The organism is Nostoc sp. DSM 114161 (assembly GCF_052692665.1).
Genome location: NZ_CP195141.1, coordinates 6,551,955 through 6,667,297 on the forward strand (window position 1 = coordinate 6,551,955; position 115,343 = coordinate 6,667,297).

General features: G+C 41.7%; 96 protein-coding genes and 1 tRNA gene (2 of these 97 cut by a window edge). 52 read left to right on the forward strand and 45 right to left on the reverse strand.

All coding sequences use genetic code 11. The annotated features are described in order from the left end of the window. The 9 genes from NSTC745_RS27595 to NSTC745_RS27635 form a co-directional block, all read right to left on the reverse strand. Window positions 1–509, reverse strand: the 5' portion of a protein-coding gene (locus NSTC745_RS27595; protein WP_445633834.1) for a WecB/TagA/CpsF family glycosyltransferase. Its footprint begins 289 nt before the window's first position; the window shows 509 of its 798 coding nt (coding positions 1–509); its start codon is at window positions 507–509; the stop codon falls past the left edge of the window. A 498-nt stretch (window positions 510–1,007) separates the two neighbouring features. Continuing rightward, window positions 1,008–1,250 (reverse strand): hypothetical protein, encoded by a 243-nt coding sequence (locus NSTC745_RS27600; RefSeq protein ID WP_445633835.1) that lies wholly within the window; start codon window positions 1,248–1,250, stop codon window positions 1,008–1,010. Window positions 1,251–1,491: 241 nt separating this feature from the next. After that, a tRNA-Leu gene (locus tag NSTC745_RS27605) sits at window positions 1,492–1,575 on the reverse strand. A 217-nt stretch (window positions 1,576–1,792) separates the two neighbouring features. After that, a complete protein-coding gene (locus NSTC745_RS27610; RefSeq protein ID WP_445633836.1) occupies window positions 1,793–2,914 on the reverse strand; it encodes an alpha-hydroxy acid oxidase in 1,122 nt (373 codons plus the stop codon). 49 nt (window positions 2,915–2,963) lie between these two features. Further along, window positions 2,964–3,881 carry a hypothetical protein gene (locus NSTC745_RS27615; RefSeq protein ID WP_445633837.1) on the reverse strand — a complete coding sequence of 306 codons (918 nt, stop codon included), beginning with the start codon at window positions 3,879–3,881 and terminating at the stop codon, window positions 2,964–2,966. Between the two features lie 310 nt (window positions 3,882–4,191). Further along, window positions 4,192–5,070, reverse strand: coding sequence for a M48 family metallopeptidase (locus tag NSTC745_RS27620; RefSeq protein ID WP_099067477.1), 879 nt, complete (start codon window positions 5,068–5,070; stop codon window positions 4,192–4,194). Between the two features lie 282 nt (window positions 5,071–5,352). Next, on the reverse strand, window positions 5,353–6,714 hold the full coding sequence (gene murA / locus NSTC745_RS27625; protein WP_445638704.1) for a UDP-N-acetylglucosamine 1-carboxyvinyltransferase: 1,362 nt from the start codon (window positions 6,712–6,714) through the stop codon (window positions 5,353–5,355). A 397-nt stretch (window positions 6,715–7,111) separates the two neighbouring features. Beyond that, window positions 7,112–8,023, reverse strand: coding sequence for a bestrophin family protein (locus NSTC745_RS27630; RefSeq protein ID WP_445633838.1), 912 nt, complete (start codon window positions 8,021–8,023; stop codon window positions 7,112–7,114). Window positions 8,024–8,516: 493 nt separating this feature from the next. Continuing rightward, the gene (locus NSTC745_RS27635) at window positions 8,517–8,918 is read right to left on the reverse strand and encodes a VOC family protein (RefSeq protein ID WP_445633839.1); all 402 of its coding nucleotides are present in this window, start codon (window positions 8,916–8,918) and stop codon (window positions 8,517–8,519) included. A gap of 530 nt (window positions 8,919–9,448) precedes the next feature. Here NSTC745_RS27635 and NSTC745_RS27640 point away from each other — a divergent pair. Next, window positions 9,449–9,667 carry a hypothetical protein gene (locus tag NSTC745_RS27640; RefSeq protein ID WP_445633840.1) on the forward strand — a complete coding sequence of 73 codons (219 nt, stop codon included), beginning with the start codon at window positions 9,449–9,451 and terminating at the stop codon, window positions 9,665–9,667. Beyond that, a complete protein-coding gene (locus tag NSTC745_RS27645; RefSeq protein ID WP_445633841.1) occupies window positions 9,657–10,019 on the forward strand; it encodes a type II toxin-antitoxin system PemK/MazF family toxin in 363 nt (120 codons plus the stop codon). Before NSTC745_RS27640 ends, NSTC745_RS27645 begins: the two co-directional genes overlap by 11 nt. Window positions 10,020–10,101: 82 nt before the next feature. Here the strand turns inward: NSTC745_RS27645 and NSTC745_RS27650 are convergent, their stop codons facing one another. The 3 genes from NSTC745_RS27650 to NSTC745_RS27660 all read right to left on the reverse strand — a co-directional run bounded on the left by NSTC745_RS27650 (window position 10,102) and on the right by NSTC745_RS27660 (window position 12,367). Continuing rightward, a complete protein-coding gene (locus tag NSTC745_RS27650; RefSeq protein ID WP_445633842.1) occupies window positions 10,102–10,584 on the reverse strand; it encodes a hypothetical protein in 483 nt (160 codons plus the stop codon). A gap of 320 nt (window positions 10,585–10,904) precedes the next feature. Next, window positions 10,905–11,747 (reverse strand): SIMPL domain-containing protein, encoded by an 843-nt coding sequence (locus tag NSTC745_RS27655; RefSeq protein ID WP_445633843.1) that lies wholly within the window; start codon window positions 11,745–11,747, stop codon window positions 10,905–10,907. 242 nt (window positions 11,748–11,989) lie between these two features. Continuing rightward, a complete protein-coding gene (locus tag NSTC745_RS27660; protein WP_445633844.1) occupies window positions 11,990–12,367 on the reverse strand; it encodes a hypothetical protein in 378 nt (125 codons plus the stop codon). Between the two features lie 1,150 nt (window positions 12,368–13,517). On the opposite strand from NSTC745_RS27660, the gene NSTC745_RS27665 reads away from it, so the two are divergent. The 4 genes from NSTC745_RS27665 to NSTC745_RS27680 all read left to right on the forward strand — a co-directional run bounded on the left by NSTC745_RS27665 (window position 13,518) and on the right by NSTC745_RS27680 (window position 20,687). After that, window positions 13,518–14,360: a hypothetical protein gene (locus tag NSTC745_RS27665; RefSeq protein WP_096534382.1), complete on the forward strand. Its 843-nt coding sequence runs from the start codon at window positions 13,518–13,520 to the stop codon at window positions 14,358–14,360. Next, window positions 14,342–15,757 carry an O-antigen ligase family protein gene (locus tag NSTC745_RS27670; protein WP_445633845.1) on the forward strand — a complete coding sequence of 472 codons (1,416 nt, stop codon included), beginning with the start codon at window positions 14,342–14,344 and terminating at the stop codon, window positions 15,755–15,757. The genes NSTC745_RS27665 and NSTC745_RS27670 overlap by 19 nt, the downstream gene beginning before the upstream one ends. A 508-nt stretch (window positions 15,758–16,265) precedes the next feature. After that, on the forward strand, window positions 16,266–17,459 hold the full coding sequence (locus NSTC745_RS27675; protein ID WP_445633846.1) for a caspase family protein: 1,194 nt from the start codon (window positions 16,266–16,268) through the stop codon (window positions 17,457–17,459). Window positions 17,460–17,630: 171 nt separating this feature from the next. Continuing rightward, the gene (locus tag NSTC745_RS27680; protein WP_445633847.1) at window positions 17,631–20,687 is read left to right on the forward strand and encodes a CHAT domain-containing tetratricopeptide repeat protein; all 3,057 of its coding nucleotides are present in this window, start codon (window positions 17,631–17,633) and stop codon (window positions 20,685–20,687) included. Here NSTC745_RS27680 and NSTC745_RS27685 read toward each other — a convergent pair. Beyond that, the gene (locus tag NSTC745_RS27685) at window positions 20,648–20,842 is read right to left on the reverse strand and encodes a hypothetical protein (RefSeq protein ID WP_445633848.1); all 195 of its coding nucleotides are present in this window, start codon (window positions 20,840–20,842) and stop codon (window positions 20,648–20,650) included. The two genes, NSTC745_RS27680 and NSTC745_RS27685, sit on opposite strands and share 40 nt — an antisense overlap. A gap of 71 nt (window positions 20,843–20,913) precedes the next feature. Here NSTC745_RS27685 and NSTC745_RS27690 point away from each other — a divergent pair, with 71 nt between their 5' ends. The 3 genes from NSTC745_RS27690 (at window position 20,914) to NSTC745_RS27700 (ending at window position 24,577) form a co-directional block, all read left to right on the forward strand. Next, a complete protein-coding gene (locus NSTC745_RS27690; protein ID WP_445633849.1) occupies window positions 20,914–21,435 on the forward strand; it encodes a Ycf51 family protein in 522 nt (173 codons plus the stop codon). Between the two features lie 746 nt (window positions 21,436–22,181). Next, window positions 22,182–23,375, forward strand: a complete 1,194-nt coding sequence (locus NSTC745_RS27695; RefSeq protein ID WP_445633850.1) for an iron-containing alcohol dehydrogenase family protein — start codon at window positions 22,182–22,184, stop codon at window positions 23,373–23,375. Next, window positions 23,372–24,577 carry an aspartate aminotransferase gene (locus tag NSTC745_RS27700; RefSeq protein ID WP_190948377.1) on the forward strand — a complete coding sequence of 402 codons (1,206 nt, stop codon included), beginning with the start codon at window positions 23,372–23,374 and terminating at the stop codon, window positions 24,575–24,577. Before NSTC745_RS27695 ends, NSTC745_RS27700 begins: the two co-directional genes overlap by 4 nt. A 176-nt stretch (window positions 24,578–24,753) precedes the next feature. On the opposite strand, the gene NSTC745_RS27705 is transcribed toward NSTC745_RS27700, so the two are convergent. The 5 genes from NSTC745_RS27705 to NSTC745_RS27725 all read right to left on the reverse strand — a co-directional run bounded on the left by NSTC745_RS27705 (window position 24,754) and on the right by NSTC745_RS27725 (window position 28,397). After that, on the reverse strand, window positions 24,754–25,218 hold the full coding sequence (locus tag NSTC745_RS27705; protein WP_445633851.1) for a cupin domain-containing protein: 465 nt from the start codon (window positions 25,216–25,218) through the stop codon (window positions 24,754–24,756). Between the two features lie 174 nt (window positions 25,219–25,392). After that, a complete protein-coding gene (locus NSTC745_RS27710) occupies window positions 25,393–25,833 on the reverse strand; it encodes a chromate resistance protein ChrB domain-containing protein (RefSeq protein ID WP_445633852.1) in 441 nt (146 codons plus the stop codon). 15 nt (window positions 25,834–25,848) lie between these two features. Continuing rightward, a complete protein-coding gene (locus NSTC745_RS27715) occupies window positions 25,849–26,034 on the reverse strand; it encodes an antibiotic biosynthesis monooxygenase (protein WP_445633853.1) in 186 nt (61 codons plus the stop codon). 127 nt (window positions 26,035–26,161) lie between these two features. Further along, window positions 26,162–27,343 carry an MFS transporter gene (locus NSTC745_RS27720; protein ID WP_445633854.1) on the reverse strand — a complete coding sequence of 394 codons (1,182 nt, stop codon included), beginning with the start codon at window positions 27,341–27,343 and terminating at the stop codon, window positions 26,162–26,164. Between the two features lie 112 nt (window positions 27,344–27,455). Beyond that, a complete protein-coding gene (locus NSTC745_RS27725; RefSeq protein WP_445633855.1) occupies window positions 27,456–28,397 on the reverse strand; it encodes a chromate resistance protein ChrB domain-containing protein in 942 nt (313 codons plus the stop codon). 317 nt (window positions 28,398–28,714) lie between these two features. Between NSTC745_RS27725 and NSTC745_RS27730 the strand changes: the two genes are divergently transcribed. Beyond that, window positions 28,715–29,038 (forward strand): ArsR/SmtB family transcription factor, encoded by a 324-nt coding sequence (locus tag NSTC745_RS27730; RefSeq protein WP_445633856.1) that lies wholly within the window; start codon window positions 28,715–28,717, stop codon window positions 29,036–29,038. A 128-nt stretch (window positions 29,039–29,166) separates the two neighbouring features. On the opposite strand, the gene NSTC745_RS27735 is transcribed toward NSTC745_RS27730, so the two are convergent. Genes NSTC745_RS27735 through NSTC745_RS27745 form a run of 3 tightly spaced genes read right to left on the reverse strand, consistent with a single transcriptional unit; the run spans window position 29,167 to window position 31,176 of the window. Beyond that, window positions 29,167–29,757: an isochorismatase family protein gene (locus tag NSTC745_RS27735; RefSeq protein WP_445633857.1), complete on the reverse strand. Its 591-nt coding sequence runs from the start codon at window positions 29,755–29,757 to the stop codon at window positions 29,167–29,169. A gap of 59 nt (window positions 29,758–29,816) precedes the next feature. Further along, window positions 29,817–30,380, reverse strand: coding sequence for an antibiotic biosynthesis monooxygenase (locus tag NSTC745_RS27740; RefSeq protein WP_445633858.1), 564 nt, complete (start codon window positions 30,378–30,380; stop codon window positions 29,817–29,819). Between the two features lie 4 nt (window positions 30,381–30,384). Further along, window positions 30,385–31,176: an SDR family NAD(P)-dependent oxidoreductase gene (locus NSTC745_RS27745; RefSeq protein ID WP_445633859.1), complete on the reverse strand. Its 792-nt coding sequence runs from the start codon at window positions 31,174–31,176 to the stop codon at window positions 30,385–30,387. A 150-nt stretch (window positions 31,177–31,326) separates the two neighbouring features. On the opposite strand from NSTC745_RS27745, the gene NSTC745_RS27750 reads away from it, so the two are divergent. From NSTC745_RS27750 to arsC, 4 genes are all read left to right on the forward strand, one after another. Beyond that, complete coding sequence (locus tag NSTC745_RS27750; protein WP_445633860.1) at window positions 31,327–31,995, forward strand: TetR family transcriptional regulator; 669 nt, start codon at window positions 31,327–31,329, stop codon at window positions 31,993–31,995. Between the two features lie 159 nt (window positions 31,996–32,154). Continuing rightward, a complete protein-coding gene (locus tag NSTC745_RS27755; protein WP_445638705.1) occupies window positions 32,155–32,865 on the forward strand; it encodes an MIP/aquaporin family protein in 711 nt (236 codons plus the stop codon). A 13-nt stretch (window positions 32,866–32,878) separates the two neighbouring features. Further along, complete coding sequence (locus tag NSTC745_RS27760; protein ID WP_445633861.1) at window positions 32,879–33,313, forward strand: ArsI/CadI family heavy metal resistance metalloenzyme; 435 nt, start codon at window positions 32,879–32,881, stop codon at window positions 33,311–33,313. A gap of 6 nt (window positions 33,314–33,319) precedes the next feature. Further along, window positions 33,320–33,715 carry an arsenate reductase, glutathione/glutaredoxin type gene (gene arsC / locus NSTC745_RS27765; RefSeq protein ID WP_445633862.1) on the forward strand — a complete coding sequence of 132 codons (396 nt, stop codon included), beginning with the start codon at window positions 33,320–33,322 and terminating at the stop codon, window positions 33,713–33,715. A 249-nt stretch (window positions 33,716–33,964) separates the two neighbouring features. On the opposite strand, the gene NSTC745_RS27770 is transcribed toward arsC, so the two are convergent. From NSTC745_RS27770 to NSTC745_RS27780, 3 genes are all read right to left on the reverse strand, one after another. Continuing rightward, complete coding sequence (locus NSTC745_RS27770) at window positions 33,965–34,399, reverse strand: orange carotenoid protein N-terminal domain-containing protein (protein WP_445633863.1); 435 nt, start codon at window positions 34,397–34,399, stop codon at window positions 33,965–33,967. Between the two features lie 264 nt (window positions 34,400–34,663). Further along, window positions 34,664–39,220 (reverse strand): PAS domain S-box protein, encoded by a 4,557-nt coding sequence (locus NSTC745_RS27775; protein WP_445633864.1) that lies wholly within the window; start codon window positions 39,218–39,220, stop codon window positions 34,664–34,666. Between the two features lies 1 nt (window position 39,221). After that, complete coding sequence (locus NSTC745_RS27780; RefSeq protein WP_445633865.1) at window positions 39,222–39,476, reverse strand: helix-turn-helix domain-containing protein; 255 nt, start codon at window positions 39,474–39,476, stop codon at window positions 39,222–39,224. 550 nt (window positions 39,477–40,026) lie between these two features. On the opposite strand from NSTC745_RS27780, the gene NSTC745_RS27785 reads away from it, so the two are divergent. Continuing rightward, the gene (locus NSTC745_RS27785) at window positions 40,027–41,136 is read left to right on the forward strand and encodes a 1-acyl-sn-glycerol-3-phosphate acyltransferase (RefSeq protein ID WP_445633866.1); all 1,110 of its coding nucleotides are present in this window, start codon (window positions 40,027–40,029) and stop codon (window positions 41,134–41,136) included. A gap of 620 nt (window positions 41,137–41,756) precedes the next feature. Here NSTC745_RS27785 and NSTC745_RS27790 read toward each other — a convergent pair. Next, entirely contained in the window at window positions 41,757–42,479 is a 723-nt protein-coding gene (locus NSTC745_RS27790; protein ID WP_445633867.1) for a diacylglycerol/polyprenol kinase family protein, read from the reverse strand. Window positions 42,480–42,540: 61 nt separating this feature from the next. Here NSTC745_RS27790 and yidD point away from each other — a divergent pair, with 61 nt between their 5' ends. From yidD to ychF, 3 genes are all read left to right on the forward strand, one after another. Continuing rightward, a complete protein-coding gene (gene yidD / locus NSTC745_RS27795; protein WP_096534396.1) occupies window positions 42,541–42,765 on the forward strand; it encodes a membrane protein insertion efficiency factor YidD in 225 nt (74 codons plus the stop codon). A gap of 252 nt (window positions 42,766–43,017) precedes the next feature. Further along, window positions 43,018–43,239 carry a hypothetical protein gene (locus NSTC745_RS27800; protein WP_096534397.1) on the forward strand — a complete coding sequence of 74 codons (222 nt, stop codon included), beginning with the start codon at window positions 43,018–43,020 and terminating at the stop codon, window positions 43,237–43,239. Window positions 43,240–43,284: 45 nt separating this feature from the next. Further along, entirely contained in the window at window positions 43,285–44,376 is a 1,092-nt protein-coding gene (gene ychF / locus NSTC745_RS27805; RefSeq protein ID WP_445633868.1) for a redox-regulated ATPase YchF, read from the forward strand. 546 nt (window positions 44,377–44,922) lie between these two features. On the opposite strand, the gene NSTC745_RS27810 is transcribed toward ychF, so the two are convergent. The 3 genes from NSTC745_RS27810 to NSTC745_RS27820 are packed head-to-tail and all read right to left on the reverse strand — an operon-like array spanning window position 44,923 to window position 50,237. Next, complete coding sequence (locus NSTC745_RS27810; protein WP_445638706.1) at window positions 44,923–47,199, reverse strand: response regulator; 2,277 nt, start codon at window positions 47,197–47,199, stop codon at window positions 44,923–44,925. Between the two features lie 5 nt (window positions 47,200–47,204). After that, window positions 47,205–47,630 (reverse strand): response regulator, encoded by a 426-nt coding sequence (locus NSTC745_RS27815; RefSeq protein ID WP_445633869.1) that lies wholly within the window; start codon window positions 47,628–47,630, stop codon window positions 47,205–47,207. A 24-nt stretch (window positions 47,631–47,654) separates the two neighbouring features. Further along, window positions 47,655–50,237: a GAF domain-containing protein gene (locus NSTC745_RS27820; RefSeq protein ID WP_445633870.1), complete on the reverse strand. Its 2,583-nt coding sequence runs from the start codon at window positions 50,235–50,237 to the stop codon at window positions 47,655–47,657. 1,070 nt (window positions 50,238–51,307) lie between these two features. Between NSTC745_RS27820 and NSTC745_RS27825 the strand changes: the two genes are divergently transcribed. After that, complete coding sequence (locus tag NSTC745_RS27825; protein ID WP_445633871.1) at window positions 51,308–51,478, forward strand: hypothetical protein; 171 nt, start codon at window positions 51,308–51,310, stop codon at window positions 51,476–51,478. Window positions 51,479–51,618: 140 nt separating this feature from the next. Here NSTC745_RS27825 and hisG read toward each other — a convergent pair whose 3' ends face one another. Further along, on the reverse strand, window positions 51,619–52,263 hold the full coding sequence (hisG, locus tag NSTC745_RS27830; RefSeq protein WP_096534402.1) for an ATP phosphoribosyltransferase: 645 nt from the start codon (window positions 52,261–52,263) through the stop codon (window positions 51,619–51,621). 75 nt (window positions 52,264–52,338) lie between these two features. Here hisG and rppA point away from each other — a divergent pair, with 75 nt between their 5' ends. Beyond that, window positions 52,339–53,037 carry a two-component system response regulator RppA gene (rppA, locus tag NSTC745_RS27835; protein ID WP_096534403.1) on the forward strand — a complete coding sequence of 233 codons (699 nt, stop codon included), beginning with the start codon at window positions 52,339–52,341 and terminating at the stop codon, window positions 53,035–53,037. A gap of 418 nt (window positions 53,038–53,455) precedes the next feature. Here the strand turns inward: rppA and NSTC745_RS27840 are convergent, their stop codons facing one another. Then, the gene (locus NSTC745_RS27840) at window positions 53,456–54,685 is read right to left on the reverse strand and encodes an acetate kinase (RefSeq protein ID WP_445638707.1); all 1,230 of its coding nucleotides are present in this window, start codon (window positions 54,683–54,685) and stop codon (window positions 53,456–53,458) included. Window positions 54,686–54,963: 278 nt separating this feature from the next. Between NSTC745_RS27840 and NSTC745_RS27845 the strand changes: the two genes are divergently transcribed. Beyond that, window positions 54,964–55,191 carry a hypothetical protein gene (locus NSTC745_RS27845; protein WP_445633872.1) on the forward strand — a complete coding sequence of 76 codons (228 nt, stop codon included), beginning with the start codon at window positions 54,964–54,966 and terminating at the stop codon, window positions 55,189–55,191. 52 nt (window positions 55,192–55,243) lie between these two features. Here the strand turns inward: NSTC745_RS27845 and NSTC745_RS27850 are convergent, their stop codons facing one another. After that, the gene (locus tag NSTC745_RS27850) at window positions 55,244–56,686 is read right to left on the reverse strand and encodes an FAD-dependent oxidoreductase (RefSeq protein ID WP_445633873.1); all 1,443 of its coding nucleotides are present in this window, start codon (window positions 56,684–56,686) and stop codon (window positions 55,244–55,246) included. A gap of 178 nt (window positions 56,687–56,864) precedes the next feature. Next, complete coding sequence (locus NSTC745_RS27855) at window positions 56,865–57,332, reverse strand: hypothetical protein (RefSeq protein ID WP_445633874.1); 468 nt, start codon at window positions 57,330–57,332, stop codon at window positions 56,865–56,867. A 514-nt stretch (window positions 57,333–57,846) separates the two neighbouring features. On the opposite strand from NSTC745_RS27855, the gene menH reads away from it, so the two are divergent. The 7 genes from menH (at window position 57,847) to NSTC745_RS27890 (ending at window position 67,445) form a co-directional block, all read left to right on the forward strand. After that, window positions 57,847–58,671 (forward strand): 2-succinyl-6-hydroxy-2,4-cyclohexadiene-1-carboxylate synthase, encoded by an 825-nt coding sequence (menH, locus tag NSTC745_RS27860; protein ID WP_445633875.1) that lies wholly within the window; start codon window positions 57,847–57,849, stop codon window positions 58,669–58,671. Between the two features lie 579 nt (window positions 58,672–59,250). Continuing rightward, the gene (locus NSTC745_RS27865) at window positions 59,251–60,618 is read left to right on the forward strand and encodes an APC family permease (protein WP_445633876.1); all 1,368 of its coding nucleotides are present in this window, start codon (window positions 59,251–59,253) and stop codon (window positions 60,616–60,618) included. 159 nt (window positions 60,619–60,777) lie between these two features. Then, a complete protein-coding gene (locus tag NSTC745_RS27870) occupies window positions 60,778–61,434 on the forward strand; it encodes a methyltransferase domain-containing protein (protein ID WP_445633877.1) in 657 nt (218 codons plus the stop codon). 249 nt (window positions 61,435–61,683) lie between these two features. Continuing rightward, on the forward strand, window positions 61,684–62,493 hold the full coding sequence (locus NSTC745_RS27875) for a glucose 1-dehydrogenase (protein WP_445633878.1): 810 nt from the start codon (window positions 61,684–61,686) through the stop codon (window positions 62,491–62,493). Window positions 62,494–62,653: 160 nt separating this feature from the next. Further along, the gene (locus NSTC745_RS27880) at window positions 62,654–64,054 is read left to right on the forward strand and encodes a glycoside hydrolase 100 family protein (RefSeq protein ID WP_445633879.1); all 1,401 of its coding nucleotides are present in this window, start codon (window positions 62,654–62,656) and stop codon (window positions 64,052–64,054) included. Window positions 64,055–64,366: 312 nt separating this feature from the next. Next, window positions 64,367–65,512, forward strand: coding sequence for a SpoIID/LytB domain-containing protein (locus NSTC745_RS27885; protein WP_445633880.1), 1,146 nt, complete (start codon window positions 64,367–64,369; stop codon window positions 65,510–65,512). Window positions 65,513–66,671: 1,159 nt separating this feature from the next. Continuing rightward, the gene (locus NSTC745_RS27890; protein ID WP_445633881.1) at window positions 66,672–67,445 is read left to right on the forward strand and encodes an MlaE family lipid ABC transporter permease subunit; all 774 of its coding nucleotides are present in this window, start codon (window positions 66,672–66,674) and stop codon (window positions 67,443–67,445) included. A gap of 257 nt (window positions 67,446–67,702) precedes the next feature. Here the strand turns inward: NSTC745_RS27890 and NSTC745_RS27895 are convergent, their stop codons facing one another. After that, window positions 67,703–68,152, reverse strand: a complete 450-nt coding sequence (locus NSTC745_RS27895) for a hypothetical protein (protein ID WP_445633882.1) — start codon at window positions 68,150–68,152, stop codon at window positions 67,703–67,705. A 215-nt stretch (window positions 68,153–68,367) separates the two neighbouring features. Here NSTC745_RS27895 and cruF point away from each other — a divergent pair, with 215 nt between their 5' ends. The 3 genes from cruF to cruG are packed head-to-tail and all read left to right on the forward strand — an operon-like array spanning window position 68,368 to window position 70,690. Next, entirely contained in the window at window positions 68,368–69,276 is a 909-nt protein-coding gene (cruF, locus tag NSTC745_RS27900; RefSeq protein WP_445633883.1) for a gamma-carotene 1'-hydroxylase CruF, read from the forward strand. 31 nt (window positions 69,277–69,307) lie between these two features. After that, a complete protein-coding gene (locus tag NSTC745_RS27905; RefSeq protein WP_445633884.1) occupies window positions 69,308–69,457 on the forward strand; it encodes a hypothetical protein in 150 nt (49 codons plus the stop codon). 6 nt (window positions 69,458–69,463) lie between these two features. After that, window positions 69,464–70,690 (forward strand): 2'-O-glycosyltransferase CruG, encoded by a 1,227-nt coding sequence (gene cruG / locus NSTC745_RS27910; protein ID WP_445633885.1) that lies wholly within the window; start codon window positions 69,464–69,466, stop codon window positions 70,688–70,690. A 245-nt stretch (window positions 70,691–70,935) separates the two neighbouring features. Here the strand turns inward: cruG and rnhA are convergent, their stop codons facing one another. After that, window positions 70,936–71,844 (reverse strand): ribonuclease HI, encoded by a 909-nt coding sequence (gene rnhA, locus NSTC745_RS27915; RefSeq protein WP_445633886.1) that lies wholly within the window; start codon window positions 71,842–71,844, stop codon window positions 70,936–70,938. 469 nt (window positions 71,845–72,313) lie between these two features. Between rnhA and tmk the strand changes: the two genes are divergently transcribed. The 3 genes from tmk to NSTC745_RS27930 all read left to right on the forward strand — a co-directional run bounded on the left by tmk (window position 72,314) and on the right by NSTC745_RS27930 (window position 74,921). Then, window positions 72,314–72,949 (forward strand): dTMP kinase, encoded by a 636-nt coding sequence (gene tmk, locus NSTC745_RS27920; protein WP_445633887.1) that lies wholly within the window; start codon window positions 72,314–72,316, stop codon window positions 72,947–72,949. A gap of 110 nt (window positions 72,950–73,059) precedes the next feature. Further along, the gene (locus NSTC745_RS27925; RefSeq protein ID WP_445633888.1) at window positions 73,060–73,854 is read left to right on the forward strand and encodes a hypothetical protein; all 795 of its coding nucleotides are present in this window, start codon (window positions 73,060–73,062) and stop codon (window positions 73,852–73,854) included. Window positions 73,855–74,429: 575 nt separating this feature from the next. Beyond that, window positions 74,430–74,921 (forward strand): orange carotenoid protein N-terminal domain-containing protein, encoded by a 492-nt coding sequence (locus NSTC745_RS27930; protein WP_445633889.1) that lies wholly within the window; start codon window positions 74,430–74,432, stop codon window positions 74,919–74,921. A 597-nt stretch (window positions 74,922–75,518) separates the two neighbouring features. Here the strand turns inward: NSTC745_RS27930 and NSTC745_RS27935 are convergent. From NSTC745_RS27935 to NSTC745_RS27945, 3 genes are all read right to left on the reverse strand, one after another. After that, window positions 75,519–77,615 carry a caspase, EACC1-associated type gene (locus tag NSTC745_RS27935; RefSeq protein WP_445633890.1) on the reverse strand — a complete coding sequence of 699 codons (2,097 nt, stop codon included), beginning with the start codon at window positions 77,613–77,615 and terminating at the stop codon, window positions 75,519–75,521. A 30-nt stretch (window positions 77,616–77,645) separates the two neighbouring features. Then, window positions 77,646–78,023: a hypothetical protein gene (locus tag NSTC745_RS27940; RefSeq protein ID WP_445633891.1), complete on the reverse strand. Its 378-nt coding sequence runs from the start codon at window positions 78,021–78,023 to the stop codon at window positions 77,646–77,648. Window positions 78,024–78,163: 140 nt separating this feature from the next. Continuing rightward, window positions 78,164–78,946 (reverse strand): ABC transporter permease, encoded by a 783-nt coding sequence (locus NSTC745_RS27945; RefSeq protein WP_445633892.1) that lies wholly within the window; start codon window positions 78,944–78,946, stop codon window positions 78,164–78,166. A 134-nt stretch (window positions 78,947–79,080) separates the two neighbouring features. Here NSTC745_RS27945 and NSTC745_RS27950 point away from each other — a divergent pair, with 134 nt between their 5' ends. From NSTC745_RS27950 to NSTC745_RS27965, 4 genes are all read left to right on the forward strand, one after another. Further along, window positions 79,081–79,686, forward strand: a complete 606-nt coding sequence (locus tag NSTC745_RS27950; RefSeq protein WP_445633893.1) for a DedA family protein — start codon at window positions 79,081–79,083, stop codon at window positions 79,684–79,686. A gap of 111 nt (window positions 79,687–79,797) precedes the next feature. Beyond that, a complete protein-coding gene (locus NSTC745_RS27955; protein ID WP_445633894.1) occupies window positions 79,798–80,319 on the forward strand; it encodes a hypothetical protein in 522 nt (173 codons plus the stop codon). A 42-nt stretch (window positions 80,320–80,361) separates the two neighbouring features. Next, complete coding sequence (locus NSTC745_RS27960; protein ID WP_445633895.1) at window positions 80,362–80,580, forward strand: hypothetical protein; 219 nt, start codon at window positions 80,362–80,364, stop codon at window positions 80,578–80,580. A gap of 3 nt (window positions 80,581–80,583) precedes the next feature. Beyond that, complete coding sequence (locus tag NSTC745_RS27965) at window positions 80,584–82,350, forward strand: ABC transporter ATP-binding protein (RefSeq protein WP_445633896.1); 1,767 nt, start codon at window positions 80,584–80,586, stop codon at window positions 82,348–82,350. 207 nt (window positions 82,351–82,557) lie between these two features. Here the strand turns inward: NSTC745_RS27965 and NSTC745_RS27970 are convergent, their stop codons facing one another. Then, window positions 82,558–84,015: a protein adenylyltransferase SelO gene (locus NSTC745_RS27970; RefSeq protein ID WP_445633897.1), complete on the reverse strand. Its 1,458-nt coding sequence runs from the start codon at window positions 84,013–84,015 to the stop codon at window positions 82,558–82,560. Window positions 84,016–84,360: 345 nt separating this feature from the next. Then, complete coding sequence (locus tag NSTC745_RS27975) at window positions 84,361–84,936, reverse strand: GNAT family N-acetyltransferase (protein ID WP_445633898.1); 576 nt, start codon at window positions 84,934–84,936, stop codon at window positions 84,361–84,363. A gap of 372 nt (window positions 84,937–85,308) precedes the next feature. On the opposite strand from NSTC745_RS27975, the gene bioB reads away from it, so the two are divergent. After that, window positions 85,309–86,319: a biotin synthase BioB gene (gene bioB / locus NSTC745_RS27980; RefSeq protein ID WP_445633899.1), complete on the forward strand. Its 1,011-nt coding sequence runs from the start codon at window positions 85,309–85,311 to the stop codon at window positions 86,317–86,319. 175 nt (window positions 86,320–86,494) lie between these two features. Here the strand turns inward: bioB and petL are convergent, their stop codons facing one another. Beyond that, window positions 86,495–86,590, reverse strand: coding sequence for a cytochrome b6-f complex subunit PetL (petL, locus tag NSTC745_RS27985; protein WP_096538651.1), 96 nt, complete (start codon window positions 86,588–86,590; stop codon window positions 86,495–86,497). Window positions 86,591–86,954: 364 nt separating this feature from the next. Between petL and aroB the strand changes: the two genes are divergently transcribed. Then, window positions 86,955–88,046 (forward strand): 3-dehydroquinate synthase, encoded by a 1,092-nt coding sequence (aroB, locus tag NSTC745_RS27990; RefSeq protein WP_445633900.1) that lies wholly within the window; start codon window positions 86,955–86,957, stop codon window positions 88,044–88,046. A 69-nt stretch (window positions 88,047–88,115) separates the two neighbouring features. Here the strand turns inward: aroB and NSTC745_RS27995 are convergent, their stop codons facing one another. Both NSTC745_RS27995 and NSTC745_RS28000 read right to left on the reverse strand, forming a co-directional pair. Next, window positions 88,116–89,186 carry a hybrid sensor histidine kinase/response regulator gene (locus NSTC745_RS27995; RefSeq protein WP_445633901.1) on the reverse strand — a complete coding sequence of 357 codons (1,071 nt, stop codon included), beginning with the start codon at window positions 89,184–89,186 and terminating at the stop codon, window positions 88,116–88,118. 12 nt (window positions 89,187–89,198) lie between these two features. Beyond that, entirely contained in the window at window positions 89,199–94,970 is a 5,772-nt protein-coding gene (locus NSTC745_RS28000) for a PAS domain S-box protein (protein ID WP_445633902.1), read from the reverse strand. A gap of 692 nt (window positions 94,971–95,662) precedes the next feature. Between NSTC745_RS28000 and NSTC745_RS28005 the strand changes: the two genes are divergently transcribed. From NSTC745_RS28005 to NSTC745_RS28055, 11 genes are all read left to right on the forward strand, one after another. Then, window positions 95,663–96,148 (forward strand): hypothetical protein, encoded by a 486-nt coding sequence (locus NSTC745_RS28005; protein WP_445633903.1) that lies wholly within the window; start codon window positions 95,663–95,665, stop codon window positions 96,146–96,148. A gap of 28 nt (window positions 96,149–96,176) precedes the next feature. Next, window positions 96,177–96,584, forward strand: coding sequence for a hypothetical protein (locus NSTC745_RS28010; protein ID WP_445633904.1), 408 nt, complete (start codon window positions 96,177–96,179; stop codon window positions 96,582–96,584). Window positions 96,585–96,781: 197 nt separating this feature from the next. Next, window positions 96,782–100,279: a PAS domain S-box protein gene (locus NSTC745_RS28015; RefSeq protein WP_445633905.1), complete on the forward strand. Its 3,498-nt coding sequence runs from the start codon at window positions 96,782–96,784 to the stop codon at window positions 100,277–100,279. Between the two features lie 230 nt (window positions 100,280–100,509). Continuing rightward, the gene (locus tag NSTC745_RS28020; RefSeq protein ID WP_445633906.1) at window positions 100,510–101,244 is read left to right on the forward strand and encodes a response regulator transcription factor; all 735 of its coding nucleotides are present in this window, start codon (window positions 100,510–100,512) and stop codon (window positions 101,242–101,244) included. Window positions 101,245–101,330: 86 nt separating this feature from the next. Then, window positions 101,331–102,437, forward strand: a complete 1,107-nt coding sequence (locus NSTC745_RS28025; protein WP_445633907.1) for a hybrid sensor histidine kinase/response regulator — start codon at window positions 101,331–101,333, stop codon at window positions 102,435–102,437. Between the two features lie 331 nt (window positions 102,438–102,768). Then, window positions 102,769–103,818, forward strand: coding sequence for a hypothetical protein (locus tag NSTC745_RS28030; protein WP_445633908.1), 1,050 nt, complete (start codon window positions 102,769–102,771; stop codon window positions 103,816–103,818). Window positions 103,819–103,936: 118 nt separating this feature from the next. After that, entirely contained in the window at window positions 103,937–104,239 is a 303-nt protein-coding gene (locus NSTC745_RS28035) for a threonine dehydratase (RefSeq protein WP_445633909.1), read from the forward strand. 360 nt (window positions 104,240–104,599) lie between these two features. Beyond that, window positions 104,600–106,084: an acyl-CoA synthetase gene (locus NSTC745_RS28040; protein WP_445633910.1), complete on the forward strand. Its 1,485-nt coding sequence runs from the start codon at window positions 104,600–104,602 to the stop codon at window positions 106,082–106,084. A gap of 697 nt (window positions 106,085–106,781) precedes the next feature. Then, window positions 106,782–108,638, forward strand: coding sequence for a glycoside hydrolase family 2 protein (locus NSTC745_RS28045; RefSeq protein WP_445633911.1), 1,857 nt, complete (start codon window positions 106,782–106,784; stop codon window positions 108,636–108,638). Beyond that, window positions 108,617–109,717: a galactose-1-phosphate uridylyltransferase gene (galT, locus tag NSTC745_RS28050; protein ID WP_445633912.1), complete on the forward strand. Its 1,101-nt coding sequence runs from the start codon at window positions 108,617–108,619 to the stop codon at window positions 109,715–109,717. The genes NSTC745_RS28045 and galT overlap by 22 nt, the downstream gene beginning before the upstream one ends. 536 nt (window positions 109,718–110,253) lie before the next feature. Next, a complete protein-coding gene (locus NSTC745_RS28055; protein WP_445633913.1) occupies window positions 110,254–110,670 on the forward strand; it encodes a hypothetical protein in 417 nt (138 codons plus the stop codon). Window positions 110,671–110,833: 163 nt separating this feature from the next. On the opposite strand, the gene psaB is transcribed toward NSTC745_RS28055, so the two are convergent. From psaB to NSTC745_RS28070, 3 genes are all read right to left on the reverse strand, one after another. After that, complete coding sequence (gene psaB / locus NSTC745_RS28060; RefSeq protein ID WP_445633914.1) at window positions 110,834–113,062, reverse strand: photosystem I core protein PsaB; 2,229 nt, start codon at window positions 113,060–113,062, stop codon at window positions 110,834–110,836. A gap of 689 nt (window positions 113,063–113,751) precedes the next feature. Further along, the gene (locus NSTC745_RS28065) at window positions 113,752–113,973 is read right to left on the reverse strand and encodes a hypothetical protein (RefSeq protein ID WP_445633915.1); all 222 of its coding nucleotides are present in this window, start codon (window positions 113,971–113,973) and stop codon (window positions 113,752–113,754) included. Between the two features lie 226 nt (window positions 113,974–114,199). Next, entirely contained in the window at window positions 114,200–115,204 is a 1,005-nt protein-coding gene (locus tag NSTC745_RS28070; protein ID WP_445633916.1) for a GNAT family N-acetyltransferase, read from the reverse strand. 121 nt (window positions 115,205–115,325) lie between these two features. Here NSTC745_RS28070 and NSTC745_RS28075 point away from each other — a divergent pair, with 121 nt between their 5' ends. After that, window positions 115,326–115,343: the start of a M24 family metallopeptidase gene (locus NSTC745_RS28075; protein ID WP_445633917.1), read on the forward strand. Its footprint extends 1,071 nt past the window's final position; only the first 18 of its 1,089 coding nucleotides appear in the window; its start codon is at window positions 115,326–115,328; its stop codon lies beyond the right edge, outside the window.

Genomic DNA, 115,343 nt, shown 5'->3' on the forward strand with positions numbered 1-115,343 from the left:
GATACTAAGACAGCGTTCGCACCACTAGAGTTAATTTTTTGAATCAAAGCTTCATCTTCAGTTTGAGTCAGGGGGCGAAACGGTAGAGGTTCCATAGCCGCTATGTTCATTTGAGGAAATTCGCGCTCTAACCTTTTTTCAATCCTCGAAAGAATTTCTGTTTGGGAACCTAAAAAGAAAATACTGAGATTTTGTTTTTGAGATAACTGACACAAAGCCAGAAAAATATCCATCCCCGCTACACGGTCTTGGTGGATAGCTCCCATTTTCCGCATCATCCACACAAGAGGCATACCATCGGGGGTAACTATATCTGCATTTCGTAATAGGCTGGCAAACTCTGGATTCCAATGAGCTTCAATCAGCATATGTACATTTGCTACGTATACACTTCTACTCTCACGCTTACTTGCCCACTTCAGTATTGTTTGCACCTGGTCGTTAAAGCGTAGAGCCGTAATAGGAAAATCAAGTACTTTTTGAGTAGGTAGAAGCACTCTTGCCACCATAAATAATTCCTGTGTCCAATAAAAGAATCCATAGATTACCTAGACCATTCCGAATATTGAACAATTCAGATTAAATAACTCCTGGCCCTTTTTAGGCTTGTGTTATCTTTGGAAGTTAACACATGGAGGTGCAATTGCCTTCTCTGTACACTTTTTGGCTTTTCCGGTAATACTATAATTATTCGTTGCTGTGTTTTAGTTTACTGGTTTAACCAAAAGATTTCAGAGGGTGTTTGACAAAATTCATATTTCCTTCATAATTAATTTTTGATTGATTCATCTAAGCATTACAATTGCGATAAATTCCTAAAGATTATGTTTTGTATTACGTAATATTCGCTACACCTTGTTTTGAAAACAGGAAAAATACTAGAAATTCGATGTCATAATTTTGGTACGTAGGTATCAGTTGACTTAAGAGGTTAGATTGTAGTTATTTTGTTTTCAAGAAACTTTTATCTTTTCTTTATTATTACAGATTAAACTCAAATTCAATATTTAAAAATTCATAATTTTTATTTTTTGCTCTAAGCAAAAGCCAAAAAATAAGGGGAAGATAAACTTATCTTCCCCTGCTGTATTATTTTTGTTTTCTTTGTTTTCGTTGGCTTTGTTACCTTCCCTAAGCCTTTGCCTTAACATTTGCCTTTGCTTTTTGAGTTGTCGTTTCCTTGCAGAACCGCCTCTACCCTTATCATTCCTGCCTTCTTTACGGGGAGATTCCCATCTTTTTAGCCGCATAACCTTTGACCTCTGTGAGATTTAATATTTAACTACTACACACAAACAATATTGTAATTATGTATCTTTTCTAGTAGATATATTCTTGTGTTAGTATAGTCGTTTGCTATTTCAAAGTGTAACCTTTTATATTACACATTATAACATAACTTCCAAGGAATTTATTGATTCTTCTTAATTCTTACGCGACATCTAGTTACAGAACAGATGTAACTTGAAAAATCTTAAGTTTTTTTGGTAGTGGGCAGGAGGAGAATCGAACTCCTATGACCGCAAGGTCGCCACATTTTGAGTGTGGTGCGTCTACCAGTTTCGCCACCCGCCCTTATATTCAACCTAACTATTATAGCCTATTTACTAATTTTGCAACAACAAATTTCAAGATTGATTTTCAAAGTTTTGCTGTGATGAATAGTTTTACGCTCATCAAAGCTGTATTCTGGTCTAGCTTTTTTAGACAGCTAGTAAGTATTTGCTTCCCAGGAGATCTATAACCAGGATGTGTTTCCCTACTTTTGGAGGGATTCGCTGAAGTTTAGTGCTTAAATGCGTGCAAACTTTAATAAACTAGCGTCAATATCTTGTAGTTTGGCACAGCCGCTAAGTGCCATTGCGATATTTAACTCATCTTGTAGAAGTGAGATGACATGATATACGCCGGCTTGTCCTGCTAGTGCTAGTCCCCACAAAATTGGTCGGCCGATGAGTACTGCTTTTGCTCCTAATGCTAAGGCTTTGAGAATGTCTGTACCCCTACGGATACCTCCATCCAACAATATTTCTATGCTACCATTGACTGCTGGCACAATTTCAGCGAGAGCGTCTAAAGAAGCGATCGCACCATCAAGTTGTCTGCCTCCATGATTAGAAACAATAATTGCTTTGGCCCCATATTCCACAGCCCGCAATGCATCATCTGGGCGTAAAATTCCTTTGATTACTAAGGGTAGTGGAGATATGGACTGCAACCATTCCAAGTCACCCCAAGTAACTGCTGGGTTGAGCTGTTGGGCAAAATAGGTAAACAACCCCGATTCGCCTTTTTCGTGGGAAATATCTAGCCCTGAGATAGTTGCGAGATTAGCCAGATGTAAGTCTAAGGGTAAAGCAAACTCATTACGTCTATCTTTTTCGCGCTGTCCGAGGACTGGTGCATCTACGGTCAGACAAAGTGCTTTATAACCTGATTTATGAGCTTTTTCTACCAAAGCGCGAGTTAATCCCCGGTCTTTGTGGATGTAAAGTTGAAACCAGCGTACCGAATCTGGAAATTGTTCGCACGCAGTTGCTACTTCTTCAATGCTTTTTGTTGCCATTGTACTTAAGATCGTGCCCACACCAGCTGATGCCGCAGCTAAAGCCGTAGCAACTTCGCCATCGGGATGAGCCAGACATTGAAAAGCCATTGGTGCAATCAACAAAGGTAGTTGTAGGGGTTGTCCTAAAATGGAGGTGTTGAGATGGCGATCGCTAACATCGACTAATACACGAGGTCGTAACTTGATTCGCTCAAAGGCGGTACGGTTATCTCGCAGGGTGATTTCGTCCCAAGCTCCACTACTGTAGTAATCAAGGGCCATTTGAGATAGATAGTGTTTTGCGAGCTTTTCGTACTCAAACAGGTTAATGGGTTGAAAGCGATCTTCGTTGGGTACAGCTGTCATGGTAGCGATCGTGGGTTAAGGGATGGGATGTTTGTTAATCCCATCAAAGTTATGATAAATCGCGGAGGAACCTATTTAATAACTCTTCCCGCGATCGTTGCAGCAATAAAGGAGTAAATTCTTCTGGAGATAATGCCAATAAAGGTTCAATAATTCTTCTTAGTTCTGCATCTAAAGAACCAAACCTAACTCGCAACAAATTTTCTATAACACTACGACGTTCTGCTCGAATTCCTTCGTCCAGTCCTTCTTGAACTCCTTCTTGTTTAGCTTCTGCTAATTTTTGTTCGTAAATAGGTGATAAGCGCATAATTAAATCTCTATCCTCATTGTCTATATTTTGATTTACTTCTAAGGTCGTCTTTAAACTCAATAATAAATCTATTGCTTTAGAACGCAAGGGATTATTTGGAGGAAGTGCTTCTAGTTCATCTATAGCTTGTTGCTGGACTCTACCCTTACCTAAAATTCTCAACCATAATGTTTCTTGTGTCGAAGGTAATTGGTGGATAGCGACAATTGCTGTTCTCAAATACTCACCGAGAAAATATACTCCTGCTTCCCAGTTATCCTCGTCTGAGCTAGTTCTAAAACCATTTAAGATAGATTCAGAAACTGTGGGTGACAAAATCCACAAACGTGGTAATTCTGATTCTGTAATTCGGTTTTTATCAGCTTTGGTTTGGCGCTTTATTTCGGCAAATATATCAAATAACTTATTCATACAACTGCGAATTTCTGCAATTGTCGCCGCATTTCTAAATGGTTCGATTAAAGCAGGTTCCGCTGCAAATTTGCCTAACAATCCTAATTCTATCGTCTCGCTCGATTGAGGTGAAGGTATAAAATAAACATCAATTTCGCGGATTTGTGCCGGAACTTTGCGACTTGTTTCCACTTCTCCTAGTGGTTGTAACAATTCTTTTAGATAGTCTTTTGCGAACTGGTCGTAGGGAAACCTGGTCATTACTTAATTTTTTAGGTGTACCAGTACTTTACAATAGTGCCCAGACGCTTGTTTGCTTGAGAGAGACAGCAAGTGCGATCGCCTCCCGTGGAGCCTAGCCCATTTCACAATTGCCAAACTCCTGTCAAACTCAACCCAATCCTAAATGCAATTTCAATGCCACATCAACTAATACTATTATTTCTTGATTTAAACTACCTACTACTTCACCAATAATCCGCTATTTAGAAATTCTTCATAGTTGTGCTTGTACTTTAGAAGGCTTTGTTCAACCACTATCTTCAGGATTGAGCAAAACCTCTAAGTAAATTTACCAGTTTCGCCAGCCGCCTTTGGGTGCAACTTCATCATTCGTGGGCTTGAGTCCGTGACCTTGAATTAAAGATTGATATTCTGTGCTACTTGCCCAACGGTCGATTTCTCGCGCCCGTAATACTGGTACTGGATGGGTTAATTGGGCTGTGCGGGCAGCTTTGACCATTTCACCGAGTTCGGTCTTGCTAATATCATCGTAAGCACGGGCTTGAGCAACAAAAGCATCGAGGTTTAGTTGCGGCGCTAAGGCGGGAGAACCACCAGCTAGTTTCATCAACACCGACATCACGACTTTGGGGTCTTGGGTTGCTAGCAATGCGGCGCGATCGCAGGTAAACTCAGCACAGCGTACCCATTCCAAAAGTTGTGCTTGTATCGCTTGGGCAATGAAGCCGCCGACATTGGGGACAATTGCCGCAGCTAATATTAGTAAATTTACAGGCGTTAAGTAAACACTATGGTCGCACTTGAGATGTCCCAACTCGTGGGCAATTACGGCTTGGATTTCCTCTGGTGTGAGAATATCAATTAAGGATGTGTGCAAGACAATAAAGGGCTGCTTACCCCGCACCGCAAAAGTGTAAGCATTGGGAGCCGGATGCTGTCGGACGTACAACTGGGGAGGCTCTATATCCAAGATTTTGCAAGCTTCTAACAGCAACTGGTGTAAATCAGGCAGTTGTTTTTCACCCACTAGAACGCTTGAGGCAATATTTTCCACATAAAAAACCTGCTCTGCCATTGGCCCTAGCCAATTTCGCACCAACATATCGATGCCCGGTATCTGCTTGAGGGCATTAGTAGATTCTAGGTCTAATGGATGGCGAAATGAGTCAGCTTTTAAACCAATCAGGGGGGTTTTGAAGAAGGACATAGTGCAGCAAGCTATAAAAAATACAACTATGGAAGCTGACTGGTTAAATTAACAGCCTCCCACAGATAGTATAGCGATTAAGTAGGGTTGGCTTTATGGAGGGGGTAGGGCAGAAAGCGAGACAAGGGAGAGGGGGAAGACAAGGAGAGAAGTCTGAGCGGAGGTTTCCGACCATCGGAACTTCGGGCAGAAAGATTGCTTTGTCTCTCTTGTCCCCCTTGTCCCCCTTGTCTACCTTGTCTACCTTGTCTACCTCATCTCCCTCATCAGAACATCACAACTTCACAAACTACTGACGCTGGGAAGGATTTCTACATCTGCTGATGCTTCGCCCACCCGCAGGATTTTAGCGCCTAATTGCTGCAACTTCATATCAAGTCGATCGTAGCCGCGATCAAGGTGCTGCAATCCCTGAATTGTGGTTTGTCCTTCTGCGGCTAGTCCTGCTAAGACTAGGGCTGCTGATGCTCGTAAGTCTGTGCCTAATACCGGTGCGCCAGACAGCTTGGGTACTCCCCGAACGAAAGCAGCATTGCCTTTGACGCGAATATCTGCCCCCAAACGATTTAACTCTGAGGCATGACGCAAGCGATTTTCAAATACAGATTCGTTAATTACGCTGTCGCCTTCAGCCAATGCTAGCAAAGCCATGAACGGCGCTTGCATGTCTGTGGGAAAACCTGGATGGTATTGGGTTTCAATATCTGTTGCCTTCAGGCTTTCTGCCGGGAATATACGTAAGTGTTCCGGAGCTTCCTCGATGATTGTCACTCCAATATCCCGCAGTTTCGCAATCACTGGTATGAGATGTTCTGGAGCCACCGGCGAGAGACTGAGTTCTGAGCGGGTAATTGCTGCTGCGACTAAAAACGTCCCTGCCTCAATGCGATCGGGGATAATACTGTAGTCAACAGAATGCAACTTGGGGACTCCTTCGATGATAATTCTGCTAGTCCCTGCCCCACTAATTTTTGCTCCCATAGCATTACAGAAGTTAGCTAAATCAACTACTTCTGGTTCTCTAGCAGCGTTTTCGATAATTGTTTCGCCGTCTGCTAAGGTAGCAGCCATCATCAAGTTTTCTGTGGCTCCGACGCTGGCGATATCTAAGTAAATCTTCGCTCCTTTTAACCTGCGGCTGCTGCCAGGAACGTAGGCATTACAAATGCCATGTTCAATCTGCACTTCAGCTCCCATTGCTTGCAGTCCCCGCACATGCAAGTCAACTGGTCTGGCACCGATAGCACAACCGCCTGGTAACGGCATCTGCGCTACTCCTAGTCTTGCCAGAATCGCACCAATGGCGAAAAAACTCGCCCTCAATTGGGTAACTAACTCGTAGGGAGCTTTTGATGTTTTAATTTCGCTGGCGTTAATGTCTAAGATGTCACCTTGCCGTGTCAGGCGTACACCCAAAGCCGATAACACCTGACCCATCCGCTCTACATCCGCTAATAGGGGAACATTACGGATGCGGCAATCACCTGGACACAGCAAGGCTCCAGCCATGATTACCAATGCTGCATTTTTCGCCCCGCTAATTTTCACATGACCTCGTAAGGGATGCCCACCCGAAATTTGCAAGACTGAGGAGTCTGCTTTCGGAACAAATTTGGCATCTGGTAAGTTGCTAGAAGGATTAATAATCCTACCTCCAAAAGTAATACGTATTTTATATGTTTGAAGTTGGTTTTGATTCTACAGTAAAGATTCAATTTGTCCACGTTTTAGAGCAAGATATTTGATTCAAAAATTGTGTTTTTACTCAAAAATCAAGCCTGAAAGCCACTATTGGCAAGCTTTTCGAGATTTTGTTAAATCTCATAAAAAGTCACAACTTAGTAGTACTTACAAGTAGCACTTAATACTCAATAATCTAACTTACGTGTTCCCTAAAATCCCACACTCCAATCAATAAGTTAAGTCTTGTCAAGTTGAGGTAGACTGAGGCTTTTATTAATAACTCAGTTAATTGGTATCTTCGTTACTCAAAAGTTTTGTTGTGTGAGGTTGCAAATATCAAACAATGTATTAAATTTACTTAATAACTGGCATTATTTTCAGGCGATCGCGCACTTGGAGTCAAGCTCATCAAATCGTCAATGTTGCGTTTCATTGTCTTGCAAATTGCATCTAGGGGTAAGTCATTGGCGTCATAACCAAAGGGATTTTCTATTTCCAAACCAATGGCTTCAATGCCAAAGACTGTAAACCCGACTAAAGCAGTAATTAAACCCGTCCACCAACCAAGGCTATTCACAATTTGGAATGGCAGCAGTAAGCAATATAGTACTAGTAATTGCTTGAGATGAATCGCATAAGCCAGTGGCATTGGCGTTTTTAAAATCCGTTCGCAAGCACCTAAATTATCCACAAGATTATTCAATAATTCTTGCATTGCTGTCAGTTGGTAGCTATTGATAGAATTACGATAATATTGCTGCTGTAAATAATCCCCTATCCAAAAAGCCACTTCTATGGGAGGATTATTCATAATCTTCAGCTTGACATATTTGCTAGATGGCATGAATTCTTCTAATTCGTCATTGACGGGTTCTCCGCGCAAGTGTCTTTTGGTTGCTACAGCAAAAGCTACTAATAAATTTAATGCCGCAATTTTATTATCTTTATCATCTGGAGAGATTTCGTCAACCGATACCCAAATCTGCCGCGCTAGATTTCGGACATTATTTACTATAGAACCCCAACATTTTCTCCCTTCCCAAAATCGTTCATAAGCAGTATTTGTCCGAAAGACAAGTAACAAGCCCAAAACAATACTAGGGATAACGCTACCTAAAATAGGTTGAGATACAGGCTTATCCAAATGATGAAGGATAGAAACAAAACATCCAAAAATTCCAGACCATAAAACGTTTTTGTAAATGGCTTTTACTACTGAACCTTTAAGTTGTAATGTCGTTTCTACCCATTTCAGGCTTACGGCACTCATGTAGTCACCCTAAGAGAACATCTTAATAATTACTTAAAAATAATAGCTCTACAATCAGTATTACTGCCAAGGAGGATACTGTAAAAAGTAGCGCTAAAAACCCATGAAATATGCTTAGATCGACGACTATATAGCAATCCTATTTGATTTATAAGCTCATGGAGTAGGGAGTAGAGACACGGCTCATCGCATTTGTACATAAGTCGATTTGCTCCTAACTCATTTAGCACTGCTATATCCTACTTTCTGTATGAAAAATTTCACAGCGATACCTCAGACTGGCTACGCCTACACAGCTAATTGTAAAGAAATGTAAAAGTTTTAAGCTAGCAGCATAAACCTCGCAAACTGCCTTGATAACTCTGTAGAAGAAAAGGTACATACCTATCGATGATGACTATAGGGCATTAATCGTTATCATGTACCCTAGTAAATCAGCAAGTTCTAACCTGTACAAATCCTGCCCTGTAAATTCAGTGTCTAGACATAACATTTAGTTATGTCTTTTTTCGTTATTAGTCTCAAAACGTTGAATTTCGATTAAATAACCACTGGGATCGCGTAAAAAACAATGATAAATATTATACTTTTTATTCATTGTAGGCGGCTTTTCAAACTTGATACCACGTTGTTGGAGATATTCAAACCATTCGTCTACCTGCTGTGTTACCAAGGTAAAAATAACACGTGGTTGGTTGTCAGGTGAAAGAATTGATGTTTCACTTGCTTGGCATAATCCCAAGTATCCAGAGCCAGTAACACTGTAAATTCGACAGCTACCTTGGTCAAGCCACAACTCGAAGCCTAACTTTTGTTCGTAGAATTCTGTAGATGCATTCAGGTCGTGGGTATAGAAGAAGGTAATCTGTCGATCTATTTGCGGTTGATGAGGCATAAAATACATTTGAGTATATACCCTAACGACATCTGGCGATCGCATAGGTAAAAATTTATTTATGTTAGAAACCTGTTACTGCTCCAGAACGCTTTAGGCGTATCTGGAGTTTCTTTTTGATAAAGCTATCAAAATTTTCTAAATCATCCGGACATGCCAAAACAAGCTTGAAAGGGGATGCATACCGAATTATTTATATATAACGCGGAGCATCACTCGTTGATGTACTCCTGTGCCAAACAACTCTCGCAAAATAGCTCCAGCAGAACTGGGGCTGTTTTGCCTTGAAGGTATGTAAACCAGAAAGACAATAGTCACTTAGCAGACATAATTTACCACATTTGGGTGTATACCCTGATGACGTATGATTCACTTATGGAAAAAATTGATATAGGTAAATGCGTATCTTTCCTGACTCCAGATTTGTCATAAAACATTTCTGGAGTTTTTTCATTGAATTATGAATGCACACCTATAGCAGTGCGGTAAAATAATAAATTAGGGATTATTATAATAATTATTCAAGAAGTATGGAAATATCAAATTCTACTTCTAACAGAGAAAACCAACAGCTACAAGCTTCTGAAGCAGTTTTACAAGCTAAGAATATTAACCGTCGTGAGTTTATGAAATTGTCATTAGAAGAGCGACGACGTATATTGGCTGCCCAGGCAGAGCTAATGTTATTACATTACGAACAAGATAGAGAATGGCAGGAATTAGAAGCAGGAGACTTGATTGATTATTAAATTTCCTGCTCCTAAAAGAGGTGATATTTGGCTTGCTAATTTCGATCCGACGGTGGGAGCAGAAATTAAAAAAGTTCGTCCTGCTGTGGTAGTCAGTTCTGATGGTGTTGGGAAGCTTCCTATTAAGTTAATCGCACCAATAACAGATTGGAAAGAATATTATACTGGGAATATTTGGCACATTAAAATTGAACCAAACATTGCAAATAGTTTAACAAAAACTTCTGCGGTGGATATTTTGCAACTATGTTGTATGGATATACAAAGATTTATCCGTAAAATTGGAGAATGTTCGAGTGAAATTATGGAAGAAGTTGCTGCTGCTATTGCTGCCGTAGTTGAGTATTATTAGTAATTTCTATAATTCATTTATTAACATTCATATTAATATTATAGGTGCGTTAAAGTAGTGTAACGCACCTTGAATTAGGTCACTATTTTTCGTTTTCTTTAGCCAAATGATAGACTCCCATAGCAGTCGCTATTCCTAATACAGCAGGAGCAGCAACGCCAACAGCAATAGCAGCACCTCCTCCTACGATAGCAGCAGCAGCGCCTCCAGCGATCCCTCCAGCCATTGCTCCCAGTTTTCCTGCATCTCTACCATTTTTCCTCGCTTCACGTTCATGTTTAGGTAAATGTGTATCATCTTCCAAAATTTTTCCAACTACAAAATCAGTTGCTACACCGCTTACTAAACCTCCTACACCTGCAATACCAACAGCTGCACGACCAGCGACAGCAGCATGAGGAGCTTGTTTAATTCCTACATTTATTAAAACTTTTGATACCGGGTCTACAGAATTCTTTGCAACTTCCACTGCTGCTTTAAGAGCCGTTTCAGTTGCAACCTTTGTACTGAAAGCAACAGCACCCCCAGCCACTGCACCTCCGCTAGCTGCCCCAACCCTATTCACTTGCTCACTTTCACGTTTACCTGTCTTGCAATAATATGCAAAATGTTCACAGTTGTTAAAAATATAAATTGAATTTCAAGAGATGAAGTAAATAATAAGTTAACTTATAGTGGATGTTTAGCAACAACTTTTTTGTTAGATTGTGATTCAATCTTTAGAGCTATATTTGCGTCTGAATTTCTAAAATTTTTATCAATGCAGTGAGCCTAATCCTGTAAAGGCGAGCTAAATATACTAAAATATCCAATGCGTTAAATACTTAAGCGATCGCACTTTACCCTTAAGGCTAATTTTAATGCGATCGCACTTAATAGAAATATTTATTTCACTGTGTATGTTACAAAAATATCCTTTTTCATCTCAACTTCCGCTGGGGCATCTGGGTCATAAGTTGGGGTTAATAAAAAACTAGCAAAAGACGGTAAAGTAACTCCAGATTTGGAATTACATGAAGGATAGAATAAGGTATAAAATGGCTCGGCTACAGAAGCAGCACCAAGTTTAACAGCCATAGCAGTTGCTAAAGCCTGAGCGCGACTTTGAGCGTCTTTCATTGCTGATTGATAGACTGAACTCTGCAAAGCTTGACAATCATTAACTGCGTATTCCACACCAACGTTCTTGATAGTTAAGTTTTCCAGTTTGCTTGTTGCTTTATTCGCTGTGCCGACAATTTCCTGAATGCGATCGCGGGTTGGTTTTTCTACCCTCACTAATATCTTGCCATTATTTTCAGTAGAGTTAGGATTAACTTGCACTTGAATTTTATCGGCACTAATTCCATTAGCAACTAAACTATCAACTATAGGCTGGAGAGTTGCTTTAGTTAAGGGTTTTTGGCTTTCTAAAGTAGGTGTAGATGGAATTTGTCCTATTGGTGTTTTGTTATTTAAAAGGAGAACTGGTAAAGTTTCTCGACGAACTTGAGATAGCGTTGATGGTTGCGTTTGTAACTCATCATTGCTATCTTTGCTACTGATTACCAATTCAATATCCGCTGTATCAGCTGGTACTCTTACTACCCCTTGACCCATTACCATTAATGAATGGCGATCGCTCGCTGGTGGATAAAATAATTGGGCATTAGCGACTTTAGGTCTTAACGCTTCCATCCCAACAGTCATAGTTATACTGAGCAGCATCACAGCAGTTATTTTTTTCATGTTCTAGCAATGTCCTTTAAACATAGTATTTGTCAAAGTTTACACTTCAAGAACAATATACTTAAGCTTTGCTCTAAATAATTTACTAAGATTGTGGACTGGGGACTGGGGGAGATACAAAGACAAGGGAGACAAGGAGAATAATTCATAAGCACTGCCCAATGCCCAATGCCCAATGCCCTATATCTGTTAGCTAGACATTTGGCCTGTTTTTTGATTTCTGAATTCTGAATTCTAGAGTATTAACCAAACCAATGAGAGGGTTCACAACCGGGTTGAACTATTTCACAAAGGTGATTGCCAATCCAATCTGACTTTTCTTGAACGATTGAGCAAATACCTTGGTGAATTAAATTTTGTAAATGTAGTTGCTGCTCTAAGCGTTTACGAGGCAACTGATAATTTAGCAAGCTTTCTTGTTCAGCTTCGGCTAGTGGAATATTTCCGTCAGATATGACGCTATAAAAAGAGGGAATGCGGTTGAGGACGAAAGCAATTAGCTCTTGGCGCAAGTCAGGAATCGCAAAGGCTTGTTGATATGGATGATATGGATATGTATCCAAAACGCTTTCAATCTCACCTATTACTGATTGCTGAGTCAAATTCACTACAGTTTTCATAATTTTTTAAACTCCTTTTTTAATTCAGTCAAAGATTAGTTAAGTAAACAACTTTTCTAGATGGTGAGGTTGTCATGACAATCAGTTATAAATGATTCAACTGATAGATGCAATAGACTCTGAAGTTAGCTTTTTATTTGGGTAAAATATCAAACATTTTACCGTGCAGATTTGAGTTAAAGCTTATACCGATTTGCGGTATTTTGCGTAAAGACAGCACTGGCTAAATTGATAAACTGCCAACATTTTATATTTATAATACTTATTATTTCAAATTTATGCCTATTTGGCAGAAATCTACATAAAACGCAGCATAAAGTTTAGGGGATCAAGGTTATTAGCAATAAAGCAACTGGCTTTGGTTAGAAATTTTTAGTAAAATTTAAGCTTCTTGGTAATTAAGATAACTTTGGGGTTTGTTAGACAATTTACTGTTTCATAGACAGAACTTATTTGTTGCACATTAGTTTTAGTAACTCGGAAAATACTCAACTGCTAGACTGTCAAATCAGTCTAGCGGCAGATGAAATGATTGAGTAAAAACGTTTAAAAAGTTCACATTATCTAAAAGGATGTCTTCAAAGTCAAAATATATACTGGAAACCAATACTGCTCGGTTAAGGATTTTTAACTCGGAATTGAATTTGGGGAAAAGGTTAAAGGTTTTTTCTTTCCCTTTTCCCCCGCCCCTTATCCCCAAAACCCGGCAAGTATTGTATGGAACTCTCTATTGTGAGAAGAGAGGCTTTGAAGCGCCCATTAGCTTGTGGGTAAGAGGCAGGTAAAAAATATTGATAATAGTTTTTAAGTATTTAGCTTACTACTGAGATGGAAAGGTGAAGATTAGAGAGTAGTGTGATTCAATTACTGAAAAAGCGCTGTCACTACTGGGTGCAGGCTAAACCTGCTATTGAGGCACTAATTAGTTGAATATCAGTCATTAAGTATCCCAAGTTTTGATGGTCGTTACTACTTCAAAGAAGCAAGCTACACGTAGCGTCTTTCCGGGAGAAGAGTAGCCTCGCAAGAGACTTCTCTGGCGATCGTTAGTTATCATCAAATGACAAACGACAAAATTACTACTAATGACTGCTGAAAGCTAATAGTAGAATAAGGTACAGAAAAGCTGCACGGAAGGGAGGAAGCGAAATTGGATGAGATGAGGGCGGCGCTAGAGTTAGCGACTGAAGAAGAACTACAAGACTTAACAGCAATTTTATTTAGCCGTAAGTTCAATCCCCTAGACTACGTTCACACACCCGAACCCATCGAAGTGCAAAGCCAAGACCGCAAAGCTTGGCTAGACGCATTAGAAGGTCGCTTCCGCTTTTTGGCGGCAGATGGGATTACGGTATTGCGGGGACGTACAGACCAAGTAACTTACCGACAAGCGCTCGTTCAAGTATGTAAGTATCTAAAAATTCCTTATTCTAATCAGTTGACAACAGTTGATTTAGAAGCAGAAGTATTTTTGCATCTGCTAGGACAAGTTTGGAAAAAATTGCCGGAACAGGAAAAGCAAAAATTGACAATACGGATACAGCGTCAACTTGTCAAGTCAGAATTAAAACAACCTTTACCACTTTTATTGCAACGCGATCCCTTGGGGCTACTTTTTAAAGGTGGTAGTGCATTGGTTGTTACTTCCATACTCCAACCAGTTGTACTCAAGCAAATTGCCCGTCAATTTGCTATACACCTTGCTACCTACGAAGTAGCCAAACAAGCGGCGATTAAAGGTACGGAAGCAGCCACAACCCAGTTTCAAGGCTATGTAACTATGCAAATGGCTAGACGGGGTATGACCGTGAGTGCAGCTCGTTATGGAGCAGTTCGCACGATGTTTGCCGCCATCGGGCCAATGATGTGGGCTTGGTTTTTTGCGGATTTAGGTTGGAGAGCGATCGCTACTAATTATGGTCGCATCATCCCCACTATTTTCGCCCTAGCTCAAATTCGTCTCACTCGTGCTGAATGTTGGGAGCCAGCTTGAGTAAAGCTTTTTACCATTTAAACTCCCGTTGGGACTACTCTTTATTCGCAGTCTTAATCTTCCCGTTGAGTCCTTTAATCGGGGCTGTGACTGTAGTTTTGGTATCATTCATAACTTGGATGAAACAATACCGCCAAATTAGTCGCCGCCCCCTCAACTGGGGATTCGCCCTTTTGAGTGTGTTGCTAATAGTCAGTTGTGGGTTTGCCCAGAACAAAATAGAAGCTTTTCTCGGCTTATTTAATTTCTTACCATTCTTTTTAGTTTTCGCCGCCTTCAGCACCCTGATTCAAACAACTGCCCAATTGCGGCAAATGGCTTGGGCTTTGGTAATCGGTTCGATGCCGGTGGCGATTCTCGGTTTGGGACAATTATTTTTAGGCTGGAACTTTAAGTTCCAGTTTGTATGGGTTGTATTGAGTTGGACAATTAGGCAAGGAGGAAATCCACCAGGCCGCATAGCTTCATTATTCTTGCACGCCAACACCTTCGCGGCTTATTTAGTAATAGTTTTCATCCTGAGTCTAGGTTTATGGTTGGAACAATGGCAAGTGAAGATTGGGCATAGGGCATGGGGCATAGGAAGAGGACAAGGGGACAAGGAGACAAGGGGACAAGGGGAAAGGGTTATTGTAAATTGTCTCCCCATCTCCCCATCTCCTAATCTCCCCATCTCCTCATCCCCTACACTCCCCTTCATCTTCCTTACCATCGCGGTGCTTACGAATTTCATCACTTTGATTTTCACCAACTCGCGTAATGGATGGGCGATCGCTATTTTTGCCTGTTTCGCTTATGCAGTCTATCAGGGTTGGCGGATTATTGTCGGTGGCGTCGTTGGTGTCGTCACTAGCGTTCTTTTGGCGGCTTTTGCTCCCTCACCAATCGCTCAGTTTTTTCGCCAGTACGTTCCTGCTTTCTTTTGGGCAAGGTTAAACGATGATATGTATCCAGGCAGACCAGTGGCTTTGATGCGAAAAACTCAGTGGGAGTTCGCCTGGTCTTTAGCTTGGCAACATCCTTGGACGGGCTGGGGCTTACGTAGTTTTACTGCACTCTACAAAGCACATACGCAAATTAAGTTGGGTCATCCCCACAATTTGTTTTTAATGTTATCTGCTGAAACTGGTTTTCTCACTACTTTATTATTTTGTGGTTTACTCGGTTGGATTTTGATTACAGGAGTCCAATTACTGCGAAATTCCAAACACACATATACAGAAGATAGATTACTAATTTTTAGTTATCTTGTCGCCTGTGTAGGGTGGGTTCTATTAAATAACGTAGACGTAACCCTATTCGATTTTCGTTTGAATACTCTTTCATGGTTAATTTTGGCAGCTATTTGTGGAATAATACATCGCTATAACCAACAAGAAAAGCTTGCATCTCATTAGACTTATTGGAGAAGTTGGGAAAAGGGTAAGGGGGAAAGGGAAAGGGAACGGTTAACTGTCAACCGTCAACAGTCAAGAACTAACACGAAAAGATACGTACCGTTAAATCCACAATAGCTTATTTTTTAAAATGGAAGTCTCTTGATTGTTTTTCAGTGTATGCACTGGGGACATTTAAAGCTTTAAGTTAATAACATAACTATATTCACGTCTGTGACTGTGAGTGTGACTAAAACCTAATTAGTCACTGTTGCTGATTGTTGGGAAGGTGTAGGGACAACCCTTTGGGGTTTTCCTGCATGACGGGCATCTCTTGTAGATGCCCTTTTGTATGTTTATTTTCCAGCAATTAAGTTGAAATTTTTGCATTAAATTATTTCCCAATTGTTGGCATGATTTTTGATAATTTTTTTTTAAAGATTAAGTAAAAAATTACACTTTTGCATAGCTGCTTACATACATGAGATGCCATAATTTGGAAAAAATCTCTGGGATGTAAGTAATAAATATGACTTTCAATCGCCGTCAATTTTTGGAATTTACTGGTTCGACTGTTGCGGGGTTTGGATTAAGTCAATTCTTTACACAAGCCGATCGCTTTGGTAAAGTTCTCGCAAAAACTACACCACGTAAACTTGCATTCCTGGTTGGGATTAATAAATATCCTGGAGAAAATGCACTACGGGGATGTGTTAACGATATTGAATTGATGCGGCATTTACTCATATATCGCTTTGGGTTTCAACCAAAAGATATTTTGACTTTGACAGATGAAAAAGCAACTCGTACCGGTATTCTCCAAGGATTTGAAGAACATTTGATTAAACAAGCCAAGCCTGATGATGTGGTAGTGTTTCATTATTCTGGTCATGGTTCGCAAGTTTACGATCCAAATCCCATAACTGAGGAAATAGGATTAAACGGTACTTTCGTCCCTGTGGATTCGGGTTTACCTGCTGGCTATCCGCAAACAAGGGGTACAGTTGAAGACATTATGGGACACACATTATTTTTGTTGATGTCAGCTTGTCAAAGCGAGAATTTTACAGCGGTTTTGGATAGTTGTTTTTCGGGTGGCGCGACGCGGAATTACAAAGTGCGATCGCGCCCTGGTGGTAACTCAGTCCAAATTTCCGCCAACGAAAAAAATTATCAAAGAAAATGGCTATCTAAACTCAACCTTTCGCGCCAAGAATTTATCCGGCGCTATCGGGCGGGAGTTGCCAAAGGCGTGGTACTCGCAGCCACAAATGCCGAACAAACCGCCGCCGATGCGAGATTTAATGGCTTCCATGCAGGAGCCTTTACTTACCCATTAACACGTTATCTCTGGCAAAATAGCAGCACGCCAGAAAAAGCGATCGCACAAGTACTGGAGTATTTATCTCAAGAAGATTACGAACAAACACCCACCCTTGAAGTTAAGCCTCAAAGCAGGAATGAAAAACAACCTATATTTTTCCTCAATGCAACAAATACTACAGCCGATGCTGTGATTACCGAAATTACTGGTAGTAAAGCAAAAATTTGGCTTGGTGGGATTGATATAGGAAATATAGAAGAAGGTTCCGAATTTAGAGCAATGGGAGTCAATAAAGCTAATTCTCCACAGGTGCAATTGATATCGCGCAATGGATTAGTAGGAATTGCCACAGTTAAAGGCATTGTAAAACCAGGGATGTTATTGCAGGCTATCGCATAAGCAAAAAAAATTCAGAATTCAGAATTGGTAAATACTCCAACCATAAAAGTATGGAGTTTTAACAATCAAGAACAAGATCCCCGACTTCTTAAAGAAGTCGGGGATCTATAGCTTTAAGTATTTCTTAATTCCCAGTCCCCAGTCCCTAATCCCCATTCAATTTTACAGAAAATGCATCAAAAAAAATATTTTATTCTATTTGCAAGTATTGTCTTACTTTCGCAAACAGTAGTTAGCATAATTGGACAAACAGAGGCGAGTTTTGCTCAATCTTCAACCAAGCGATCGCAACAGACAAATGCCACTGCCGACAAATTATATGAAGAAGGAATAGAACTATATAATCAAGGCACGCCACAATCATTACGACAAGCAATCTTAAAATTACAAGAAGCATTGCAACTCTGGCGTGATATTGATGATAAAAAATCACAAGCTAATACCCTTCATGATATTGGCAGAGCATACTTTGGTTTGGGAAATCAGCAACAAGCGCTAGAGTTTTACAATCAATCTCTATCTTTTTATCGTGCTTTAGGCGATGGGATAAAGGAAGCTGTTATCCTCAATGACATTGGCGGTACTTACATAAATTTAGGACAAACACAAAAAGCGCTGGAATTTTATAATCAATCGCTATCTATTAACCGTAGTCTTGGTCAAAAAGATGAGGAAGCTATACTTTTGAGCAATATTGCTGACGTTTACCATCATCATTTACAAGATATGCAAAAAAGCCTTGAATATCTTCAGCAGTCTCTATCAATTTATCGTACTATTGCTCAAAAGGAAGGTGAAGCCCGCACACTATTATTTATTGGTACAGTATATGATGATTTTAAACAAAACGAAAAAGCTTTAGAAGTTTATGGCCAATCCTTATCTATGTACCGTGCTTTAGGAGATAAGGCATCGCAAGCAACTGCCCTGAGATACATTGGCGGTATTTATCACGAATTGCAAGAAAAGCAAAAATCTTTAGAATATTACAACCAAGCTTTGTCGTTATGGCGCGAAATAGGTGGCACAAAAAAAGTAGTCAATATTCTGAACCTAATTGCTATTATTTATGATGAATTGGGACAACAGCAAAAAGCTCTAGATATCTACAAGGAAAGTTTATCTCTATCGCGTAGTATAGCTGATGCCGGAGCAGAAGCAAATACTCTTAATAATATAGGTAGCATCTACGATAAATTAAAAGATCCCGTAACAGCAATTGGACTATACGAACAAGCTTTACCCTTACGACGCGCTGTAGGCGATAAGTACGGAGAAGCAGTTACTCTCAACAATATGGGTAAAGCTCACTGGGTTTTGCAGAACACAGAACGATCGCTTTACTTGTACAATCAAGCTTTAGATTTGATGCGTCAACTAGGGAATAAAAAAGGAGAATCTGCTGTCCTTAGTAATATTGCTACTCTTTATTCTTCTGTAGGCGAGAAAGAAACTTCTCTAGAATTACTCAACGAATCTTTATCACAGAGACGTGAAGTAGGCGATAAAGAAGGTGAAGCTGTTTCACTTTTCAACATTGCTTCAGTGGAACAAAAAAAAGGAAATCTAGAAGCATCTGTAGATAGTATCAAAAGTGCGATCGCCATTATTGAAGAATTACGTTCTAAAGTTATTAATGAGGAATTGCGAGCCAGTTATTTTGGCTCAAAGCAAAATTATTATGAATTCTACATTGAGTTACTAATGGAGTTGCACCAAAAGCAACCCAACAAAGGATATAACGCCCAAGCCCTCCACGCTAGCGAACGCGGCCGCGCCCGCAGTCTCATCGAACTGCTTGCTGAAGCCGGTGCAAATATTCGCCAAGGAGTAGACGCAAAATTATCTCAACGTCAGCAAAGCCTGGAAAAAGAACTTAACGCTACCGAATTTCGCAAGTATCAACTACTCCAAGGACAATACACTAAAAAAGAATTAGCCCAAATCAAACAACAAATATCAACACTCCTCAATCAACTCGAAGAAATTAAAACACAAATTCGCCTCAAAAGCCCGCGTTATGCAGCATTAACTCAACCGCAACCCCTGACACTCAAAGAAATTCAAAATGAAGTACTCGACGAAAATACAATACTTTTAGAGTATTCGCTAGGCAAAAAGCACAGTTATCTTTGGGCAGTTACTAAGACAGATATTAGCAGTTATGAATTAGGCGATCGCGAAACTATCGAAGAAACTGCCCAAGCATATTACAAGCAAGTCACATCAAGCCAAGAAGTCAATCCTAAAATTGGTAAGCGATTAAGTCAAATGTTACTCAGCCCTGTCGCCAGCAAACTTAAAGGAAAACGTTTGTTAATTGTTGGTGACGGTGCATTGCAATCAATTCCCTTCGCCGCCTTACCTACCCCTGAAACCTCTGTTTCTTCCTTACCAAAGAACGCAAAAGAAAACTTTACTCCCCTGTTGGTACAAAACGAAATCGTTTTGCTTCCCTCCGCTTCAACCATCGCTATCCAAAGACGCGAACTCAAAAACCGACCGCTAGCACCTAAAACCGTTGCAATTCTGGCAGATCCAGTTTTTAACCGCGATGATACACGCTTACAGGCTACAAATAATCATACTGCCGCAGCCGCAACAACCAGCGAAGTAGTACGTTCGGCGCGGGATATAGGCGTTGTTCTTGACCGCCTTGAGTACAGCCGCCAAGAAGCTGATGCAATTACCAAACTTGTAAGCAATACTTCTCAACGCCTATCATTTCTTGATTTTGAGGCTTCTCGCACCACCGCCACCAATCCCAATCTTGCACAATACCGGATGGTACACTTTGCCGCCCACGGACTGATTAACACTGTTAACCCAGAGTTGTCAGGAATCGTTTTATCTTTAATCAACCAAAAAGGTGAAGATACCGACGGCTTTCTCCGCCTCCACGATATTTTTAACCTCAATCTACCTGTTGAACTCGTAACTCTTAGCGCCTGCGAAACCGGACTCGGAAAGGACGTGAAAGGGGAAGGTTTAGTGGGCTTGACAAGAGGTTTTATGTATGCTGGAGCAAAAAGAGTTGCTGCCAGTTTGTGGAGTGTCAACGATACAGCAACCGCCAGCTTAATGACCAAATTCTATCAACAGATGTTGCAAAAAGGCTTAACACCAGTGGCCGCGTTGCGTGCCGCACAGTTAGAAATGTGGCAAACTCAGCAATGGAATGCACCGTATTATTGGGCGGCGTTTGTGGTGCAAGGCGAGTGGCGGTGAAGTTTTTGGGGAGTGGGGAGATGGGGAGATGGGGAAGTGTGGGGAGTGTGGGAAGTGTGGGGAGTGTGGGAAGTGTGGGAAGTGTGGGAAGTGTGGGGAGAAAGAGAATTTATGCCCCCCTCTCCTCCCACACCTCCCAATGCCCAATGCCCCATGCCCAATGCCCTATGTCTCGGTAAAATGGGGTTGTCAATAAGAAAAAAAAGACGCCTCAGTAAATAATCTTATGCCCACAACAGCTGATTTTTTTCAATACACCCAATGGTCGGGTATAGCCACCTTGGTATTCGCTGCTTTAGCAGTGTTGGCTTTTGTTCTCAAATGGGGCATCCGCTTTCGGTTGGTAGGGACGACTGGCTTTATGGTGGTGCTAACAGCTGGTTTATTTGCGCTTTCTATAGTCCCCTTGAGTCGTACAGTGGTTCCGGGAGCAGTGCGCTACAGTCTAGTTTATGACAATGCCTCAACCCAAGCTGTAATCGCCGTATCACCGGAAATTACCCCCACACAATTAGAGGCAACTTTACGTCAAGCAGCTAGCAATCTATATTCTTACGGTCGTTCTGGTACGCTCCAAGACGACAAGTTAACAGTTCGCGCCCGTACCATTCTTCACCCAGAAGCAGGGATTTCCATACCAGTTTACTTGGGTGAAATTAAGCGATCGCTCGTCTCTCGTGACAACTCCCCAGTAAAAGTAGAAATTTATCAAGACAAATTTGCCCAATTGCCGAAATCGAAGGCTTAAGGGGACTGGGCATTGGGCATTCGGCATTGGTCAGGGGAAAAGGTTAAAGGGAAAAGGAATAAATTTAATCTTTCCCCTTTTCCCCTTACCCCTTTCCCTTTCCCCTTGTCCTCTTTGTATCTCCCATGCCCTATGCCCAATCACCAATGCTTGTTATCAGAATGACATAATTTATTTTGTATTTACCGATACTTTAAATATTATTTTTAGATTAAGATATTGACACTTTAGCGATCGCACTGTAAGCAAAATTTTATTAGCGTAGGGTAATGGGTACTGGCAGTTACTATTTGTCAGTTGTTTTCCTAGTTACCAGTTTTGCCATTTGCAAAAATATTTGCAGCAAATGAATTGGCTGTAGGACGTATAAATCTACGCCCCTAGCTGATATATTCTGTAGCTGTAATTGCTTGAATGGTAGGACTACGAAGAAAATCCCAGTTGGCGATGCCTGCGGCGGTAAACTACGCTTTTTTTGGGAATGTGAGAGTGCTAATGTTATTTAATTATACGGTTGTTCAAAACTTTGGTAGTTCGGAATTTTAGGATGAGCAGCATAGATTCAAGCACGGTCGTCAAATTACTTAAACGGTGGGCAACAGGCTTTGTTTATTTCATGGCTCGGCTAAAATCCAGTTGAAGGGGTGTAAAATTTGTCGCCATCTTGAAATCAGCTGGCAACAAGTATCCCTAGGCAAAAGTCAACATTGATTAAGAAATATCAAAGTTTTGGCACACTAGTATATATGTCTAATAAATTTTCTACTCAACCTTCTTTGTCTACTCAAACTTCTAGTTCGTTATTTACCCTTACAGTTGCCCCAGCAAAAGTAATCCGTGGTTCTGATGTGTTGCCAGCCGCCGCAGCAGAAATCGCTTGTTTGGGAAGCCGTCCTTTAATTGTGGCGGGAGAACGGACTCTTGCGATCGGCCAAGAAAATTTACTACCGATTTTAGAAACGCAACAGTTACATCCTGCCCTAGCTTCGTATAGTCCAGATTGCTGCGAAGCTAGTTTGAAAAGTTTACGCAAGGCAGCCAAAGAACATAAAGCTGATGTAATTATCGGTGTTGGTGGCGGCAAAGCTTTGGATACAGCGAAATTAGTCGCGCAACAATTACAGCTACCAGTGGTAACGATTCCGACTTCTGCGGCTACCTGTGCAGCTTGGAGTGCCCTGTCGAATGTTTATTCAGAAGACGGGGCATTTCTTTATGATGTGGGGCTGTCTCGTTGCCCGGATTTATTGATACTCGATTATGACTTGATTAAAACTGCACCGCAACGTACTTTAGTAGCTGGAATTGGTGATGCGATCGCTAAGTGGTACGAAGCCTCAGTTAGTAGCGGGCATTTACAAGACACTTTAATTATCGCCGCAGTCCAACAAGCACGAATTTTGCGAGACATCCTCTTGCAAAAGTCAGCCGCCGCCCTCAAGGAACCAGGTAGTGAAGTTTGGCGAGAAGTCGTAGATGCGAGTGTGTTACTCGCTGGCGTAGTTGGCGGACTTGGAGGCGCACAGTGCCGCACCGTTGCCGCCCATGCTGTGCATAATGGTTTAACGCACATTTCGGGACACGGCAGTATTCACGGCGAAAAAGTTGCTTTGGGAATTCTGGTGCAACTGCGTTTAGAAGAAATGCTACAAAACAATCAACTAGCAGCATCGGCACGGCAGCAGTTGTTAAAGTTCTACGCAGAAATTGGACTACCCCAGAAGTTAAGTGATTTGGGTTTGGGCAATATTACATTAGGTGAGTTGCAAACAGCCGCCGAAATTGCCCTAGCTCCTAATTCTGACATCCATCGACTACCTTTTAAAGTCGCGCTGGAACAATTGATGGCGGCAATGGTTTCTACCACTGCACCTATAGATAGTAGAGATTCTATGAATCGAGTTTCGCCCAAGGGAATGAGTGACGAGGTTGAACCATGAGTTTGAATTGGATAGTGCCAGCAGAACGCATACAAAAACTACCACCTTATGTATTTGCCCGTTTAGACGAACTAAAAGCTAAAGCACGGGAACAAGGGTTAGATTTAATTGATTTGGGGATGGGGAACCCCGATGGTGCGACACCGCAACCAGTGGTAGAAGCGGCAATGGCCGCTTTGCAAAATCCCGCCAATCACGGTTATCCTCCCTTTGAAGGCACTGCGAGTTTCCGCCGAGCGATTACTACTTGGTATCGTCGGCGTTATGATGTCATTCTCGACCCTGATAGTGAAGCTTTACCGCTACTCGGTTCTAAAGAAGGATTAGCACATTTAGCGATCGCTTACATCAACCCAGGCGATGTAGTTCTAGTTCCTTCTCCCGCTTATCCCGCCCACTTTCGCGGCCCGGTAATTGCTGGCGGTCAAGTTCATAGCTTGATTTTGAAACCAGAGAATGACTGGTTAATCGATTTAGCTGCCATTCCTGATGAAGTTGCCCAAAAAGCCAAAATCCTCTATTTCAACTATCCCAGCAATCCCACCGCCGCCACCGCACCCCGTGAATTCTTTGAAGAAATCGTCGCCTTCGCCCGCAAATACGAAATTTTGCTGGTACACGATTTGTGTTATGCCGAGTTAGCGTTTGATGGTTATCAACCTACTAGCTTGTTAGAAATTCCCGGTGCCAAGGAAATTGGTGTGGAATTTCACACCTTATCCAAAACCTACAATATGGCAGGTTGGCGCGTCGGCTTTGTGGTGGGTAACCGCCATGTAATTCAAGGTTTGCGGACGCTGAAAACTAACTTGGATTACGGTATTTTTGCCGCCTTACAAACAGCCGCCGAAACCGCTTTGCAACTGCCAGATGTGTATTTGCATGAAGTACAACAACGCTACCGCACCCGCCGCGATTTCCTGATTGAAGGATTAGGACAATTGGGTTGGGATATTCCCAAAACCAAAGCAACGATGTACCTGTGGGTGAAATGTCCTGTAGGGATGGGTTCTACAGATTTTGCGTTAAATGTGTTGCAGCAAACAGGCGTTGTGGTGACTCCTGGTAACGCCTTTGGGGTTGCGGGTGAAGGGTATGTGAGAATTAGTTTGATTGCAGATTGCGATCGCTTGGGTGAAGCTTTACATCGCTTGAAGCAAGCTGGTATCCGCTATCAACCGGAAGCTGTAGTTTCTGCTTGAAAAGCGATCGTCGATCTGGTTAGTTGATTAGATGATGTTTGATATCATCAGCATTTACAAACTCAGATCCCCCAACCCCCTTTCCAAGGCGGCTTTATAAGTTACCTACTGTATAAAAAGAGCTAAGGGGGATCTACGTTTCAAGCTTCAGCGCGTAAGTCCGACGATGCAAAAATTCAACGGCTTAAATTAACTCGGTGAAATTCTGTCGGCGGGTTGGGCACTTTCTCATGGGCACAAGGAAGAGGGGACTGAGCTAAAACTACAATCATTTTTTCTGTACCAGTATTGATGATTTCATGTCCGACATCTTTAGGAATGTGAACGCAGTCTCCGGGTTCAACAGCCGCAATTTCATTACCAACAATCACATCTCCTGTTCCTTGCACAAAGTAACAAATTTCGTCACTTCCTGAGTGTTTGTGTAATGGGTTGGATTGTCCTGGCTCAATGCAGTAGATATTAAAGTGCATGGAGTCAGTAGAGAAAATCCGCCGCCGAACAAAGAAACGAGGGTTGAACTGAGCTATATCTTTGAGGGTTTTAAGGTCGCCATTGCTGAATTTTTTCGGATCTTTTAAAAGACTGGTATCAGCTTGTATGGGAATCAAACCAATTTCATTGGTAATTTCGGTTTGCATTGCTAATTGCTCCTTAAATTTGATGAAAAACTTTTATCAAAACAGAATTCAGGAGTCAGGAGTCAGAATTCAGTTGGATATTGGCGACCGACTGGCGGATAGCGTAACGTTAGCGAGTCTTCGAGCGTCGCATCTTGATTCTGAATTCTGAATTCTGAATTCTTCTTCAATGTTCTACTTCAATTGATTTTCCTGAAGTGCTTTGAGGTAGGCATACAGAGAATCGTAGATGAAGAATGCTTTTTCGAGAGTTTCATGGTCGTTGCCAGTCACTAAGGGAAAACCATGACTAATTGCTCTGAGTCCACTAGCTTCTGCTCTTTGGTCAATAGCTCCTGGGATATCGGCAGCGTGAACAATTTCGGCCAATTCAGCTAACACGGCATTGCTCAAGGCATTATCTTGGATAATCTGCTCAAAGGAGGTAATACCTTTGTCATGAGCATACTTGGCTCCAGGTGCATCAAAACCAATGGCATGATGGGACTGTTGAAATTCGGCAACTTGGTCTGGTTCTACAAAAACAAACTCCGCTTCTCGATCTACAAATCGCTGAATTAACCAAGCAGTTGCTAGCCGATTGACTCGAATTTGTCTGCGCGTTACCCATTTCATATACAGGTTTTCCTCTTAATAACCAGCCTGAGTGTCGTAGCGTTTGATTTTGCCAAACTTGACCAGAGCATGACCAACAGAAGTATCAACTGCTGGCTTTTCTTTTGCAACTAACCACTTCTCAAATTTTTCTTCGCTCTCCCACATTGTGATAATTAACCAGTCCCCTTTTCCGTCAGTAGGCTGAAGAATTCGCTCCATAAGAATGCCGTATCGTTGCCTTAATTAGCGATTAGATTCGATCCAATCAAAGAAAGCTTGTTCGTTTTCTTTCGGGATCTCGACAGTACGAACGCAGACTAGCGGTTTTGGTGGCGAGACAACCATTTCAAACCTCCGATTTTGCAGAAATATCTCTTGCTGTCAAAGTAAAAAGCACAGCAGTAGCTAAAAGTAATCCGCTAACTACGCTAAAGCTGATTTGATAAGAGGTATACATCAGGAGGAGTCCCAACAAAAGCGGGCCGCTGGCCTGACCTACGTCCATAATCGCGCTCATAATTCCCAATGCAGTGCCACGGCTGTTTGCTGGAGCCAAATCTGCAACTAAGGCCGATGTAGCAGCAGAGGCGATCGCAATCCCCAATCCAAACACTCCAGAAATTAATGTTAGTAAAAGTACTGTTTTAACTTGACAAAAGAGAAACATTGATACACTAGCCAGTAGCAGACCCAAGATAATTTGTTGCTTGCGTCCATGACAATCGCTGATTCGACCCATGAAGGGACGAGCCAGTACCTTGACACCAACCTGACTACTAAACACCAATCCTACAGCAGCTTTATCAATACCAACACTCAATGCATATAAGGGTAAGAAAGCTTCAACCGCACCAAAAGCTCCGAATTGGGCAGCTTCTACCAAACTGGTCAGGAGAATTGTACGATGGTACAAAATATTACCAATTGCTATTCGATTTAAAGCTAGCTTTTGCCTAGCTTCTCGATGACGATTTGTCTGTTGAGTTTGGTTAAGCAGCAGTTTAATTCCCAGTAGAGCCAAAATCCCTGCAATAGCACAGACTACATACACAGATTGCCAAGTGCTAATGCTGAGAAGTAAACCGCCGACTATGGGAGCGATCGCTCTTCCCGCCAATGTAAAAGAAGAATACCAGCCTAATCGCTCTCCTCTATGGGTAGGGGCTAAATCAGTGACATAAGCCATTGCCACCGGGCCGAGAATTGCCGTTGCCAGTCCGTGATATACCCGCACCAGTGCCAATTGCCAAGGGGTAGAAACTAACAAGTAAGCTAAAGGCGCGGTGCAAAATACTACTCCTGCCAATAATAGCAAGGGCTTTCTACCCCAATAGTCACTCAGTAAGCCTGCTGGAAAACTAACTAGAATGCCAGTTAGCGTCGAGGCGGCGGCGATCGCTCCGATTGTCGCCGGATTTGCACCCAATGTTTGAGCCAAAATTGGCAAGACTGGGTTTTTAGCAATCGTCGAGCTGAAAATTGCCAATCCCCCAACCGAACACAGCATTAGAAATGCAGAATACTTCATTGCCTAAGCATGAGTGGGGATAAAGTCTCTGGAAATGTGTTTTTTAATGTAATAGGTATTTCTTTAAATTGCAACTACTGTTACACAATACTTAAAATCTTTGTAGCGACAATTAACCCTGCTGTTTGGAGAACACTGCATATAAACCCTCAAATAGTTTGATTCCACAGGTTTCTAGTTCAGCATCAGAAAGTTTTGCTAAAAACCAGCCCTGCAAAAGAGCATCTACTCCTGGGGTTTCAGGACGCGCATACTGGCTATCTTGGAGGTCAATTTCATGTACAATTTCTGCGAGCGCTTGTATTCCCGGTTTATTCAAGCCAAAGGTTCTAGCCATCACCTCAAAGGTGCAAAGGTTACCACAATGTCCAAATATGGCATCTTTCATTTCAAAGGAAATTTCATCAGGTGCAACCTCATGAGAATATCGAATTTCGGCATGGGGATTGATAAATTTGCGAATTAGCCAAATACAGGCGAGACGGTCTATATATGGTCTGGGTCTTGTAACCCATCTTTTATTCTGGTATTCAGCAATGGCTTGATGGGGAATCTCTAAGGCTTGAGATAAAGTTGCAGAGAGGGCTTGAGCAATACGGTTTAAGATAATTGTTAGGCGTTGTCCATCAACACAATCGAAAAAGTCCACACGAGCAATTTCGCTGTGTTGTCTTCGCAGTTTTTCTAAAGTTTCCAGCAAACTGCTACGGTCTTCTAAACTAGAGTTGGAAGTTATAGACTTTTCCAATTCCATTGCCAGAGCTTCAATTTCTTGATACTCTTCGCTCTTAGCTTGACGAAATAATTCGATAATTTCTTCATCTGCTAGTCCTTCAAATCGTTCCACTCGCATTACTAAAGCTTCTCCCTTTGCTTGTTGTACTTCCTGCGCCAGCCATTGGAACGATTCAATGCACTCATCGCGATCGGGCAGAACGTAAATACTACTTTTCAGAGAGATGGCTCCAATTCGTCGCAGCCGTCGCCACAGCGTTACACGAGGACTAGAAGACGACTTGGAGGGAAGAGAGTAACAAAAAACTATCCAACTCAACTGTCAATACCTCTATTGATATCTAAAAGTAATAATTTTTATTTGTATCTCACCGTTACATGATACTGATTGTGCCAGTTGCGTAATACGGTTTTACTTTAAGTTTGAATTCTGCTGTATTAGGGAAGTCCCTTATTTCTTTGCTTGAAGTACGATCGCCCGGCTATCTGCGTTGATGACTTGGATATTATTTGCTAAAGCGATCGCTGGTGCTGTTCAACAGCGATGTCTGACGAGAAGCTGCTGCGCGTCTGGGCATCTAAGCTATATTTTCTAGTTCACAATAAAGATAGCATCACCTTATCAAAATTTCATTCATGCAAACTCCCGCTGTCACTGTTCCTCATTTAATTGCTGCGGGCTTTCACGCCCTTTCCGATCCTCTCAGGATTAGTGTGCTGGAACTGTTACGACAGCGAGAACTTTGTGTGTGCGATTTATGCGAAACCTTGGGGGTTAGTCAGTCGAAATTAAGCTTTCACCTGAAAACCCTCAAGGAAGCTGGCTTAGTTAACTCGCGTCAGGAAGGACGCTGGATTTATTACAGGTTGAATTTGCTGCAATTTAGCGTTTTAGAGCAATATTTGTCAAATTTCCACCAAGATAATCCAGCTATATCTGCGCGTCCTTGCTGCGAGTAATAAACCTAGTGGTGGCTAAAACTCATACCAATTCTCCAAAATTGGGCAACAGTTTCAAACTTTAAAACCCAAATGAATCTGAATTTCTCAATTACGAATTACGAATTACGAATTACGAATTAGTATTACTATCCAATCTTAGGCAGAACATCCTCAAACAAAACCTGCAATAATTGGCTTCCCTCTGGGCGACTCCAATCTTGAGCCAGTTCAGCTATTAGCGTATTAGTTGCTGTTAACACAACTCCTTCACGCTCCATTCTACGTCTAGACATCTCCTCGGAAATGTCGAAGGGTGAGCCAGAAGCATCCATCACAGCTTGGACATTATATCCTTCATGGCGGGCGCTAATTGCTGGATAGACTAGGCAAACGTCTGTTGTCACGCCTGCCATGATGATGTTTTTGCGTTGAGTTTCTTCCACTGCCTGCTTAAAGTTAATATCTTCCCAAGCATTCACAAGACCAGCCCGTTTAATCCGTTTTGCAAAAGCTTCAGGTAAAATGTCCTGTAGCTCAGGCATCAGCGCACCTTGAACATTCTGTTCCTGACTACTAGTAAGTAGGACTGGAATGTTGAGAATTTTTGCAGTTTTGGCTAAAGCGAGGGTATTTCGCTTCACAACCTCCAAGGGAATATTCTTAATCAATTGCATCGTTCCAACTTGGTGGTCGATTAAAAGCATGACTGAATTATCAGATGTAAATTTATCGCTCATCTTTTTTCCTGGCGAATTTTAATGAATACAAAACAAAATTTGCACAGCTTTTATTCCATTTAGGAATTTGGGTACAGCCATTTGTAGAACAATCGAGTTAACTGAGGCATGATAACGTAGGTAAGGATGCAAACAACAATCCCAATTATGATGATTTGCCCTAGTAATTCAGGGAGATAGGCAACTAAAGGTTTGAGGAAATATCTCACAGTTGATAGTGTCACAAACACCGCAAACCAGGAGAGTAAGACCATCTTGTAAAGTTTAGGAGGAAGCTTTGGTGCTTCTCTTGGCAAGACAAACCAAGTTTCTAAACCAGTGAGAAATTGCACGTTCTCTGATGTTTGAATTAGAGGCTTGGCTCGTTCAATCCACTCGTGACGCACATCTGAATCTAGCCATGCTTGTAAATTCTCTTGATTGTCAAAGTGAAGAACAATAATATATTCCGGATGCAGATTCTTCTCAGGTCGTAGGATGTTTACTCCTATATGTCCTGGAAATGTTTTCGCAACAGGAATAATTCCTCGCATCCATTCTTCGTATCCTTCTTCTCGTCCCGGTTTGACTAAATGAGTAATTACAGCTGTGACGTGATGCTCAGTAAATTTAGGGCTGTTCATTTTCTTAAGGCATAAAAATGCCACCATTTACAGGTAGGTAGGCTCCAGTAATAAACCTACTGTGTTCTGATGCCAAAAGAAGCACAGCACTAGCAATATCTTCAGGCACACCGATTCTTCTTAGGGGAGTCATTTGAGCGATCGCATCTCTACGTTCTTGAGGAACAAATGCAGAAGCGTCTGTTATAGTCAAACCTGGAGATACAGCATTTACTCGGATACCATGCGGCCCTAACTCAAAGGCTAAACTTTTCACCAAAGCATCTAATGCTGACTTCGCCGTGCTATGAGCAGAAAACCCTTGACCTGCAAAACGGGAATATTCGGAACTCATAACAATGATGCAACCCTTGTTTTGTTCTATCATTGCCGGAACGACTGCTTTTACTGGATGAAATGTAGATTTCACTTCGCCCAAAAGTTTTGCCTCAAAGTCCTCCCAACTATATTCGGTAAATGGTGCAACTTTAAAGGAACCAGCCGCGTTTAATACAAGGGTGTCGATTGGTCCTAAGGCTTCCACTACCTGCTGCACCATAACTTCAACTTGGCGAGGGTCTTTGACATCGGCTTTCACAGCCACCGCCTTACCTCCTTCAGCAACAATCGCATCTACAACTGATTGTGCAGCCGCTTCGTTGCTGTAATAGTTCGCGCCAACCGCCGCACCATGCCTACCGAACAATTTTGCAATCTCCGCACCTATACCTCGGCTAGCACCCGTTACTAAGGCAACTCGGTTTGCCATTAACTTTGTTGTTGCTAGGTCAGTTTCTACCTGAGACAGCTTATTCATATAACACTAAAACTTACTTACTAGTAAGTAAGTTTATAATGACTATCAATCTCTGTCAACAGGTGATGATGTAAAAACTTGCCAATATTTTGTAATATAAGGGTTTTGATGAGCTAGACTAACTTACTAGTTAGTTAGTTTTTCATTGATATGCCTAGTTCTCAACCAGCAAAAAGTAAACGTTCATCGTCGGTACACGATGCAGAAGCGACAAAGGCACGGATTTTGGATGCGGCGGAAAAAGAATTTGCGATCGCTGGATTAGCTGCTACTCGCACGGAGACGATTGCAGCTCAGACAGGTGTTACGAAAACTATGATTTATTACTACTATCAAAATAAAGAAGCGTTATATCAGGAAGTTCTCAACCGAGCATTTATCAAGCCGCTTGATGAAATTGTACAGTTGAATTTAGAGCAACTACCGCCCCAAGCAGCATTAGAGAGTTTTACTCAGTTGTTTTTAGAACAAACATCAAAAAACCCGAACATTCCTTCGATTTTATTTTTAGAAGCCATTCAGAACCGAGGAAAGTACTATCCAAAGCAGTCGATAGAACAAATATATGGCAAGTTAATTACGATTTTGGAGCAAGGAATTGCAGAAGGTGTTTTTCGTCCTTTAGATCCGAGACACATGGCAGTTAATATTATCGGAACTTGCGTGTTCTATGTAGCAGCCTATGAAAATGTCAAGCATCTGTGGCCGGGAAAGCGAATGCTAAGTAAAGGTATGTTAGAGGAACATTCTCAAGAAGCGTTAAATTTTGTTTTAGCAGGTGTACGCGCAGATTCAATAGAAGTCGGGAATCTTGCGTAGAGATAATCGTAGGGACACAAGGGACTTCCAATTAAAAAATACAATCGCTGTGTAGGCAAGGGGGGCAGGGAGCCTGCTTGACATATCAAATTTTTTTGAAATAATATTAATACATCAAATTTTTTTGAAATGTAGAGCGTTGGTATGCCTGCAACAGGCATGGAGTCAAGTTTGCAGATTTGGGTAACTAAATCGCTGGTATCTTGCTGGCGAGAGGTTTTAGCAGAGGGAATTGGCACTTTTATTTTAGTGTTTGCCGGTACTGGTGCAGTGATGGCGAACTACCTCAGCCAAGGCGCAATTACACACATTGGTATCAGCTTTGTCTTTAGTGCTGTTGTTGCTGCGTTGATTTACTCTTTAGGGCACATTAGCGATGCACACTTCAACCCGGCGGTAACATTGGCGTTTTGGAGTAGTGGTTTTTTCTCAAAAAAGCGAGTTTTACCGTATATTTTAGGGCAGTTAGTGGGGGCGATCGCCGCTTCAACTTTACTACTAATGAGTTTGGGGCGAGTTGCCAATTTGGGGGCGACGATACCGCTAAATGGTAATTGGTTGCAATCTTTGGTGTTGGAATTTGTTCTCAGTTTTATATTAATGTTCGTAATTTTGGGTTCGGGATTAGACCGACGCGCCCATATTGGTTTTGCTGGAATAGCGATCGGGTTGACGGTGGGAATGGAAGCAGCATTTATGGGGCCGATTACTGGTGCGAGTATGAATCCGGCGCGTTCGTTTGGCCCAGCTTTGGTGGGAGGAATTTGGCAACATCATTGGGTTTATTGGGTTGCGCCGATTTTAGGAGCGCAATTAGCAGTGATAGTATATCGACAGCTTTCTTATGGATTTCGTGATTTCAAAGAATAAAGGAGCAAATTTTATGGCAACTTTGAAAACTCATGTAGCTTTCAATGTTACCAATATTGAAAAGTCTGTGACATTTTATCAGGCAATGTTTGGTGTTGAGCCTATTAAATATAAAGTTGACTATGCTAAGTTTGATATTCCTAATCCAGCTTTAAATTTAACATTGAATTTAACTGACAATGTGCAATCTGGTGGTGCATTGTCTCATCTGGGGATACAAGTAGAAAGTACGCAAGAAGTACAAGCGGCTGTGCAGCGATTTACAGATGTAGGATTAGCATTATTTACTGAAGATAATACTGATTGTTGCTACGCTTTGCAAGATAAAGTTTGGGTAACAGATCCAGATGGCAACCGTTGGGAGGTGTTTGTGGTGAAGGTAGGAGATACGGCGGCAGAAAAAAATGTGGCGGTGGGACAAGCTGTGAGTAAGCTTTGTTGTGGGTAATAAGTGATGAAAAAGGTGATGTTTGTTTGTAAGAAAAATTCACGGCGATCGCAAATGGCAGAAGGTTTTGCTCGGACATTAGGATCGGGTAAAATTTCTGTTAGTAGTTCGGGGTTGGAAGCAAGTCATGTAGACCCAAAAACTGTTGATATTATGTCAGAAATTGGCATTGATATTAGCAATCAAACATCAAAGGCTTTAAGTGATTTCCAAGCTAAAGATTATGATACTGTGATTTCATTATGTGGGTGTGGCGTTAATTTACCCGAAGAATGGGTGTTACGAGATGTGTTTGAAGATTGGCAACTGGACGATCCAGAAGGACAACCAATTGAAGTTTTTCGCCGCGTTCGGGATGAAGTGAAAGAACGAGTTTTAAAGTTAATTGATTCTCTAAATTAATTTTATCTCACAAACAAATATCAGCAAAATAAGACGTTACATTGCAACGTCTCTACATCATTGTAAATTGGGAATAATGCAGAGGCTAGCATCTCTGCATTATTCTGAACTAAAACGAAACAAACTGTTTCAGTTATTCCCAATGATTTAAAACTTTTAAAAATTGCTGGGCTGATACCAATTTGAAAAATGAATGGGATAGATTAACACAAATCCAACATTCAAAATGGTATGAGTTAATCTATTAGATTATACGGCACTCAGCAAGAAACTAATCCGTTGCTCAAAGTCTAGCTGTTTAATTTGTGCTACAAATTCATCGGTTTCACTTGGTAATTGATAGTCAGATGGTACTCCGATGATGGTTCCATTTTCTATACCTTTTGACAACAACAGCCAAACTACCAATCTAGAGTTAGGAATCAGTTCCTTATAGCCTCGGCCGATATCATTTGCACCTGTAATTAGGTCGCGTTGTGCTTGCAGTTGTTCTTCTTTAGACAAAGCTTGAATTTGGTCAAATACTGCTTTTCCAGGAACTTCTACACTTTCAGGAGGTGCTGGTTGTAGCTGGTCTTTAATATCTAGGTAACCAAACCAAAGTATGCCTAGTTGAGTATCTACATCAAAGCGGCGAAAGGTTTCTAAAGCTGGTCTTGTTTTTTCGTCAACTGTATAAGTCATACAAAACTCCAAAGAAGTTAAAGTTACTCTCGATTGCCCAAGTGATTGAGAAAACTTAATCTCAATACTTCATTAAACTTAACAAACCAATCGAGATGAATATCTCTACTTATGGTATGAATAGCATTCACTACACAAGACAGATCGTAGATACCTCAAATTGCTACTTACAAAAATGCTCTCTTCAAAGTATGGGTTTGTAAAACTTGTATCTGGAAGCACAAACCTCACCTTTGCCTGTTACCTCTTTGGAAAGCAGTTGAATCAGCAAATCAGGTTAGCGATCGCTCTAATTAACTTCGCTGGCTCCACAGGTTTGGTGATATGCTGTTGAAATCCGGCGGCAATTGCCTGTTGATAATCGATTTCGGCTGCATAAGCGGTTAAAGCGATCGCCGGAATTTTCCCTCCCAGTTCTGGCGGCATATCTCTGATTTGGCGGATCAACATATAGCCGTCTACTTCCGGCATTCCCACATCACTCAGGAGCAGATTTGGCTGGAACTCAGGCAGAACTTGTAGTGCTTCCACAGCCGAGCCTACCTGCGTTACCATCGCCCCAGACTGCTCCAGAATGAAAGCAATCAACTCTCGCGTATCGCGCTCATCATCCACCAAGAGAATTTTCAGCCCGCTTAAATCGGGCAAATCATCTGATTGTCTATCAATCTCGCGATCGTTGAGATTAACTTTAATCAACGGCAACATGACTGTAAAGGTTGCTCCTCGTTCTTCACCCAAACTTTCTGCCTGAACTGTACCGCCATGTAACTCGACGATGTGACGAACAATCGCCAATCCTAACCCCAAACCCCCAAATTTTCTGGTAGTTGCACCATCAGCTTGGCGGAAGTAGTCAAAGACGAATGGTAAAAAATCGGGGTTAATTCCTTTGCCTGTATCGCATACTTGGAGTTGAGCTTGAGAATCAACACAGGCTAAACTGATTTCTACTTGTCCCCCTTGGGGTGTGAATTTAATAGCATTGGAGAGCAAATTCCAGATTACCTGTTGTAAACGGACTGAATCGCCCGCCACTAGGAATTTTGAGTCGTAGCCTTGGTGCGCCGACAGCACCACTTGAATTTGAGATTTGAGATTGTCGGGTTGTTTATTAAACTCAATGGATGCTAAATTTCTGTTAGTATTTTCTGATGCCAAATCTAAAATCACAAATCGCAAATTGATAGATTTAGCTTGGGCAGCTAAACGCACGGTTTCCAAAGCTGCGGCGATCGCACTTACCAAATTCACCGGAGCAATATTTAAGCTCAGTTTGCCTTGCAAAATCCGAGAAACATCCAACAAATCTTCAATTAGCTGAGTTTGCAGCTTGGCATTACGCTCAATGGTTTCCAGGGCGCGAGCGGTGGTTGCTGCGTCATACTTTCTACTTTGCAGCATCTTTGACCATCCCAGGATGGGATTTAATGGCGTGCGAAGTTCGTGCGAAAGAACTGCTAAAAATTCATCTTTAATGCGGTTAGCTTGAATTAATTGCTCTTTTCGTCGCTGTAATGAAGCCATTAATTCAAAACGTTCCAAAGCAACCGCCACCTGATCCGAAGTTGCTTGGAGTAAAGCAGTTTCCTCTGGGGTAAAGTGGGTACGGGTGCGACTGGCAAAGGAGAGTACCCCCAGCAGTTTACCCTGAGCAATTAACGGTTGGCCTGCATAGGCTGTAATTCCCAAACTTTGAAGGATGTATGCATTGGGATGGTTTGAGTGCAGCAGATTGTTGACGACAATTTGACGCCGTTCTTGGGCTACTAATCCGCACATTTCTTGATTAAATTCCAAGTATTCAATTGCTTGAAATACTTCTTCAGTGATGCCGTTCCAACCGACCAAATGAAGTTTCTGTTTATTTTCGTGGGTTTCAATCAGATAGTGGAAATAAAAATCCAAATCCATCTGCGCCGAGAGTTTACCGAACAAGCTGTTCATCAAATCCAAGGGGCGATCGGTTGAGAGCAAATCGCTGGCGGTTTCAAACAGCAACTTCAGTCCTTCACTACGCTCTTGTAAGGCTTTTTCTGCTCGTTCGCGTTCTCGAAGGGCGCGTTCGCGTTCGGTAATGTCAACTGCAACTCCTCCTACCAAGCGTTGCCCAGACACATCTGCAATAGGAAACTTGTATACTAAAAATTCGCCAAGGCTGCCATCTGTACGCGGGGCAGATTCAATGGCTTCCAACACCTTATTCGTCTCGGCAACTATTTTTATATTATTCAAGAATAGCTGAGCAATTTCAGCCGGATATAGCTCAAAAATATTTTTATTAATAGCGTTGTTTGTTGCTAATTCAAATGTACGGAAATAAGTCGGGCTGAGATAAAGTATGCGTCCGTCTGTATCTGTAATCCATGCTGCGGCGGGACTGTTGTCCATAAAAGCTTGAAAGCGTTCTTCACTTTGGTGCAAGGCTTTTTCTATTTGCTGGCGATCGCGCAGCGCAGCTTGCTGTTCGCTAATATCAAGAATAAATACTACTGATTTGTGCCGAAATTCTCCTAACAAAGAGTAGCCAATGACAACGGGTACGCGAGAACCATCTTTGCGAATGTATTCTTTTTCATAAGGAGTACAAGCTCCTTTAGACTTGGCTTCGGCAATGGCCAGTTCGTCTAAATAAAAATATTCTGGTGGCGTGATATCAGTCCACCGTAGTTTGCCAGCTTGCAAATCCTCTTGGCTATAGCCAACAATTCGCAGAAACTCGTCATTGGCTTCATTGATGCTACCTTCGACATCGCCAAATATAATCCCGACTACATTCGCTTCGACAAAACTCCTCAACCGCTCCTCACTAGCTTTAACTGCGGCTTCTGCCTGCTTGCGAGCAGTGATATTCATGATGCTTACCAACACGCTATCAAATTTAGCATTTTCTGGCGGAAAGGTAATTGTAAACAGGACGTTGAGACGTTCTCCGTGGAGAGTTTTGAGAATCGTTTCTGATTCTAAGCAAGTTTCCCCATTAGTAATTGCTAGCAATTCTTCGACAAATACTTCTAAAGCTTCCGGTACGAATATTTTATCGAGTGGAACCAAAAGTTGATTTTTATTTTCAGCCCCAAACATTCGCACAGCTGCATTATTCACGTTGACAATTTTCACCATGTCAACGGCTTGTTGAATAAATTCAGGGTGTTCGGCAAAAAAGGCGCGAAAATTCTCTACACCTTGGGCTTTCAAATCATCAAGGGCTGCTTTGACTAGAGAAAAATCTTCTTCAAAAATTGACACCCCTGCGGCTTCAAAAATATAACGATATTTTCTCTCCTGTTCTTGGAGTGCTGCTTCTATCTGTTTGCGTTCGCTAATATCTGTAGTGCTGCCAACTATGCGTAGCGGCTTCCCGTCAGCATCTCGCTTGACGACTATTCCTTGGTCTAGCACATATACATACTGATTATCTTGGTTGCGAATTCGATACTCAGCAGTGTAGCGATCGCCATTTGACCACGCAACCCCCGCTTGAGTTTCTACACGTTGTAAATCTTCTGGATGGACAAGCTGACGCCACCAATTACCATTTGTTTTTGCAATATCGAGGGGATAGCCTAAAATTCGGGTTAAACCATCGGTTCTTTCAACCCGATCCTGCTCTATATCCCAGTCATATATCAGACAATTGACCGCAGCGGCGGCTAACTCGAAACGCTCGTTAGCTAGCCTCACGCGTTCCTCTTTTTCACGCAGAGTTTGTTCTACTTGTTTGCGTTGGCTGATGTCACGAAAAAAAATGTCAAGACCATCTTCACAAGGGTAAGCGTGAATCTCCAACCACAAGTCACATTCGGATGGCAAGTAATAATGATGCTCAAAGTGGACGGGAATTTGTTCTGCCATCGCTCGTCGGTATTGTAGCTCAAGATTTGTGCCTACTGACGCGGGCCATTCTTCCCAGTGACAGTTACCAACGACTTGTGTGCGGGATTTGCCGTTAATTCGCTCTGCTTCAGCATTTTGGTAGATGATTCGCCAATCTCGGTCTAAACTGACAAAAGCATCGCTCATGCTTTCTAGAGTACGCGTCACCCGTTCATTGGCTTGCTGTAATGCCGATAGAGCTTGTTTGCGTTCGCTCAAATCAACAACAAAACCAATAACCGTTTCTTGACCGTCTTCTACGAGGACAGAACCAAGCAGAACCGGAACGTGGGAACCATCTTTGCAAATATATTCTTTTTCAAAAGGTTTACAAACTCCGCTGGTTCTCAGTTCTTCGACGCAATGCTCGCTTAAAATCAGAGACTCCGGCGTGGTAATCTTCCGCCAGTCGATTTCGTTGGCAGACAAATCTTCTTGCGTGTAACCCACCATCTTCAAAAAGGCATCATTGGCCTCAATAACCTGACCGTTGAGGTCGCTAACAATGACTCCAATGATGTTAGATTCTGCGAGTCGGCTAAACCGCATTTCGCTCTTTTGTAACAACTTTAGACTTGACTCTGCTTTGCTTTTAGCAGTTTGTAATTCGGAGAAAAGTGCAGTAATTAAGAAAGAGACAAGTGAAAAAGTTGTTAATCGTACCAAAACGCTCAAGCTTGGGATCTCGAAGGAGTAGACTGGCTCAATGAGAAAGTAGAAGGCGACTATGGCAGATAAAGCGATCGCTAACATTCCCACTTCCATGCCACCATACCACGCACTAACAGCCACGGCAGCATAAAAAAAGGTAAACACGCTCGGATCGAATACTGGCTGTAATAATCGCGCCATAATTAGGGCAACTACTACCGCCAAAATCATCACGCCATAAGTTAATGAGCGAGAGCGCACCATCAAGAATTTTTCCAGTAATTTGACGCTCATCTCAGGAGTCCTCCCTTTGCCTTGCTTTAGAGAGATACTCGCTTAGTTGTCTTTTCTTCGGTTCGCCCATCTTTTCTAGCATTTCTTCAATCAGTTTTAATGCCATCTGTGAAGGCACAGCAGATCCGTTTTCCCAGCGATTGACTGTTCGCAGGGAAACTCCTAAATTGGCTGCAAACCTTTTCTGAGACAGATCGAGTTGCTGTCGAAGTTCGCGGATTAAATCTGCAATTTTTAAAGACTTTTCTAGTTCCATAGTCAGCAGAATAAGACAAGTGTTGCGTCATTTGTCTCCGACTTGAGGAAGAAATTTAATCATCATGAGATATTATCTACCCACAGATAAATTGCATCTTTTGGTAAAACCCAAATCCCGCTTATTAGTGTTTGCTGCTGTGTATAGAAGGTATTGCTACATCAATAGTCTGCTCCTTATGATTGCTATAATTTACGTGAATGAAAACTTATGGAGACGAAAGAAGTACAAAGGTAATTTATAAAATAAAAATAAAATTTGCTCTGTTACGTCAGAACAAATAGTAATATAATCGATTGTTAAATATTTATCATGTACTATACAATGCTGAGAATCAGCGCATAATATTTGAAATTCTCGAACTTCGGATTTTATTTAGAAATCAAATCATCAGGCTTCAGATATCCGACTTATTAAAGAAGTCGGGGATATTTCCAACTTAAAAAGTGTAGCTAGTTTTACTTCTTGAGTAAGATGTCAATGGCGAATATGTAAAGCTAGAATATAGCGTTAAGTCAATTGTTGCCTAATTTATATTTATATTGCTATTTTGATTAATCAACGCTCAGAAAATCTTTTCGACACTAAACAGCAAGCACCAGCCCAAAACTATAAATTTAGCTGGTTCGATCGGTTTTGTCTTTGGTATCCTCCAGGCTGGCTGATTTTATTTAACCGCCACTGGCAACACTACCATGCAGATCCAGATGGTTGGAATTGGCTAGAATATGGATTATTTTTAATTCCTGGCGGATTTTATTTAGCAATGCTGAGCCGTTGGTTGCGTTTGGGTTGTCGTTCGCCGCGTAAAGAAGTTGGTGAATTCGATCCGAATTATCAACAAGCTTTTCGCCAAGAAGTTATCGACCCCATCGTCAAATATTATTTTCGAGGAGAATTACAGCAAATCGAAAACTTGCCGCCAAAGGGGCCGTTAATTGTGGCGATGAACCACGCAGGAATGTGTTTTCCTTGGGACTTTTTGACTTTAGCTTATTTATTAGGTGAAACTAGAGGATGGAAAGTACAACCCCTAGCAAGTCCAGCATTATTTGACCATCCTTGGGTGATTTGGTGGTTACCACCCAAATGGTCGCAAGTATTGGGTGGTGTACGAGCAGAATTAAATGATTTTGAGGCTGCGATCGCCCAAGGTAAAATTCTCTTATACGCACCCGAAGGGATAAGGGGGCCTGGGAAAGGTTGGAGAAAACGCCATCAACTACAAAAGTTTGATGTCAGCTTTATGCAACTGAGCGATCGCTATCATATTCCCATTCTCCCAGTGGTTTGCATGGGTAGCGAATTTCTCCATCCTTGGGCTTTTAATATCACTAAATTACAACAGCTAATCAAATTACCATTCTTGCCTGTCTCGCCTTTGATGTTTGCCTTATTTCTGTTTCCCTCAATGGGAGTTTGGGCAATGAAAACTCGTCTGCGTTATTTTATTCAGCCCTTGGAATCAGCAGAACTAGCTAGCGACTCAAACAAAGGACGTACAGCAGCTTACCAACAAGCGCAAAAATTACGAGAAAAACTGCAAATTCAAATTAATAAGTTGTTGGTTCAGAAGGCAGAAGGCAGAGGGCAGCAGTTCGACCCTTCGACAAAGCTCAGGACAGGCAAGCTCACTGACCGGGCAGAAGGGATCGATTAGCAAATACACCAATTGTAGAGACGCGATGAATCGCGTCTTCAGCTTCGTCCAAGGATCTGCTGCAAAAATTAGACTTCTTGCAGAAGTAGGGAAAAGGGTAAGGGGGAAAGGGAAAAGGAATAAAAAAACCTTTCCCCTTTTCCCGCCTCTTGCAAAAGTTACTTTTGCAAGAGGTCTATTGTTGGAATTGGTATGAGAAAAAACCTGTTCCTTTTTTTCTGTTTTGTCTTCCCTGTAAGAACTTCCGCCTTCCCTGCAAGAGCTTCCGTCTTCCTTGCAAGCCTTTCCGTCTTCCTTGCAAGCCTTTCCGCCTTCCTTGCAAGCCTTTCCGCCTTCCCTGCAAGCCTTTCCGCCTTGACGTTTCCGTATTACGCGCAGCCTGCAAGAGCTTCCGCCTTCACATTATCAGAAACAGACTTGTGTTGTAGCTATTTTCACGTAAGTGGAATAAATTTTCAGGGCACAATTTGTAACCCAAATCCCCGACTTTGTGAAAAATAGGGGATTTAATACTGTTACCAATTCCAACAATCTTTGCAACACATCCTTGGGTGGAGATAAAGACGCGATTCATCGCGTCTCTACAATTGGTGTATTTGTTGCATTGTTTTTGGCTGTAATTAAAAAACTAATTGACTTAAAAAGAACGCCACAGCAGCACTTCCCAAAGGAACTGTTAAATTGTCAATGCCTAAAACAGAAAAAGCTTCTAAAGCAGTAGCAATCAAGGCCACTAACAATGATATTGCCCAATTTTGCCAACTGTTTCCTTGAGTTCCAACTAAAATCCAACAGCTGACGAAATAGCTCACAAGCATCATAGTCAAGGAGCCTTCCCAACTTTTTTCTGCTCCAGAGACTTTGTACTTGTGTTTGCCAAAACGCTTCCCAATTAAAGCTGCTAATCCATCTCCCCAAGTCATAACTAAAATGCCTAATACTGCGTACTGCGGTTGTTGCAAATACCAGAACCAAGCAATTAAAATACCGATACTCAGAGAGTAAAAAAATGTCCCGAAACTTTGGCGTCCAACGCTATTAATGCCAGGAAGAATCGGAAATCGGTAAGATAGTAAAGTGATTGCGCTTGCTAAAATCGAGGCCGTAATCCCGACGCTAGCCGGAATATCCAACCACCAAGCGAGTAAAATCACATTACCAGTGCCAATATGAACTATTTTCCTGATGATTTCTGCTTCGCCATTAGCAAAGCGATTTACCACCCATGCAATGAGGAGAATCAATAAGACCCAAATTGCAGCGATGCCTACGGCAGTGTCTGGCAATGCAATTTGCAGCCATAAAATCAAAATTGAGGTTAAATCAGAAAATGTAATCAACAAAGATACTACACAATGAATATTTTTACCTCTATTACTAATTTATAAGATTTAGGTAACTGTAATGAAACTATTATTAATTTGGCTGATTCGCGGCTACCGAATGTTTATTTCGCCATTGTTTCCTCCAAGTTGTCGTTTTCAGCCAACTTGTTCGATGTATGCCATTGAAGCCATTGAACGATTTGGAATATTTCGCGGTAGCTGGATGGCAGCCCTACGGATTTTACGCTGTCATCCCTTTCATCCAGGCGGTTATGACCCAGTACCGGAGGTGAAAGAGAAGTAGTGGGGGTATTGGGGATTGGGGAGTGGGGGAGATGGGGAGGTGGGGAGACAAGGGAGAAAGCTTCGCCTTGGGCAAAGGGCAAAGGGGAAAGGAAAGATTCTTTCTTGTCCCTTTTCCCTTTTCCCTTTTACCTTTTCCCTACCCGAAGGGTTTTCCCCATGCCCATTTAGGGTATAGTCTTTTGGGGAGATGTCAACGGCTGGAGTTGTCATCTAGTTTGAGAGGGTTGAATAATCTAAATTTAGAGTGATGATGATTAACCCTACTGCTATTTATATACCCGACCAACCACAAATTCCCAGCCCTGAACCAGGCCCGCTACCAAGTCCTGAACCAGTACCTACTCCTATCCCCCAACCCTTACCTGAGCCTGTACCAGAACCAGTACCTGCTCCCATTCCTCAAACAGTGCCTGGGCCAATTCCTCAAACAGTTCCTGGAACAATTCCCCAAACCATACCGGAGCCTGTTTGAATTACCTTGGTAATATAATCGAAAATCCCAAATCTAAAATCCAAAATGTTAAGAGCCGGAATTGTCGGACTTCCCAACGTCGGAAAATCTACTTTATTTAATGCTGTAGTTGCTAATGCCAAAGCAGAAGCGGCTAATTTCCCTTTTTGCACGATTGAACCGAATGTCGGCGTTGTCGCAGTACCGGATGAGCGGTTAAATGTTCTCGCTAAAATTGGCAGTTCGGTACAAATTGTCGCCGCACGTGTGGAGTTTGTGGATATTGCCGGTTTAGTTAAAGGTGCAAGTCAAGGTGAGGGACTAGGCAATCAATTTTTGTCCCACATCCGGGAAGTTGATGCGATCGTCCACGTGGTACGCTGTTTTGAAAATGATGATATTATCCACGTTGCTGGTTCTGTTGACCCAATGCGAGATATTGAAATCATTAATTTAGAACTGGGTTTATCAGATTTAGCACAAATTGAGCGACGAATCGATCGCACTCGCAAACAAGCTCGCACTAGCAAAGATGCTCAGTTTGAAGTCACAGTTTTGGAAAAATTAGCTGCGGCTTTAAATGAAGGTAAATCGGTGCGTCAAGTGAGTTTGAATGAAGAAGAAGCAGAGATTATTAAAGGATTAGGACTGCTCACTAATAAACCAATTATCTACGCTGCCAATGTATCTGAGGATGACTTGGCAACGGGTAATGATTTTGTGGAAAAAGTGCGACAAGTTGCTGCAACAGAAAATGCTCAAGTTGTCATAGTTTCTGCTCAAGTTGAAGCTGAATTAGTGGAATTACCAGAGGAAGATAAAGCTGATTTTCTGGCGTCTTTAGGTGTGGAAGAAGGTGGTTTGAAGTCATTAATTCGTGCTACCTACACCCTTTTAGGCTTGCGGACATATTTCACTTGCGGCCCCAAAGAAACCCGCGCTTGGACAATTCATGCAGGAATGTCTGCACCTCAAGCCGCAGGTGTCATCCACAGTGATTTTGAGAGGGGATTTATCCGCGCTGAAACCGTCGCTTACAAAGACTTGGTAGCCACAGGTTCGATGAATGCTGCTAAGGAAAAAGGATTGGTTCGTAGTGAAGGAAAAGAGTATATCGTGCAAGAAGGGGATGTGATGTTATTCCGCTTTAATGTCTAAGGAAGTATAGGCTTTTTATCGAAAACTAGAGCAAGCTATTTATTGTCTTGGTCTAGTTTTCAATTAGTTATACTTCAATGACTCAAACCCCTGAAATTGCAAAGCATATAGAAATTATACCAATTTGAAAAAAGAATGCGATAGATGGGTAGGGGCACAACAATGTTCATTGGTGTCAACTTAACGTGAAACCCTGATGAAAACGTGATGAGCAAGTTCTACTCACTTACCCTCAAGATGCGCGTTACCCCACCCCGGCTTTGCTGACGCAAAACCTCCCCTCCCCAAGGCATCGGGGAGGGGATTGAGGGGTGGGGTAAACGGCTGTGTAACAAAGCTTTGAGCTTAAGTTGACACCAATGAACAATGTTGTGCCCTTACGGATAATTGATGTGTAGCAAACATTATTTGAATTGGTATTACTAATGCAGCAACAACTACTATATTAATGATTAAGCTGAGAAATTTAGGCATAGTAAAAAGTAATAAGGCAAAATATTTTTTATTTTTAATTTTGCCCTTTACGGTTTTACTTCCTTTGCATTGCTAAAGTACCTTTTGTAAACAAAGTAATAATTCTTTGACAGTATATGGTTTGGATAAAAACGTGTTCACACCACTGTCAGTGACGGCGCTGAGTTTACTATCCGACATCAATCCGCTGCTGGCAATAATTTTGACTTGTGGGTTGATTTTTTTTAAGGTACGGATGGCAGTTAAACCATCCAAGGAGGGCAGCATAATATCAATTAATACGGCACTAATTTTGTCCATATTTTTAGCGTATAGTGCGATCGCCTCAATTCCATCACCAGCAATTAAGATCTTATAGTTGTAGGCTTCCAATGACGATTTAGTAATCTCCTGAATGGCGACTTCATCATCCACAACCAAAATCAACTCTCCATGTCCTGTCTGTGGGATCGAATCTTCTACGATGAGTGTTTCCATTCCCTCTACAGCTGGCAAGTAAACTTTAAAGCTGGTGCCATTTCCAAGTTCGCTGTAGACATTCACAAAACCTCCGTGGCTTTTAATGATTCCCAGGACGGTGGAAAGTCCCAACCCCGTGCCTTGTCCGACATCTTTTGTGGTAAAAAATGGCTCGAAAATTCTTTCTAAAATTTCCCCAGGAATGCCAGCTCCATTATCAGAGACAGTAATTACCGTGTAAGGGCCGACCTTGGCTTCCAGGTTCATCCGCGCATAATTTTCGTCAATAAACAGGTTTTCCGCAGAGATTATCAAACTACCGCCATTAGGCATCGCGTCGCGAGCATTAACGCAGAGGTTCATCAGTACTTGATGGAGTTGGGTACTATCTCCAGAAACCATCCACAAATCCTGCGGTATGTCAACGCTAACTTCTATAGATTTGGGAAACGTTTCTTTGAGAATCTTGGCAAGTTCTACAATTAAGTGCCTGAGTTGCAAAGTGATGCGTTTTCCCTCCACACCCCGTGCGAAGGAGAGCACCTGTTTAACTAAATCAGCTCCGCGTTTAGCGTTGATTTCCAATATCTCCAGTAAATGGCGAGTTCGTTCATCTGCATCGGGAAATTTCAGCGGTAATAGTTGCGCTCCTGCCAAAATCGGCGTCAGGATATTGTTAAGGTCGTGAGCAATACCACTGGCTAATGTGCCGATGCTTTCCAAACGTTGAGCGCGAAACAATTGGGCTTCTAAATGTTTTTTCTCAGTAATATCTGTGTCAACGCTCAAAATTGATTTGGGCTTTCCCTCTTCATCACATACCAGACTCCAACGACTGGAAACAAGGACTTCCTTGCCAGTTTTAGTAATTTTAGTTAACTCGCCTTGCCAGTTACCTTTACTAATAACTTCTAAAAGAGCCGCTTCGATTTCCGGTGAAGGTTCGTCAGACAAAAGCTCACTTACGCTTTTTCCCCTAGCCTCTAGAGCTAGCCAACCGTAAAGTGTTTCTGCGCCTTTGTTCCAGAACAAAATCTGATTGTTTAAATCTCGCACGCAAATGGCATCTGTTGTGACATCAAGTAATGCAGCCTGTTCTTTGATTTTTTCTTGGGCTAATTTGTGTTCGCGCAATGCGGCTTGCCGTTCGGTAATATCAATACTGGCGCAAGTTACCCCGACAACTTCTTGGGACTCATTCCGCAACGGCTCAACTGTCAAATCATAATATCGAGTCGTTTTTTTAGTTGTAATTGATACTTCTTCTCGCGCCCCTATGCCACTGTTCAGTACCCCAAGTTTAATACTGGTGAGGCATTGAGCATCTTCGGCTGAGATAATATCCACGTCTTTTTTGCCCAATATTTGCTCAACCGTCAATCCATAGGAGGGATTGTAAACCCAAGTGTACCGTAACTCCTTATCTTGGTTGTAGACAAAAATCGGAGAGTTTTTCAACGCTACGCGAAATCGCTCCTCGCTCTGTCGCAATGCGTTGTCTGCTCGTTGACGTTCAATTGCATAACGCATAGAACGCACCAGCAAATCCCCAGTTACTTGCCCTTTGACTAAATAATCCTGCGCTCCTTCTTGCATTGCCCTAGTTGCCAGGGTTTCATCGTTTATACCCGTCAACACAATAATTGGAGTCGCTTTTGCCTGTTGGTGAGCAGTAACAAAGCTTTCCAGTCCCTGACTATCTGGTAGGGAAAGGTCTAACAAAATAACATCAAAAATTTCGTTTTCTAAGTGGCTCAGTGCTTTGGAAAGCCGCTCAACTGGCATCAATTCGACTATAACTGTGTTAACTTCCTTTAAAAACTCCTGTAACAAAAAAACATCACCAGGGTTGTCTTCTACTAATAAGACTTTTATATTTTCACCTGCCATTGCCATTACTCCGGTGGCAGTTTTACGATCGCAAACCAAAAATTTTCGATTGATTTTACAATTTTAACGAATTGATCGAAGTCTACTGGCTTAGTTATGTAACAGTTTGCAGACAGATTATAGGCTTTGAGGATGTCTTCTTCGGCTTGAGAAGTCGTCAAGACGACTACAGGAATTCGCTTGAGGTTTTCATCTGCTTTAATTTCTGCCAATACTTCTCGCCCATCTTTTTTAGGGAGATTCAAATCGAGCAGCACAATATCTGGATGAGCCGCTTCGACATATTTTTCTTGTTTTCGCAAGAATGCCATTGCTTCGACACCATCTTCTACGACGTTCAGGTGAATCGAGATTTTGCTATCTTCCAACGCTATGCGTGTAAGTTGGGCATCCCCAGGATTGTCCTCTACTAACAAAACCTCAATAGGCATAAAGGTTTGCATGTTTACGATTGCTTAAGAGCTTCTATCTGGAATTGTGAAGTAGAAAGTCGAGCCTTGGCCCGGTTTCGACTCAACCCAGATCCGCCCACCGTGGCGTTCTATAATCTTCTTACAAATTGCCAGACCAATACCAGTACCTGGATACTTATCTCTTGTGTGCAAGCGTTGGAAAATTACAAAAATACGCTCGGCATATTGGGGTTCTAGACCAATGCCATTATCCTGTACCCAGAAGACGTATTCCTTGGGAGAGGGGAGTGGTGGGGTGGTAGGAGTAGTTTCGCCCATCTCCCCATCTCCCCATCTCCCCATCTCCTCATCTCCCCTCCCCACACCAATATGAATTTGTGGCTGCTGATTTTGACAAAATTTGACGGCGTTAGCGATGAGGTTTTGAAATACTTGTGTCAATTGGGTAACATCAGCCATGACTTGAGGTAAAGTATCATGGGTGATAATTGCTTTACTGTCAGCGATCGCCAGTTGGAGATTTGCGATCGCTTGTTTTAAAACAGCACTACAATCAACTCGTTTAAAAGGCTGTCCGCGGGTGCTGACGCGGGAATAGTTCAACAAATCATTGATTAGCGTCTGCATCCGACGCGCCCCATCTACCGCATAGTTGATAAACTCATCGGCATTAGTATCGAGTTGATTTTTGTATCTTCGCTCCAGCAATTGTAAATAACTGGTTACCATCCGCAATGGCTCTTGCAAGTCATGGGAAGCTACGTAGGCAAATTGTTCTAATTCCGCATTGGAACGAGCGAGTTCTTGACTTTGGCGGGTTTGCTGTTCTAGTAGTTGCGCCTGAGATAAAGCAATGCCAATTTGGTTAGCTAGTTGCTCTAAGAACTCTGTCTCAAAGTTATTCCACTTTCGAGGTGCAGCACATTGGTGAGCTAGCAATAAGCCCCAAATGCCGTCTCTGACAAGAATTGGCACTACAAGGTTAGCTTTGACAGCAAACTGCTCTAGAAATTCTCGATGACAAGGTTGAATATAAGCAGTTTGAATGTCTTCGATTGCGCTAATTCTTCCTTGGCGATATCTTTCTATGTATTCTTCTTTAAAACAGGGGTCGATAATATTTTTTCCCAGAATTACAGGCCAACCAGGTAGTACAGCTTCTTGTACTACTATTCCCGAACCGTCACGGCAAAGTTGAAAAATTAAAACTCGGTCAGCTTGCAGTAGTTTTTGAACTTCGATAACAGTGGTTTGGAGAATTTCATCTATTTGTAAAGATTCTCGGATTTTAAAAGTAATTTCGGAAAATAATTGCGATCGCAAATTTTGCCGCTTCAATTCCTCTTCTGTTCGCTTGCGATCTGTGATATCAGTATAAGAACCGACCATTCGCACCACATCACCTAATGCGTCCCAAAGTGCCTGTCCTCGATCGAGAATCCATTTATAGCTGCCGTCTTGGCATTGGACTCGATACTCACAAACATAAAATGGTGTTTTCTTGGCAAAGTGATCCTGGAAGCTCTCAAGTACCAAATCTCGCTCATCAGGATGGATTCGTTTTGTCCAATCATCCCAACAATTGGAAACTTCGTGGTCTTTATACCCCAGCATTTCCTTCCACCGAGTTGAGAAGAACGCTTCATTAGTCTTGAGGTTCCAGTCCCAAATACCATCATTATTACCCTGCAATGCTAATTGCCAACGTTCTTCACTTTCTTGAAGTGCTTGTGCTGTTTGGCGTCGTTCGGTAATGTCTTGAAAATAAACAGATAAGCCATCTTTTCCTGGATAAGCGTGGACTTGAAACCAGCGGTTGAGGGGTGGATAAAACTCCTCAAATTCCACACTTATCTGGTTGAATACTGCTTTACGATACTGCTCTTCAAATTTTGTGCCGATAATTCTGGGAAAAGCTTCCCAGAAATTGTTACCCAAAAGCTGATTCTGAGTTTTTTCTAAAAACTGTTCTGCTTGACCATTGACATAAGTAAATCGCCAGTCTTTATCTAAGGCAAAAAAGGCATCAGTAATACTTTCAAGAAGATTGCTGATTTGTGTTCTAGCTGCTTCTGATTGTGCGCGTGCTGCTTGCTCCTGCGTCATTAGTTTCTCGGTAATTTCAGATACCTCACTCACATGACGCCTGAGTTCTAATTGGTCAATCACTAGGCGACTCAGAGCGACAAGCGCCTGGATTTGTTTTTGGCTTAATTCTTTGGGAGTTTGGTCAATGACGCACAGAGTCCCCAACATCTCCCCCTTGGGAGTGATTAAAGGTACACCTGCATAAAATCGCACATAAGGGTAGCCAATTACTACTGCATTCTTCGCTAACTTTTCATCAGCTAGCGTATCTGAAACCACAACAACATCACGCTGCTCTTGGCAAAGGTAAGATAACCCAATACTGCGGGGCATTTCTGATACATCTAAACCTACTTTTGCCTTAAACCATTGACGGTTTTCATCAATAAAATTTACTAAAGATATGGGGGTGTTACAAATAAATGCCGCTAACTGGGCGAGATTGTCGTAGGCTTCTTCAGGTTCTGTATCAAGAATTTGATACTGCCGCAAGGCTTCTAGCCTTGCCTTTTCTGTAATCATGTCTCCAATGTTCATTAAGTTTTATCAAGAAATCTCAATTATGATATCCAGCCAGCAGCGTAACTACTTCATAAATAGATTAACTCTTTTTAACATTAGTTAACTATCTGTGTGCTTCTCGTTATTCGGGAAAGTTTTGAGAACAAGGCATAAAGCCTTTTTTTAAAAGCTAGATTCACATTTGAGAAAAGCCATGCCCAGCAGTCAGCTATTGTGTTTACGCCGCCAACTTTCGCGATCGCCATAATCCCAGTGTAAACAAATTTTGGGCTGATATTATTTACAAATACACATTTATATGCATAAAAAGATTCGCTTGTTGCAGACTATATTAATTTTAACTTAATTAAAAAATGCTTAATTTTAGCACGGCATAGACTAAATAAGTAGAAGGACTAAATTAAACCTAACGGTTGCCGGGTTTCGACTTCGCGGAAGTTGAATCTCGACTTCTCTACGAGACGCTACGCGTAGCTTGCTTCCCCAAAGGGGTACGCTCGATTACCGCGTAGTCGAAACTCAACCGTCATTTTCTCAACGTTCGAGCATTGAGCGCAGTCGAAATGCGTCTTCTAAATAATTGTGTCCACTTACTTACAGCGTATTGTAAGTACATGAGGTGCACCCCTGCCCAAGGCATCCGGGAGGGTGCGCTGTCTTCGCGGGTGGGGTATTCATTTTCCTCACAAAGCTGAAATCTACTGTATAAAGAATACTTTTCGAGAAGATATCATACTCAACAAATAAAAGTAAAAAAACAATACAAGCATTGACGTACTGATATTTGGCAAATAATCTTGAAATCTGATGACTAACAGGTATAACTTTATCTACTTGTATTATCTATGGGAATGATCTTTTTAATTATCTTAAGCGTTTGGGCAATCGTAAATTTTGTAGGTTTATGCTCAGTTATAATCTCATTCACTCGTTGTCGGACTGTACGAGGATATCGAAAGATTGCAATTATCGGATCGCTTTTCATACCAGCGCTCCTTCTATTTTTAACCTTTTTGGATCTGTTAAACAATAAACCCAGCCCTACCGCAGTTGTCGTTCCTAGCGTAATCGCTGATATTCAGGTAATGGCAGTTATCGTATGGTCTAAAACTTATTTAATTTGCTTTTTGGGCGCTTGTGCAACTGCGGCAATTACTTTGTTTAAAGCTAATGCTATTCGCCGTTACTCAGGACTTGCTTGGGGTTTCCTGATTTCATCTCTTTCGGCTTGTGCGTTTGTGTTTATCAAATTTTGATGGCAATATCTTTGAGTTGGGGTGGCGCGATCGCTAGTAAAAGTTTACTGAAGAATCGCGACTAGTAACAATTGAATTTTGTCATCGGTCATTAGTAAAGAACAAATGACTAATGACTAATGACCAATGACTAATGACTATTAAACCCCCAATAAAACAGTCTCCCGCACCTTACTAATCACATCACTCAAATTGCCAGTATTCAAACGGTAACTCAGGGGATGGGCTATTAATCGCCCCGTACTTTCATACAGAGTAGCGATTTCAATCAAACCATTTTCGCGTAAAGTCCGCCCTGTGGAAACTAAATCCACGATCGCTTCTGACATACCAGTTATTGGCCCTAATTCTACTGAACCATATAGCGGAACTATTTCTACAGGTAAATCGAGACTTTGGAAATATTCACGAGCGCAATTGACATATTTTGAGGCAACTCTACCATGTGGTGGTAAATGTAGCGGCGATCGGTAAGAACTCGATGCTTTTACCGCCACCGACATCCGACAATATCCAAACTGCAAATCGACTAAGTGGGCAACTTGCGGCTGTTTCTCCCGCAACACATCGTAACCAACAATACCCAGTTGTGCCTGACCATATTCTACATAAACAGGTACATCCTGTGCCCGCACCAATAGCCCTTTTGCTTGTCCACTAGCGTCAGGAATTTGAAGTTGGCGATTTCCTGAATCTAAAAAAGCACTGAAATCTAACCCGACAGCTTGTAGCAACCGGATGCTATGTTTAAGAAGTTCCCCTTTTGGTAATGCAACAGTCAGCATTATTTTTCTTGGTATCCTGCGTTTTAGCGGTTCAATAATTATTGAGAATATCTCTATATGCTTACCACAAGCAGCATGAGAATTTTATTAGTTGATGATGAAGTTGAACTAACTCAACCCTTAAGTCGCTTGTTAACTCGTGAGGGTTATGCTGTAGATGCCGCTTATGACGGTACAAGCGGTAGCGATCGCGCACGACTAGGTAATTACGACCTACTAATTTTAGATTGGATGCTGCCTGGAAAAACAGGGTTAGAAATTTGTCAGGAATTGCGACGCCAAGGCAAAACCACTCCTGTGCTATTTCTTACAGCTAAAGATACCTTAGATGACCGCGTTCAAGGTTTAGATGCTGGTGCAGATGACTATTTGGTGAAACCTTTTGAACTGCGAGAGTTATTAGCCAGAGTCAGGGCTTTGTTGCGTCGTTCTGGTTCCCAAACTTATGAAACTAGCACCGGACGACTGACTGTAGCTGATTTAGAACTCGATTGTGAAAATCAAGTAGCCTATCGCCAAGGAAGGATAATTGAACTTTCGCAAAAAGAAAGCCAGTTGTTGCAATACTTTATGGAACACACCGGACAACTGCTGACTCATGCCCAGATTATGCAAACTTTGTGGTCAGAGGAAGAACAACCTAGTAGCAACGTCATAGCGGCATTAATTCGTTTGCTACGGCGTAAGATTGAGGTAGGTAAAGAAACTACGCTGATTCACACAGTTTACGGCAAAGGTTATCGTTTTGGCGCTTCTATCGTAGAGTCTGTTTAGCAAAGAAATTTTTAGATGTTAGGCATTAGACCTGGCTTGAAAATAGGGACTCTTTACTGGGGACTGGGGACTAGGAAATAAATATTTTCATTCCTTCGTTGTGAATTGTGTTCGTGGAGTTTCTTGCATAAATCGAAAATAAGAACCCCACCAAAGAGTCTTTCGCTACGCTTTGTCTCCCCTTTCCTTGCTAAGGGGAGTAATATCATGTCCGGTTAATTAGTTATGATTCCCACACTGATTGCACCCCACCCCGCCAAAGCTGTGCTTTGTCTCCCCTCCCCGCAGGCGGGGAGGGGATTAAGGGGTGGGGTTCTTCAGGTTTAACAAACAATCAAGCGGACATGATATAAAAACGCAATAAGAAAAATCACACTCAACCACTTTTCAAACAACCTCTTAAAGCTATGGAAAGAGACTATTCTAATTCTGAATTATGCTGTAGTTCCCAACATTGTTGAGCGATCGCCCAGTCTTCTTGAGTATGTATTACTAATACTCTCACTGCTGAGTCAGGTGTGGCAATATCTTCATCAACTGGCTGCTGTTGATTTTTTTCCAGGTCTATTTTTAGTCCTAAAAATCCAAAAGCTTCACAGGCGGCTTGACGAATTCCTGGAGAGTTTTCACCCACACCCCCGGCGAACACCAAAGCATCTAATCCTCCCAAATTTGGGAGCATTGCACCAATATTAGAACATAAGCGATGCACGTAAATATCCCACGCTAGTTTAGCGCGGGTGTTGCCTTGGGCGATCGCTTTTGTCACCTCACGCATATCGCTAGATACGCCCGAAATTCCTCGTAATCCTGAAGCTTTATTTAAAACAGAATCTAATTTTTCTACTGAGTAATTACAATACCGTAACAGGTGAATCAAAATCCCCGGATCGATTGAGCCAGAACGGCTACCCATCATCAACCCTTCCAAAGGCGTGAATCCCATAGTGGTATCAATACTGCGACCGTTTTTAATCGCGGTTAAAGAGCAACCGTTACCGAGATGACAGGCGATCAATCTCAAAGATGCTAAATCTTTACCAAGAATTTGAGCAGCACGACCAGAACAGTATTGATGGCTAATACCATGAAAGCCATAGCGGCGAATACCTTGTTCTACCCATTCATAGGGGCCGGGATAAATTGCTGCGGCATCGGGGATAGTACTATGAAATGCAGTATCAAATACTGCGACTTGTTTGACTTCTCCTAAGATATTTTCAATTGCTTTTATGCCTGCTAAAGCAGCGGGATTGTGTTCTGGAGCTAAGTTAGAAAGGTCAGCGATCGCCTTTTTGACATCTTCAGTAATTACCACACTTTCGCGGTAATCTTGTCCGCCATGCACTACACGATGTCCCACCAAATCGATTTCTGATAACCGATTAATTACTTTGGTAGCATCATTAGTAAGTGTGTTGAGCATATAAGCGAGGTGCGCTTCTGGAGACTCACCAGAAATTGATTTTTCCACTTTTGCACCTGTAGCAGTTCCCACCTCAATTTCTGCCACACCGCGGTCTTGAGTCCAGTTGACTTTCCCTTCCCAAAGAGGTTGGGGTGCTTGGGTGGGGAGAGCCTCATCTGCAATTTCATACAGACAACTCTTTTGGCTGCTCGAACCAGCGTTTAGCACCAATATCTTCATAATAGGAAAACATGACCTGCTGTAATGATGCCACAATGCTACACTTAGCCGCGACAGCGTGCTATTGGGCATTAGATATATTTTGCCAAAGGGAATGGGGAGTGGGTAGAGACGTTATTAATCCTTGTCTACTTAGTTTTGAATTCACTCATTTACGATCGCGCGTTACCCCACCCCGGTTTTGTCTAAAGCCAAAACCTCCCCTCCCCTTGGCAAGGGGAGGGGTAGGGGGTGGGGTAAAACGATTGTGAGGCAATAGTTTGAGCTTCAGTTGACAATTGCATGTCGATGCAATTGAGTTGCAAGGCGATGCAATCGAGTTGCATGTCGATGCAATTGAGTTGCATGTCGATGCAATTGAGTTGCATGTCGATGCAATCGAGTTGCAAGGCGATGCAATTGAGTTGCAGGTCGATGCAATCGAGTTGCAGGTCGATGCAATTGAGTTGCATGTCGATGCAATTGAGTTGCATGTCGATGCAATTGAGTTGCAGCTTGTAGATTAAGCAAAAATTTGCATCTTTTTAAAATGGAGAGTTAAAAATGGAGAGTCGGTAATTACGAATTATGAATTACCAAAGACTGATATTCGGGAATATTTTCTCCATCAATAAACTCATCTGATTGAGGACGCGAATTGATTATCTGCTTTAAAACCTGCATGAGGATATGTGGCTGGAAAAATGCGCTGGGTGGCTTGAGTAAATTCATCACTTCTAAGAAAAGCTGATGAATTTCTGCACTTTCGGCTTGCAGCAGTAATAATCGATCCATATACAACTGCATAAATTTGCTAATTAGATCGGGTTTTCCTCCCTCGGTAGCAGGCCAGCGGAAGTCTTCGCCTGTAGCCATCAACCAAGGTACAGAAATGGCTTTTCTTAGTTCCTTTTGAAAATATCGTGGAAAACCGATTAAATTAGCGTTGGATTGCTTAGATAATTGTTTGCTCAAACATTCATCTAGAGTCAAAGCGCCCAAAGCAGCGGTGGTCATACCTTGACCGTAAACGGGATTGAAGGCACAAACGGCATCACCTACCATTATCAAACCTTCTGGCAATCTAGAAAGTTTTTCGTAGTGACGCAGGTGATTTTCTGTGCGTTTATAGCCGTAGATGGGCGAGATGGGTTGAGCGTCTTTTATGGCTTGATAGAGAATAGGCGATCGCAAACTCTGAGCAAAGTCTAAAAATCCAGCTTCATCAGTTGGTGGATAATCTCGATTTACACCCGCGAGTGTGACAATCCAACGATTACCTTCAACTGAATAAAGCACAGCACTGCGAGTGTTATGTGGTGGTTTTGCGGCAATCAGCAAAATCTTCCAATCTGCCTGAAAACCCTCAGGAGGATGATACCAGCGGCTAGCATAGCCTAAAAAAGAATTGACAACTGTCTGTTGCGGTGGCTGATAACCCAATTCCTCTAACCACTGTGGTGTGTGAGAATTGCGGCCGCTAGCATCTACGACTAAATTAGCAAGTATTTCGGCTTCGGGTTCGTTGCGAAAACTGACTCGTACTCCTGTAATGGTGGTTTTGTCAGGGTTAGACACTAAGTTAGTTACCTGTGCTGCTTGCACAAATGCAATCCGGTGATTACCTTCCAACCGACGGCGGATAGTCCACTCCAAAAGATTACGGCTACAAGCGCAGCTGATTAAATGAGAAGAAAAGCGTGGTGCCCAACCGTTATAACCCAACCAAGGACAATCTGCTATGGAGTCTACAATCGGTGTCCCTGAACTAGTTAATTCTGCAATGATGCCAGGAAACAGCTGCTCTAAAATTTGCTGACCCCGAATGAGTAAAACATGGACATGATGAGCTTGGGGTACGCCGTGACGTTGTTCTGGTTGTTCGGGAAAGCGATCGCGCTCTACAATAGTCACGCGATCGAAGTACTTGGTTAGTACTTGAGCTGTCAACAGTCCGGCAATACTTCCTCCAATGACAATAGCTTTGTTTTCTTTAGCTGTAGAAATTTCTAAATCAAACATTTGAGACTTAATTTAGCTTTATTGTTATGTTTCTACACTTAACTTAGCTTAATACTTACTCGCTTGCATAGATTTTGCAGTTGATGAATATACAAATAATCAAAAGTCAAAGCTCAAAAAATAGCTTTTTATTATTACTATCGAACTTTGACTGTTGAATTCAAGCTGATTAAATTGCCTAAGCAACAGTGCTAGCAAAAAACTTTTCTAAGTTTTGCTTTTGAAGAAAATTGAGATACTGAGACACAATTTCTGGACTGAGCAATTCTATCATTAGGCGATTCTCAATCCAAAATTCGATTACTTCAAATTTACCTCGGCTACAATGCAGTGCCCGCCATCCTTCCTTAGCAGCAATTTCTTCAATCTCTTTTTTACTAACAGGCACACTCACCGCTGCGTGGACTGCATCAAATTGGCTGCAATTCTTATTTTCCCGAAATTTAACTTGTTGTTCGCCATCGCCAGGAATTAACTCAGTTCCCAGTGGATAAACTTCAATTAAAGTGCCTTGCTCATCCATAGCTATTGCTACATAGCTTCCAGGATGGGAAGGAAATGGAGCAACTTTTCCGCCCAATAGTTTAGCTAAAACCTCAGCAACATGACGGGGGTTATTTGCTGCAATAGAAATGTGGTGAATCATTGGCTTTGCCTCGAAAGATTAGAAAATTTATAGTTATTTACACCTGTTAGAATCAACAGCGAACATCAACTTCATACAAAAATCCGCTTTGATTTTTGAAGTTACAGCACAATTCAGAACTAATACAGGATTTATCCCAGGTTTGAAATTTAGATTGTGTACTTTATCAACTTAAAATCTGCTGTACTTGCTCACAGCAAATACTCAGCAATGATAAATTACCCTTTTTGATATGGCAGCAGGTTTCGATCGCCCAATCAAATACTAATACTATACATATTAACTACTCAAAAATAAATTTTTTAATTAATACTCATTTTTTAACAAAAGTTAGTATTGATTAGCATTTTTTGAATGCCAATATTTGTATAAACTATATAGTGTATTGATTTCATCTATCTTCAGTAGTGTTTTATTTATCTCTTGGCGAAAATGAATTTATGAGTCTCAATTTACTCAACCTATAAGCTCAGATAGTATCTCGTAAATTTTGATTAATCAAAATACTAAAATTATGGTTTTAGAAAATTATTATTTTAACTATTCTTTAATTAATTCAAAAGATAAACCAGTAATTCTTTTTCTACACGGCTTCATGGGTAACATTGATGAATTTGATGAAGCAATTAAATTATTAGGTGATGAATTTTCTTATTTAACACTTGACTTACCCGGACACGGCAAAACCGAAGTTTTGGGTGGGGATGAATACTATTCAATGCCAAACACTGCCCAAGCCATAATTAACTTATTAGATAAATTAAAAATTCCTCAATGCTTTTTAGTTGCTTATTCAATGGGTGGCAGATTAGCTTTATACCTTGTCCTGCATTTTCCAGAACGTTTCTTCAAAGTGATACTGGAATCAGCTTCTCCAGGTTTGGCAACAGAAACAGAACGATTAGAGCGAATTAAGCGCGATACACAAATAGGCAGGAAATTGGCAAGAATTACTAGTAAAGTTGCTTTTGTTGATTTTCTGTCCAATTGGTATAATCAAGCGATTTTTGGTTATATAAAAAAACATCCAGAATATGACCAAATGGTAGAAAATCGCTCGCAGAACAATCCGCAAGATTTAGATAAATCGCTGCGCTTCATGGGTACTGGATGCCAGCCTAATTTGTGGCCTAAGCTAGCAAAAAATACAATTCCTATGCTTTTATTAGTTGGTGAATATGATGTAAAATTTGTAAATGTTAATATAGAAATGGCTAAAGTATGCGAACTCACTCAGCTAAGAATAATTGATAATGCTGGACATAATATTCACTTTGAAAATACTTTGACCTTTGTGAAAACTCTAAAAGAGTTTTTTAATTCTACTAATCTGCTTTAAAAGTACTAATTACCTATTGACTTTTGCCTGTTGCTTCTTGTCTATACCTTCAGCGATCGCTCTCTCTAGCCCTTCTATCGAAGTAAGCACGATTACCCGCCATTAGTCAATCATTCTTTAGTTAGCTCCTTAATCTTCCTGTAGTCTAGTTTAGATCGCACTCATGGAAGAGGTTTTAATGAGTGAGTTTTTATAGTCTTTTAGAAGAACTGAGTCAACTAATATGCAAGGATTGGTAATGCCGTAAAAAAGCTGGCACTATCATACTTTTGTATTGGCTGATAATCATAAATTAGTAATTATTGATTATCTAGATTGTCATTTTTGCGTCACATTTATATTTAACCATATTTTATGTGGAGATATGGATAAAGTGTTACGCATCTAACGCCGCACATTTTTTGTGTTGACGATGGTTAACTGTTAGCTATCAACAGTCAACACGATGATTAACTGTGCAATTTAAAAGCGTAATAGCTTATAAGTTTATATTCCTATCTCAATCGAATTGATTATTTGAGGTAATTTTTGATGAAACAAAGCAAAAAGTCGCTGCTCAACACTAAATGAGGAACTAATGTGAGTAGACCTGAAGACTACGATTTGCTCGATCGGACAGAGATAATTGAAACAGCATTACCCAAGCCATCACTGACATTACCAGATGCTGTGGCTTTGATTGTTGGTATTGTCATCGGTGCGGGGATTTTTGAAACCCCTGCTTTAGTAGCAAATCAAGCGGGTAGTAATATTGCAGTGCTACTTTTTTGGTTCATCGGTGGTGTAATATCTCTGGTGGGAGCGCTATGCTATGCAGAATTAGCAACAGTTTACCCTGATGTTGGAGGTGCTTATTACTATTTGAAACGTGCGTTCGGGCGAGGAGTCGCCTTTTTATTTGCTTGGGCACGGATGACAGTAGTTCAAACTGGTTCCATTGCTCTTTTAGCATTTGTTTTTGGCGATTACGTTTCACAAATATGGCGGCTGGGCACATTTTCATCATCTATTTATGCAGCAGTAGCGATCGCTCTTTTAACTGCTTTGAACATCGTCGGTTTGCAACAAGGTAAGTGGACGCAAAACTTACTCAGTGTTGCCAAAGTTTTGGGTTTATTGCTAGTAGTAATTATTGGGCTGAGTGCCACTCCGAATAATACCCCCCTTGTAGAATCTGCATCATCAGGAACTTGGGGACTAGCGATGGTGTTTGTGCTGCTATCCTACGGCGGTTGGAATGAAGCCGCTTACATTTCGGCAGAAATTCAAAATGGACGGCGGAACATCGTGCGATCGCTCGTTTGGAGTATTAGTATAATCACCGCCATTTACTTGTCGATCAACCTGGCTTACCTGCGGGGACTGGGATTAGCCAACATGGCACAGTCAGAAGCAGTAGCCGCAGACTTAATGCGATCGCTTTGGGGTACGCCGGGAGCCTTATTCATCAGCATCCTGATTGCGATCGCCACCTTAGGGGCAACCAACGCCACAATTTTTACTGGAGCGCGTACCAACTACGCACTGGGACAAGACTTTTCCCTATTTGGTTTTATGGGACGCTGGCAGCAACGTCCTAGCAGCCCTACCCATGCCTTATTGTTACAAGCTGCGATCGCCTTAGCACTAGTTGTTTTAGGCACACTCACCCGCAAAGGCTTTGAAACAATGGTGGATTACACCGCCCCCGTGTTTTGGTTCTTCTTCCTACTTTCAGGCGCATCTCTCGTGGTCTTGCGGATGCGGGAACCCCACATAGTGCGTCCATTTCGCGTGCCATTTTATCCCTTCACACCATTACTCTTTTGCGCCGTCTGCGCTTATTTACTGTATTCCAGCTTAGTTTACACAGGCGTCGGAGCAATCGTAGGTGTCTTAGTTGTCGCCGCAGGTATTCCACTGTTGCTCTGGAATAATCAACGGCGTCGGGGGGATGTGGGGAGATGAGGGAGCAGGGGAGATGGGGAGATGGGGAGCAGGGGAGGCAGGGGAAAAGGTTAAAGGTTAAAGGGAAAAGGAATAAATTTAATCTTTCCCCTTTTCCCTTTCCCCATGCCCCATACCCCATGCCCCATGCCCAATAACAATTCACAAAGGAGAAAATTCATGAACTTCAAAAAAATTCTGTTTTTACTGGTTACAGGAGTTAGTATTACCAGCTTGGGAATTGTTGGGTGTACTCCACAAGAGCAAAATTCGGAAGCCGGGACACAACCTTCTACTTTAACGGCTGAGACTGAAACAGTAACTCCCGCAGCTACGCCGACATCTCAACCCCAAGAACGCCCTGGTGATGTTCCTTATGTGCCAACTCCACAGCCAGTGGTGGATGCAATGTTAAAAGTGGCAAAAGTGGGCAAAAACGATGTACTTTACGACCTTGGCAGTGGTGACGGGCGAATTGTAGTTACTGCGGCACAAAATTTTGGTACCCGCGGTGTGGGCATAGATATTGACCCCCAACGCATCAAAGAAGCTAATGAAAATGCCAAGAAAGCAGGAGTCACAGACCGCGTTAAGTTTGTTCAGCAGGACTTATTTAACACTGATTTTAGTGAGGCAACGGTAGTCACGCTTTACCTATTACCAGAAATCAACGAGAGACTCCGCCCCATACTCCTAAAACAACTCAAACCTGGTACTCGCATTGTTTCCCACGCCTTCGATATGGGAGAGTGGAAACCACAGCAAACGCTAAATGTAGAGGGCAAAACTGTTTACTATTGGGTAGTTCCCAAAGAAGTACCAGCGAATTTGCGATAGTGTACTAATTTGAGATTTTGGATTTTGAATTCAATAAATAATTTAAAATCAAAATCCAAAATTCTTTAATTGATACCAAAATTGAGACAGTAGCCGGACATAATTTATTACACAATGTCATTGCGATTATTCGCAATGGCTGTAACTATTTTTGCCCATCTGCTTATTGTTTGGAATCCTAACTGACAAATTAGTAATTAAGACTTTTAATCTAAAATTTCAAATCTAAAATCCTTGGAGTGAGAAAATATGATAGGGTTAAAAGGAAAGAATGCTTTAATTACAGGTGCAACATCAGGTATCGGTCAAGCGATCGCCATTAAACTTGCTCAAGAAGGGTGCAATATCGCTATCAATTACCGCAAAGACCCTGAAGCAGCAGCACAAACGCAAGAAATGGCATTGCAACAAGCTTGTGGAGATATTCAAAGTTGTGGTGTGAAGTCGTTGCTGCTTCAGGGAGATGTTTCTCAAGAATCAGACATTGTTGAGATGGTCAACACTGTTGTTAAAGAATTTGGCAGTCTAGATATTCTCATCAACAATGCTGGTATCCAAATAGAAAGTCCATCTCATGAAGTTTCCACAGCAGATTTCGATCGAGTGATTGCAGTAAATCTCCGGGGTGCTTATCTGTGCGCCCGTGAAACTATTAAACACCTACTGTCTGCTAATCGTCAGGGAGTAATTATTAATATTTCCAGCGTTCACGAAATTATTCCTCGACCAATGTATATCAGTTATTCTATTAGCAAAGGCGGGATGGAAAATCTGACCAAAAGTTTAGCATTGGAATACGCTAGCCAAGGTATTCGTGTTAACGCCGTTGCCCCCGGAGCGACAATCACACCAATCAATCAAGCCTGGACAGATGACCCTGAAAAAAAGGCGATCGTGGAAAGTCACATCCCAATGGGGCGGGCTGGCACTACTGAAGAAATGGCAGCCGCAGTGGCTTTTTTAGCTTCTGATGAAGCCGCATACATCACCGGACAAACGCTGTTTGTCGATGGTGGATTGACTCTGTATGCTGATTTCCGCGAAAGCTGGTCGGCTTAAAAGTTCAGTTGGCGTGCTTTCCACAATTGAGCCGATATAGCAGGGAACAAGCAATAGACAACAGGCTTGCGAAAGTCTCTTGATATAGAGCTTTTAGATCGATTTATGCCTTAAATTCTGCTTCAACTGCTATACATCCCATTAGTGGAATTAGACACCTATGACTGGCACGAGCAATAATAAGAGTTTGCTAGAAGCAGAAGCTTGGAAATTTCTAGAAAAGTCAATAATTTATTATCAAGGAAAACCCATCGGTACGGTAGCCGCTCACGATCCACATTCAGATCTACTCAATTATGACCAGTGTTTTCTTCGAGATTTTGTGCCTTCTGCTTTAGTTTTTCTGATGCACGGCAAAGCAGATATTGTCCGCAATTTTTTAATAGAAACACTGAAATTACAAAGTCATGAAAAGCAGATGGATTGCTTTGAACCGGGAGCAGGGTTAATGCCTGCCAGTTTCAAAGTCCAATCCATAGGAAGTGAGGAATTTTTAGTTGCTGATTTTGGCGAACAAGCGATAGCCCGCGTACCTCCAGTTGATTCTTGTATGTGGTGGATTTTGCTTTTACGGGCTTATGAAAAAGCTACGGGCGATTTGGCTTTAGCGCGTCAGCCAGATTTTCAAGCAGGAATCAAGTTAATTTTGGATCTTTGTTTGGTACATCGCTTTTCTATGTACCCAACAATGTTAGTTCCCGATGGCGCGTGTATGATTGACCGCCGTCTGGGAGTTTACGAACATCCTTTAGAAATTCAGGTATTATTTTATGCGTCCTTGAGGGCAGCTAAGGAATTACTTTTACCAGATGGCAATGGTGATTATCTGGGCAAAGTGAATCGGCGATTGGGAGCTTTAAAATATCATATCCGCAATTATTACTGGCTAGACGTACAGCGATTGCGGGAAATTTATCGTTACAAAGGTAACGAATTTGGAAAAGAAGTTGCGAATAAATTCAACATTCATTCCGAATCTATTCCCAGCTGGTTGACAGAGTGGTTACCCGAAACTGGAGGATATTTAGCCGGAAATTTGGGGCCGGGACGAATGGATTTTCGCTTTTTTACTTTGGGAAATTTGATGGCAATCTTAGCTTCCTTGGCAAGCGAAAAAGAATCTCAAAACATCATGAATTTGTTTGCCGAACGCTGGGAAAATTTGATTGGCTACATGCCTGTTAAAATCTGCTTTCCAGCTTTGGAAGGTTTAGAGTGGAGAATTGTTACAGGATGTGACACTAAGAACATTCCTTGGTCTTATCACAACGGTGGTAACTGGCCTGTTTTATTGTGGATATTTACCGCTGCGGCACAGAAAACAGGTAGGACAGAACTTGCCCAAGAAGCGATCGCCATTGCCGAAAGTCGTTTATTTGAAGATAAATTCCCAGAATACTACGATGGCAACAATGGTCGTTTGATTGGCAAAGAAGCCAGAATTTATCAAACTTGGAGCATTGCTGGGTTATTAGCAGCCAAACAATTCCTAGCAAATCCTCATTACTTGGAATTAATCAGTTTTCCAGAAGGTCTTGAAGGCCCTGGTTGTAGCATTTAGTACTCTGCTTGCTAAAGTGCTGCGTCGGCTTTTGCCGCTTTCAACTTCCCCTAAAAGGGATGCTGTTGCTAGCTTCCTTCCTGGAGGGTACGGCAAACACGTACACAATCCGCTCCGAAAATAAAGATATTGCTAAAAGCTGTAATGTTTTGGCAAGTATTTGTTATGGCCTGCCATCTGATAGCTAAACCTAAATGCATAATTAGTAAGAGGTGGCAACCTCCTGCGTTGGAGAAGTGTCTCATCTTAAAGTAGTTGACGCCATAATCGAGAGCGTCAAACCAATACTAATGTGATGTTTAGATGACCAGCATGAAATTCCAACTTTACTTAGGCTCTTTACTTTCCCAGATTAAAATACGTCATTGGTGGATAAGCGTTTTCTTATGGATAGCTTTGGTTGCCCCATCTCAAGCGGCAGTAATCTTGCGCGTAGCAATTGAGAGGGGAGTCAATCAGGTAAAAGTCGGCAGTTCCACAACTGGAATCGTTAAGGATAGTACTGGCCGGACTTTGGGACAATTGCCGGCCATGAGTGCGTTTTATGCTCAAGCGGTTCCTGGCGGGGTGGCTTTAGATAAATGGCAGTCTGGTTTATTTTGGATTGAGCCGACAGGTAAAGGATTTGTTTACATTGGCGATCGCTGGTATCGCGGCAGAACTTTGGTTGTCCCCACAGAAAAAGGCTTAACTGCTGTGAACTGGGTTGATGACCAAGAGTATCTTTACAGCGTCCTCGGTGGTGAAATGGATGCTAGTTGGCCGCAAGAAGCTTTGAAAGCCCAGGCGATCGCAGCCCGTACCTATGCCCTTTACGAACGAGAAAAACAGCGGAATAATCCCGTTTACGATTTAGGCAACACCCCCGATCGCTGGCAAATTTACAAAGGTGTAATTAGCGAATCTCCTGCGACTTACAAAGCAGTCGATGAAACAGCAGGGCAAGTACTAACTTATAAAAACAAGATTATTCTCTCAGTTTTCCATGCTTGTTCTGGCGGACATACCGAAAATGTAGAAGATGTTTGGGGAAATAACTTACCTTACCTACGTGCTGTTCAAGACTACGACCAAAATATCAGCGAGTGTAATTGGGTCAAAAGCTTCTCGCCTAGTGAAATTAGCTCTAAATTTCCTGAGGTAGGCAGTGTAACGGCGATCGTCCCAGAAACATTTTCGCCTTTTAGGAGTGTCAAAGTCTTAAAAATTGTCGGTAACAAGGGCACGAAAGTCTTACAGGGCGAAGAAGTACGGACAGCGCTCAAACTCAAAAGCACTCGGTTTAGCGTCTCCAAAGGAGCAGATGGTAGTTTTGTCCTCCAAGGACTTGGCTTCGGTCACGCTTTAGGCATGAGTCAATGGGGAGCATACAATTTGGCTCGTCAAGGAGTGAACCACCTGCAAATCTTGGGCCACTATTACAAAGGTGTAGCTCTAACACCAATCCAGGCGAAGTAAGCCCACCGTTGTACTGAACCATTAGACTTCTTGCATAAGTCGGGAAAAGTGAAAGGGGGAAGGGAAAATAGATCTCTTGCAAAAGTCCCTAACACCCCACCCCCAACCCCTCCCCTTAGCAAGGGGAGGGGAGCGTTTGCGTCAGCAAATGCGGGGTGGGGTGCTTTATTTTTGATTTATGCAAGAGGTCTAATGTTCTGCAAAAGTCCCCTTCCCCTTTAACCTTTACTCTTTTCCCCAAGAGTGCAAAAAGTACTTTTGCACTCTTGTCTATTGTCTAGGGTTCACAGCTAGATGTGTGACCTTACGAGATGTTCCCTGTTCCCTTTTAAATGAGTGTATTAAATACCAAAAGCCCGGTTTTAATAACCGGGCTTTTGAAATAATGGGGCTATATTCCCCGTAGGTTAGTTATAGAAGTTCAGTATAATTATCGATGCTCTGATATGTAATACCAGTCTAGTATTGTTGGTTCCGGAAAATTAGCAAAAAATTTCTAGAGTAATTTTGATCTCCAACCCGATGAGCAAAATACAGCAGGCAACTAACAGTTTGCAGAAGACGCAGGGTTACAAAAAAACAGTATTTGATAATTTCACCGAAACAGTGCTCGGTAAAAAGTAAAATTAAACAGGTTTGAGAGCAACTACATCTTTTAAGCCTGTTCCCCGTTCCCTGTTAGAAAAATATTTATTTTTGGCTTTTGCTGATGAACGAGATATCCGGTAGCTGGCAAGAATGGTTAACTGTACTAGCCTATCTAGGTTTTACGGTCTTGATTATCTGGCGAGTGTTTAGCGCCCAGAAGAATTAAAAAAGCTGCATATCATTTCACCAGCGCTTTTTTGCTCAAAAGGTAAAACACTTCCATTTTGTTGAATCTTAACTCGTTGGCGGCAATTGTAGACCTGAATAGGCGTTTTTACTCCATCTACACTTACAGACGCCCTGTACTCCCAATAGTTTTTAGCACTGCGATTAATACTGAGAATACAAATCCGATGGCCGCTATAATTTCGGCACACAGATGCAAAAGCCGGAAATGCTACTAAAAACGAGAGTATTAATAGTAACACAAAAATAATATATTTTATCCTGTTCATAAACGATTATTAACATTACATTATGGGAAATATTATTAAATTTCAAACTTTTTCAATTGCAACCAAAAACAAATTTTGAAAAATATTGGATTGTACGCTCTTTTGCAGCAATACTGCTCTTTGGTCAAGTCTGGCTGCATTTACTCCAGGGAAAAACCTACTACCGCAAGATTATGCAACACATGGTGACCGCTGGGCCGGATTCTATTTCCCCAGTTTTGCTTGTGGGCGGTTTTGCAGGAATGATTTTTACTATTCAGACAGCGAGAGAATTAGTGCGATTTGGTGCGGTCGATGTTGTGGGAGGTGCTTTTGCATTGGCTTTTTGCAGAGAATTGGCTCCAATTTTGACCGCTAGTATTATAGCTGGACAAGTAGGTTCTGCTTTTGCAGCCGAAATAGGTACGATGCAAGTCACGGAGCAAATTGATGCACTTTATATGCTCAAAACCGATCCCATTGATTATTTAGTACTTCCTAGAGTAATTGCTTGTTGTTTGATGGTGCCTTTAATGACAGTTTTTGCTTTAGTTATGGGCATTATCGGCGGAGTTTTTGCCGCATGGCAGTTTTACGAAGTTGTTCCAGAAATTTTTTTAGAATCAGTCAGAGATTTTTTAGAACCCTCAGATTTGTTCATTATTTTACTCAAAGGGTTTATTTTCGGGGTACTAGTTGCTGTTATTGGCTGTAGTTGGGGATTAACTACTAAGGGAGGAGCAAAAGAAGTAGGAGAATCAGCAACAAAAGCAGTTGTTACTAGTTGGGTGTCAATTTTTATCATGGATTTTTTTGTGTCTGTGCTGCTGTTTGAACGCATTGATTTTTGAACAATAAAATTCCCAACTTTTATCAGAAGTTGGGAATTTTACAGGATATTTCAAAGAAAGTGAAATATACAATAGACTTATTGCATAAGTCGGGAAAAGGGTAAAGGGGAAGGGGAAAAGTTTCTGTATTGTCCCTTTCCCCTTTAACCTTTTCCCTTTTCCCCAAGAGTGCAAAAAGCAATTGATTGCAAGAGGTCTAATCTAAATCTTAAACCTTAGTGTAAAGGCTGTTTTCAGGAATGATGAGACTCTCTATTTCATAATTTTAGTAAAATTTCAGAATTTACTAACTTGTAGATGAGGATACCCAAGACCAAACCTGTCAATGAAGCGATAGACGCACTCCAAAAACCTAGTTTCCTGTTGATATCGGCTACTTGAAAGTCTATCCTGACTAATATAGTTGCCGAAATAATCAGTAAGGTATCAAGAAAGATCCTAAACCAAGCAAGCATAATAAAGAACAAGAAAGCTGCTAACACGGCAACGCCAAAAGCTCTGACATTTGATTCAAAGACAAGAGTGTAGTAATATGTCACCTTTGGCCAAGGAGTTGTCAAAGTTAGTATTAACAGCAAGATACCGGCTACGATCGCCGACCAGACAAACATAGGAGGATGTGTTTCAGATATTACCCAGCCCAAAGTACTGTAGCTAAGCAGCACTACCGCTAGGGACACCCAAGGAACTCTTTTCAAAATTGACATGGGTTGATATTGCCAGTACAGGGCTAAAGCGTTATTTCATCGCTAAGTCGAGTCACTAGAGACTTAGTTTCACTTATAGCCTGCCATGCTTTTGCCAAGCAAGGCAAACAAGTTTGTGGAGAATTACAGCACAAAGTAGTTAAATATATTGATAAAGATTTGTAAACTGTTAGCAGTTGAGTAGCCGCGTGTCACATCTTAGTTAAGGAATAATTATGAGACAACTTGTTATTGCTGAGCGCGTATGCCTTATTGCTCATATCTTGTCAAAGGCTTTTGGACTAGCAGGGATGCTACTGGTCTTACCTCATCCCGAAATAATTTTAAACTTATCCCAGGTTGGAGAAAGTGCCATAGGATTAAGTATGGCTAGCGGCGGTGTGGTTGATATCATCTTCGGAACAGTGGCAGTTTCTATTTATGCCTACCGGACGCTGGGATTAGGAACTTGGCTGGCATTTATGCTCCCAGCTATGTTTGTCTCATTGGGAAGTGAATTGCTGGGAACCAGCACAGGTTTTCCATTTGGCGATTATGGTTATTTGAGTGGCTTAGGTTACAAAATTGGTGGGTTAGTTCCTTTCACAATTCCTTTGTCTTGGTTTTATGTTGGGTTGTCGTCTTACTTAATTGCCAGATGTGGTTTGCAGGTGGCCCAAAAACCGAGTTTGGGACGCCATATTGCTGCTATAGTCGTTGGTGCCTTGCTGTTCACTTGCTGGGACTTTGCCCTTGAGCCGGCAATGAGTCAATCTTCTCTACCGTTTTGGTATTGGGAACAACCAGGAGATTTCTTTGGAACACCTTACCAGAACTATGCAGGTTGGTTTGGCACTAGTGCAGTGTTTATGAGTATCGCAGGTTTATTGTGGAGAAAAACTTCGATAAAATTACAGCGATCGCAACTTAATCTTCCCTTAGCAATTTATCTAAGTAACTTTGCCTTCGCAGCCGGACTCAGCCTAGCAGGTGGGTTCTTCATCCCTGTGTTACTCGGCTCAGTACTAGGCGTAGTTCCCGCCGTGGCGCTGTGGTTGAGAAGTTCAACCACACCCGCTCAAATTGCTATTGAACCAGTAACTCAAGAAGCCTCAGCAGCAAGCGTTAAAGTTGTTTTGAAATAACCAGATAGATGGGGAATGGGGAGATGGGGAGATGGGGAGATGGGGAGATGGAAAGACGAGGGAGAGGGGAGAAAGATTTTTTCACCATCCTCCCACACCTCCCACACTTCCCACACTTCCCACACCTCCCTCTCCTCCCACACTTCCCACACTTCCTGCTTGCCCAATGCCCAATGACTAATAACTAATGACTAATGACAATACCTTGATAGAAAGTTCCATTTCCCTGTTATTGCTAGCTATCCAATTACCAGCAACGGCGATTTTACTTTCGCGTCTGCTAAAGGGGCCAAGACGCCATCCGCCAATAAAACCGCAACAGCCGACGCCAGAACTGTTGGGTAAAGTGAGCGTTGTTGTTCCTACGCTGAATGAGGCGCTTCGTATTAGCCCTCTTTTGGCTGGTTTGAGTCGGCAAAGCTACGAAGTTCGGGAAATTGTTGTTGTAGATAGCAATTCCAGTGATGGTACTCCCGATTTGGTAAAAGCGATGCAGCAAAAAGATCCGCGCTTTCGCTTGATGACAGATGACCCTTTACCCCCTGGTTGGGTGGGGCGTCCTTGGGCGTTACATAATGGTTTTCTACATAGCTCAGAAGCTAGTGAGTGGTTTCTGGGGCTAGATGCTGATATTCAACCGCATTCTGGTTTGGTTGCTGGCTTGATGCAAACAGCCGAAGCAGAAGGTTATGATTTAGTTTCCCTTTCACCTCAATTCATCCTCAAATATCCAGGGGAATGCTGGCTACAACCGGCTTTGTTGATGACTTTGCTTTACCGATTTGACCCAGCTGGTATCAATACACAGCAGCCGGAACGGGTAATGGCAAATGGACAGTGTTTTTTGTGTCGTCGTTCGGTTTTAGCGACTGTGGGCGGCTACAGCAGCGCCAGTAGTTCTTTTTGTGATGATGTCACCTTGGCACGAAATATTGCTGTTCGAGGTTATAAAGTCGGCTTTTTAGATGGGGCAAAAGTACTAAAAGTACGGATGTATGAAGGGGCGATGGAGACGTGGAAGGAATGGGGGCGCAGTCTTGACCTCAAAGATGCAACTTCTCGTCCTCAGCTGTGGGGAGATTTGTGGCTACTGTTTGCAGTCCAAGGTTTACCACTTTTAATAATCTTGACCTACTTGTTGATTTCTCTTTTAGTCTCGCACTCAGTACAGACGCGATTAATCGCGTCTCTACCCACCCCCTCACTTCTTTTATTGGGTCTGAATTTATTCCTGCTAGCGATCCGCTTTGGTATGCTACTAGCGATCGCACCTTCCTACGATCGCCAAACTGCCAAAGGCAGTTGGTTATTCTGGCTTTCACCTTTCGCCGATCCCCTAGCGGTGCTACGAATCTTCTTATCTGCATTCCGCACCCCACGCGAATGGCGGGGAAGAAAATATAGTGATGGGTAGGGCATGGGGCAAAGAGGGGGGTGGGAGGTGTGGGAGGTGTGGGAGGTGTGGGAGGTGTGGGAGGTGTGGGAGGTGTGGGAGGTGTGGGAGGTGTGGGAGGTGTGGGAGGTGTGGGAGGTGTGGGAGGATGGTGAAAAAATCTTTCCCCCCTCTCTCCCCACACTCCCCACACTCCCCCATCCCCCCTCTCTCCCCACACTCCCCACACTCCCCACACTTCCTTGTCTCCCCTGCCCCCTGCCTCCTTACTCCTCTTCCCCTCCCACTCTATCTCCGCGTTCTAGTTCCCAAAGAATTTGGTTTCCTTCACGGCGCACGCGTGAGACTATCCAATTTCGCCAGCGCCACTGATCCCCTCTACTGGTAACAGCACTGGCGTGGACATCCATTAAATCTGCTAATTCGGAACTGGTAATTAAGTAGCCTTTTTCGGAAATTTCGTCAGCTATACGCAGAGTTTCGACCAAATTGCGGAGTTGCAAAACCCTCATTTCTGGCGATTTTTCGTCTGTTGCGGCCGTAGCTGGCCCAGTTGATGGTTCCATAACGGTTATTTTTGGTGCAGAAGTAGTGACTTGGTGTGTATTTTGGTTAATTATTCTAGAATTTTGGTCATAATCAGCTACTTTTGCTACATTTGCTTCACTTGTGTTAGGTAAATTTTTATAAAGATTCGTGGGAGAAAATTGTTGTAAGGAAGGGATTTTGCCACTGGCATAGGTGCGAGCGATCGCATCACAACGTTCGTTCCCTATGTTACCAGAATGCCCTCTGACATATTGCCATTTTACTTGTTCGCTATTAAGTTCATCTAAGGTTTCTAAAAGGTCTTGGTTTTGGACGGGTTTACCATCTGACTTTTTCCAGCCTTTGTTTTTCCAGCCTTTCACCCACTTGGTAACGCAGTTAATGAGGTATTCGCTATCAGTATAGAGGGTGATGGGTTGAGCTTGTTGAGATGTTTGCAGAAATTGGAGGGCAGCGATCGCCGCTTGCATCTCCATTTTATTATTAGTGGTGTGAGGTGATGCATCGCCCATTTCGTGAATTGAGCCATCACTAAAGTAAACGACAACGCCCCAACCACCAGGGCCGGGGTTACCGGTACAAGCACCGTCTGTGTATATGCTTTGGATTGTGGGATGGGTGGACATGGTTTGGATATTCAATAAGCATAGAACGCTAAGGGAATTAGCGACGAAAGCGGAGGCTAATAAAGATTAACATAGCGAAGAAGATACCGATGCCTCCACTTCACCCAAAAACAGGGGGATAAGTAATAGATGCGTACAAGTGAAACATCGCTGTTAACCGAAAACAAGGTGTTTTTAAAGCGTCCTTGTTTGAAACTTCCCCACACCCAATACCGCGCCCCCTACGCCCTCTTGATTGAGCGTAGTAGTCCGCCAAGACAACTTTGCATGGTGGTCAGCAGAGGTGCAGAGGTGCGGAGGGGCAGAGGGGAATTTATCTCCCCTGCTCCCCTGCTCCCCTGCTCCCCTGCCCTCTTGCCTGCCTCCACCCAGTATTTTTAGGTTGGTCGAGTAGTAGGCGTAGCCCGTCGTAGACATCGCAATTGCAGGTTAGGATTTTACAGTCGGCGCTATTGTTGCAGCAAAAAGCATGGGTGGGAAATTAATTGTATTTGAAGGGGTGGAAGGCTGCGGTAAAACCAGCCAAATACAGCTTTGTTGTCAGTGGTTGGAAAGTCTAGGGTATCCAGTGGTGGTAACTCGCGAACCAGGAGGAACGCAGTTAGGCTTGGATCTTCGGCGCTTGCTATTAGAAAAGTCAGAAGATAAACCAGTTGCTGAAGTAACAGAACTGTTGCTGTATGCTGCTGATAGATCCCAACACGTTGAACAAGAACTTAAGCCAAATCTCGCAGCTGGGAAATATATTTTATGCGATCGCTACACTGACTCTACCATTGCCTACCAAGGATATGGTCGAGGTCTGAACATTGGCTTAATCAATCAACTCAACTATATTGCTACTGGTGGCTTAGAAAGCGACGTAACTATTTGGCTGGATGTCGATGTCGAGGTGGGACTGTCCCGCAAAAGTAAAGACGTTGCACTGCAAAGTCTAGACCGCATTGAACAAGAGACAATTGCTTTTCATCGCCGCGTTCAGCAAGGATACGCAACTCTCGCAACATCGCATCCTTCACGAATTGTGCGGGTAGATGGTAGCTTGAGTAAACAGGCTGTAGAACAACTAATTCAGGAAATTTTGCGATCGCATCTTCAGGTGTGAGTTTATCCTCGTCTAAATTAGATGATTACTGCATCTTTAGAAAAATCCCAAAAGCCACTTTTCCCCTGCTCCCTGCCCTCTAAATGATAAGTTTTAAGAGGACATAATATATGTGCGATCGCAGTATTGATGGCTTTATTCAACTAATCGCCCGCTACCGCCCAGACTTTCCAGAGATAATTCAAGGGGCTTCGATAGCACAGATCGATGCTTTTGCTGAGCTTGTCTATCAAGTCTCGGCACTGACTTTGCCATTAGATTATTATAATTTTCTGTTGAAAATGGGTGTATCGGCTCCTGGGTTCGTTGTGGACACTTCTCAACCAGGATGGGGCGAACGCGTCCCTTGGTGTGCTTTTATGGAGGATGCTTCACCGGATATAGAAAGTTTATATCAGTACTATACTTATCTGTTGGAAGACAGGGAAAGTCCGCCGTCTCAATGTTTAGCTGTGGGCGTTTTTGGAATGGATTGTGAAGAGTTTTTTTTAGAATGTTACCAAGGTGTAGCAGGCCGAGTATTCACACAGATATCTGACTCTAAGGTGTTTTGGGCAGAAAGTTGGGTTGGACATCTTCACAAGCGGGGATTGCGTTACATTATTACCAATCATCTGCACATCAAAGCTTACAGCTCCATCACTTGCCAAGCAGCCTCTCAACTAGCCGAACTAGCACGCAGTTATGGCTTGAATGTTTTGTGGTTCAGCGATGCGTTTGACTTTTGTGCGGCGAGTCTCGATTTCGAGATTGTGCTATACATTTCCAAGTATGCAACTTCTCCTTGGTTTTATTTAGCTGGGAAGAAACAGCCTCGTTCGTGGATTTTCGATCGCCGCACCAGTCCGGTTGTTGACGACTTTTGGCAGTTTCTAAAACGCTCAGAGGCTTTCGGCAAAATCTAAAACTTATAACTGTATCAAAAAATGAGATGATTTATTCTACGATCGTATTGTTATTTTTCCAAAAAAATACCTAACTTTTGCCTAATTTTAAGAGCAAGATATGTAATTTTTGTAGCTCATAAATTACTAGTTATTCAACAAAAAATCGCTGATGTAAGGGAAAAATTATTTTATAAATTAAGTAATATATCATACCAAAAATTATTTCGGCTATTAGCGATCGCCAAGCATGATTAGCCATTTAGGCCGATATGGCTTGAGACGTTGCAATGCAACGTCTCTACATTGGTTATTGATTTTTTTGGCAGGACTTACGCAAAAATGACCAACTAATTTATCGTAGAGGCTTTGCGACTCGCCGTTAGGCTACCGCCAAGGACGGAAGACAGAAGGAAAGAGAATGTTTAACTGAACTGTATTGGCTTATACTTCCCCCAATTTATTTATATTTTGTTTCTAAATTCCTCATCTTTGTGATTCAAATACATCTGTCTTCAGTAGGGTCAAACTCCAGATCTAGATTTGATAAGGTTGCAAATAACACTGAAGCTGATTAATTGCAATTGGAGTTAACGATGACATACACGCAAACTGGCGATCCAACTATCCGTCAACATGTAGAAGCTTGGCGACAATTAGATGTAGATGAACAGCTAGGTTTGTTTTGGTTTATTTATGAAGAAATAGGAAACTCAATTACTCCAGCTGCCCCTGGTGCTAGTACAGCTTCTTCGGAAATTGCTGAAGGTTTATTTAATCAAGTTCAAGAATTATCCCAAGAACAACAATTACAAATTCAGCGTGATTTGATTAACAAAGTTGATACCCAAATTTCTCGCCAATATGGCTCTTTGGGTGATACTACAAAGCTACTTTTTTGGTATTTACTATCTCAAGGTATGGATAATGGCACTATCATTGGTGTACCTAGCGATTATCAACTTAGCTCAGGATCTCAAGCACTGTTTAGCAGAATTCAAGCATTACCTTTTGAGCAACAGATTACTCTTTTCCGTGACTACGTTGCTCCAATGGGTGCCGAAGCAAAACCAGGCGCAGAAATTTAGCAATTTATATAGCAGGCAACAGGCTATAGGCTTAAAAATCTTTTAGTCTCCTGGTTTTATGCTCGGTTGATATCGTAACTTACCTGCCAACTGCTATAACTGAGATTTTGATTTTTTGCACTTGGTATAAACAAATAAACACAGAGTAAAAACTAAAACTCTTACTCTGTGATTTTCTATGTCCTTGGGTTAGTCGCACCCTAAAGTCGTAACGCCCTTTGTTTTGTATTCAATATGCTAAAGCCAATTATAGTTGATTTAATCTTCCTTTTGGTTGGTTTAAATATGTTGGCTTTAGATTATTCTTCTGCTTTTTATAGCTTTTTATTTACAGCTAAAACATCCCAATATTAATAGAGATACAATCAAGATAGTCAAACTTTTAACGTCGATAATTCAACTCTTTTTTAAAATTTAACAACACATTACATATTCAATCGAGATAAAAATGTAAATAAATTACTAGAATGTTTTATATAGCTGTTGCCATTCGAGTTAGGACACAGCAGATTTGAGAACAGATTCCATTGCTATAAATTAAAAACTAGATGCGTTCAGTAGATGTTTTGTAATAATATTTCAGTAAAGTATTAGCACCTATTTATTTTCGCCAAAACTTCCAGTTTCTTGAACGCTTTTTATCAACTCTTGACCTTGTTTTGTCAAAAGTAGATTAGCATAGGCTTCACCAGCTTGCTGTTCTCTTTGACGATTTTGCTTAACTACTACATAGAAAGTAACACGTAATGGTAATGGATATTCATCACTATAAATCGCTTCGATATTAACTCGATTACGCTTGCCAGGGCGACATTGAGTAAGTGGTACAAACTTTTTTTCTTGGTATGGATAGAAAGTTTTATCCTCCCCGTTAATAATAGGTAAAGTCTTAATTCCACACTGTGGTACTACATCGGAGATTGGGCCTACTAAGATTCCTCCACGTTCTCTACTGACTTTTTGGACTGCTTCACTAGTTGACTTAACATATTCAAAGTTTTTACCATACTCGATATTTTTTAAACTTATTCTAAACTCTTCATTACTTTGTTGATTATCACGACGCACATAAAACTTAACTGGAATATCGATGAGAGGGTTAACTTGTTTCCAGTTATCAATCTTACCACTGAAGATTTCACTCAATTGTTCATTGGTTAGAGCGTTGATCGCTAATTGAGGATTAACAGCTATTGCTAAACCGCTTTTAGCAATTGGAATTGCTTTAAGACTAAAAGATTTTCTGTTAGCTTTGTCTTGCTCGTCTGAGGAAACATCACGGGATGATAGAGCAAAATCCAGTCCATCCTGCCCGCCTTCTATTAATTTCCTGATACCTGTTCCAGAGCCTGATACTAGGTCTTTTCTTATTTTAATGTCAAACTTAGGATAAACATTTTTAATTTCTGATTCTAGCTTTGGGTAGATAAAAGCCCAAGAAGTACTACCGCCGTATTTAAATGTTCCTTCAGGTACATTAGGAACTTCTGCAAATTCTTTGGTAAGTACTATTGGTTCAGGCGGGGTAACTGGAGTAAATTCTTTATCCGGCTTAATAAACCATACAGTTACACCGCCAATAAGAATTCCCATAGTTAACACTCCTATAGATTGAGGAGCTAGATTGAACTTAATTTTTTGAGAAGCTTCAATTAAGGCTATATCTTTATCTCTAAGTCCTAAATTTTGCTGAAGACGTTTTAAATCAACACGAGTATTTTCATTAACAGGAAATTTACCTTTACTTGCTTGGAAGAATACCTTTTGATATTCCTGTAAATTTTCTTTGTAGTCTTGATAAGGTTTTAAAACCTCAGCTTCTTTAGCAACGGCTTCCTCAGATGCTAGTCCTAACTGCTTTTGTCGCTTATCTAAAGCAGTACGACCAATATTAGAAATCTCACCGTCTCTTACCCAATATTCAACTTCTCGACCATATTTGAGCTTCGGGTCATCAATGGGCGCTCTGGCAAGTTTTATTTTATAGCCTTCTTTGATGGCATATATCTCCGGTTTCATGGCTGGAGCTGCTTCTTGTACTTTCTTGCTGGCATACTCATGCAATTCATCAACGGAAATCCAACCATCTTCATCCCTGTCTGCTGCACCAGTCTCTAGCCCCTCAACTATGTAGCGAGTGTAAGTTGAAGTGTCTGCTCCTTGTTGTTCAAAGGAATATTGGGTCGAAGTTGAAGATGTGAGAACGGCTCGCCCTTCTCCACCCAATTGGTTCTTAACATCCACAAAATCATCATCTTTAGCTGACATTCCCTCAGCAAATGCACCGCTAAAGCAACAATCGAGAATGACTACTTGGTGCTTAGAACGACTATTACTCATGAACTTATGCACAGAACTAGCTGCTACTGCGGTTGTCTCAACAAGTTTCCCCTGTGAATTTTTGCGGGTGTTGCGACTAGCAAAGTAAAGCCTACCCTCTTCATCTTTAATGCCATGACCAGAGAAAAATAGCAGCACGAGATCATCTTTTTGACGATTAGCAAACAAAGTCTCGATCGCTTCCCCCATCTCATATTGTTGAGGATTTATCAGCAGTGTTACATCCTCAAAACCGCCAATATCTTGATGTAGTAAAACTCGCTGCATCGCCTCGACATCTTTTGTCGCTGCTGGTAATGGAGTAAGACCAGGCTCATACTCACTGACTCCTATTAGCAGTGCTACTTTCGCCATGTCGCTATTCTTCCTTACTGCTGGGATTTCTTAGTTACCTGCGATGAACTTTTGCGCTTGTTCGATGGCGGCGCTTAACTCTTCCTGACTGCTAGCTTTCACCTTCAGTTTCTTGCCGTTGGCTTCGACTTCCAATTCAATGGTTTTGTTGCCCAAGCGATCGCCCAAAAATCCCAACAATTTCTTAAAATTAGCTAAGCTCACCTCAGCTTGCAATACACCCCACAAAAAGCCTGCGACAGGTTTACCTCCTTCAGGTATTGCTGTAACTTTCACGAGTTCTGCACTTTCGACATCTAACTCTTTAATTTCTCGCAGCAGATTTCGCGCTTCCTTGTCTTTCTCCTCTGTATCTAAATCTGGATTTGTAAGAGCGATCGTTAGCTTGATGTTAGATTCAGAACTCATTTGACGTTAACTATATTTCAGTAATTTATCTTATTGACATCATATCGCCTATGTAAATTTCCGGAAATTTCTTCAATATTTTTACAAAAACTCGTAATATTTCAGTAATAATCAGTAGAGGCAGGAGCGATCGCTCTACTCTAACTAGAAGCACTGGTATAAAACCGCAGCGCAAACCGCCAAAACCAAGTAGAAACTAAAAATAACGCCACTGCCAATCCTCCTGCACCTATCAACCAGCTAATTTCACCTCGCCCTAGCATCGCTTGGGCTGGTATAGTTGTTAAAAAAGTGACTGGGACTACAAAAGTGAAGAAAAAGCGGTAAACAGTTGGAAAAGCTGTAATTGGATATCTTCCTGCTTCTAATAAACTACGCAAAACTTCAGTAACATTGTATATTTTAACGAACCAAATAGTCATAGACCCAAGTATAAACCACAAGCTGTATAGAATTACCAAGCCAAACAACAACGGCACTACACTGAGTAAATACTTATCTATTCCTACACCCAGGCGTTGACCTGCGTAGCCAATGATAATGCAGCCAAAGATTAAATCTGGTACTCCCCAGGGCGAAATGGTGTGGGTGGAAAGCCAAAACTGACTGCGAATAGGTTTCAATAATATAAAGTCAAGAGTGCCTTCTTGCACGTGGCGGACAATGCGATTTAAGTTCGGCGCGAGAAAAGTGGCGGAAAACCCTTGCAATAAAGTAAAAATTCCTAGAACTACTAAAGCTGCTTCCCATGACCAGCCAGCAAAAGTGTAGCCGGTGCGGTAAAACAAGAATAGTCCAAACAAGCTACCGATAAGATTCCCTAAGCTGCTGAGGGTAGCTATAACAAAGTTGATGCGATACTCTAACTCAGATGCGATCGCTGCACCCCAAAATAATCTTAATACTTTCAGATATCTTTGCATCCTGCACCCTTGAGCCGATATTGACTTGAAAAATAACAAAAGAACTTTACATAAATTTAATATTACTTTTTATTCAAGAAAATTGCACAACGTTAAGATGTTCTGGATATATCTATTCAAAGCTGAGAAATTTTATGCATTTGGATTTACCACAACTGATTAAATCACTTGGTTACTTTGGGGTGTGGGCAATTGTCTTTGCTGAATCTGGCTTATTAATTGGTTTTTTTCTCCCTGGAGATAGTTTGTTATTCACTGCTGGATTTATTGCATCTCAAAATTTACTCAACATTTGGGTTCTGATTTTTGGTGCATTTGTTTGTGCAGTCTTGGGTGACAATGTTGGCTATTTTACTGGGCATAAATTTGGCAGAAGACTATTTCAGAAGGAAGATTCGTGGTTATTTCATAAAAAACACATTGTTAAAACCCAAAATTTTTACGAACAACACGGCAAGAAAACGATTGTTTTAGCACGTTTTTTACCAATTGTACGGACTTTTGCGCCAATTGTAGCGGGTATCGGTGCTATGCATTACCGCACATTTATGTCTTATAACTTAATTGGCGGTTTTATTTGGACTTTCGGCATCACTTTGTTAGGATTTTTCTTAGGAAAATCTTTACCGCCCGAACAAGTAGATAAGTATTTATTACCAATTATTGGATTAATTATTGTTATTTCTTTAGTGCCATCAGTCATTCATGTCATACAAGAAAATAGAGCAAATAAAGGTTGAAAATCTTATTTAAGAATTTAGAATGGGCTACGTCCCGCTGCGCTAACAGGAGTCAGAAGTCAGAATTAAAGAATAAAGCGGTTTGAGTTTTTAAACTACTGGCAAAATTTTATGACTTCCTTAAACATCAACATCTACCTATTTCTAGAAAACCTGATTTTTTTCGTCATTGCCACACTTTTTATTGTGGTTGTCAACTGGGGCTGGAAAAACACCAAAACCTACACTTTGCCTTTACCGTTTCCCAGTTGGTATAAAATTTGGTTTGGTTCAGTGCAAGTATTTGGAATACTACTGCCATTAGTAGTGATGTTATTGTGGGGTGTATGGTGGAGCGATCGCACTGTTTTAACTGTACTTGGTTGGTATTTTATCGTATTAGGGTTGCAAATCATTTCCGAGAGAGTTGCCCTGAGAGAGTTGCAAAATGTAGTATGGGTTATGGTTCCTTACATATACTTACCGTACCGTTTCTGGCAGTTATATGAGGGTATAACTATTTTAGGTTCTGAAACCAAGTTGCTATGGGTGCGATATTTATTAATTTTTCAACTGGTGCTGTGGATTATCAATTACGTTATAGATGTATCACAATTGCCACGGCTATTTCGGTGGGAAGTCGAACAGAAATAGATAAGGGCATTGAGGAGTCTGGGGAGCAGAGGAGACAAGGAAGTGTGGGGAGTGTGGGGAGAGAGGGAAGATGGGGGAGTGTGGGGAGTGTGGGGAGTGTGGGGAGTGTGGGGAGTGTGGGGAGTGTGGGGAGAGAGGGGAGAGAGGGGAGAGAGGGGGGAAAGATTTCTTCACCATCCTCCCACACCTCCCACACCTCCCACACCTCCCACACCTTCCACACCTCCTGTTTGGCCAATGCCCTATTCTTCTGGACGTTAGAGTTTGAAAAAGCGTTATAACTATTGGCTACTGCTACCTTATATCCGACCCCAGTGGCGAACCATCACTAAGGGATTTCTTGGCATTTTCGGATATGTTTTAGCAACATTAGTGTTAATTAATCTTGCCGGGAAATTGGCAATTCCCTTCGGACAAGGTAATGTAGTAGCGATCGTCCAAGTAACTGGGATTTATGCCTTAATCTTTCTTGTAAGAGCCTTGTTCCAGTCTATACAAGAAATGTACATGGCGAAAGCTGCTTTAAAAGTTGCTTTTAATCTCCGCCAGCAATTATACTCGCATCTCCAAAAGCTAAATCTCAGCTATTTTGAAACGACAAAAACAGTTGATTTATCTTACCGCCTCATTGAAGATGTTGACCGAGTTGGTGAAGTGGTAAATAAAATATTTCACGAGTTTATTCCCTGTATTTTGCTGCTGGTGGCAATTCCGATTTACATGATTTATTTGAATTGGCAATTGACACTAGTAGCGGTGATAGTTGCACCGCTAATCGCTATTTTAATCAGCTGGTTTGGCAAACAGTTAGGCAAGAATTCTTTAAAAAACCAAAATCGCGCGTCTGGTTTATCTGCTATTATCTCGGAAATTTTTAACGGTATCCGTTTGGTACAAGCTTTTGCGGCGGAAAATTATGAAATTGCCCGTTCTGGTTCTGAAGCAGAACGCAGTCTGAAAGCAAAATATTCAGCCCAACGCTTCAAAGCAATGAAAATTCCCATTGTGGGATTTTTAGAAACCTCAATTGTCTTATCTTTATTGATAGCGGGGGCGTGGCAAATTTCCCAAGACAATTTGACAATAGCTAATTTTTTTAGTTATATAGCGGCGGGGGTGCTGTTAATCGATCCCATCAGTTACATTACTAAAAACTACAATCAATTTGAGCAGGGTAAAGCATCTATTAGCCGGGTTTTTGAGTTGATGGCAATTAAACCGACAGTCATCGAAAAGCCAAATGCGATCGCTTTACCTCCCATCGAAGGGCAAGTAGAATATCGTCATGTTTCTTTTGGCTATCAACCAGGCGAACGTCTATTAAAGGATATCAGTTTTTTGGTATCACCGGGTGAAGCGATCGCTATTGTAGGAACTTCTGCTGCTAGTAAAACTACATTTGTAAATCTCTTACCTCGTTTCTACGATCCCAAAGTTGGTCGAATCTTAATTGACGGTGTTGATATTCGGGATGTCAAGTTAAATAGTCTGCGGCGACAAATTGGCATTCTTCCCCAACAAACCATCATGTTTTCTGGAACAATTGCCCAGAATATCGCTTTTGGGCAAGGCTTTTTTGATATGCAAGAAGTAACAGCAGCAGCAAAAATCGCTAACGCCCATGAATTTATTAGCGAATTACCAGAAGGTTATCGTACTTGGGTAGGCGAAGGTGGAGTAAACTTATCACTAGGGCAAAGACAAAGAATTGCCATCGCTCGTATTGTTCACCTCAACCCAAAAATTTTGATCCTCAATGAAGCCACATCTGCATTAGATTCCGAGTCAGAAGCTTTGGTGCGGGAAGCCTTAGAAAGATTGATAGAAAACCGGACAGTGTTTATTATTGCCCATCGTTTATCAACAGTTAAAAAGTGCGATCGGATTTTAGTTCTCGAACAAGGAGAAATTATCGAATCAGGAACCCATGAAGAATTATTAGCCAGAAAGGGCCGCTATGTCCAATTTTATGGAGATGCAAAGAGCGATGACGGAGATGGGGACAAGGGTGAAAACCCCATCCATAAATGAAGGGGCTTGAAACCCAACGGCAGGGGAATTCCACAACCTTTCCCCCTGCTCCCTACTCATACCAAGTTGCAATCATACGTAGTATTTCTACCTCTATCTCCTCTGCTCCTCTGCTCCCCTGCCCCCCTGCCTTCCAAAACTAATATTTTTGAACGCAACTCAGTATCAAGAGCCTCTTCGGTCAACACTCACCACGCCCATTTCTAATTATTGCCGAGATTGAATTTGTTTAACCAAATCATAAAAAGGTTGCCAGTTATCTTCTTGAAAAATTGCTTCCCAAATCGATTCGATTACAGGTCTTAACAATGCTGTTTTGGGATTATAAAAAGCGAGAGTTTGGGCAATTGTATCTAGGCGATCGCTATCTAAATCATTCAATATTTTATGGTACAATATACACCAATCATCGAAAATTGGTGATGCTCCTGGTACTGGGACAATATCAGAACTATTCATCACAAAGCCTGGTTCATCTCGCCATTTAGCTGAAAAGGTGCGAGCCATCTCATAAAAAAACTCGTGATAACCAACTTTGCTATTGGCTAAAAATTCAATCGTTAAATTCAAAAGTTCTTTTGCCTGTGGATGTCGCAACTCTACAAAACCCAACTTTTTCAGCATCAAAGAAGTGTATTCTGTTTGATAATACTCATTAAAATTCGCCAATCCAAAATTCAAATCGTCTTTCTCAATAATCGCCTTTAAAGGTTCCTGGAGCATTTCTAGGTTCAACTGGCAAACGGTTGGTTGATTAATGTAACAATAACGTCCATAATAATCAAAATATGCAGCTATAAAGTATGGATTATAGTTAGGAATAAATGCATAAGGGCCATAATCAAAACTCTCTCCCGTAATCGACATATTGTCAGTATTAAGAACTGCATGACAAAAACCAGCAGCCATCCACTGGGCTGCTAATTCTGCAATTCTTTTAACTAATTCGGCGTAAAACAAGGCATATTTATTTTCTTGGGCGTCCAAGTCTTGATAATATTCCTTAATTACGTGGTCTAATAGCTTCTGAGTTAAATCTGGACGCTGTAAGTAGTGTAGGCGCTCAAAAGTCCCAAAGCGAATATGAGAATTGCTCATCCTCACCATTACAGACGAACGAGTCGGTGAAGGTTCATCCCCCCGCCACAGTGATAAACCTGTTTCAATCATGGTGAGACACCGCGAAGTACGTACACCCAAGTGGTGTAGTGCTTCCGCAGCAAGAACTTCCCGCACTCCACCTTTAAGCGTCAGTAAACCGTCGCCACCACGGGAGTAAGGCGTTCTTCCAGAACCTTTTGTGCCAAAATCGTATAATTCTTCATCAGTACCGCGTACTTGTCCGTAGAGAAAGCCTCTTCCATCACCCAATAATGAGTTATATTCACCAAATTGATAGCCGTGGTAACGCATTGCCAAAAAGGGTTTGCGCCCCTCGAATTTGCCAAAAGCTGTGATGAAATCTTCATCTTTGACTACTTGGGGTTCCAGGCCTAAACGCGGTAACAGTGCATCGTTACGCCAACGCAAGATGTGTTCGGGAAATTCTTCGGCTGCAACCTCATCATAGTAGTCATCGCCTAAAGATTCAAAGGCGCTTTCGTAGTTAAGGCAGAGAAAAGGATTGCTAGAATTTTTGTTGTTTGGGGTTTGGGCCAGAGTCACGTCGCTTCGCTCCAATTCAAAATTCAAAATTCAAAATTAAAGACACCCATAAATCAATTTAGTTGCTCTGTATGCTTTTTGTTTTCGGTCATTAGAGGTTGTTTGAAAAGTGTTCCTTTGTGATTTTAGACACTTTTAGATCCCCCCACTACACCCCTTAAAAAGGGGGGAACTAGAATCAAAGTCCCCCTTTATAAGGGGGATTTAGGGGGATCTAGAACTTTTTGCTACCGACAAGAAGATTTTTCAAACATCCTCTTACAAAGAAAACTTAATTCCTTCTTTCTCTTAATACTACCTCTCGCTTCAGCATTAGCATCAATATATTCTCAATTACGAATTATTTTAAGATTTGGATACTTGCCAATTGGGATTGATCAAACTTGTTAAAATATGATCTTCCCACTGTCCATTGATTAATAAATAGTCTTTAGCATATCCTTCAATGACAAAACCGAGCCTTTTGAGAACATTGCCGCTGCGTCGATTGTGAGGCATATAATTAGCCATGATGCGGTGAAGATTTAATTCTTGAAAGACATATTGAGTCGCTATTTGTAGCCCTTCTGTCATATATCCTTTACCTTGCTTTGTTTCCGCAAGGCTATATCCCACGTAACAAAAATGAGCGACTCCTCGAACAAAATTGCTAAAATTGATAGTCCCAATAATTACAGTTGGATTTTTTTTTGTAAAAATAAATAGCTTTAAGGACTGATCGTTGACAAATTCCAAAAAGTTGTTCTCTATTTGATAGTGCCAATATTCTTCAGTGAAAAAACCATCAGCCCAAAGAGGGTAGAATGGGGTCAAATAGGTTTTGTTCTCAGTAAAGTATTTAATAATTTGGGGTATATCCTCTTGAATAGGCGATCGCAATAACAGGCGATCGCTTCTAATTAATGGCAGTTCTAATTTCATACGCTACTTAATCTACGGCTATTTTCCCAGCAAATTCTCTAGATTGTTGTAAATTCTCTCATATCTGCGGCTCAGAAGCAGTTAGATTGGCAAACTTAGTCATTAATCAATAATCATTAATTGGGCTTTATTAATTATTCTCCTCTGCCTCCCCTGCCCCCTCCCCATGACAACCTACTTAAGTATTTATGCTCAGAATCTGCCATTCAAGCAAAATCTTGGTAAGCTGATGTCTAAACATCTAGAGCCGAAGGATTGAAAGCTAATGGGTAATTCAGAACTTCAATAAAATTCCTTTACCCAAAAGCTGTACCAGAGAAAATTCAATTCCTAGACAGCTCTCGATCAACTTAGTCTACAAGAAGGATAGTGATGTCGGGAATACGCTACGATTGGCAGGAATTAGAGATTAGGGCGATATATAACACGCCTTTGCTAGAGCTGATTTATCAAGCTGCTAGCGTGCATCGCCAATATCATGACCCAACAAAAATCCAAGTTTGTAAGCTGATATCTATTAAAACCGGAGGTTGCCCAGAAGATTGTAGCTACTGTGCCCAATCTTCGCGCTATCAAACAGAGGTAAAGCCGCAAGCACTCCTAGAAAAGGAAACCGTAGTTAGTATTGCCCAAAAAGCGAAAGAAACTGGTGTTAGTCGCATCTGCATGGGTGCTGCTTGGCGTCAGGTGCGGGATAACTCACAATTTGAGGAAGTCCTGGAAATGGTCAAGGATGTGACGGCAATGGGTTTGGAAGTATGCTGCACTTTGGGAATGTTGACACCAAATCAAGCCAAGCGATTAGAAGAAGCAGGACTTTACGCCTATAACCATAATTTGGATACTTCCGAAGAATATTACAGCACAATTATTACCACAAGAACTTATGGCGATCGCCTCAACACAATTGAAAATGTCCGGCAAACAAATGTAACTGTATGTTCCGGCGGTATCCTGGGTTTGGGCGAAACTCCCGATGACCGCATTGGTATGTTGCAAACTCTAGCAAATTTACAACCGCATCCAGAGTCCGTGCCAATTAATATTCTCTCCCAAGTACCAGGCACACCCTTAGAAAATCAGCCTGATGTCCCCATTTGGGATGTTGTGCGGATGATTGCCACAGCCAGAATTGTCATGCCAGGTTCCGATGTGCGTCTGAGTGCTGGTAGGGCGAGACTTTCTCAAGTCGAGCAAGCTTTGTGTTTTATGGCTGGAGCCAATTCTATCTTCTCCAGCGATGATAACAAAATGCTGACGGTAACAACTCCCTGTCCAGATTATGATAGCGATCGCCAAATGCTGAATTTACTCGGTTTACAAATGCGTCCGCCTTCCCAAAGACAGGAGAAAATCTCAAGTCCAGCTGTCGTCGTGGGTTAAATAAGAGGGGCAGGGGAGATGGGGAGATGGGGAGATGGGGAGTAGGGGAAAAGGTTAAAGGTTAAAGGGAAAAGGAATAAATTTAATCTTTCCCCTTACCCCTTTCCCGTTTCCCCATGCCCAATGCCCCATGCCCCATGCCCTCATGGATTGACAGGTTAAATGTGTCTCTCGATTAAATTATCTTGGCAGTCCGCAGACCGAAAAACAGACCGAGAGCTATACCAAAGAATAAACCCAAGAACCCAATGTAAGCTACAATTGCAAACATTTACTTTTCTCCACAATACTTCCTAAATCTATTGAATCATTAGATGTTGGATATTGGGCATTGGGCATTGGGCACTTGGAGTGAGCGTACTCCTCCGGGGAAGCAAGCTACGCGTAGCGTCTCCTAGAGAAGTCGTTGGCGCAGCCTCTCGCTCCAGAAGTATTGGGCATTGGTAAAGGGAAAGGGGTATGGTTCGACAAGCTCACCAACCGGGGAAAAGAGGAAAGATTAAATTTATTCCTTTTCCCTTTAACCTTTTCCCCTGCTTCCCCTGCTTCCCCTGCCCCTCTGCTCCTATGCCCTATGCCCTATGCCCAACATTGCGATAGAATACACCCCACGGGCGCTTGTTTGGGGTTGGGTAATGACTTCTGTAATTAATGTAAATTTACCAGGGCAGTCTTATGAGATTGCGATCGCACCTTCAAGCCTAGATCGACTCGGCCAACACATGGCCAATTTGAAGCTAGGCAAGAAGGTACTACTGGTTTCTAATCCGACGATTTTTAAACATTTTGGCGAAAGAGCCATTGCATCGCTGACATCTGCGGGGTTTGATGTTGCTAGCTGCACCCTACCACCTGGGGAACGCTATAAAACCCTCAACTCTATCCAAAAACTCTACGATGTCGCCTTGGAAAACCGTCTAGAACGTTCTTCGACTATGGTGGCTTTGGGAGGAGGCGTGATTGGTGATATGACAGGTTTTGCTGCTGCAACTTGGCTGCGGGGCATTAATGTTGTGCAAGTGCCTACCTCTCTGTTGGCAATGGTAGATTCGGCAATTGGGGGCAAAACTGGCGTTAATCATCCCCAGGGGAAAAATTTAATTGGGGCATTTCATCAACCGCGCTTGGTTTCGATCGATCCAGAAATTTTGAAAACTCTGCCGATGCGGGAGTTTCGAGCAGGGATGGCAGAAGTGATAAAATACGGTGTGATTTGGGATGCCGAATTGTTTGCCGAGATGGAAGCAAGTAAACGCCTCGACCAACTCCGCTATGTTAAACCGGAATTGGTAAATAGCATATTAACGCGCTCTTGTCAAGCAAAAGCTGATGTTGTTAGCAAAGACGAAAAAGAAGGTGGATTAAGGGCGATTCTCAACTATGGACATACCATCGGTCATGCAGTGGAAAGTTTGACTGGTTATCGGCTAGTGAATCACGGCGAAGCAGTGGCGATCGGGATGGTAGCGGCTGGGCAAATTGCTGTGGAACTGGGAATGTGGCAAAAGGAAGACACCGAACGTCAAAATGCTTTAATTCAAAAAGCTGGTTTACCGACTCAGTTACCAGATGGGGTGGATATTGAAGCAATTATTGAAGCCTTGCAATTAGATAAAAAAGTCAAAGATGGGAAAGTGCGGTTTATTTTGCCAACGCAAATTGGTGTAGTGACAATTACTGATGAAGTGCCATCAGATGTTATTCGCCAAGTACTGCGGCAGATTTAATGGAAATCGGTAATTACTGAAATAAATGAATAAAAAAGTATAAAATAAACGATAAAACTCTTGCCCGATTTAAAGCAGGACTGTAAAAGTGCTACCTTTGGGATAGTTATCTTCAACAGTAATTATGCCATGATGTGCGTCGATCGCCATTTTGCAGAAAGCCAATCCCAATCCGATTTGTGAAACTTCTGGGTTAAGAGTTCCAATTTCATACTTTTCAAAAATGCTTTGCCGCAGGCTTTGAGGAATTCCCGAACCGGAATCAGCAACTTGGATTTTTGCGCCTCCTGTTGCTAAATGTTCTGCCCGCAAGATGACTTGAGAGTTGGAAGGTGAAAACTTAATGGCATTGGAGAGCAGATTATCTAAAACTCGGCGAAGGATAGCTGCATCTACTTTTACGGTACTGCCTGGTTTGGGTAATTCACTGATGAGAGTGAGATTTTTTTGATCTGCCATCGCTTCAACATCCGCTAAGGCTGAAATACACAGCCCACAAAGGTCTACTTCTGTATAATTGAGAATCATTTTACCGGATTCTAATTTTGCCATGATTAGCAAACTATTAATCAACGATTGTAACTGTTGACTGGCGATCGCAATTTGTTCGATCTTCTGCTGTTGCTTTTGAAAAGATAAGCCCGGAAATCGTAGAATCTCAGTTGATAAGATAATACTGGTGAGGGGATTTCGCAGATCGTGGACGATGGTGTTGACCATATCTTCTCGCAGTTTGAGTAAAGCTTGCAGGTTATCGTACTGTTGCTTAATCCGCAACATCGAATTCACCCTAGCTCGTAACTCTAAACTGTTAATGGGCTTACTAATGAAGTCATCTGCACCTGCACCTAAACACCGAGCCAGATCTTCTTTAGCAGTTAACGCTGTTACCATGACGATGGGAACTGTTTGCCATTGGACATCGGCTTTGATGCGCCGACATATTTCCAGACCATCGAGATCGGGCATCATAACATCCAGCAAAATCACATCGGGCTGAAAACTATTGAGGCGAGTCAGGGCTTGTTGACCGCTAGGAGCATAGTGTAATTGATATCCTTCCCCATCTAGTAATGTTTCAATAACATCAAAATTATCTGGTTCATCATCAATTACTAAAATAGAAGATTGAGTATCCATCAATAATTTCCACTATTTTCCTAAAAGTTGTTGAATTAAGGCAGCAAGGTGTTTAAGTTTGACCGGTTTAGTTAAATATTCGTTGGCTCCGGCTGCTAAACAACTTTCGCGATCGCCGGGCATGGCTAGGGCTGTGAGGGCAATAATTGGCACATCGGTAAATTGGCGATCGTCACGGATGCGGCGTATCGCTTCTAGCCCGTCTATTTCGGGCATTTGAATGTCCATAATAATTAAGTTAGGTTTTTGAGTTGTAGTCAATTCAATGGCTTGTTGTCCATTATTTGCCAGAATTAAACGATATCCTCGACTTTCAAGATAGCCAGACATTGTATCAATGTTTGCTTGATTGTCTTCTGCCAGTAAAATTACGGGAAATTCCATTGCTGACGGTACGATGGGAGCGGCAAAATTAGAACGGCTAGGATATTGCAGTTTTTCTAAAGTTGCCCGAAACTGAGCGCGAGTAATTGGTTTAACTAAATACTCAGCAGCTCCATAAGCAAATCCTTTGCTGCTTTCGTCTACCACAGAAGTGATGATAATAGGAATTTCTTTGGTTTGTGGGTTTGCCTTGAGTTGAGCGAGTATGTCCCAACCCGATACATCAGGCAATTGTAAATCCAAGACGATCGAAGCTGGCTTCAGGTTTACGACTCGATCTATAGCTCCTTCACCTTTTGAATAGACAACAGATTGCATTTTCATTTCGCTCAAGTAGCGAGTAATTTGCTCAGACGCCGGAACTGAGTCTTCAATTACTAGAACCTGAGCATTTTCGGCAGGAAACTGATAACTGAGCAATGGATTTTTCCCAACTGTTGTAGAAACACCATCGCTGGTGCGGTAGGGAATCCGCAATGTAAAACAACTACCCACCCCAACTTCACTGCTAACCGAAACTGTTCCTCCATGTAGAACAGCAATCCGTTGTACTAGTGCTAGTCCTAAACCTGTGCCGCTGTACTGACGATTCAGGCTACTGTCAAGCTGGATAAAAGGCTGAAACAACTTGCCAATATCCTCGGCAGCAATGCCGATGCCGGTATCAGTGACAGAGAAGCAGAGGAGGGATGGGGGGATGGGGGAGATGGGGGGATGGGGGGATGGGGGAGACAAGGGAGAATTTACTTCCCCTGCTCCCCCTGCTTCCCCTGCTTCCCCTGCTCCCCCTGCCTCTTCCAGCCACACTTTTAGAGACACAGACCCTTGTTCTGGTGTGAATTTGATGGCGTTGCTGAGTAGGTTGATTAGTACTTGACGTAAACGGCGATCGTCTACTTGAATAGTGCTGAAATTGGTGGCGATGTGAGTATTCAGGCGAATATTCTTTTTCAGTGCCATGTGTTTGACGAAGGCGAGGCTGGCATCACACAAGGTTTTCACTGGCACATCACTGGGCTGTAATTCCAGTTTGCCAGATTCGATTTTCGACAAGTCTAAGATGTCGTTAATCAGTTCTAGCAAATGTCTGCCACTGCGCTCGATGGTGGCGATCGCTTTTGTTTGCCGTTCGTTAATCGAACCGAACACGCCTTCTGCAATGCCTTCTGACATACCTAAAATCGCATTCAGTGGGGTTCGCAGTTCGTGGCTCATGTTTGCCAAAAATTCGTCTTTGAGGCGAGTGGCGCGAGCTAGTTCGACGTTGGCGTTGGCAAGTTGCTCGTTGGTTTGTCGCAGTTGGGCTTCGGCTTGTTTGCGATCTGTAATGTCTTCGTGAGATACCAAGATACCAATCACGTCCCCTGTACTGTTGGTCAGGGGAACTTTATTTGTTCGCACCCAGAGATCCTCCCCATTCGGCCCTTCCAATGGCTCCTCGTAGCCTAGTTTGGGGATTCTAGTATTCATAACTTTGGCGTCATCGGCACAGTAAAGGTGTGCCCACTTTGCCCAAGGTAACTCAAAGTCAGTTTTGCCGATGATGTCATTGGGGTCTATTTGAGAATCGCGAGCAAATGCCGGATTGCAGCCGAGAAACCGCGATTGGCGGTCTTTCCAGAAGACACGTTGGGGAAATGTGTCCAGTACCGTTTGCAGCATTTTGCGCGATTCTTCTAGTTCTTGCTCGGCTTGTTTGCGATCGCTAATATCAAATAGGGTGGCGCGGTTGTAGAGATATCTGCCATCGGTATCTTTGACAGCAGTGGCACTAATCAGCACTGGCAAAATTCTGCCATCTTTACAAACCATTTCATACTCCAAATCTTTTACCCAGCCTCGCTCTTGAAAGCGGTTATAGTTGACCCAGAAGGCCAAGCAACTGGCTTCTGTGAAAAAATTCACTAGGGGTTTGCCAATCATTTCTTCGCGGGTGTAGCCCAACAATTGCAGTTCTGTCTCGTTTACCTTGATAAATCGGCCTTCGCTATCCAGGGAATGGTAGCCACAGGGAGCATTATTGTATAAATCTTCGACTTCACGGGCATATTTCGCCAGTGCTTCTTGTGCCTGTTTGCGATCGCTAATATCAGTTAGCCGGATTAAATTTATGGTGCGTCCGGCGACAGTAATCGGCTTGGCTGCAATGTTCCCCCAAAAAATCTTGCCCCGAAGAGTCACATATTCAATTTCCAGACTCCAGACACCTTTCGATTCGATTTCTGCGACAATGGCAGCGATTTCGCTATCAGAAAAGGGACGGTGCTGGAGTGTCTGGCCATCAATGTTAATCAATTGGGCTTTGTCAGCTGCCTCAAACAGTTCCACCGCTTGCCGATTACAATCTAGAGTCAGCAGCGTTTGGGGATCGACAAGAAAAATGGCATCGGCAGATTCGTTAAAAATTGCTTCTAGCAAATCCCTGTTGCGAATGAGTTCCTGTTCTGCTTGTTTACGATCGCTAATATCAAAGTTAACCCCAATCATCCACACAGGTTCGCCCTGCTGGTTACGCTTGATAATACCGTAACCTTTGAGGAAACGAATTTTTCCATTGGGTTGAACGATACGGAACTCGACATTATATTCTTGTTTTCCTTGGAGAACTTGCTCAATGGCTTCGAGCATATAATGGCGGTCGTCTGGGTGGATGCAGTTTAACCAGGCATCAAAAGAACTGTTAAAATCGCTACTACTCAATCCGTAAAGTTCGTACATTCGCTCATCCCAAATTTGTTTGTTTTGGGCGAAATCATATTCCCAAATGCCGAACCCTCCAGAACTGATTGCCAGAGTCAGCCTTTCGGAAAGGTGATGCAGTTGTTCTTCAGTTCGTTTGCGATCGCTGATATCCGTAAGTGTACCGACGTAACCAATAATTTCATTACTGCCGTTGATTTCAGGTAGCACCTGGACATAAAACCAATTGATACTTCCATCGGGCCGCACGTGTCTGCCCTCGCTTTCATAGAATTCTGTGGGGTTAACACGTCCTTGCTGAAATTTCAGCGACCATTCCCAACCCAGGCGCTGACGATCTTCTGGATGTAGCACTTCTAACCACCCCATCCCCAATGCCGATTGTGTTGGCCTCAGAGTCATCTGGCTCCAGCGATCGTTGACATAGATGCATTGACCAACAGCATCAAGGCGAAAAATGGCTACTGGAGCGGCTTCTGTCAAGGTGGCATAGCGGCGTTCGCTCTCTTGCAAGGCTGACTCTGCTTGTTTGCGTTCGGTAATATCCGTGAGGGTGCCAATGTAGCCAATAACGATGCCAAAGGGGTTAGTTTCGGGCAGCACTTGGATGTAGAACCAAGTGATAGTACCATTCGGTTGCAGATATCTGGCTTCGTTGCGGTATAGTCCTGTTTGCCAAAATCTTTGAGACCATGCTAACTCCAGGCGTTCGCGGTCTTCTGGAAGTATTATATTTAACCAGCCAGTTCCTAATGCTGCCTGTGTTGGTTTACCTGTCATCTCGCTCCAGCGATCGTTGACATAAATACATTGACCAGCGGGATCGAGCCGGAAAATTGCCACGGGAGCGGCTTCTGTCAAGGTTGCATAACGGCGTTCGCTGTCTCTAAGAGCTGCTTCTACTTGTTTGCGCTCGGTAATATCTAAGATGGTGCCCACCAAGCACACTGGTTTACCATTGGCATCAAATATCGCTTCAGCTCTGGAAAATAAATAAAGCAATGTCCCATCCGAGCGATTTGAGCAATATTCTATTTCATAGGATCGTCCTTGTTCGATCGCCTGCTGCACTAAAATATCGTGACGAGTCCGGGCACCTAAATGCATTAGCTGACGGAATTCCTCGTAGGTTGGCGTACCAGAGGCAGGATCGCGTCCAAAAATCTCAAACACCTCCGGCGACCAGATGATTTCTTGGGTTTGTAAGTCTAATTCCCAGCTGCCCAAATTGGCAATTCGTTGTGCCGCCAGCAGATGGGCTTGGGTTTTGCGAAAGCGTTCTTCGCTTTCACGTAAAGCTGCTGTGCGCTGTTCGACTCTGGTTTCGAGTTGTTGATTGAGTTGTTGCAATCCCTGTTGTGCAAGCACTCGTTCGGTAATATCAACTGCAACTCCCCCCACTAGGCATTCCCCGACAGTTCCCTCAAGTGGGAATTTGTAAACTAAAAAATAGCCTATTGTGCCGTCTGGCCTGGGAGCTTGTTCAATGACTTCAATAGTCTGCTGAGTCTGTGCAACCTGGCGAATACTATCCACAAACTGCCGAGCAATGTCAGCCGGATAAATCTCAAAAACTGTCTTGCCAATCAAATCTTCTAGTTTTTGAGTTGGAATTTGAAAGGTGCAAAGATAAGTCTGGCTCAAATATAGTATGCGGCCGTTTTCATCGGTAATCCAGGAAGCTGTAGGACTATTATTCATGAATGCTGCAAAACGAGCTTCACTTTGGAGAAAAGCGGCTTGTGCTTGTTTGCGTTCTGCTAATTCTGCCTGTAGCTGTTCGTAAGCAGTTGCTTGTTGAATGGCGATCGCTATTTGCACGGCAAGTCGATCTAATAACGAAAGTTCCACCGATTCCCAGTCACGAGATGCCGAACATTGGTGGGCAATTAATAATCCCCATAATTCCCCTGCCACCAAAATCGGCACCACCAGATTGGCTTTAACTTCAAATTGTTCCAAAAGATGCAGATGACAATTGGTTAAGCCTACCCGATAAATATCGTCTATTGCCCGTTTTTTCCCTTGGCCATATTCGCTTTTGGCTTGCTTTTGAAAGCAGATGTCGCGAATTTGCTTCCCCAAAGCCACTGTCCAACCATCAAGTACTGACTCTGCGACAATAGTACCACTCATATCTGGATAGAATTGATAAACCAGCACCCGGTCTGCCGCCAGAAATTGCCGCACTTGTGTTGCAGTTGCAGCCAAAATTTCTTGGAGGTTGAGCGACTGACGAATCCGCAAAGCGATGGTGGCAATGAGTTGTTGTTGTTCTTGACTTTGTTCTAGTTGCCGCCTAAGACGAATCGGTGCAACTGCGCGATCGATTGATTGTTGCACGGCTTCAGGGGTAAGCTTGCCTTTAATTAAATAATCCTGGGCACCGCTTTTCATGGCACGGGCGGCCATGAGTTCATTTTCTTCTGCGGTCAGCAAAACGATGGCGGATTGGTCAGTGCTAAATTGTTTCCTAAATTCTTGAAGAAATTTTAACCCATTGCCATCAGGCAACAAAAAATCCAGCACGATCGCATCTGGTATTTCCTGCTGACACCATTTCATGGCCTCTGTCGCTGTGCCAAACTCGAAAATCCGATAATCGCACAGCGATTTTGACTGCAAACAGCGACAAATTTCCATCCGCTCTTGAGCGCAATCATCAATCAGCAAAATAGTGAGGGGGAAACCATGAGTCATAGGCTCGAAAATACGAATGCGATCGCGTTTAAACGCATTTCAACAAAATTGTATCTCTTTAAGTATCATGTTAATGACATTACTTATATTAAGTTATACCTTAGTAGAGAGTTGAGATACATGGCAGATGAAATGCTTGAGATATTCTCATATTGCCCACATTCAAGTTACAGTATGTAATTTGAAATTAAGTATGCTTCAAAGAGGGACAAAGGGGCACAGGAGCAGGGGAAGTAAATTCTTCTCATCTGGTTTTGGTTTTCTTGCATCTACTGTTGCGTGTTATGCAAGAATCCGATTGGCAATTTTACGTAAACAGTTCTAGAGTTTTTCAGTAAATTTGCTGTTAGTTAAATTCATGCCCTCGCAGCCAGACGAGCAGTATCAAAACCTTGGTTTGAGAGCGATATCTACAGTCAATGCTGACCTAGACAGTAAGAGTTTTTCAAGTAATTCAACTTCCCCACTTCCCTACCTTGGCTCAACTTTGCAGAGGCTATAGAGTCATATCTCAGTATTTATTCTTAAATTATCAATAGGAATACAAGTAAATACTCTCAAACGATTCCGCAAAAAAATTAGTGCTTTTCCTCGATTATTTTTTTATTTAAAAGCTGAATAATAAGATTATTCCAGATTGCAAGGCATTCCAAAGCATTTGTAATGTCTCAAATTAGTGTTACATACAAACCATGATTGAAACACAACAGCTTAATTTACCTTTTGAAGAAGTTTGGAATCAAATCGATCCCAAAATCAAAAAAACTTTCGATCGAGAACAAATCAAAGCTATTCAAAAAATTTTGAATCCTAGCGCTAATAACCATCACACTGTAGACTTGCGAATTTCATTGCCAATCTCAAAATTGAATTTTTATCTAGTTTTCTTAGCAGGTAAGGAACGTCGGTCAAAACAGCGTTTGCAATATGAAAGAGCTTTACATCCTTTATGGACTCCCATTAATAGCTTGTTTTTAATTGTAGCTTTGATTATTTTGTCAGCTTCTAGCTTTACTATCTTTTTTGATGTCCTTTCTTCAGTTAGTTATACATTTTCATCTCTTGAAGAAAACCCCACATCAATACCCTGGATTGATAATGAATCCAACTGTGAATACACTCATAGAACTTGGCGTGACGATAAATGTTGGGATTCAGAACACAATCCATTGTTTTAAAGCTAATTTCTCCTGAGGAGCAAACAAAATGTCTAGAAATAATTTAATCAAATTTTCTGCTAAAACCGATCCTTTTGTACAACAGTTTTTAGCTCGTATTCCTTCTGAAACAGCATCAAATTTTACTCAGATTCAATTAACAGAATTAAAAAGAGTATTGAATAGTAAAATGACTAAATATCATGCTGTAGATATCAGAGTTTCTATTCCTTTTCTGAAACAGCAATTTTATGCTGTTTTACTGATTGGCAGAGAAAAACGTTTAAGTCTACATCCAAAAATATCGATTTGTACGCCTGTTAATCAGGTTGCGATCGCGATCGTTTTTTTATTTTTGATAATGTTTTTAATTAGTCTGTTCAACATTGTCAAAAAAGTGCCTGGTAATGGCTACCTCAACAACATACAGGCATTAGAGCAATATTTAAAAAAATAATTTTAAATTATTGCTTGGTTGAAATTCAGGTGCTCTACTAAATAAATGATAATTCTCAGTTAATTTTTTTAATACACAGTTTTGGTTAAAATATTAAATTTTTAAACATTCTCAAATAAAATATATTTTTTTAAATATTCATAGTTTACATATTTCTACAAATGTTAATTAACTCTCTCAGCTTGGAAAACTTACAGATGACTATTATTCGTCATCCTTTAATGGTTAGCCCTGAAGTTTTACTTTTAGATGTGGTAGCACTAATAAATAAACCACAACGTAATTTTGGTTATTGGCTAAATAAAGATTACCAATCTTTAGAAAATTCGACTAAAGAAATGAACAATATTACATCTCAAGCCGACAGTTGTGTTCTAGTTATGGAAAACTTACAGTTGGTGGGTATCTTTACACAAAAAGATTTAATTAAGCTGACAGCAGAAGAAAAGAGTTTAGAAAATATTACTATTCGGGAGGTAATGACAACAGACCTAGTAACTTTGAAAGTAGCAGAGTTTAAAGATGCTTTTACTGCTTTAAATTTGCTCAAACAACATCGAATTTGCCATCTACCAATATTAGGGGAGCAAGGAGAAGTCATTGGATTAGTCACTCCTGCAAGTCTACTTGGGATTGCGATTCAACAAGCAGGTCTCTATAATTATGCACGAGTTAAACTCGCAGAACGCCAGAAAATTGAGAGCGAACTGCGCTTAGAACGTAACTTTGTTTCAGCAGTTTTGAATGTTGCGGATGCTCTAGTTGTGGTGCTAGATTGCCAGGGTAGAATTGTGCGCTTTAATCATACTTGCGAACAAACCACAGGTTATTCATTTGATGAAGTTAAAGGCAAATTTATCTGGGATGTTCTACTATTGCCGGAAAAATCTGAATGTATCAAAGCTTTATTTGAAAATTTTGCATATAAAGAATTGCCCAATCGATACGAAACTGACTTAATTAGTAAAGATAGCGATCGCCGCATAATTTCTTGGTCAAATAACGTCTTACTTAATAACTGCGATCGAGTTGAGTATATCGTCTGTACGGGTACTGATATTACAGAAAGTAGAAAAGTACAACAAGAACTGCAACAGACTCGCAATTTTTTAGCATCCATGATTAATAATCTTCCGGTTGCACTGTTTGTTAAAGATGCTAAACCAGAAAATTTTGGCACATTTAAATTATGGAATCAAACCTGCGAACGTATATTTAGTATCACAGCCGAACAGGCCATTGGCAAAACAGATTACGAATTTTTTCCCAAAGAACAAGCAGACTTTTTTCGTCAAAAAGACCAAGAAGCTTTTTCTAGGGATATTCCTCAAGAAATTTCCGAAGAAATTATTGACAGCCCTACTTTTGGGCAAAGAATTTTGCATACAAAAAAAATTCCTTTGTACGATCAAAATCAACAACCCGAATACTTACTGTGTATTTCTGAAGACATTACAGAGCGTAAACAAACTGAAATTGCTTTACAAAGTTTGGTAGAAAGCACAGCTTCCACCACAGAAAATGATTTTTTTCCAGCATTAGTTGAATACATTGCTTCTGCTTTAGATGTCTGTCATGTTATTGTCGCTGAATTAATTGAAGGACAAGTCCATACTTTAGGATTTTGGTCTGATGGCCGGTTACAACCTAATATTTCCTATGAGCCAACCTCGACTCCTTGCGAAATTTTGCTCAAGCAAGGATATTACTATTGCGCTTCAGGAATGCAACAACTTTTTCCTACAGCCGAAAGATTTGCTGTAATGGAAGCCGAAAGTTTTATGGGAGTTATCTTAAGCGATAATTTTGGCAATTCAATTGGCTCACTATACATAGTAGATAAAAAAAACATAGCTGAACCCAAAAAATTTGAGGGTATTTTAAAAGTATTTGCCGCTAGAGCATCGGCAGAACTGCAACGAAAACGCGCACAAGAAGCTCTACAACAACTGAATCAAGATTTAGAAGCTATAGTAGAGCAACGTACTTTAGAATTGCAAGAAAGCGAGGCAGAATTAAGGGCTATTTTTAATCAAGCAGCTGTAGGAATTAAACTAGAAACTTTAGATGGAAAAGTTATTAAAGTCAACCAAAAATTATGTGAAATTTTGGGATACTCTCAAGAAGAGTTACTGAAGAAGACATATCAAGATATTACCTACTTTGAAGACATTAAACATCATCACAATAATTTACAAGCACTTTTATCTGGAGAAGTGCAAACATTCTCAATTGAAAAACGTTGTTTACATAAAAATGGTAATTTAATCTGGATTAATTTGACAGTTTCTCTAATACTGGATGTTTTTGGCAAACCGATTTGTTCAATTGGCGTAGTTAAAGATATACAAAATCAAAAACAAGCAGAAGAAGAATTAAAACACCAGTTGGTAGTAGTAGAGGCTGCAATTGAACGCGAACATTTAGTAAATGTGATTACTCAACGCATCCGAGAATCTTTAGATATACAAGCAACTTTAAACGTGACAGTAGCTGAAGTTCACAAGTTACTAAAAGTCGATCGCGTCCTAATTTACCGCACTTTCACAGATGGTACGGGAAAAGTAATTGCTGAAGCATTGACACCAGGATATAAAAGTATCCTTAATGAATCTTTTCCGCCTGAATGTTTTCCAGAAGAATGTTATTTACGTTATGTCCAAGGTGAAACTTATGCTCTTTCTGACCGCAATTTACGCGAATCGCCCAGCTGCTTAATCCAGTTTATGGAGGATATGCAAATTCGTGCCAAACTTGTGATTCCAATTATTCAACACGGTGAGTTATGGGGTTTATTAATTGCTCACCAATGTTCGCGTCCTAGACAATGGAAATCAGGAGAAATTGACTTATTACAACAATTAGCAAATCAGCTAGCGATCGCCACACAGCAATCAGGACTATATGCCCAATTACAAGTAGAATTAAATGAGCGCAAAAAAGCTGAAGAACAAATTTTTAAAGCTTTAGAAAAAGAAAAAGAACTCAGCGATTTGAAATCTCGGTTCATTTCCATGACATCCCATGAATTTCGTACTCCCTTAGCTGTGATTGCTTCTTCTGCTGGAATTTTAAAAAGCTTTAGCCATAAACTAGATGAACAACAAAAACAAAGGCATCTTCAATGTATTCAAACTTATGTTCAACATACTACTCAACTTTTAGATGACATCTTGCTAATTAATAAAGCTGAAGCCGGAAAATTAGTATTCAAACCAAGTTCTGTTAATTTGGTTGATTTTTGTCAAACCTTGATAGATGAACTACAGCTGAGTTCGCCTAATCATCACCTCGTCTTTTCTCCTCAATATCAAGGTAATCCAGCAGACAAAAATCACTTCATTATGGACAGTCAACTTCTGCGACAAATTCTCAGCAACTTACTTTCAAATGCTGTCAAATATTCTTCAAGTGGTAGTAATATTCAAATTGATTTATTAATTCAAGAGCAAATTGCAGTTTTTCTGATTCAAGATGAGGGTATTGGGATTTCAGTAGAAGATCTGCAACATTTATTCGAGTCATTCTACCGAGGTAGTAATGTTGGTAATACACCAGGCACTGGATTAGGCTTGACAATAGTGAATAAATGTGTATGCCTATATAAAGGGCGAATCACTTTTGCTAGTCAAATTGGAGTCGGCACAACATTTAGGTTGGAATTGCCACTAGTTGCTACCGATACCTTAAGTTAATATTTATTCTCTATGAAAATGAACTTAATTTTTATTAAACAAAGTGCAAACAAGGTATATACGCTTACTGCCTATGAAGCAGCAGGCTAGGGTATAAATCAGTTAAGAATTATTGACTGCAAGTTTATAAAAAATTGCTATAGAAAAATCTAATGTGTTATTGATAAATAATTTTGGGAAAAATAAACTATCAGACCTCGATAAACAAAATGAGTATTTTAAGTAAAAGTATGGATAAGAAAATATTAGTAATTGAAGACGAAATCCAAGTCTGCTCAAATATTGAACAGATTTTAACTTTGTCAGATTTTAATATTATCACTGCAAATGATGGCTTAGAGGGTTTACGGTTGGCGAAAGCCGAAAAGCCAGACCTAATCTGTTGCGATGTTATGATGCCTGGATTGGATGGCTACAGCGTCCTAGAAAGCTTACGTAAAGACGTAGAAACTGAGTCAATACCAGTAATTTTTCTGACTGCAAAAGTAGAGCGTACTGACCTCCGCCAAGCTATGGAGTTGGGAGCCGATGATTACATCACAAAACCTTTTTTACCGGAAGAACTAATTAAGGCAATTGAGGTTAGGCTGACGCGGATAGAAAAACCAGATTTAATTAGACAACAGTACGAACAAGAACGTCAACAAAATGCGAAGCTGAAGCAAGAAATACAAGCAAATTCACAAAAGCTTCAGGATAGTAAAAAACTAGCAGACATGCATAATGAGGTTTTACAAAAACTTTTACAAGATTTGGGTAATCCTCTTTCTAATATTAATATGGCAATCCACATGCTCAAACAAACTCAATCAAATGCCGAGCGCGAGCGCTACTTGACTATATTACAGCAAGAATGCTCTCGTGAAATAGAGCTTTTAAATGAAATCAAGAATCTCCAAGTGCTACTTACACCAGAAAATGCCAAGATTCTGCAAAAATTTAATTTACTCAACCCTCACAAGTAAAGGTGGTATTTTGTAGTAATAAACTATAAGAAAAATTATCAATTTTGAATATAAAAATACAAATTAGGATTTAAATAGTATATTAAATGAACACCATTTTAATCATAGAAGATGAAGCTCAAATTCGGCAAAATATTGAAGATATTTTAGAATTTTCTGATTTTAGAACTTTGATAGCTTCCAACGGCAAAATTGGGTTAGAAATTGCTAAAACAAAATTACCTGATTTGATTATCTGCGATATTATGATGCCGGAGTTAGACGGCTACAGTGTATTGGCTGCTTTGCGTAAAAATGAAGCAACAGCAAATATTCCTTTAATATTTGTCACGGCTAAAGCTGAACGTTCAGATTTTCGTCAGGGTATGGAAATTGGAGCCGATGATTATTTAACAAAACCATTTACAACAGAAGAATTATTAAAGGCGATCGCAACTCGTCTGCATAAACAATCTGTAGTTCAGCGTCAATCTCAAGCTAAGCTAGATGAACTCAGAATCAATATCGCTCATTCATTGCCTCACGAACTCAATACTCCTTTAAATGGAATTATTGGAATGTCACAATTGTTAGTTGACAATCGTAGCATGATGCGTGAGTCTGAAGAAATTGAAATTGCAGAGTTAATTTACACCTCAGCTAACCGACTAAATCGATTAACTCAACGCTTTTTACTCTACTCTAATCTAGAACTAATCATACGAGATAGCGAAAAAATTCGAGAAATCCAAGAAACTTCAGATCGATGTGTTACTAAAACAGTAATTAGTGATGTTTGTCTTCAAAAAGCTAGAGAATTTTCTCGAACCAAAGATCTAACTCTCGAACTTACAGAATCAATTATGCAAATTCCAGAAGATAAATTGAGTATTGTCATTGAAGAATTGATAGAGAATGCTTTTAAATTTTCTTTGCCAGCTAGCCAAGTTCGAGTCATTAGCAATGTCGATCGTAATAAATTTCGTTTACATTTAATTGATAATGGCAAAGGAATGGCGATTGAAGAAATTGAAAGAATTGGAGCATTTATTCAATTTAACCGCAAGTTAAACGAACAACAAGGCTCTGGATTGGGGCTTAGTATTGTTCAGAAAATAATTAAATTATATGGAGGTGAATTAATAATCAATAGCATTCCCGAACAACAAACTATTGTCAGCATTGTTTTACCTTATGGAACTAACCAAAAGTAAAAAAGGAAAAATTCTCCGCATCAAGAATCAGAATAATTAAATAGAAGGCAGTCCCGATGAAAATTTTTTTTCATCACCATGCATGTAAGTAATAGATCGTATAATACTAATTATTACATAAAATAAATATGTAAAATATAACATTAAAAAACAAATCTTTACTTACAGCTTTGATTTTTTACTTTTTACGTAATATATACAACTTCATTACCAATTCTTAAATATCATCCTTTATCCTAAGTTTTGTTGTGCATCTTAGAGTGGCCAAATGATATTTAGAAGAATTTTTCTCGTTGCTATTGGACTAATTTTAGCGATAGTAGTAAGCAGTTTGACCCAGTTCAAAACAATTGCCCAATCTCTTACAGATTTAGATTTAGCTGCGTATTATGCTCCAATTCACTATCAAGACACAGACAGCACTAAGTATAGTGGAGACTATATCACGCGCTTTGATTACGATAATGATTGGCGCGGAACAAATAACTGGGATAATCTTTTCCAATTTGCCTTGAATGCTCATGGTTATTATTCTGTAGTTGAAACTTGCACTCATTGGTTCATCACCTATTCTTTTTTCCATCCTCAAGATTGGACTGATATTCCCTTCGACCAAGAACATGAAAATGATTTAGAGGGCTTGCTAACAATTGTTCGTAAGGATGGTTCAACTTATGGCAAACTCGAAGGCATCGTAACTGTATTTCATCGAGACTTTTACTCCTATACGCCAGTTGGTAGTCCTTTAACAAATGGTACAGAAAATATTGATGGAACGCTGACTACGAGCAGCTATGGCGGTTCGCAACATCCGTTGACCTCTCAAGAAGCTAAAGGTCATGGTTTAAAAGCCTGGCCTAATGCTGGGAACTTTCAAGGAGCTAGTAATGAAGATGGAATTATTTACTATCCTTCCAAAACTATTACTGAAGTTCCTGCTTCTGGAAACGATCGCAGCGTGCAATACTTACTGTTAAATGTATTTGCCTCCAATGGAATGTGGCAACATCAATTAAATGAAGCTTCATTGTCAAGTTCTTCATCTATAACTTTTGCTAGTTGGGGAACTTTTAAGGGAGATTCTAGTGGTGGATGTGGTGCTGGGACACCAACTTGTAGTGAGAATTCAGCCAATACACCTTGGGGTTGGGATGATTCCAACGATAGTGGAGTATACAAAGGTGAAATGGCTTTAGATCCCGCTCACTTGACTGATGTTTATTTTAATGGTCTGGGTAACTTTGATACAGCCTACATCCGTAACCAATTTATCCAAGATTTGAGAGATAGGGGATATAATTCAGCAAATCTCCCCCAAGGCTGGCCTAGTCAAATCAATTTGAATTCTCTCATTGGTAAACTCAAAAACCAATGTTTCTAAGTATAGGCTAAAGGCAATAAGTTTTGTTTAAGGGTGATTTGCGATCGCGATGCAGTAATTTTATCTCGGCTTGGAAATTAAGTCAGAATAATAATAGGCAATCATAGAGGATAGTACTATGCTTCCTATAACTCAAATTCTTCGCAACTTCTTCCTTCGTTTGGAAGGTTTTTTATCTGTTGTTTTCAAACCTTTGGTGAATTTTGTTAAAAATTTCTTTGGCTTTTTTACCAAGGCATTCGGATTGACTAGCTCTAATTATTTCTTAGAATCCGACCAGGCGCAAGATATAAACAAAGAGCCGATTCAAACGGTTCAGAATACCACTCCTGAACCTTCCGCTACCACCCGCCGTCGTCGCAATACCAAAAAAATCGATGATTACTATATCAATATGGCGCGTGACGTGAAAAACAACTAATCAGCTATAGGGGCGTGCAGGTGTACGCCTCTACATAATCTCAATCAGATAAGTAGAAGGCAGGGGGCAGGAGGTAAAACCCTCAACAGTAAAAGGTTTCGCTTTTTTAGAGTTTATATTTAATTATGTCAGCTTACTTATTTCGTAAAATCATATCAGTTAGAAACTACTGTAATTATTTACCAGATTTATAAATACAAAAAACATTCAACTTTTCTTGTGGGGTGGGCATCTCGCCCGCCCGTAAGGAATCGTGGACTTACAGTTTACCTCACAAGTAATAGTAATTTATTTCTTAGTAATTCCGATATAAAATTGCTATATGCTTTGACTAAATCAACTCTAAATCAGTAAAAAAACGTGAATCTCCCATTAATTACTCGCGCTCAAGAACACAAAGATAAAATAGCCATTACTACAACCCAAGGAGTATTTACTTATCAAGATTTACTCCACACCTCCAGTCAAATCGCTACTAATCTTCTTGAGAATGCAGATGATTTACACGAGGAGCGAGTTGCTTTTCTCATCCCGCCCGGATTTGAGTATGTAGCAACTCAATGGGGGATTTGGCGTGCAGGTGGAATAGCAGTACCTTTGTGTGTTTCCCACCCGCGACCAGAATTAGAGTATACGATCGCAAATTCTGGAGCATCGATTATTGTCGCCCATCCTGATTTTGAGGATACATTGCAAGCGATCGCCAAATCGCAAAATTTGCGATTTATTCTCACCTCACAAACCCTCCCATCTAATGTTGGTAACCTCCCAGAGGTAGACATCAAAAGATGCGCCTTAATTCTCTACACCAGCGGTACAACTGGGAAACCCAAAGGTGTGGTTACAACCCATGAAAATATTCAAGCTCAAGTCACTAGCTTGGTTACCGCTTGGGAATGGACATCAAGCGATCGCATTTTACATGTACTGCTACTACACCATATTCATGGAATTGTCAATATACTAACTTGTGCTTTATGGGCTGGGGCAGAGTGTCACATGTTGAGCAAATTTGATGCCGAAGTTGTGTGGAATCGAATTTGTGAAGGTGACTTAACTTTATTTATGGCAGTACCGACAATATATGTAAAGCTGATTGCTGCTTGGGAAAATGCAAACAGCGAACGCCAGAAAAGCATGTCAGCAGGCTGTAAGAAAATGCGCCTGATGGTTTCTGGCTCAGCAGCTTTACCAGTTCAAGTTTTGCAAAAGTGGCAAACCATCAGCGGACATTTTTTGCTAGAGCGTTATGGAATGACGGAAATTGGTATGGCGCTATCGAATTCTTTACACGGCGAACGCTTGCCAGGATATGTGGGAAAGCCTTTGCCTCAAGTAGATGTGAGATTAGTGGATGAGAATGGATTAGTTCCACCAGGAGAGCCAGGAGAAATCCAAGTTAAAGGCCCGACTGTGTTTTTGGAATATTGGGAAAATCCCCAAGCAACCGCCAAAGCCTTCCAAGATGGCTGGTTTTGTACTGGAGATCTTGCGGTAGTTGAGAATGGCAATTACCGGATTTTAGGACGGATGAGTGTAGATATCATCAAAACCGGGGGATATAAAGTTTCAGCTTTAGAAATTGAAGAGGTGTTAAGAACCCATCCAGATATTCAAGAATGTGCAGTGGTTGGGGTTGCAGACATAGAGTGGGGCGAGCGAGTTTGTGCGGCATTAGTATTGCGAGACTCACAAACTTTGACATTAGAATCCCTCAGAAGTTGGGCAAAAGAGCAATTGGCTGTCTATAAAGTGCCAACTCAAATTTTGATAGTCGAAGAATTACCGCGCAACGCAATGGGAAAAGTCACTAAGCCGACGGTGGTGGAGCTATTTCGAGGGTAGTGATAAACGCTGATGCCGGGAAACCCCTAGTCGAGCAGTGGCTTCACTTTGTATCTCGCCCTAAGCGTCTCGATACAATTCCTCTTTTAAACTGGTGCTCCAAACCCAGCAAATGCATGTTTTAATTGATACTCTTAACCTCCTGCCTTTCTTTGTAACATTCGGCTAATAGCCACTGGCAACTCAACTAATGGCTTTACAACTACCTTTGCAGCCAAAAATGCCATCCATCTACCAATATTTAACGAATGCTGAGGTTATCTTGTTATATAACCTGATTTTTAGTGATTTTTCTTTTGTTTGCTAATGCTTATTAACTAAATAAATAATTTTTAAAAAAATTGCTTAAACAACTTATATAAATAAAATTTTTGATGACAAGTACTTTATCGTGTGGCAGATTTATGATAGTTATTAGCGACCTAAATTTAATGCTTTTTTTTTAGATAACCTGGCAAAGATTGGTAAGGTATATGCCATAATGTCACGAGCTAGGCGTATATAAACTTATTGTTATACTTCAACACCTAAGTGTGGAAGGTATCAGTTTGGCTATACAAAAATACAATACTACTAGCTCAATCCGATCGTTCATCGATGGGATAAAAACTCTTGCTTTATCTGGGAATCCTATATTTGGGTCTGGATTTAATCTATAGCAGGGGTTGATTGAGTTGTAGATATAGGAGGAAATTTGATGAAATTATTAGATTTGGAAAATCCAGAGGTTATATTAGCCTCTAAAACTGATAGTAACTTTGTGGACTCAACAGCAGCACATCCCCGACCGTTGTTAAAGCGATCGCACTGGCAAACTTTAAATGGGCTGTGGAAATTCGCATTTGACGATCAAGGAAAATGTGTTGAACCTGGCAATATTAGCCAATGGTCTCATGATATAGAAGTTCCCTTTGCGCCCGAATCTACCAAAAGTGGTATTGGTGATAATGATTTTCACCCAAATTGCTGGTACGAGCGAGAATTTGAAACACCAACAGGGGATGGGAGATTACTATTGCATTTTGGTGCTGTAGACTATCGCGCTCGTGTGTGGATAAACGATAAATACATAGGCGAGCATGAAGGCGGACACACCTCTTTCAGTTTCGATATTACCCATGCCTTAAATGACAGCGGGACAACAAAGGTAACAGTGTGGGCGCACGACGATCCGCACGACCTCGCCAAACCTCGTGGTAAACAGGATTGGCAGTTGCAACCGCATAGTATTTGGTATCCTCGGACGACAGGTATTTGGCAAACAGTCTGGCTGGAGCGTGTAGGCGAGACTTATATCGGTAACCTTCGTTGGATTCCCGACTGCGAACGCTGGGAAATTGGGTTTGAAGCTGGGCTGGCTGGTAATTTACCGACTTCAGGCGTACAAATTAAAATTAAACTCAGCGCTGGCGGTCGCGTGTTAGCAAGCGATACCTATGAAGTATTCAATGGGGAAATTACCCGCCGCATCGTTTTAAGCGATCCTGGTATTGACGACTGTCGTAATGAATTACTCTGGAGTCCAGAAAAGCCAACGCTGATAGATGCCCAAATTCAGCTATGGGATAAAGACCGTCTTTTAGATGAAGTGCAATCTTATACAGCAATGCGGACTGTCAGCATTCAGCGCGATCGCTTCATGCTCAACGGTCGTCCCTACTATCTACGGCTAGTTCTCGACCAAGGTTATTGGCCCGATACATTAATGACTCCCCCCAATGACGAAGCATTGCGACGCGATGTAGAACTGACAAAAGCTATGGGTTTTAACGGAGTCCGCAAACACCAAAAAATTGAAGACTCCCGGTTTTTATATTGGGCAGACGTTTTAGGGTTGTTAGTATGGGAGGAGATGCCCAGTGCTTACCGTTTCACGCCGAAAGCTGTGGAACGCATGACCCGTGAGTGGACGGAAATTATTAAGCGAGATGTCAGCCATCCATGTATTGTGGCGTGGGTGCCATTTAATGAATCCTGGGGAGTGCCAAATTTAGTCGAGACGGCGGCTCATCGCAACTACGTGTTGGCAATGTATCATCTGACCAAGACTCTCGATCCGACTCGCCCGGTAATTGGTAACGATGGTTGGGAAAGTACGGATACGGACATCCTCGCTATTCACGACTACGAACGCCACCCCGAACGATTAGCCCATCGCTACAGACCAGATATTCAAATATCCGATCTATTCGAGCGTAGCCGTCCTGGAGGACGTATCCTCACCTTGGATAACTATCCCCATCAAGGACAACCAGTCATGTTAACCGAGTTTGGTGGTATCGCTTATGCACCTCTCGATCGCCCTGATGCAGATCGGGCTTGGGGATATGAAAACTGCTCGAATATCTCCGAATTAGAGATGAAATACGCTGCTTTGCTCAAAACAGTTAATGATATCGAGCTATTTAGCGGATTCTGTTACACGCAATTGACCGATACCTTCCAAGAAGCTAACGGTTTATTGTACGGCGATCGCACGCCAAAATTTCCCATTGAGGCAATCCGCGCTGCAACCCTTTCAGGACAAGGATTATGTACTCCCACAAGCTGTTAAAGCCCGACGGACGCAAACTCAAGTTATACAGTCGCTACCCAATTAGCGGTCAGTTAGAAGCTCCTAGCCCTAGCAATGAGCCAGTGCAAGCTAATCCCCACCTGCGCTGGCATCCCCTACGGGGGGAATGGGTAGCTTATGCTAGTCACCGTCAAGGGCGGACATTCATGCCGCCCCCAGAATACAACCCCCTCGCACCTACTACTAACCCTGAGTTCCCAACGGAACTACCCCAAGGTAAGTACGATGTGGCAGTGTTCGATAACCGCTTTCCCTCAATGGTTTCCACAGCCAACAATCCACCCGATACCATCGTGGAAACGTTACCAGCGAATGGAGCTTGTGAGGTAGTGGTTTTTACTCAAGATGCCCGCGCTTCCTTGAGTTCCTTAGAGTTGGATCATCTGGATTTGCTGTTGGAAGTATGGGGCGATCGCACCCGCGAACTAGGGCTAAATCCGCAAATCCAGTACGTCCTGCCCTTTGAAAATAAAGGTGTAGAAGTTGGTGTAACGTTGCACCATCCCCACGGGCAAATTTATGCTTATCCTTTTATACCGCCGATTCCAGCGCGAATGCTGTCAATGCAGCAGGAGTATTATCAAGAACATCGGCGGGGTTTACTGCAAGACTTGATTCAAAAGGAAATTGCAGCTAACCAGCGAATTATATATCAAGATGAGTATGCCATCGCCTTTGTCCCAGTATGCGCTCGTTACCCCTATGAAGTCTGGCTGGCAACAAAAGAGCCAGTTAGCACTTTTACAGATCTGACGCCACAACAACGTTGGGGACTTGCCAAAGCCTTAAAAACTGTCACTCTCAAGTACGACGGCTTGTGGAATCGCCCATTTCCTTACTTGATGGCTTGGTTTGGTGCGCCAACTGACGGTTTACCCCATCCAGAAGCGCATTTACATGCCCAGTTTTACCCACCATATCGCACAAGCGAAAGGCTGAAGTATCTCGCGGGAACCGAACTCGCAGCAGGGATGTTTGCCAATGACGCTTTACCGGAGGAAAAAGCTAAGGAACTACAAGCAGTGAAGGTAAATATTGAAGAGCCGATTTCGGCATAAATTATAAGCTGTTACGCATAAATGCTTATTTTAAACCTTCACAGCTCCTTATACCAATTCTATATGAAGATGCACAGAATATTAAACGAACCGCCAAGTACGCCTTTCCTGCGGAACGCTTCGCGAACGCGCAGCGTCTCGTAGAGAAGAGCGCCAAGAATAGAAAGTTACTCATTTAGTGCAGCTTCACATTAAACCGGTATTAGAGGCTATTTATAAAGTAAAAATCAAATTGTTGTAGGTTGTGTTAGGCGCATATTTTTAGATTATTTGTCACAAAAAATATGAGATGAGCGCCTCACGCACCGTCTTTTATAGCGGTGCTTTAGGCTAAAGCCGTAACGCACCCTACTTAAGATTTACTTTATAAATGGTCTCTTAAAGTCCTTTGCACGTGCAGAAATTCTCATTTATTCTGTGGCAAAAATCGCAAAAAATAGAGATGAAAAAATAAAAATGAAACTGTTAATAGTTCGCTCGCCAGTCATAAGACTTTTTTAGCAAGGCTTATTTAAAATACTATGCGTAAGTCAGAGATGACTCCAGAACAAATCGACAAAATCGTGCTTATTGGCAAAAAGCTTTTATCAGCAGGATGGGCTAGCCGAAAAACAAACGATTTGTTTCGGAAAGGTCTATGGCTACCTCAAGAGGCAATCTTTGATTACACTAACAGTTCTACACACATTATTATCCTTTATTGTGCTGAAAAGGAGAAGGTCGATCTGATTCTTGAAGATGATACTGGTAGACTAAATTTTGTTGTCTGTGTGGAAAATTTGTTAGAAAATTTGCTTAGCTATATCGTATTAAATCAAGAAGAAATATCTACTTTAAACTATAGAGAATTTATTACTTATATAGTGAAAACATATCCTCAAAAAACCTTCCTGTTTAAAGATAATCAAATGTATAGACTCAAAAATAAATATATAAATCCCCCTTTAACATAACGTTAAGAGGGGGATGATGACTAAGGTCAGAAGATTTTTATAGATTTCAACCAGAAGGCAGTTATTAAAAGAGGATAGGGAACAGAGGGGAAGATCAGTTGCTAAATTTTAGAGAATTGGTATTACACCGTAATATTGTCTGTTTCCCTTTCCCTGTTGGCTTTTACCCAAATTTACCAGCGGTTGAAGCTATGAGGAATGCTGCATAAGTAAGGACGTAACCGACTGTGAAGTGAGCTAGACCTACTAGCCAACCTTGGACAATGGACAAAGCAACGGGTTTATCTTTCCACTTAACTAAGTTAGCTAACGGAGTGCTTTCGTGTGCCCAGACTAGAGTTTCGATTAACTCTTGCCAGTAGCCACGCCAGCTAATGAGGAACATGAAACCAGTTGCCCAAACTAGGTGTCCGAAGAGGAACATCCAAGCCCAGACAGATAAATTACTTGTGCCGTAGGGATTGTAACCGTTAATTAACTGAGCAGAGTTAGCCCAGAGGTAATCGCGGAACCAACCCATGAGGTATGTAGAGTTCTCGTTGAATTGAGCGACGTTACCTTGCCAAACACCGAGATGTTTCCAGTGCCAGTAGAAAGTCACCCAGCCCAAGAGATTCAACATCCAGAACACAGCAAGATAAAAAGATTGTTCCCAAGAGGAAGTTTGGCAAGTACCACCTCGGCCAGGGCCATCACAGGGGAAGGTGAAGCCGAAGTCCTTTTTATCAGGCATCAATTTGGTACCGCGGGCATCCAGCGCACCCTTAACACAAATCAAAGTGGTGGTGTGCAGACCTAAAGCGATCGCATGGTGAACCAGGAAATCACCAGGGCCAATGGTCAGGAACAAGGAGTTAGTACCGGCGTTAATTGCATCTACCCAATTTGGTAACCAGACGTTACCGTAGTTGGGCCAAGCTGTATAGGCAATGCTATCTGGATTAGATAATAAAGTATCCATGCCATACAGCAATTTCCCGTGAGCAGATTGGATGAATTGAGCAAACACTGGCTCAATCAAAATTTGCTTTTCAGGAGTGCCAAAGGCAACTACAACGTCATTGTGGACGTATAACCCAAGGGTGTGGAAGCCCAAGAATAGCGACACCCAACTTAGGTGAGAGATAATCGCTTCTTTGTGCTTGAGTACCCGGTCAAGAACGTTACCTTTGTTTTGTTCTGGGTCGTAGTCTCGTACCCAGAAAATACCAGCATGGGCGAAGGCACCGATCATCAAGAACCCAGCGATGTACTGGTGATGAGTGTATAGTGCCGCCTGCGTTGTGTAGTCCTTAGCTATGAAGGCGTAAGGAGGCAGCGAGTACATGTGCTGTGCGACTAACGACGTAATAGTTCCCAGCGCTGCCAAGTGTATGGATAACTGGAAGTGCAACGAGTTGTTATAAGTGTCGTACAGCCCTTGGTGGGGTAAATTGAACTGACCTTCAGTTGGAATGCCAAAGAAATTTCTGGCGTTGAGCATTTCTTTGATGCTGTGACCAATCCCGAAGTTCGTGCGGTACATGTGACCGGCAACAATAAAGATGACTGCGATCGCCAAATGGTGATGAGCTATATCTGTCAGCCATAGCGATTCAGTCTGGGGATGAAAACCACCCAAAAAACTCAGAATTGCCGTTCCTGCACCTTGGGATGTGCCAAACACATGCCCTGGTGTATCGGGATTCTGGGCGTATACACCCCAGTCACCTCTCCAGAAAGGTGCTAAACCTGCTGGGTGCGGCAATTTAGTTAGAAAATTATTCCAACCAACATGAACGCCGCGAGATTCGGGAATAGCAACGTGAACGAGATGTCCTGTCCAAGCCAGAGAACTAACACCAAACAAACCTGCTAGGTGGTGATTCAAACGAGGTTCAGCACTCTTGAACCAAGCTAAGCTGGGACGATACTTAGGCTGCAAGTGCAGCCAACCGGCAAACAAGAACAATGCTGCTAACAATAGGAGGAACACTGAACCCTGGAAGAGGTCATTGTTCGTCCGCATCCCGATGGTATACCACCAGTGGTAAATACCAGAGTAAGTAATGTTAACAGGATAGTCAGCGCCCCCTTGGGTAAAAGCTTCTACTGCTGGTTTACCAAAGTGGGGGTCCCAAATTGCGTGAGCGATCGGGCGGATATGCAGCGGATCTTTAATCCACTGTTCAAAGTTACCTTGCCAGGCTACGTGGAACAATAGACTGGATGCCCACAGAAAAATGATTGCTACGTGACCGAAATGACTAGCGAAAATCTTTTGGTAAAGATTTTCCTCGGTCATGCCATCATGGCTTTCAAAATCATTTCCCGTAGCGATCGCGTACCAGATCCGACGCGTAGTCGGGTCTTGTGCGAGATCCTGGTTAAATTTAGGATACTTTTTGGCCATGCAATTTAATTACATCTCCTTAAAACGCTAATCCAAGTTACTAGTTCTAATGAGCCAGTAACTTTTTGCAATTGAATCAGCTCCCTTTCAGCCTTCAATTCGAGGTCAATCTAATAGCAAAAGCTGATGAGTATTTAGAGAAAAACATGTTTACAGCAGAGTTCAAAAGCAGGCAGTCCATTGGTAGTTTTCCTAACTTGTACTTCTTTGGGGAACCCACAGGGTGGCAACTGCCGTTGAGAAAGAATTGGTGAGTTCAAAGAAAAGTTCGAGCGCCGACTTCCGGCAATGCAAACTTCAGTGAGTAAAACAGGTTTTATACCTGGCTGCCAGACGAATAGCTGTGTAATTTACTTCCCTTGCAATCTGCTGTAATTCTTGCACTTACATTTTTAGGGGTATGATGCAATTCATTTCTATTACAGTAATAAACTAATTAATTAGTACTACTTCCATCTAACTAACGGAGGATATTTCTGTTAAATGAACTTGTAGTCTTAAAGACACTGACAAACACACAAAAGTTACCACAATTTTGATGAAAGCAAGCTTAAATTTTTGTAAATTATGCAGCACAATAAAGATTGGTTGCCAAAAAAACAAAAAATTAAACTTAAATTCATGTAGAGTTTAACAAGCTGTGATTATAAGGATTTGTACTTATTGTGGAACTAAATTAGGTCAATTACTCAGGGGTTAATAATTCCGTAATAAATGGCCACAACAAATAAGAAAGTAGCCAATATAACCACGGTAAATCCATAGCGAGCTAGTGAATTGGGTAAATCCCGATTAGTGATTACATTATTCCTTTGTACCTGAGTTATAGGTTCAGATTTCCCATTACCTTGAACATTGAGATTCTCAGGTTTATTCTCTGTTTTTGTATTTTGAGTCTCTTGAGATTTCATCAGCTTTTTCGATTTTTTGTAGCTCGTGTGCTTTCATAGTTTCAAACATTGCCTAACGGCTACATCATTCTTAAGAACTACCTTGGCTCAATGTGTAGTTTGCCTAGAGTAGTTAGTCTATGTGAAGTTAATTTGTAATTGCAAATACACGTAATAATGCAATAGCTTGCTGTTAAGAAAGTTCCTCTGTGGAGGTAAGGGAACAAGAAACTGGAAAAGGTATTAATTAATACAGGACAGATGGTAGAAAGACCCCTGCTGGTTCGTTATACAGGCCGAGGCTCATTAACGTTGCGGTCTGGGTGACACGCAGGCCATGGTTCAAACACCAACGGAACAAGTCAGCGTTACGCATCGGAACATAGAAGCCTAACTCAGCGGATGCTGGAACTGCGGCAATCAGCGCCTTTAAGTCCTCATTGTTCTCGGCGACAGCGTGACCGAAGAAGCCAATTTCGCTGGCATAGCCCGATACGCGCCCATCACACTCGACAAGGATTGCTGTGCCCCGCCCGATAGCTGCCTTTAGTTCGCCGGCCCTGTCATGACCATGAATGCGATAGCAAAGTTGATTACACACAGCAAGGTCGGCCTCAGTCATCAGACGAACGCTACGGCCGGGTATCGTCAAGCTGAGCGGCTTTCCTTCAAAATTCGCCAATGGCTCTCGCACATCGAAGCCGAGTTTTGTATACAGGGAAAGCGAACGGCTGTTATGGGCAGCTTGAACGAGTCGGACACCGACGTAACGTTTTTCGCGTGCCCGCTGTAAAACATGTTCCATCAGGCGGCGACCAACCGAGCGATTTTGTGCAGCTGGGTCTACCGTAGTGGGGCCGACTCCGGCGATAGTGTCGCCTTCCCACAAAAAGTTACTGCCGATGACGCGCCCATCAGATGCCTCCGCCACCACTGAATAAACTGCTGGGTCTGCTAAAATTTCGGTCAACATACCTGCCCCAAACTCCGCAGAAGGAAAGTCGGGTGCTAAGCCATGCTGTTCGGCAATGGCACGGAATCCTTGATACAGAATTGTGCCACAGGGAAGTGCATCGTCGGTTCGTCCCGCACGCAGTATCACTGAAAATGTTTGTTCTAATACTTTGTCCATGATGAAAAGCCTTTCAAGTTTTCCTTTCGTAAGTTTGGGCGAACGGGAGGTTGAACCGAAATCAAGGCAAAAATGGAAATAAATGTTGGGAATGTTTGATTTTTCGTTACCTACAATCAAGTTATACCAGTTAGCAGGTAATTGCGATCGCTACTCTACTATTTTGAATACCAACTTGAGACAGACGCAGACAAACGTAGATTAACTTGATAATTATCTGTATCTATCTATAGTTTTTCCTATGAATGAAGAAGTCTCT

Coding starts and splice junctions, on each gene's coding strand:
- tmk (WP_445633887.1), top strand. CDS start 72,314: ATGGGTGGGAAATTAATTGTATTTGAAGGGGTGGAAGGCTGCGGTAAA.
- NSTC745_RS27660 (WP_445633844.1), bottom strand. CDS start 12,367: ATGAAAACTGTAGTGAATTTGACTCAGCAATCAGTAATAGGTGAGATT.
- NSTC745_RS27730 (WP_445633856.1), top strand. CDS start 28,715: ATGCAAACTCCCGCTGTCACTGTTCCTCATTTAATTGCTGCGGGCTTT.
- aroB (WP_445633900.1), top strand. CDS start 86,955: ATGACTTCTGTAATTAATGTAAATTTACCAGGGCAGTCTTATGAGATT.
- cruF (WP_445633883.1), top strand. CDS start 68,368: ATGAGACAACTTGTTATTGCTGAGCGCGTATGCCTTATTGCTCATATC.
- NSTC745_RS27680 (WP_445633847.1), top strand. CDS start 17,631: ATGCATCAAAAAAAATATTTTATTCTATTTGCAAGTATTGTCTTACTT.
- NSTC745_RS27620 (WP_099067477.1), bottom strand. CDS start 5,070: ATGTCCTTCTTCAAAACCCCCCTGATTGGTTTAAAAGCTGACTCATTT.
- galT (WP_445633912.1), top strand. CDS start 108,617: ATGTACTCCCACAAGCTGTTAAAGCCCGACGGACGCAAACTCAAGTTA.
- NSTC745_RS27885 (WP_445633880.1), top strand. CDS start 64,367: ATGAAATTCCAACTTTACTTAGGCTCTTTACTTTCCCAGATTAAAATA.
- NSTC745_RS27820 (WP_445633870.1), bottom strand. CDS start 50,237: ATGAACATTGGAGACATGATTACAGAAAAGGCAAGGCTAGAAGCCTTG.
- NSTC745_RS27755 (WP_445638705.1), top strand. CDS start 32,155: ATGGAGTCAAGTTTGCAGATTTGGGTAACTAAATCGCTGGTATCTTGC.
- NSTC745_RS27780 (WP_445633865.1), bottom strand. CDS start 39,476: ATGGAACTAGAAAAGTCTTTAAAAATTGCAGATTTAATCCGCGAACTT.
- NSTC745_RS27610 (WP_445633836.1), bottom strand. CDS start 2,914: ATGACAGCTGTACCCAACGAAGATCGCTTTCAACCCATTAACCTGTTT.
- hisG (WP_096534402.1), bottom strand. CDS start 52,263: ATGCTGACTGTTGCATTACCAAAAGGGGAACTTCTTAAACATAGCATC.
- NSTC745_RS27850 (WP_445633873.1), bottom strand. CDS start 56,686: ATGTTTGATTTAGAAATTTCTACAGCTAAAGAAAACAAAGCTATTGTC.
- NSTC745_RS28035 (WP_445633909.1), top strand. CDS start 103,937: ATGCTTCCTATAACTCAAATTCTTCGCAACTTCTTCCTTCGTTTGGAA.
- NSTC745_RS27640 (WP_445633840.1), top strand. CDS start 9,449: ATGGAAATATCAAATTCTACTTCTAACAGAGAAAACCAACAGCTACAA.
- NSTC745_RS27825 (WP_445633871.1), top strand. CDS start 51,308: ATGGCAGTTATCGTATGGTCTAAAACTTATTTAATTTGCTTTTTGGGC.
- cruG (WP_445633885.1), top strand. CDS start 69,464: ATGACTAATGACAATACCTTGATAGAAAGTTCCATTTCCCTGTTATTG.
- NSTC745_RS27655 (WP_445633843.1), bottom strand. CDS start 11,747: ATGAAAAAAATAACTGCTGTGATGCTGCTCAGTATAACTATGACTGTT.
- NSTC745_RS27760 (WP_445633861.1), top strand. CDS start 32,879: ATGGCAACTTTGAAAACTCATGTAGCTTTCAATGTTACCAATATTGAA.
- NSTC745_RS27870 (WP_445633877.1), top strand. CDS start 60,778: ATGAACTTCAAAAAAATTCTGTTTTTACTGGTTACAGGAGTTAGTATT.
- menH (WP_445633875.1), top strand. CDS start 57,847: ATGGTTTTAGAAAATTATTATTTTAACTATTCTTTAATTAATTCAAAA.
- NSTC745_RS27710 (WP_445633852.1), bottom strand. CDS start 25,833: ATGAAATGGGTAACGCGCAGACAAATTCGAGTCAATCGGCTAGCAACT.
- NSTC745_RS27940 (WP_445633891.1), bottom strand. CDS start 78,023: ATGAGTTCTGAATCTAACATCAAGCTAACGATCGCTCTTACAAATCCA.
- NSTC745_RS27995 (WP_445633901.1), bottom strand. CDS start 89,186: ATGGATACTCAATCTTCTATTTTAGTAATTGATGATGAACCAGATAAT.
- NSTC745_RS27735 (WP_445633857.1), bottom strand. CDS start 29,757: ATGAGCGATAAATTTACATCTGATAATTCAGTCATGCTTTTAATCGAC.
- NSTC745_RS27950 (WP_445633893.1), top strand. CDS start 79,081: ATGCATTTGGATTTACCACAACTGATTAAATCACTTGGTTACTTTGGG.
- NSTC745_RS28025 (WP_445633907.1), top strand. CDS start 101,331: ATGAACACCATTTTAATCATAGAAGATGAAGCTCAAATTCGGCAAAAT.
- NSTC745_RS27635 (WP_445633839.1), bottom strand. CDS start 8,918: ATGCCTCATCAACCGCAAATAGATCGACAGATTACCTTCTTCTATACC.
- NSTC745_RS27815 (WP_445633869.1), bottom strand. CDS start 47,630: ATGCCTATTGAGGTTTTGTTAGTAGAGGACAATCCTGGGGATGCCCAA.
- arsC (WP_445633862.1), top strand. CDS start 33,320: ATGAAAAAGGTGATGTTTGTTTGTAAGAAAAATTCACGGCGATCGCAA.
- NSTC745_RS27630 (WP_445633838.1), bottom strand. CDS start 8,023: ATGAGTGCCGTAAGCCTGAAATGGGTAGAAACGACATTACAACTTAAA.
- NSTC745_RS27675 (WP_445633846.1), top strand. CDS start 16,266: ATGACTTTCAATCGCCGTCAATTTTTGGAATTTACTGGTTCGACTGTT.
- NSTC745_RS27695 (WP_445633850.1), top strand. CDS start 22,182: ATGTCTAATAAATTTTCTACTCAACCTTCTTTGTCTACTCAAACTTCT.
- NSTC745_RS27925 (WP_445633888.1), top strand. CDS start 73,060: ATGTGCGATCGCAGTATTGATGGCTTTATTCAACTAATCGCCCGCTAC.
- NSTC745_RS27685 (WP_445633848.1), bottom strand. CDS start 20,842: ATGGGGCATTGGGCATTGGGAGGTGTGGGAGGAGAGGGGGGCATAAAT.
- NSTC745_RS27895 (WP_445633882.1), bottom strand. CDS start 68,152: ATGTCAATTTTGAAAAGAGTTCCTTGGGTGTCCCTAGCGGTAGTGCTG.
- NSTC745_RS27935 (WP_445633890.1), bottom strand. CDS start 77,615: ATGGCGAAAGTAGCACTGCTAATAGGAGTCAGTGAGTATGAGCCTGGT.
- rppA (WP_096534403.1), top strand. CDS start 52,339: ATGAGAATTTTATTAGTTGATGATGAAGTTGAACTAACTCAACCCTTA.
- NSTC745_RS27615 (WP_445633837.1), bottom strand. CDS start 3,881: ATGACCAGGTTTCCCTACGACCAGTTCGCAAAAGACTATCTAAAAGAA.
- NSTC745_RS27700 (WP_190948377.1), top strand. CDS start 23,372: ATGAGTTTGAATTGGATAGTGCCAGCAGAACGCATACAAAAACTACCA.
- NSTC745_RS27715 (WP_445633853.1), bottom strand. CDS start 26,034: ATGGAGCGAATTCTTCAGCCTACTGACGGAAAAGGGGACTGGTTAATT.
- NSTC745_RS27740 (WP_445633858.1), bottom strand. CDS start 30,380: ATGAACAGCCCTAAATTTACTGAGCATCACGTCACAGCTGTAATTACT.
- NSTC745_RS28015 (WP_445633905.1), top strand. CDS start 96,782: ATGACTATTATTCGTCATCCTTTAATGGTTAGCCCTGAAGTTTTACTT.
- NSTC745_RS28000 (WP_445633902.1), bottom strand. CDS start 94,970: ATGACTCATGGTTTCCCCCTCACTATTTTGCTGATTGATGATTGCGCT.
- NSTC745_RS28055 (WP_445633913.1), top strand. CDS start 110,254: ATGACTCCAGAACAAATCGACAAAATCGTGCTTATTGGCAAAAAGCTT.
- NSTC745_RS28005 (WP_445633903.1), top strand. CDS start 95,663: ATGATTGAAACACAACAGCTTAATTTACCTTTTGAAGAAGTTTGGAAT.
- NSTC745_RS27810 (WP_445638706.1), bottom strand. CDS start 47,199: ATGGCAGGTGAAAATATAAAAGTCTTATTAGTAGAAGACAACCCTGGT.
- rnhA (WP_445633886.1), bottom strand. CDS start 71,844: ATGTCCACCCATCCCACAATCCAAAGCATATACACAGACGGTGCTTGT.
- NSTC745_RS27670 (WP_445633845.1), top strand. CDS start 14,342: ATGTTGGGAGCCAGCTTGAGTAAAGCTTTTTACCATTTAAACTCCCGT.
- yidD (WP_096534396.1), top strand. CDS start 42,541: ATGAAACTATTATTAATTTGGCTGATTCGCGGCTACCGAATGTTTATT.
- NSTC745_RS27705 (WP_445633851.1), bottom strand. CDS start 25,218: ATGCAAACCGAAATTACCAATGAAATTGGTTTGATTCCCATACAAGCT.
- NSTC745_RS27930 (WP_445633889.1), top strand. CDS start 74,430: ATGACATACACGCAAACTGGCGATCCAACTATCCGTCAACATGTAGAA.
- bioB (WP_445633899.1), top strand. CDS start 85,309: ATGTCGGGAATACGCTACGATTGGCAGGAATTAGAGATTAGGGCGATA.
- NSTC745_RS27720 (WP_445633854.1), bottom strand. CDS start 27,343: ATGAAGTATTCTGCATTTCTAATGCTGTGTTCGGTTGGGGGATTGGCA.
- NSTC745_RS27690 (WP_445633849.1), top strand. CDS start 20,914: ATGCCCACAACAGCTGATTTTTTTCAATACACCCAATGGTCGGGTATA.
- ychF (WP_445633868.1), top strand. CDS start 43,285: ATGTTAAGAGCCGGAATTGTCGGACTTCCCAACGTCGGAAAATCTACT.
- NSTC745_RS27840 (WP_445638707.1), bottom strand. CDS start 54,685: ATGAAGATATTGGTGCTAAACGCTGGTTCGAGCAGCCAAAAGAGTTGT.
- NSTC745_RS27800 (WP_096534397.1), top strand. CDS start 43,018: ATGATTAACCCTACTGCTATTTATATACCCGACCAACCACAAATTCCC.
- NSTC745_RS27775 (WP_445633864.1), bottom strand. CDS start 39,220: ATGAGCGTCAAATTACTGGAAAAATTCTTGATGGTGCGCTCTCGCTCA.
- NSTC745_RS28020 (WP_445633906.1), top strand. CDS start 100,510: ATGGATAAGAAAATATTAGTAATTGAAGACGAAATCCAAGTCTGCTCA.
- NSTC745_RS28045 (WP_445633911.1), top strand. CDS start 106,782: ATGAAATTATTAGATTTGGAAAATCCAGAGGTTATATTAGCCTCTAAA.
- NSTC745_RS27880 (WP_445633879.1), top strand. CDS start 62,654: ATGACTGGCACGAGCAATAATAAGAGTTTGCTAGAAGCAGAAGCTTGG.
- NSTC745_RS27955 (WP_445633894.1), top strand. CDS start 79,798: ATGACTTCCTTAAACATCAACATCTACCTATTTCTAGAAAACCTGATT.
- NSTC745_RS27875 (WP_445633878.1), top strand. CDS start 61,684: ATGATAGGGTTAAAAGGAAAGAATGCTTTAATTACAGGTGCAACATCA.
- NSTC745_RS27745 (WP_445633859.1), bottom strand. CDS start 31,176: ATGAATAAGCTGTCTCAGGTAGAAACTGACCTAGCAACAACAAAGTTA.
- NSTC745_RS28065 (WP_445633915.1), bottom strand. CDS start 113,973: ATGAAATCTCAAGAGACTCAAAATACAAAAACAGAGAATAAACCTGAG.
- NSTC745_RS27600 (WP_445633835.1), bottom strand. CDS start 1,250: ATGCGGCTAAAAAGATGGGAATCTCCCCGTAAAGAAGGCAGGAATGAT.
- NSTC745_RS27770 (WP_445633863.1), bottom strand. CDS start 34,399: ATGACTTATACAGTTGACGAAAAAACAAGACCAGCTTTAGAAACCTTT.
- NSTC745_RS27975 (WP_445633898.1), bottom strand. CDS start 84,936: ATGAAATTAGAACTGCCATTAATTAGAAGCGATCGCCTGTTATTGCGA.
- psaB (WP_445633914.1), bottom strand. CDS start 113,062: ATGGCCAAAAAGTATCCTAAATTTAACCAGGATCTCGCACAAGACCCG.
- NSTC745_RS28010 (WP_445633904.1), top strand. CDS start 96,177: ATGTCTAGAAATAATTTAATCAAATTTTCTGCTAAAACCGATCCTTTT.
- NSTC745_RS27750 (WP_445633860.1), top strand. CDS start 31,327: ATGCCTAGTTCTCAACCAGCAAAAAGTAAACGTTCATCGTCGGTACAC.
- NSTC745_RS27855 (WP_445633874.1), bottom strand. CDS start 57,332: ATGATTCACCACATTTCTATTGCAGCAAATAACCCCCGTCATGTTGCT.
- NSTC745_RS27905 (WP_445633884.1), top strand. CDS start 69,308: ATGGGGAGATGGGGAGATGGAAAGACGAGGGAGAGGGGAGAAAGATTT.
- NSTC745_RS27945 (WP_445633892.1), bottom strand. CDS start 78,946: ATGCAAAGATATCTGAAAGTATTAAGATTATTTTGGGGTGCAGCGATC.
- petL (WP_096538651.1), bottom strand. CDS start 86,590: ATGTTTGCAATTGTAGCTTACATTGGGTTCTTGGGTTTATTCTTTGGT.